General features: G+C 65.2%; 103 protein-coding genes, 5 tRNA genes and 1 riboswitch (1 of these 109 cut by a window edge). Of the genes, 52 read left to right on the top strand and 56 right to left on the bottom strand.

Translation table 11 applies throughout. The features are described from left to right. The 7 genes from AmiPiv_RS10805 to AmiPiv_RS10775 form a co-directional block, all read right to left on the bottom strand. On the bottom strand, positions 1–472 hold the 5' end (the start) of the coding sequence (locus AmiPiv_RS10805) for an ABC transporter ATP-binding protein (RefSeq protein ID WP_340037427.1). Its footprint begins 578 nt before the window's first position; the window shows 472 of its 1,050 coding nt (coding positions 1–472); it begins with the start codon at positions 470–472; its stop codon lies beyond the left edge, outside the window. A 2-nt stretch (positions 473–474) separates the two neighbouring features. Continuing rightward, on the bottom strand, positions 475–1,335 hold the full coding sequence (locus AmiPiv_RS10800) for an ABC transporter permease (RefSeq protein WP_340037426.1): 861 nt from the start codon (positions 1,333–1,335) through the stop codon (positions 475–477). Next, the gene (locus AmiPiv_RS10795; protein ID WP_340037425.1) at positions 1,335–2,273 is read right to left on the bottom strand and encodes an ABC transporter permease; all 939 of its coding nucleotides are present in this window, start codon (positions 2,271–2,273) and stop codon (positions 1,335–1,337) included. Before AmiPiv_RS10795 ends, AmiPiv_RS10800 begins: the two co-directional genes overlap by 1 nt. Positions 2,274–2,332: 59 nt before the next feature. Beyond that, positions 2,333–3,859: an ABC transporter substrate-binding protein gene (locus tag AmiPiv_RS10790; RefSeq protein WP_340037424.1), complete on the bottom strand. Its 1,527-nt coding sequence runs from the start codon at positions 3,857–3,859 to the stop codon at positions 2,333–2,335. A gap of 40 nt (positions 3,860–3,899) precedes the next feature. After that, the gene (locus AmiPiv_RS10785) at positions 3,900–4,661 is read right to left on the bottom strand and encodes a creatininase family protein (RefSeq protein ID WP_340037423.1); all 762 of its coding nucleotides are present in this window, start codon (positions 4,659–4,661) and stop codon (positions 3,900–3,902) included. Positions 4,662–4,672: 11 nt separating this feature from the next. Further along, a complete protein-coding gene (locus tag AmiPiv_RS10780; protein WP_340037422.1) occupies positions 4,673–5,821 on the bottom strand; it encodes a mandelate racemase/muconate lactonizing enzyme family protein in 1,149 nt (382 codons plus the stop codon). A gap of 172 nt (positions 5,822–5,993) precedes the next feature. Then, positions 5,994–6,878, bottom strand: a complete 885-nt coding sequence (locus tag AmiPiv_RS10775) for a MurR/RpiR family transcriptional regulator (protein WP_340037421.1) — start codon at positions 6,876–6,878, stop codon at positions 5,994–5,996. A 218-nt stretch (positions 6,879–7,096) separates the two neighbouring features. On the opposite strand from AmiPiv_RS10775, the gene AmiPiv_RS10770 reads away from it, so the two are divergent. Next, positions 7,097–7,414 (top strand): hypothetical protein, encoded by a 318-nt coding sequence (locus AmiPiv_RS10770; RefSeq protein ID WP_340037420.1) that lies wholly within the window; start codon positions 7,097–7,099, stop codon positions 7,412–7,414. 54 nt (positions 7,415–7,468) lie between these two features. Here AmiPiv_RS10770 and AmiPiv_RS10765 read toward each other — a convergent pair. Then, a tRNA-Leu gene (locus tag AmiPiv_RS10765) sits at positions 7,469–7,553 on the bottom strand. Positions 7,554–7,894: 341 nt separating this feature from the next. Between AmiPiv_RS10765 and tig the strand changes: the two genes are divergently transcribed. Next, a complete protein-coding gene (gene tig / locus AmiPiv_RS10760) occupies positions 7,895–9,367 on the top strand; it encodes a trigger factor (RefSeq protein WP_340037731.1) in 1,473 nt (490 codons plus the stop codon). A 101-nt stretch (positions 9,368–9,468) separates the two neighbouring features. Here the strand turns inward: tig and radC are convergent, their stop codons facing one another. From radC to AmiPiv_RS10725, 7 genes are all read right to left on the bottom strand, one after another. Continuing rightward, entirely contained in the window at positions 9,469–10,218 is a 750-nt protein-coding gene (gene radC / locus AmiPiv_RS10755; protein WP_340037418.1) for a RadC family protein, read from the bottom strand. 37 nt (positions 10,219–10,255) lie between these two features. Then, positions 10,256–11,083 carry a type I methionyl aminopeptidase gene (map, locus tag AmiPiv_RS10750; protein WP_340037416.1) on the bottom strand — a complete coding sequence of 276 codons (828 nt, stop codon included), beginning with the start codon at positions 11,081–11,083 and terminating at the stop codon, positions 10,256–10,258. 143 nt (positions 11,084–11,226) lie between these two features. Beyond that, a complete protein-coding gene (locus AmiPiv_RS10745) occupies positions 11,227–11,943 on the bottom strand; it encodes an SH3 domain-containing protein (RefSeq protein WP_340037414.1) in 717 nt (238 codons plus the stop codon). Positions 11,944–12,006: 63 nt separating this feature from the next. Further along, positions 12,007–12,228, bottom strand: a complete 222-nt coding sequence (locus AmiPiv_RS10740) for an alkylphosphonate utilization protein (RefSeq protein ID WP_340037413.1) — start codon at positions 12,226–12,228, stop codon at positions 12,007–12,009. A gap of 264 nt (positions 12,229–12,492) precedes the next feature. Further along, positions 12,493–12,567: transfer RNA gene (locus AmiPiv_RS10735), tRNA-Glu, on the bottom strand. A 78-nt stretch (positions 12,568–12,645) separates the two neighbouring features. Further along, positions 12,646–13,851 (bottom strand): D-Ala-D-Ala carboxypeptidase family metallohydrolase, encoded by a 1,206-nt coding sequence (locus AmiPiv_RS10730; protein ID WP_340037412.1) that lies wholly within the window; start codon positions 13,849–13,851, stop codon positions 12,646–12,648. Between the two features lie 213 nt (positions 13,852–14,064). Beyond that, positions 14,065–15,894, bottom strand: a complete 1,830-nt coding sequence (locus AmiPiv_RS10725) for a PHA/PHB synthase family protein (RefSeq protein ID WP_340037411.1) — start codon at positions 15,892–15,894, stop codon at positions 14,065–14,067. 141 nt (positions 15,895–16,035) lie between these two features. Here AmiPiv_RS10725 and AmiPiv_RS10720 point away from each other — a divergent pair, with 141 nt between their 5' ends. The 5 genes from AmiPiv_RS10720 to recJ all read left to right on the top strand — a co-directional run bounded on the left by AmiPiv_RS10720 (position 16,036) and on the right by recJ (position 22,023). Beyond that, the gene (locus tag AmiPiv_RS10720) at positions 16,036–16,383 is read left to right on the top strand and encodes a hypothetical protein (protein ID WP_340037410.1); all 348 of its coding nucleotides are present in this window, start codon (positions 16,036–16,038) and stop codon (positions 16,381–16,383) included. A 47-nt stretch (positions 16,384–16,430) separates the two neighbouring features. Next, positions 16,431–17,648 (top strand): LL-diaminopimelate aminotransferase, encoded by a 1,218-nt coding sequence (locus AmiPiv_RS10715; protein WP_340037409.1) that lies wholly within the window; start codon positions 16,431–16,433, stop codon positions 17,646–17,648. Positions 17,649–17,698: 50 nt separating this feature from the next. Continuing rightward, positions 17,699–19,012, top strand: coding sequence for a homoserine dehydrogenase (locus AmiPiv_RS10710; protein WP_340037408.1), 1,314 nt, complete (start codon positions 17,699–17,701; stop codon positions 19,010–19,012). Between the two features lie 189 nt (positions 19,013–19,201). Continuing rightward, positions 19,202–20,176, top strand: coding sequence for a class II fructose-bisphosphatase (gene glpX, locus AmiPiv_RS10705; RefSeq protein WP_340037407.1), 975 nt, complete (start codon positions 19,202–19,204; stop codon positions 20,174–20,176). A gap of 56 nt (positions 20,177–20,232) precedes the next feature. Next, complete coding sequence (recJ, locus tag AmiPiv_RS10700) at positions 20,233–22,023, top strand: single-stranded-DNA-specific exonuclease RecJ (protein ID WP_340037406.1); 1,791 nt, start codon at positions 20,233–20,235, stop codon at positions 22,021–22,023. Here the strand turns inward: recJ and AmiPiv_RS10695 are convergent. The 3 genes from AmiPiv_RS10695 to folE all read right to left on the bottom strand — a co-directional run bounded on the left by AmiPiv_RS10695 (position 22,020) and on the right by folE (position 24,196). Continuing rightward, positions 22,020–22,973, bottom strand: coding sequence for a patatin-like phospholipase family protein (locus AmiPiv_RS10695; protein ID WP_340037405.1), 954 nt, complete (start codon positions 22,971–22,973; stop codon positions 22,020–22,022). The genes recJ and AmiPiv_RS10695 overlap by 4 nt on opposite strands. An 84-nt stretch (positions 22,974–23,057) precedes the next feature. Next, positions 23,058–23,516 carry a phosphoribosyl-AMP cyclohydrolase gene (gene hisI / locus AmiPiv_RS10690; protein WP_340037404.1) on the bottom strand — a complete coding sequence of 153 codons (459 nt, stop codon included), beginning with the start codon at positions 23,514–23,516 and terminating at the stop codon, positions 23,058–23,060. Positions 23,517–23,554: 38 nt separating this feature from the next. Next, positions 23,555–24,196, bottom strand: coding sequence for a GTP cyclohydrolase I FolE (gene folE / locus AmiPiv_RS10685; RefSeq protein ID WP_340037403.1), 642 nt, complete (start codon positions 24,194–24,196; stop codon positions 23,555–23,557). Between the two features lie 236 nt (positions 24,197–24,432). Here folE and AmiPiv_RS10680 point away from each other — a divergent pair, with 236 nt between their 5' ends. Further along, complete coding sequence (locus AmiPiv_RS10680; protein ID WP_340037402.1) at positions 24,433–24,879, top strand: iron-sulfur cluster assembly scaffold protein; 447 nt, start codon at positions 24,433–24,435, stop codon at positions 24,877–24,879. On the opposite strand, the gene AmiPiv_RS10675 is transcribed toward AmiPiv_RS10680, so the two are convergent. Beyond that, a complete protein-coding gene (locus AmiPiv_RS10675) occupies positions 24,876–25,790 on the bottom strand; it encodes a LysR substrate-binding domain-containing protein (protein WP_340037401.1) in 915 nt (304 codons plus the stop codon). The two genes, AmiPiv_RS10680 and AmiPiv_RS10675, sit on opposite strands and share 4 nt — an antisense overlap. A gap of 93 nt (positions 25,791–25,883) precedes the next feature. Here AmiPiv_RS10675 and AmiPiv_RS10670 point away from each other — a divergent pair, with 93 nt between their 5' ends. The 3 genes from AmiPiv_RS10670 to thrS all read left to right on the top strand — a co-directional run bounded on the left by AmiPiv_RS10670 (position 25,884) and on the right by thrS (position 28,607). Beyond that, positions 25,884–26,048 (top strand): hypothetical protein, encoded by a 165-nt coding sequence (locus AmiPiv_RS10670; protein ID WP_340037399.1) that lies wholly within the window; start codon positions 25,884–25,886, stop codon positions 26,046–26,048. Positions 26,049–26,146: 98 nt separating this feature from the next. After that, a complete protein-coding gene (gene yidD / locus AmiPiv_RS10665) occupies positions 26,147–26,506 on the top strand; it encodes a membrane protein insertion efficiency factor YidD (protein WP_340037730.1) in 360 nt (119 codons plus the stop codon). Positions 26,507–26,630: 124 nt separating this feature from the next. Then, positions 26,631–28,607 carry a threonine--tRNA ligase gene (thrS, locus tag AmiPiv_RS10660; RefSeq protein WP_340037398.1) on the top strand — a complete coding sequence of 659 codons (1,977 nt, stop codon included), beginning with the start codon at positions 26,631–26,633 and terminating at the stop codon, positions 28,605–28,607. 176 nt (positions 28,608–28,783) lie between these two features. On the opposite strand, the gene AmiPiv_RS10655 is transcribed toward thrS, so the two are convergent. Further along, the gene (locus tag AmiPiv_RS10655) at positions 28,784–32,602 is read right to left on the bottom strand and encodes a putative Ig domain-containing protein (protein ID WP_340037397.1); all 3,819 of its coding nucleotides are present in this window, start codon (positions 32,600–32,602) and stop codon (positions 28,784–28,786) included. Between the two features lie 362 nt (positions 32,603–32,964). Then, positions 32,965–33,933: a hypothetical protein gene (locus AmiPiv_RS10650; RefSeq protein WP_340037729.1), complete on the bottom strand. Its 969-nt coding sequence runs from the start codon at positions 33,931–33,933 to the stop codon at positions 32,965–32,967. A 136-nt stretch (positions 33,934–34,069) separates the two neighbouring features. On the opposite strand from AmiPiv_RS10650, the gene AmiPiv_RS10645 reads away from it, so the two are divergent. Further along, positions 34,070–34,657: a nitroreductase family protein gene (locus AmiPiv_RS10645; protein ID WP_340037396.1), complete on the top strand. Its 588-nt coding sequence runs from the start codon at positions 34,070–34,072 to the stop codon at positions 34,655–34,657. Positions 34,658–34,660: 3 nt separating this feature from the next. Then, entirely contained in the window at positions 34,661–35,266 is a 606-nt protein-coding gene (locus AmiPiv_RS10640; protein ID WP_340037395.1) for a flavin reductase family protein, read from the top strand. Between the two features lie 2 nt (positions 35,267–35,268). Here the strand turns inward: AmiPiv_RS10640 and AmiPiv_RS10635 are convergent, their stop codons facing one another. Continuing rightward, complete coding sequence (locus AmiPiv_RS10635; protein ID WP_340037394.1) at positions 35,269–36,150, bottom strand: HpcH/HpaI aldolase/citrate lyase family protein; 882 nt, start codon at positions 36,148–36,150, stop codon at positions 35,269–35,271. Continuing rightward, positions 36,150–36,602, bottom strand: a complete 453-nt coding sequence (locus tag AmiPiv_RS10630; RefSeq protein WP_340037393.1) for a MaoC family dehydratase — start codon at positions 36,600–36,602, stop codon at positions 36,150–36,152. The genes AmiPiv_RS10635 and AmiPiv_RS10630 overlap by 1 nt, the downstream gene beginning before the upstream one ends. A gap of 146 nt (positions 36,603–36,748) precedes the next feature. Between AmiPiv_RS10630 and AmiPiv_RS10625 the strand changes: the two genes are divergently transcribed. The 3 genes from AmiPiv_RS10625 to AmiPiv_RS10615 are packed head-to-tail and all read left to right on the top strand — an operon-like array spanning position 36,749 to position 38,713. Further along, entirely contained in the window at positions 36,749–37,870 is a 1,122-nt protein-coding gene (locus tag AmiPiv_RS10625) for a DUF2336 domain-containing protein (RefSeq protein ID WP_340037392.1), read from the top strand. A gap of 50 nt (positions 37,871–37,920) precedes the next feature. Then, positions 37,921–38,256, top strand: coding sequence for a nucleotidyltransferase domain-containing protein (locus AmiPiv_RS10620; protein ID WP_340037391.1), 336 nt, complete (start codon positions 37,921–37,923; stop codon positions 38,254–38,256). After that, a complete protein-coding gene (locus AmiPiv_RS10615; protein ID WP_340037390.1) occupies positions 38,249–38,713 on the top strand; it encodes a HEPN domain-containing protein in 465 nt (154 codons plus the stop codon). The genes AmiPiv_RS10620 and AmiPiv_RS10615 overlap by 8 nt, the downstream gene beginning before the upstream one ends. Before the next feature lie 12 nt (positions 38,714–38,725). Here the strand turns inward: AmiPiv_RS10615 and parE are convergent, their stop codons facing one another. Beyond that, the gene (parE, locus tag AmiPiv_RS10610; protein WP_340037728.1) at positions 38,726–40,786 is read right to left on the bottom strand and encodes a DNA topoisomerase IV subunit B; all 2,061 of its coding nucleotides are present in this window, start codon (positions 40,784–40,786) and stop codon (positions 38,726–38,728) included. A 257-nt stretch (positions 40,787–41,043) separates the two neighbouring features. Here parE and AmiPiv_RS10605 point away from each other — a divergent pair, with 257 nt between their 5' ends. Beyond that, a complete protein-coding gene (locus AmiPiv_RS10605; RefSeq protein WP_340037389.1) occupies positions 41,044–42,219 on the top strand; it encodes a GGDEF domain-containing protein in 1,176 nt (391 codons plus the stop codon). A 102-nt stretch (positions 42,220–42,321) separates the two neighbouring features. On the opposite strand, the gene gcvP is transcribed toward AmiPiv_RS10605, so the two are convergent. The 7 genes from gcvP to AmiPiv_RS10570 form a co-directional block, all read right to left on the bottom strand. After that, entirely contained in the window at positions 42,322–45,132 is a 2,811-nt protein-coding gene (gene gcvP, locus AmiPiv_RS10600; protein ID WP_340037388.1) for an aminomethyl-transferring glycine dehydrogenase, read from the bottom strand. 13 nt (positions 45,133–45,145) lie between these two features. Then, entirely contained in the window at positions 45,146–45,514 is a 369-nt protein-coding gene (gene gcvH / locus AmiPiv_RS10595) for a glycine cleavage system protein GcvH (protein WP_340037387.1), read from the bottom strand. 5 nt (positions 45,515–45,519) lie between these two features. After that, complete coding sequence (gene gcvT, locus AmiPiv_RS10590; protein ID WP_340037386.1) at positions 45,520–46,620, bottom strand: glycine cleavage system aminomethyltransferase GcvT; 1,101 nt, start codon at positions 46,618–46,620, stop codon at positions 45,520–45,522. Between the two features lie 149 nt (positions 46,621–46,769). After that, positions 46,770–46,856, bottom strand: a riboswitch (glycine riboswitch). Between the two features lie 129 nt (positions 46,857–46,985). Further along, on the bottom strand, positions 46,986–47,777 hold the full coding sequence (locus AmiPiv_RS10585) for a molybdopterin-binding protein (protein ID WP_340037385.1): 792 nt from the start codon (positions 47,775–47,777) through the stop codon (positions 46,986–46,988). 1 nt (position 47,778) lies between these two features. Continuing rightward, a complete protein-coding gene (locus AmiPiv_RS10580; protein WP_340037384.1) occupies positions 47,779–48,645 on the bottom strand; it encodes a cytochrome b/b6 domain-containing protein in 867 nt (288 codons plus the stop codon). A 112-nt stretch (positions 48,646–48,757) separates the two neighbouring features. Next, complete coding sequence (locus tag AmiPiv_RS10575; RefSeq protein ID WP_340037383.1) at positions 48,758–49,414, bottom strand: DUF1345 domain-containing protein; 657 nt, start codon at positions 49,412–49,414, stop codon at positions 48,758–48,760. Next, positions 49,411–49,884, bottom strand: a complete 474-nt coding sequence (locus AmiPiv_RS10570) for a YaiI/YqxD family protein (protein ID WP_340037382.1) — start codon at positions 49,882–49,884, stop codon at positions 49,411–49,413. The genes AmiPiv_RS10575 and AmiPiv_RS10570 overlap by 4 nt, the downstream gene beginning before the upstream one ends. Before the next feature lie 65 nt (positions 49,885–49,949). On the opposite strand from AmiPiv_RS10570, the gene AmiPiv_RS10565 reads away from it, so the two are divergent. Further along, positions 49,950–50,294: a cupin domain-containing protein gene (locus AmiPiv_RS10565; RefSeq protein WP_340037381.1), complete on the top strand. Its 345-nt coding sequence runs from the start codon at positions 49,950–49,952 to the stop codon at positions 50,292–50,294. A 13-nt stretch (positions 50,295–50,307) separates the two neighbouring features. Here the strand turns inward: AmiPiv_RS10565 and AmiPiv_RS10560 are convergent, their stop codons facing one another. Together AmiPiv_RS10560 and AmiPiv_RS10555 are read right to left on the bottom strand one after the other, a co-directional pair. Next, positions 50,308–50,775, bottom strand: a complete 468-nt coding sequence (locus tag AmiPiv_RS10560; protein WP_340037380.1) for a GNAT family N-acetyltransferase — start codon at positions 50,773–50,775, stop codon at positions 50,308–50,310. After that, the gene (locus AmiPiv_RS10555; RefSeq protein ID WP_340037379.1) at positions 50,775–51,902 is read right to left on the bottom strand and encodes an S-(hydroxymethyl)glutathione dehydrogenase/class III alcohol dehydrogenase; all 1,128 of its coding nucleotides are present in this window, start codon (positions 51,900–51,902) and stop codon (positions 50,775–50,777) included. The genes AmiPiv_RS10560 and AmiPiv_RS10555 overlap by 1 nt, the downstream gene beginning before the upstream one ends. A gap of 221 nt (positions 51,903–52,123) precedes the next feature. Between AmiPiv_RS10555 and dnaE the strand changes: the two genes are divergently transcribed. Together dnaE and AmiPiv_RS10545 are read left to right on the top strand one after the other, a co-directional pair. Further along, entirely contained in the window at positions 52,124–55,654 is a 3,531-nt protein-coding gene (gene dnaE, locus AmiPiv_RS10550; RefSeq protein ID WP_340037378.1) for a DNA polymerase III subunit alpha, read from the top strand. Positions 55,655–55,935: 281 nt separating this feature from the next. Further along, complete coding sequence (locus AmiPiv_RS10545; protein WP_340037377.1) at positions 55,936–56,946, top strand: methyltransferase; 1,011 nt, start codon at positions 55,936–55,938, stop codon at positions 56,944–56,946. Positions 56,947–57,049: 103 nt separating this feature from the next. Here AmiPiv_RS10545 and AmiPiv_RS10540 read toward each other — a convergent pair whose 3' ends face one another. Beyond that, a complete protein-coding gene (locus AmiPiv_RS10540; protein WP_340037376.1) occupies positions 57,050–58,378 on the bottom strand; it encodes a DNA polymerase IV in 1,329 nt (442 codons plus the stop codon). Positions 58,379–58,444: 66 nt separating this feature from the next. Between AmiPiv_RS10540 and AmiPiv_RS10535 the strand changes: the two genes are divergently transcribed. Further along, the gene (locus AmiPiv_RS10535; protein ID WP_340037375.1) at positions 58,445–59,020 is read left to right on the top strand and encodes a GNAT family N-acetyltransferase; all 576 of its coding nucleotides are present in this window, start codon (positions 58,445–58,447) and stop codon (positions 59,018–59,020) included. Positions 59,021–59,023: 3 nt separating this feature from the next. Here AmiPiv_RS10535 and AmiPiv_RS10530 read toward each other — a convergent pair whose 3' ends face one another. Together AmiPiv_RS10530 and AmiPiv_RS10525 are read right to left on the bottom strand one after the other, a co-directional pair. After that, positions 59,024–59,575: a DUF924 family protein gene (locus tag AmiPiv_RS10530; RefSeq protein WP_340037374.1), complete on the bottom strand. Its 552-nt coding sequence runs from the start codon at positions 59,573–59,575 to the stop codon at positions 59,024–59,026. A 2-nt stretch (positions 59,576–59,577) separates the two neighbouring features. Then, positions 59,578–61,434, bottom strand: coding sequence for a monovalent cation:proton antiporter-2 (CPA2) family protein (locus AmiPiv_RS10525; RefSeq protein WP_340037373.1), 1,857 nt, complete (start codon positions 61,432–61,434; stop codon positions 59,578–59,580). 248 nt (positions 61,435–61,682) lie between these two features. On the opposite strand from AmiPiv_RS10525, the gene AmiPiv_RS10520 reads away from it, so the two are divergent. Continuing rightward, complete coding sequence (locus tag AmiPiv_RS10520; protein ID WP_340037372.1) at positions 61,683–61,946, top strand: hypothetical protein; 264 nt, start codon at positions 61,683–61,685, stop codon at positions 61,944–61,946. 68 nt (positions 61,947–62,014) lie between these two features. On the opposite strand, the gene AmiPiv_RS10515 is transcribed toward AmiPiv_RS10520, so the two are convergent. The 4 genes from AmiPiv_RS10515 to AmiPiv_RS10500 all read right to left on the bottom strand — a co-directional run bounded on the left by AmiPiv_RS10515 (position 62,015) and on the right by AmiPiv_RS10500 (position 65,761). Further along, positions 62,015–62,563, bottom strand: a complete 549-nt coding sequence (locus tag AmiPiv_RS10515) for a hypothetical protein (protein WP_340037370.1) — start codon at positions 62,561–62,563, stop codon at positions 62,015–62,017. 72 nt (positions 62,564–62,635) lie between these two features. Further along, a complete protein-coding gene (locus AmiPiv_RS10510) occupies positions 62,636–63,724 on the bottom strand; it encodes a YcjF family protein (protein ID WP_340037369.1) in 1,089 nt (362 codons plus the stop codon). Then, a complete protein-coding gene (locus AmiPiv_RS10505; protein ID WP_340037368.1) occupies positions 63,721–65,190 on the bottom strand; it encodes a YcjX family protein in 1,470 nt (489 codons plus the stop codon). Before AmiPiv_RS10505 ends, AmiPiv_RS10510 begins: the two co-directional genes overlap by 4 nt. 67 nt (positions 65,191–65,257) lie before the next feature. Continuing rightward, positions 65,258–65,761 (bottom strand): SixA phosphatase family protein, encoded by a 504-nt coding sequence (locus tag AmiPiv_RS10500; protein ID WP_340037367.1) that lies wholly within the window; start codon positions 65,759–65,761, stop codon positions 65,258–65,260. 242 nt (positions 65,762–66,003) lie between these two features. Between AmiPiv_RS10500 and dksA the strand changes: the two genes are divergently transcribed. Then, the gene (gene dksA, locus AmiPiv_RS10495) at positions 66,004–66,420 is read left to right on the top strand and encodes an RNA polymerase-binding protein DksA (RefSeq protein ID WP_340037366.1); all 417 of its coding nucleotides are present in this window, start codon (positions 66,004–66,006) and stop codon (positions 66,418–66,420) included. Positions 66,421–66,492: 72 nt separating this feature from the next. Here the strand turns inward: dksA and AmiPiv_RS10490 are convergent, their stop codons facing one another. Beyond that, positions 66,493–67,197: a hypothetical protein gene (locus tag AmiPiv_RS10490; protein WP_340037365.1), complete on the bottom strand. Its 705-nt coding sequence runs from the start codon at positions 67,195–67,197 to the stop codon at positions 66,493–66,495. A 205-nt stretch (positions 67,198–67,402) separates the two neighbouring features. On the opposite strand from AmiPiv_RS10490, the gene cckA reads away from it, so the two are divergent. The 5 genes from cckA (at position 67,403) to AmiPiv_RS10465 (ending at position 74,167) form a co-directional block, all read left to right on the top strand. Further along, the gene (gene cckA / locus AmiPiv_RS10485; RefSeq protein ID WP_340037364.1) at positions 67,403–69,997 is read left to right on the top strand and encodes a cell cycle histidine kinase CckA; all 2,595 of its coding nucleotides are present in this window, start codon (positions 67,403–67,405) and stop codon (positions 69,995–69,997) included. Between the two features lie 82 nt (positions 69,998–70,079). Beyond that, complete coding sequence (gene deoD, locus AmiPiv_RS10480; protein WP_445206947.1) at positions 70,080–70,793, top strand: purine-nucleoside phosphorylase; 714 nt, start codon at positions 70,080–70,082, stop codon at positions 70,791–70,793. 211 nt (positions 70,794–71,004) lie between these two features. Beyond that, positions 71,005–71,160 (top strand): hypothetical protein, encoded by a 156-nt coding sequence (locus AmiPiv_RS10475; RefSeq protein ID WP_445206940.1) that lies wholly within the window; start codon positions 71,005–71,007, stop codon positions 71,158–71,160. Positions 71,161–71,451: 291 nt separating this feature from the next. Further along, entirely contained in the window at positions 71,452–72,858 is a 1,407-nt protein-coding gene (locus AmiPiv_RS10470; protein WP_340037361.1) for a DEAD/DEAH box helicase, read from the top strand. Between the two features lie 106 nt (positions 72,859–72,964). After that, entirely contained in the window at positions 72,965–74,167 is a 1,203-nt protein-coding gene (locus tag AmiPiv_RS10465; RefSeq protein ID WP_340037360.1) for an MFS transporter, read from the top strand. Between the two features lie 3 nt (positions 74,168–74,170). Here the strand turns inward: AmiPiv_RS10465 and AmiPiv_RS10460 are convergent, their stop codons facing one another. Beyond that, the gene (locus AmiPiv_RS10460; RefSeq protein ID WP_340037359.1) at positions 74,171–74,992 is read right to left on the bottom strand and encodes an SDR family NAD(P)-dependent oxidoreductase; all 822 of its coding nucleotides are present in this window, start codon (positions 74,990–74,992) and stop codon (positions 74,171–74,173) included. A 211-nt stretch (positions 74,993–75,203) separates the two neighbouring features. Here AmiPiv_RS10460 and AmiPiv_RS10455 point away from each other — a divergent pair, with 211 nt between their 5' ends. The 7 genes from AmiPiv_RS10455 (at position 75,204) to AmiPiv_RS10425 (ending at position 80,325) form a co-directional block, all read left to right on the top strand. Beyond that, a complete protein-coding gene (locus AmiPiv_RS10455) occupies positions 75,204–76,238 on the top strand; it encodes a cysteine synthase A (RefSeq protein WP_340037358.1) in 1,035 nt (344 codons plus the stop codon). Beyond that, positions 76,238–76,981, top strand: coding sequence for an alanyl-tRNA editing protein (locus AmiPiv_RS10450; protein WP_340037727.1), 744 nt, complete (start codon positions 76,238–76,240; stop codon positions 76,979–76,981). Before AmiPiv_RS10455 ends, AmiPiv_RS10450 begins: the two co-directional genes overlap by 1 nt. Positions 76,982–76,994: 13 nt before the next feature. Further along, positions 76,995–77,846, top strand: a complete 852-nt coding sequence (sseA, locus tag AmiPiv_RS10445) for a 3-mercaptopyruvate sulfurtransferase (RefSeq protein ID WP_340037357.1) — start codon at positions 76,995–76,997, stop codon at positions 77,844–77,846. A gap of 2 nt (positions 77,847–77,848) precedes the next feature. Then, positions 77,849–78,412: a GNAT family N-acetyltransferase gene (locus tag AmiPiv_RS10440; RefSeq protein WP_340037726.1), complete on the top strand. Its 564-nt coding sequence runs from the start codon at positions 77,849–77,851 to the stop codon at positions 78,410–78,412. Positions 78,413–78,520: 108 nt separating this feature from the next. Further along, positions 78,521–79,078 (top strand): OmpA family protein, encoded by a 558-nt coding sequence (locus AmiPiv_RS10435; RefSeq protein ID WP_340037356.1) that lies wholly within the window; start codon positions 78,521–78,523, stop codon positions 79,076–79,078. 98 nt (positions 79,079–79,176) lie between these two features. Then, positions 79,177–79,773 (top strand): 4-hydroxy-tetrahydrodipicolinate reductase, encoded by a 597-nt coding sequence (locus AmiPiv_RS10430; protein ID WP_340037355.1) that lies wholly within the window; start codon positions 79,177–79,179, stop codon positions 79,771–79,773. Positions 79,774–79,842: 69 nt separating this feature from the next. Next, positions 79,843–80,325 carry a DUF1203 domain-containing protein gene (locus AmiPiv_RS10425; RefSeq protein WP_340037354.1) on the top strand — a complete coding sequence of 161 codons (483 nt, stop codon included), beginning with the start codon at positions 79,843–79,845 and terminating at the stop codon, positions 80,323–80,325. Positions 80,326–80,386: 61 nt separating this feature from the next. On the opposite strand, the gene ald is transcribed toward AmiPiv_RS10425, so the two are convergent. Then, positions 80,387–81,502, bottom strand: a complete 1,116-nt coding sequence (gene ald, locus AmiPiv_RS10420) for an alanine dehydrogenase (protein WP_340037353.1) — start codon at positions 81,500–81,502, stop codon at positions 80,387–80,389. A gap of 154 nt (positions 81,503–81,656) precedes the next feature. Here ald and AmiPiv_RS10415 point away from each other — a divergent pair, with 154 nt between their 5' ends. Further along, positions 81,657–82,130, top strand: a complete 474-nt coding sequence (locus AmiPiv_RS10415; RefSeq protein ID WP_340037351.1) for an Lrp/AsnC family transcriptional regulator — start codon at positions 81,657–81,659, stop codon at positions 82,128–82,130. Between the two features lie 184 nt (positions 82,131–82,314). Beyond that, a complete protein-coding gene (locus tag AmiPiv_RS10410) occupies positions 82,315–84,291 on the top strand; it encodes a bifunctional 2',3'-cyclic-nucleotide 2'-phosphodiesterase/3'-nucleotidase (RefSeq protein WP_445206939.1) in 1,977 nt (658 codons plus the stop codon). Between the two features lie 36 nt (positions 84,292–84,327). On the opposite strand, the gene AmiPiv_RS10405 is transcribed toward AmiPiv_RS10410, so the two are convergent. Both AmiPiv_RS10405 and AmiPiv_RS10400 read right to left on the bottom strand, forming a co-directional pair. Then, positions 84,328–85,308, bottom strand: a complete 981-nt coding sequence (locus AmiPiv_RS10405) for a glycerophosphodiester phosphodiesterase family protein (protein WP_340037349.1) — start codon at positions 85,306–85,308, stop codon at positions 84,328–84,330. A 125-nt stretch (positions 85,309–85,433) separates the two neighbouring features. After that, on the bottom strand, positions 85,434–86,690 hold the full coding sequence (locus tag AmiPiv_RS10400) for a cyclopropane-fatty-acyl-phospholipid synthase family protein (protein WP_340037348.1): 1,257 nt from the start codon (positions 86,688–86,690) through the stop codon (positions 85,434–85,436). A 357-nt stretch (positions 86,691–87,047) separates the two neighbouring features. On the opposite strand from AmiPiv_RS10400, the gene AmiPiv_RS10395 reads away from it, so the two are divergent. Beyond that, positions 87,048–87,338, top strand: coding sequence for a Dabb family protein (locus tag AmiPiv_RS10395; protein WP_340037346.1), 291 nt, complete (start codon positions 87,048–87,050; stop codon positions 87,336–87,338). A gap of 41 nt (positions 87,339–87,379) precedes the next feature. Here AmiPiv_RS10395 and AmiPiv_RS10390 read toward each other — a convergent pair whose 3' ends face one another. Next, positions 87,380–87,814 carry a MucR family transcriptional regulator gene (locus AmiPiv_RS10390; protein WP_340037344.1) on the bottom strand — a complete coding sequence of 145 codons (435 nt, stop codon included), beginning with the start codon at positions 87,812–87,814 and terminating at the stop codon, positions 87,380–87,382. Positions 87,815–87,971: 157 nt separating this feature from the next. Next, complete coding sequence (locus AmiPiv_RS10385) at positions 87,972–90,770, bottom strand: Rne/Rng family ribonuclease (RefSeq protein WP_340037343.1); 2,799 nt, start codon at positions 90,768–90,770, stop codon at positions 87,972–87,974. Positions 90,771–91,391: 621 nt separating this feature from the next. On the opposite strand from AmiPiv_RS10385, the gene AmiPiv_RS10380 reads away from it, so the two are divergent. The 6 genes from AmiPiv_RS10380 (at position 91,392) to AmiPiv_RS10355 (ending at position 98,657) form a co-directional block, all read left to right on the top strand. Further along, positions 91,392–92,651 carry an N-acetylmuramoyl-L-alanine amidase gene (locus AmiPiv_RS10380; protein ID WP_340037725.1) on the top strand — a complete coding sequence of 420 codons (1,260 nt, stop codon included), beginning with the start codon at positions 91,392–91,394 and terminating at the stop codon, positions 92,649–92,651. Positions 92,652–92,867: 216 nt separating this feature from the next. Beyond that, positions 92,868–95,321, top strand: coding sequence for a penicillin-binding protein 1A (locus tag AmiPiv_RS10375; protein ID WP_340037342.1), 2,454 nt, complete (start codon positions 92,868–92,870; stop codon positions 95,319–95,321). A gap of 242 nt (positions 95,322–95,563) precedes the next feature. Further along, positions 95,564–96,034, top strand: coding sequence for a VOC family protein (locus AmiPiv_RS10370; protein WP_340037341.1), 471 nt, complete (start codon positions 95,564–95,566; stop codon positions 96,032–96,034). A gap of 143 nt (positions 96,035–96,177) precedes the next feature. Then, a protein-coding gene (gene prfB, locus AmiPiv_RS10365; RefSeq protein ID WP_340037340.1) for a peptide chain release factor 2 occupies positions 96,178–97,309 on the top strand; the annotation gives its coding sequence in 2 pieces (ribosomal slippage) (positions 96,178–96,243 and positions 96,245–97,309; 1,131 coding nt in all). Positions 97,310–97,444: 135 nt separating this feature from the next. Next, positions 97,445–97,783 (top strand): hypothetical protein, encoded by a 339-nt coding sequence (locus AmiPiv_RS10360; protein WP_340037339.1) that lies wholly within the window; start codon positions 97,445–97,447, stop codon positions 97,781–97,783. A 226-nt stretch (positions 97,784–98,009) separates the two neighbouring features. Beyond that, positions 98,010–98,657 carry an OmpA family protein gene (locus tag AmiPiv_RS10355; protein ID WP_340037338.1) on the top strand — a complete coding sequence of 216 codons (648 nt, stop codon included), beginning with the start codon at positions 98,010–98,012 and terminating at the stop codon, positions 98,655–98,657. Between the two features lie 70 nt (positions 98,658–98,727). Here the strand turns inward: AmiPiv_RS10355 and AmiPiv_RS10350 are convergent, their stop codons facing one another. The 4 genes from AmiPiv_RS10350 to AmiPiv_RS10335 all read right to left on the bottom strand — a co-directional run bounded on the left by AmiPiv_RS10350 (position 98,728) and on the right by AmiPiv_RS10335 (position 102,014). Next, a complete protein-coding gene (locus AmiPiv_RS10350) occupies positions 98,728–100,266 on the bottom strand; it encodes a DEAD/DEAH box helicase (protein ID WP_340037337.1) in 1,539 nt (512 codons plus the stop codon). 168 nt (positions 100,267–100,434) lie between these two features. After that, entirely contained in the window at positions 100,435–101,208 is a 774-nt protein-coding gene (locus AmiPiv_RS10345; RefSeq protein WP_340037336.1) for an NAD kinase, read from the bottom strand. A gap of 84 nt (positions 101,209–101,292) precedes the next feature. Further along, complete coding sequence (locus tag AmiPiv_RS10340; protein ID WP_340037335.1) at positions 101,293–101,709, bottom strand: hypothetical protein; 417 nt, start codon at positions 101,707–101,709, stop codon at positions 101,293–101,295. Between the two features lie 137 nt (positions 101,710–101,846). Continuing rightward, entirely contained in the window at positions 101,847–102,014 is a 168-nt protein-coding gene (locus AmiPiv_RS10335) for a hypothetical protein (protein ID WP_340037334.1), read from the bottom strand. Between the two features lie 154 nt (positions 102,015–102,168). Between AmiPiv_RS10335 and AmiPiv_RS10330 the strand changes: the two genes are divergently transcribed. Beyond that, positions 102,169–102,244, top strand: a tRNA-Thr gene (locus AmiPiv_RS10330). A 46-nt stretch (positions 102,245–102,290) separates the two neighbouring features. On the opposite strand, the gene AmiPiv_RS10325 is transcribed toward AmiPiv_RS10330, so the two are convergent. Together AmiPiv_RS10325 and AmiPiv_RS10320 are read right to left on the bottom strand one after the other, a co-directional pair. Continuing rightward, positions 102,291–103,265: a glycosyl transferase family 90 gene (locus tag AmiPiv_RS10325; RefSeq protein WP_340037333.1), complete on the bottom strand. Its 975-nt coding sequence runs from the start codon at positions 103,263–103,265 to the stop codon at positions 102,291–102,293. 38 nt (positions 103,266–103,303) lie between these two features. Further along, the gene (locus AmiPiv_RS10320) at positions 103,304–103,792 is read right to left on the bottom strand and encodes a YbaK/EbsC family protein (protein ID WP_340037332.1); all 489 of its coding nucleotides are present in this window, start codon (positions 103,790–103,792) and stop codon (positions 103,304–103,306) included. 202 nt (positions 103,793–103,994) lie between these two features. Here AmiPiv_RS10320 and AmiPiv_RS10315 point away from each other — a divergent pair, with 202 nt between their 5' ends. Beyond that, positions 103,995–104,312 carry a BA14K family protein gene (locus AmiPiv_RS10315; protein WP_340037331.1) on the top strand — a complete coding sequence of 106 codons (318 nt, stop codon included), beginning with the start codon at positions 103,995–103,997 and terminating at the stop codon, positions 104,310–104,312. A gap of 53 nt (positions 104,313–104,365) precedes the next feature. On the opposite strand, the gene bhcR is transcribed toward AmiPiv_RS10315, so the two are convergent. Continuing rightward, complete coding sequence (gene bhcR / locus AmiPiv_RS10310) at positions 104,366–105,202, bottom strand: HTH-type transcriptional regulator BhcR (RefSeq protein WP_340037330.1); 837 nt, start codon at positions 105,200–105,202, stop codon at positions 104,366–104,368. Between the two features lie 207 nt (positions 105,203–105,409). Between bhcR and gcl the strand changes: the two genes are divergently transcribed. From gcl to AmiPiv_RS10295, 3 genes are read left to right on the top strand one after another with little or no spacing between them, the layout of a single operon-like run. Further along, a complete protein-coding gene (gene gcl / locus AmiPiv_RS10305) occupies positions 105,410–107,191 on the top strand; it encodes a glyoxylate carboligase (protein WP_340037328.1) in 1,782 nt (593 codons plus the stop codon). 15 nt (positions 107,192–107,206) lie between these two features. Then, complete coding sequence (hyi, locus tag AmiPiv_RS10300; RefSeq protein WP_340037327.1) at positions 107,207–108,004, top strand: hydroxypyruvate isomerase; 798 nt, start codon at positions 107,207–107,209, stop codon at positions 108,002–108,004. Between the two features lie 22 nt (positions 108,005–108,026). Continuing rightward, positions 108,027–108,944, top strand: a complete 918-nt coding sequence (locus tag AmiPiv_RS10295; RefSeq protein ID WP_340037326.1) for a 2-hydroxy-3-oxopropionate reductase — start codon at positions 108,027–108,029, stop codon at positions 108,942–108,944. 112 nt (positions 108,945–109,056) lie between these two features. On the opposite strand, the gene AmiPiv_RS10290 is transcribed toward AmiPiv_RS10295, so the two are convergent. Together AmiPiv_RS10290 and rlmB are read right to left on the bottom strand one after the other, a co-directional pair. Continuing rightward, positions 109,057–109,929 carry a F510_1955 family glycosylhydrolase gene (locus AmiPiv_RS10290; RefSeq protein ID WP_340037324.1) on the bottom strand — a complete coding sequence of 291 codons (873 nt, stop codon included), beginning with the start codon at positions 109,927–109,929 and terminating at the stop codon, positions 109,057–109,059. Between the two features lie 129 nt (positions 109,930–110,058). After that, positions 110,059–110,907 carry a 23S rRNA (guanosine(2251)-2'-O)-methyltransferase RlmB gene (rlmB, locus tag AmiPiv_RS10285; protein ID WP_340037323.1) on the bottom strand — a complete coding sequence of 283 codons (849 nt, stop codon included), beginning with the start codon at positions 110,905–110,907 and terminating at the stop codon, positions 110,059–110,061. Positions 110,908–111,105: 198 nt separating this feature from the next. Here rlmB and AmiPiv_RS10280 point away from each other — a divergent pair. From AmiPiv_RS10280 to AmiPiv_RS10270, 3 genes are all read left to right on the top strand, one after another. After that, positions 111,106–111,190, top strand: a tRNA-Tyr gene (locus AmiPiv_RS10280). A 28-nt stretch (positions 111,191–111,218) separates the two neighbouring features. Next, positions 111,219–111,292: transfer RNA gene (locus tag AmiPiv_RS10275), tRNA-Gly, on the top strand. A gap of 197 nt (positions 111,293–111,489) precedes the next feature. After that, positions 111,490–112,069: GTP-binding protein (locus AmiPiv_RS10270; RefSeq protein ID WP_340037322.1), on the top strand; the 580-nt coding region annotated here is incomplete at its 3' end.

Here is a 112,069-nt window from a genome sequence, read left to right as displayed (position 1 = left end):
CGAGCATCCTTTTGGCGCGCGCCCGCGCTTCTGAGCGCCCGACCGGCTCGTGCAGACGGATCATTTCCATGATCTGGTCGCCGATGGTGAAGAGCGGGTTCAGGCTCGTCATCGGCTCCTGGAAGATCATGGCGATCTCCTTGCCGCGGATCGCCCGCATCCGCCTCTCGCTGAGAGTGGCGAGGTCGACGACGCTGCCGTCGCGCAGGCGGTAGAGCAGGCGGCCGCCGACGATGCGGCCCGGATGCGACAGGAGCCGCATGATCGACAGGCTGGTGACCGACTTGCCGGAGCCGGATTCGCCGACCACCGCGAGCGTTTCGCCGCGACGGACGGTCAGCGTGACCCCGTCGACCGATTTCGCGGCGCGCGACCCCATGACGAAGTGCGTGCGCAGGTCCTCGGCGCGCAGCACCACGTCGGCAGGAAGCGCCTCCGGCTGGCTGGCGGCTTTCAATGCGGAAACAGCCATGGTCAGAGATCCTTGCGCAGGCGCGGATCGAGCAGATCGCGCAGCCCGTCGCCGACGAGTTGCAGCGACAGCACGGTGAGGATGATGGCGAGGCCGGGGAAGATCGTCACCCAGTCGGCCTGGCCGACATATTGGCGGCCGGAAGCGATCATCGTGCCCCAGGTCGGGATTTCCGGGCTGACGCCGACGCCAAGGAAGGAGAGCCCGGCCTCGGCCAGCATCGCATAGGCGAAGATGAAGGTCGCCTGCACCAGGATGGGCGAGACGAGGTTGCGCAGGACGTGCCGCGTCATGATGCGCCAGGTCGGAACGCCGAGCGCGCGCGCGGCCTCGACATAGGGCAGTTCGCGGATCACCAGCGTCGAGGCGCGCACGATGCGCGCAAGCCGCGGGGCGTAGACGATGCCGAGCGCGATGATGACGGTGGCGAGCGACGGCCCGAGGGCTGCCACAAGCGCGATCGCCAGCAGGATGTCCGGAAACGCCATCATCGCGTCGATGATGCGCGAGACCACGCCGTCGGCCTTGCGGAAGAAGCCCGCGACGATGCCGAGCGTGATGCCGACGACACCGGCCAGCGCGGTGGCCGCCGCGCCGACCATCAGCGACAGCTGGCCGGCGTAGATGGTGCGGCTGAAGACGTCGCGGCCGAACTCGTCCGTGCCGAAGAACCAGGTCGCGCTCGGTGGCTTCAGCCGGTTGACGATCGACAGCTTGTTCGGCGCATAGGGCGCGATCAGCGGCGCGAGCATGGCAAGCAGCGTGATCGTCGCGATGACGGCAAGGCCGATTGCCAGCGTGCGGCGCTGCAGGATGAGGGTGGAGATGCGCGGAGTGTCCACGCCGGCGGAGGAGGCAGCCATCAGTAGCGCACCCGCGGATCGATCATGAGGTAGAGCATGTCGATGCCGAAATTGATGAGGACGTAGATCGCGGCGATGACGAGCAGGGCGCCCTGGATCACGGGATAGTCGCGGCGCAGCACGGCCGAGACGACGAGGTTGCCGACGCCGGGGAGGCTGAACACCGTTTCGGTGACGACGGCGCCGGAAACCAAAAGCGCGGCGGTCAAGCCGACGACGGTGAGCACGGGGATGAGCGCGTTCTTGAAGGCGTGCTTCATGACGACCCGGAATTCGCCCATGCCCTTGGAGCGGGCAGTGCGCACGTAGTCGTCGTTGAGCACGTCGAGCATCGACGCGCGGGTAAAGCGGGTGATCAGCGCGGAGGAGACGACGCCGAGCGCCGTCGCCGGCAGGACGAGGTGGCCCATCCGCGCCAGGAACGAGGCATCCGGGCCGCCATAGCCCGCGACCGGGAACCAGCCCAGGCGAACGGCGAAGACCTGGATGAGGATGAGGCCGAGCCAGAAGCTCGGGATGCTCGCGGCTAGCATGGTGAGCGTGGTGACCGACTGGTCGAACAGGCCCCCGCGCCGATAGGCCGACATGATGCCGACCGGCAGGGCGATGGCGCTGGCGATCAGTATGGCGAACAGGGTGAGAAAGAAGGTGGGCTCCGCCCGGTCGAGCAGGGCGCTCGCCACCGGCATGTCGAGGAAGATGGAGTGGCCGAGATCGCCGCGGGCGAGCTGGGCGAGGAAATAGACATATTGGATGGGCAGCGGCTGGTCGAGGCCGAGGCGCACGCGCAGCGCCTCGACGTCGGCCGGCGTCGCATCCGGGCCGAGCATGACCGCCGCCGGATCGCCGGGCGCCACGCGCACGATGATGAAGACGATCGTGACGACCGTGAACATCACGGTGAGCATGCCAAGGAGGCGCTGCAGGACGTATCGCATCGATCGGCTCCCGTTCGTCCCCCCGGCGCGGCTGTGGCCGCGCCGGATGAAGCTGGCTGTTACTTGGTCAGGTAGGCGTTCCAGAAGTACGGCCAGGCCGAGGGCGTGAAGCCTCCGAGCTTGGGCGACTTGGCCGACAGGGCGTTGAAGTTGCCAACCTTGTAGAAGGGCGCCTCGTCATAGATCAGCTTCTGGATGTCCGACCAGATGGCGACCCGCTTTTCCGGATCCATCTCGGTGTTGAGCGCGACCACGAGCTTGTCCTTGGCCTCGCTCGCCCACCATCCCGGATAGGACGAAGGCAGCGGCGCGATCAGCGCCGGGTCCGGCAGGAAAGGGCTGTGGGTGATGAAGATGTCCCACAGCGCCGGCTCGGCGCGGCGCTGCACCAGCGTCGCCCAGTCGACCACGTCGAGCTGCACCGCAAGGCCGGCCGCCTTGAGATACTCGGCGGCGACCTGCGCCATCTTGTAGTGGAACTCGTACTGCCGGCTGGTGAGGATGCGGATCGGCTTGCCGTCGTAACCGGCTTCGGCCGCCAGTTCCTTGGCCTTGTCCGGGTTGCCCTGGTTGTAGGGCTCGATGCCGGCGTCCGAGCGCCACTGGTAGCCTTCGGGGTAGAGAGCGCCGTCGACGGCGAAGAAGTCGGGCTTGCCGAAGGCGGCGGCCAGCATGTCCTCGGAATTGAGCGCTGCCTGCACGGCCTTGCGCAGGCCGGGCTTGGTCATCATGCCTTCCTTGTTGTTCATGATGAACATCGGCCAGCCGAAGGACTTGAGCACCAGCGGCTCGGTCTTGGCCTGGCCGTTGAGGCGGTCGAACGCCTCGACGGGAAGCAGGTCCGCATAGTCGTACTGGCCGGCGATGGCGCCCTCGACGCGGGTGTTCGCATCGGGAACCGGCACGAAGCGGATCTCGTCGAGATACTGCTTGCGCGCACCGCCGAAGCCGTCCGGCTCGCCCTCGCGCGACTTGTAGCCGTCGAAGCGGACTAGCTGGAGATACTGGTCGGGCTTGCGCTCCTTGATCATGTAGGGGCCGGTGCCGACATACTCGGACAGCGTTTCGCCGATCTTCTCGGACGGCAGCACCACGGCTGCGGAGTTGTTGAAGGCGAGCAGGGCGGTCAGCGGCGCAAACGGCTGCTTGAGCGTGATGCGGACGGTGTAGTCGTCGACGGCCTCGAGCTTGTCGAGGTTGGCGGCCACCAGCTTGCCGCGCGAGGCGACCTCGAGCCAGCGCTTCAGCGAGGCGACCACGTCCTCCGAGGTCATCGCCGTGCCGTCATGGAAGACGATGCCCTGGCGCAGCTTGATGGTGTGCACCTTGCCGTCGGCGGAGACCTCCGGCAGGCCCTCTGCGAGCAGCGGCGCGACGTTCCAGTTCTTGTCGAACGTGTAGAGCGTCTCGAAGAAGTGTTGCGTGACCATGCCGAGCAGGTCGCCCGTCGCGGTCATCGGATCGAGCGTGGTCAGTTCGCCGATCGTCGCGACGTTGACGACGCCGCCTCGTTCCTGTGCAAATGCCTGTGTCGTTGCCAGCATGCTCGCGCCTGCCAGACCTGCGATAATCAGTTTCCTCAGCATGTTCGCCTCCCTTTATCCATTCGAAGTGCTGGTGAAGTATTCAGTGCGCCTTTGCCAGTGACGTGACGACGCGCTCCATCTGGGCGACCACGGCCTCGGTGATGCGCTCGCCCTTGGCGGCGGTCGCGGTGGACGGATCGCCGACCACGCCCGTGCCGCCCGACATCTGGTGCATCGTGCGGAACAGCGCGCCGCGGCTGGCGCGGATCATGTCGGCGTTGGCCCAGTCGAAGGTCTCGACATAGGACATGTCGCCGATCAGTTCGCTGCGCACGCCGTCGGGTGCTGCCAGCAGCATCAGCGACGTCTCGAACTCGCAGGCGTGGTTGACGCCGGCGAAGCCGCTTTCGCGGATCTTTTCGAGTTCGGGGGCGGCAAGGCGCCACCAGGTCAGCATTGCCATGCGGCAGTCGCGATGGCGCGAGCCGAAGGTTTCGAGCAGCACCTGCCCGATGGCCTGGTTGCCGCCGTGGCTGTTGAACAGGACGATGTTGGTGAAGCCGTGGCGCACCACGCTTTCCAATATGTCGCCGACATAGGCGAGGAACGTCTCGTGGCGGATGCTCAGCGTCCCGGCGAACTCCATGTGGTGCTCGGAGCAGCAGACCTTGATCTGCGGCAGGATGAGCACCCGGTCGCCCATCCGCTCCTCCAGCCGGTCGAGGAAATGGCCGCCGATGGCGACGTCGGTGTCGATCGCCAGGTGTGGGCCGTGCTGTTCGATGGCGGCGACGTTGAGCACGACCGGGATCGATCGATCCAGCCCGGCGAACTCGTTGGTGGTGAGTTTTTCCCAGCGCATCTGCGTTCCCCTCAGGCGATGGTGCGTTCGGAGGTGCGGAAGCGTGCGAGCGCGGCCTCGTCGAGCTTGACGCCGAGGCCCGGGCCGTCGCTCGGAATGCGCACATGGGGCGGCTCGAAGGCGAGCGGCGTCTCCAGCAGATCGTGCGAGCGGATCATGCGGCCGAAGATGTCGCCCGGCCAGACGCAGCTCCTGGCCGCGGCCGACTGGTGCACGTACATCGCTTCCAGGATGCCGAGGTCGACCTCGGAGCCATGCCAGCAATAGAGGCCGGCGGTCGCGGCGATGTGGTCGAGCGCCTGGAACTTGGCGAGGCCGCCGTTGAAATTGAAGCCGTCGACGGCATTGTGGGCAAGCGCGTTGATGGCGTCGTGCGGACGCTGGCCCTGGTAGACATAGGGCAGGGACACGTGCAGCACAATCGGGATGGACGAGAAGCGGCGCAGCTCGGCGAAGTCGAGCAGCATCCAGCGCGGCAGCGGATCCTCGAGCAGCAGCACGTTGCCGACCGCCTCGAGCTCGCGGATGATGCGCCGCGCGTTGCCCGAATTCTCCCAGCGCTGGTTGGGGTCGAAGATCACCTTCATGCCGGGAGCATGCTGCTTGATCTCGGCGCACCAGCCGGCGACGTCGTCCTCGAGGTCGCACTTGAACTTGATGACCTTGTAGCCCTGCTCATGGTAGCGGCGCACCCAGGGGCCGACTTCCTCCATCGTACGGTGGCTCGACCACGCGCTCACGGGGACGTGCTCGCGGACGGCGCCGCCGAGCAGGCGATGCATAGGCACGCCGAGCGACTTGGCATAGGCGTCCCAGATCGCGCATTCGAAGCCGTCATACTCGCGGCACAGCGGCAGCGGCAGGTCCTGCAGGGTCAGGTCCATGATCGACTGACCGAGCAGGTTGGCGCAGATCGCCTCGATGCGCGGCCATTCGTGGTCACGGTAGAATTCGCCGAGGCCGACGGTGCCGTCGGCCAGCGTCATGCGCACGATCAGCTTGGGCAGTTCGTCGAACTGCATGCTCCAGGCGGCCTTGCCGCCGACCGGCAGCATGTGCAGCGGCTTGGCCAGGCTGTCGGAATTGATGACGCCCTTGTGGGCCGGCACGACGACCTCATCGAAGCGGAAGGAAACGATGGTCTTGTCGGCTATCGGCATGGTCGGCTTTCGGCTCGCTGTTGGAACGAAACCGAGGATGTAGTTTTCCTACGAATATGTCAATCTTTGCGGAGTAAAATTTCACAACGAATTTGAAAGCCGCGACGAAGCGCCCCGCCGATGCCGCGGAGAGGACCTATTCGGGAGTGCGGTGAGGGCGTGCGGCGGGGCGTCAGTCGCCGACGGGCTGGCTGTCGGTGCTGCCGTGCAGCGCCACCAGCGTCGAACGGGCGCGCCAAAGCTTCTTGCCAACGGTGTTGCGTCGGCGTGCGCCGATCAGCGTCGAGATGCAGTCGAGCACGAAGAGCTGCCCGTAGCGTCCGCGGTTGGGCATGTAGAAGAACTTCTCTTCGTCGAAGGCAACCAGCGGCACGTTGACCGACGCCTGCTGGGCGAGGGGGCTGCCGGGGTGGGTGACGGTGACGACCTTGGCGCCGAGCGACAGGGCGATCTGCGCGCTGTCGACGAGCGAGCGCGGCTTGCCGGTGACCGAGAAGATGAACAGCACGTCGTCGGCCTCGACCGTCGAGGCGATGATGCGCTGCTTGTAGGGGTCGGCGGTGGCCGATACGGCGATGTCGAGGCGGAACAGGCGGTTCTCGGCCTCGCGGGCGACGTTGGCGGAACTGCCGCCGACGCCGAAGCAGAAGGTGCGACGCGCCGCATGGATCAGGTTGGCGGCCTGTTCGAGGGCGGCCGGGTCGCGCTGGGCGAAGGCGTTGGCGAGCGCCTGGCTGGTCGCGTCATAGACATGCTGGGCGACGTCCGGGCCGGTCTCGGCGGCCGATGTCCGTTCCGCCGCGATGTACATCCGGCCGATCGCGTAGTCCTGCGCGAGCCTGATCTTGAAGTCGGTGAAGCCGTCGCAGCCGATGCGGCGGGCGAAGCGGATGATCGTCGGCTCGCTGACCTTGGCCTTTGCCGCGAGATCCTTGATCGGCAGGCGCGTCGCGGCCTCGATGTCGTCGAGGATGACGTTGGCGATGGCGCGGTCCGCCGGGTTCATCTCTCCGTTTTCGATGCGGAGCCGGTCGATGAGGCTGGTCTGGTTTGCCATGTGGCCTTCGCTGCCGAGTCTGGGTTGGCCGATCCTAGGTCATGTCGTCAGGAATCCAAGGGGCCCCTGATTTTCGCGAAAAGACACGCCGGGCGGCATTGGATATCCACGCCCCTGCCGGCGTGCGGCCATGGCGTCGGGGCAAGGCTTGCAATAACATCCCGCCTAACGCGGCGGACGTCCCCATTGGCGATCTGCCGTGAGTGGAGGAAAGCGAAATGGACGAACCCGATCGTTGGCGCCAGATGTCGAGCGCGCCGAAGGACGGCAGCAGGATCCTGGTCACGGTGCGCCCGGTCGAGCAGGGGCCGGCCGAGGTGGACGTGGCCTATTGGGCGCGGACCGACCAGTTTGGCAGCGAAGGCTGGCGCGCCGCAGACTCCTATCCGGGCTGCATCATCGGCTATGCCGAGCCGGAACTGAAGTGCTGGATGCCGCTGCCGCAGGCCAACCTGGGCAAGAATGCGGGCAAGGCCTTTGCCATGCCGCAGCCTTGGGAAGGCGACGAGATCGAGGTGGACGGGTCGGGTATCTGAGCTGAGGCGTGTGGCTGCCTGAACAGGCCGGCTGGCGAGGCTGGCTGTGATGGCTGGTGCGGATGATAGGAGTCGAACCTACACGCCTCTCGGCACTGGAACCTAAATCCAGGGCGTCTACCAGTTCCGCCACATCCGCATGCGACCGCAAATCCCATGTCGCCATCATTCTGTCAATCTCGCGGAGGAAATCGGCTTGGCCGGGAGAAATGGCGAAGATGGTTGAAAATTCGGCCCGCGTGTGACAAAAGGCCTGTCGAATATGACGGGACGCGAGAATCCGTCTTTGCTGGATACGATAAGAAGTAGAAATAACAACAACTTATCGAGATCTTCGGAAGACGGCGGAACAGGTGGGCCGAAATAAGCGGTTCCGGGTTCCAATTTGCGGACTTGAAGCCACCCCCGGCAAACGAATTCGGGCAGGCTGAACGGCTGGATGCCGTCGCGCCGCGCCATACGTAGGACAAAGGTTTGATGATGCAGGTCACCGAAACGCTCAACTCCGGTCTCAAGCGCGAGATCAAGGTCACGGTCCCGGCCGGTGACATGGAAGCCCGCCTGGCGAAGCGGCTTTCGGATGCCAAGGACAAGGTCCGCATCAATGGCTTCCGCCCGGGCAAGGTGCCGCTCCAGCACATGCGCAAGATGTACGGCAAGTCGTTCATGGCCGAGGTCGTCAACGAAATCCTGACCGACTCGACCCGCACGATCATCGCCGACCGCGGCGAAAAGGCTGCCATGCAGCCCGACGTCGTGATGACCGAGGACGAGAAGGAAGCCGAGAAGATCCTCGCCGGCGGCGCCGACTTCGAGTTCTCGCTGAGCTACGAGGTCATTCCGGCGATCGAGATCAAGGAATTCTCCGACATCAAGGTTTCGCGTCCGGTCTACGACGTGCCGGCCAGCGAGATCGACGAGCAGGTCAAGCGCATCGCCGAGTCGGCGCGCACCTTCGAGACGAAGGCAGGCAAGGCCGCCGAGGGCGACCGCGTCACCATCGACTATGTCGGCAAGATCGACGGCGTGGCCTTCGACGGCGGCACGGGCGGCGACCAGCCGCTGGTGCTCGGCTCGAAGGAATTCATCCCGGGCTTCGAGGACCAGCTGGTCGGCGCCAAGGCCGGCGACGAGAAGCTCGTCACCGTCACCTTCCCGGAAAACTACCAGGCCGCGCACCTGGCCGGCAAGGAAGCCACCTTCGACGTCACCGTCAAGGAAGTGGCTGCTCCCGGTGCCCTCGAGATCAATGACGAGACGGCCAAGAACCTCGGCCTCGAGTCGCTCGACAAGCTGCGCGAGATCGTCCGCGGCCAGCTCGAGAACCAGTTCGGCGCCATGACGCGCCAGAAGGTGAAGCGCCAGCTGCTCGACCAGCTCGACGGCAACTACAAGTTCGAGGCGCCCTCGAAGCTGATCGAGGCCGAGTTCAACAACATCTGGGGCCAGGTCACCCGCGACCTGGAGCTCGCCGGCCGCACCTTCGCCGACGAAGAGACGACCGAAGAGGAAGCCCGCGCCGAATACCAGCGCCTGGCCGAGCGCCGCGTGCGCCTGGGCCTCGTGCTGGCCGAGATCGGCGAGAAGGCCGGCGTGACTGTTTCCGACGAGGAACTGCAGCGCGGCCTGTTCGACACGGTTCGCCGCTACCCGGCCAGCCAGCAGCAGGAAGTGTTCGACTTCTACCGCAACAACCCGTCGGCGCTGGTCAACCTGCGCGCGCCGCTGTTCGAGGAGAAGGTGGTCGACCACCTGCTGTCGCAGATCTCCGTCACCGACAAGAAGGTGAGCAAGGAAGAGCTGCTGGCGGACGACGAGGACGAAGCTGCCGAGAAGCCGGCCAAGAAGGCTTCGGCCAAGAAGGCCGCCAAGACCGAGGCCGCCGAGGGCGAGGAGCCGAAGAAGAAGGCTGCTCCGAAGAAGAAGGCCGCCAAGGAAGGCGACGCCGAGTAAGGCTCAGCCTCCAGGCAAGGTTAGAAAAGGCCGCCGGGAAACCGGCGGCTTTTTTTGTTTGCCGTCTTGTCTGAACACCGACCCCTAACCGCGCATTGGCGTCAGATCAGTGCCAGGCCCTTCATGCTGGCAAAGCCCTTCCGCCCGATGATGATGTGGTCGTGCACCGAAATGCCGAGCGGCTTGGCCGTGTCGATGATCGTCCTGGTCATGTCGATGTCGGCGCGCGACGGGGTCGGATCGCCGGAGGGATGGTTGTGCACGAGGATGATGGCCGTCGCCGACAGTTCCAGCGCCCGCTTGATGACCTCGCGCGGGTAGACCGGCGTGTGGTCGACCGTGCCGGTCTGCTGCACCTCGTCTGCGATCAGGGCGTTCTTCTTGTCGAGGAAGAGGATGCGGAACTGCTCGCGTTCCTCGAAGGCCATCGAGGCGCGGCAGTAGTCCAGCACCTGTGCCCAGGACGACAGCACTTCGCGGCCGCTGATCTCGCCGCGCGCCATGCGCTTCGCCGCCGTCGCGATGACCTTGAGGTCGAGCGCCACCGAGGCGCCCACCCCCTTGACCTCCTGGAGCAGGCTCGCCGGGGCGCCGAGCACCTCCGCCAGCGTGCCGAAGCGCGCAAGCAGTGCCTTTGCCACCGGCTTGGTGTCGGCGCGGGGGATCAGCCTGAACAGCAGAAGTTCGAGCAGCTCGTAGTCAGCGAGCGCATCCGCGGCCGCTACGAAACGCTCGCGCAGCCGTTCGCGATGGCCGAGATAGTGAGGCTTGTCGGGGATGTCGCTGTTCTTGACGGGTGGTACGGGCTGCTCGCCGAAGAACCCGCGCTCGTCGTGCTCGTTGCCGTCCATCCGCCGCCCCCGCCGGCAGATGGCCGGCCGGGCGATCTTATGCGGGCAGGCCCGGGCGGTCGAGCCCCTTGGGCGACAGCGTGAAGATCTCGCAGCCGGTGGCCGTGACGCCGACGGTGTGCTCGTACTGCGCCGACAGCGAGCGGTCGCGCGTCACGGCCGTCCAGCCGTCGGAAAGAACCTTCACATGCGGGCGGCCGAGATTGATCATCGGCTCGATCGTGAAGATCATGCCTTCGCGCATCTCGACGCCTTCGTTGACGTTGCCGTAGTGCAGGATGTTCGGCGCGTCGTGGAACAGCGCGCCGACGCCGTGGCCGCAGAAGTCGCGCACGACCGAGCAGCGCTCGGCTTCGGCAAAGGTCTGGATCGCAGCACCGATCGCACCCGTCCGCACCCCCGGCCGCACGGCCTCGATGCCGCGCATCAGGCACTCGTGCGTCACTTCGAGCAGGCGTTCGGCGGCACGCTTGATCGTTCCGACCGGATACATGCGGCTCGAATCGCCATGCCAGCCGTCGAGGATGTAGGTGACGTCGATATTGACGACGTCGCCTTCGCGCAGCGGCTTGTTGTCGGGGATGCCGTGGCAGACGACGTGGTTGATCGAGGTGCAGCAGGATTTTGTATAGCCGCGATAGTTGAGCGTGGCGGGCACGGCGCCGTGGTCCATGCCGAACTCGAAGACGAAGCGGTCGATCGCTTCGGTCGTCACGCCGGGTGCGACGCGGTCGGCCAGTTCGTCGAGGCATCGTGCCGTGAGCTGGCAGGCCTTGCGCATGCCTTCGAAGGCGTCGGCTCCGTAGAGCCGGATCTGGCCCGTATTCCTGAGGGGCGCCGTTTCGGCGTCGAGATAGCTGACCATGGACTTCTGCCGGATAAGTTCGGAGTGCTCGCAAAGGGCATGCGAGGCATCGCCGCAGATTTGGCACCGGACGCGTCCGGATTCAACCCGCAAAGGCAATGGCGCGCGCTTTTGCGCCGCCCGGCCGCCCAAAAAGGCGACGGTCAGCCGCCCTTGGCGGGCTGGAAGAGCGGTTGCTCCGGGCGCGGGGCGTCGGGATCGGCCGATTTCAGGCTTTCGACGTGAACCCAGCCGCGACGGCCCGCGGCCATCACCAGCGCCCAGTTGCCGTCGCGGGCGAAGATCCTGACGCCTTCGCCCTGCTTGACCGGGTAGAGCACGGGTGCGGCGATCTCCGGCCGCTGGCGGAGATAGATGCGCGTGCTGGTGAACAGCATGCCGGGCTCGCCGCTCTTGCCGGGCTTGCTCGCCACCGAAGGGCGCGGCGCCGGCATTTGCGGACGCGGGGCGGGCGTCGGCGGCGTCTTCTGGATGGAGGCGGTCTTGACCTCTGCCGGGGGACGCAGCGGCGTGCCAGGCTCGGACACCCTGGGGGCTGGCGCAGGTTTCGAGGCAACGGCACCCGTTGGCCGCGGAGCCGCTGCCAGTTTTGGCGCGGCCTTTGGCTGGGTCTTGGCGTCGCGCCGCTCGACGTCCGCCTTGGGTCGCGCGATGTCAGGATTGGTCTGTGCCCCGACGCTTGCCTGCGGGCGCAGCACTTCCTTGCGTGGCGCGGCTTCGCCTCCGGGCCGGCTGGCCACGCGGGCAGGGCGTTCGCCTAGCCCCGACTTGCTGGGCACTTCCTGCGTCATCGCCCAGCCGCCCGCCGCCATCGCGCCGAGCAGGAGCCATCTCAGTTTTGGAAGGGCGAATCCGGACATGCGGCGAGTCTGGACTTCAGAGCTTAAAGCCGCGTTGACGCAGGTGACCGCACGGGCAGGGCGCTAGGCCTTCTTGAGGAACTCGGTCTTCAGGACGAGCCCCTTGACCTGCTTGGTGTTACATTCGATCTCGCCGGCGTTGCCGGTCAGGCGGATGTTCTTGACCAGGGTGCCGCGCTTGATGGTCTCGGAGGTGCCCTTGACCTTGAGATCCTTGATCAGCGTGACCGAATCCCCGTCGTTGAGCGGGGTGCCGTTGCTGTCCTTGACGATGTCTTCGGCCATGATGCTTCCTTCCGTGGCTGGCGTGGAGAGGACTGCAGTAGGTCGCCGGAACGTCGGCGTAAAGTGGGGCTGGTGGCAACAGGCGCGCATTTGCGATGCAAAGACAGGTCATCGTGGCCAAGACGCGGGAATATGGCCTGACACCGAGCGATGTGCGCCGGCGGTTCTGAGCGGAGGTCAAGACAAGACGCCGCTGTTGCGTTTCTACGCTCAGCAAGTGCTGAGCCGATGGCAGTCGCAGTCAAATGTATTTCTTGGAAAACCTGGTACGCCCAAGGGGAATCGAACCCCTGTTACCGCCGTGAAAGGGCGGTGTCCTAACCGCTAGACGATGGGCGCGCTCAGGTGAGGCGGTGTATAGTTGGGATGTTCGCGGCAGGCAACCCGTCTTTTTGCTGCGCCGCGAGATTTTTCGTCTTATCCCCTGCGGCCGCAGCGCCAGTTCCAGTCGCGCTCCGGACCGACGTCGACGTGGACCGAACTCGTGCTGCAATAGGTGCCCACGCCACCGCGTTCGGGCATCGAACGCAGGAATGTGGCGAGTTCCCATTTGCCCACGCCGGGTACCTGGATGTCGGCGGCCGAGCAGGCCATGTGCAGCGACTTCTTGGCGCCGCCCACCCGGCGGTTGCGCTCGGGATCGCGGAAACCGGAGGTGACGATCATCTTGGCGCCGAATCGTTGCTCGACTGCCTTGAGCACGCGCACCAGCGACGGCCTGAGGCAGCTGACATCGACATTGTCGTTCTGCTTGAGCAGCCCGTTCGGTGCCAGGCGTGCCAGGCCAGCCGCGGAGGCGACCTCGTAGGACCCGTCGTCGTCGCCTTCGTTCAGGTCTACGTCGCTGTCGTCGTTGATGCCCGACTTGCGCTTGATCTCGAACAGGTCGGTGGTGCGGACGCCCGGCAGCGCCCAGTCCGAATCGCCGCCCGACGAGCCGCCGAGCGAAGCCATCGCCACCTGCTTCGAGTTGGCCTTCGTGGAGGCGAGGGTGATGATCGGCTTGGCCTTTTCCTCGGGCGCCTTCGGCGCAGTGGCCGGAGCAGCGGCAGGAGTAGTCGCGATGAGCGGCTTGGTTTCTCCTGCCTTTGGCGGGGCCGCCTTCGTGGGCGAGGAGCTGAACAGCGACGCGAGGAAGCCCTTCTTTTTGGGCTGCTGCGGCTCCTCGGGCGTCGTGCCGGCAGCCAGGCCGTTGTCCGGCTGGGCCGAGGGCTTTTCAGGCGTGGCTTCCGCGACCTGCGTCGATTCCGCTACCTTCGGCTGTTCCGCACCGGTCGTGGCGGCGGCTTGCTGCGGCTGCTCCGCCTTTTCCAGCGCGGATGCCGCCGCCGATTCGGTGCCGGGCTTGTTGACGGGAACGTAGCCGACCTGGTCGGGCAGGGCCGTGTCGCCTTCGGCACTCATCGCAAGATTGGTGCCTGCCTGCGCGGTCGCTGCGGTGGGCGATCCTGCCGCCTCGGTTGTGCCGGCAGCCTCAGTTGTTGCGGTCGTCGCGGACGAAGCATTCGCCAGTTCGAGATTGGGCTCGCCCGTGGAGGTGCACGAGGCGGCGGCAAGCGAAACCAGGACGGTCAGCGCAACGCCGTACCTCCAGTCCGCTGGTCGCAGTCGTCCTGACGTCAAGCCGGTCCCCTCTCAATGCAATGCTGCCAAAGAATACGCTTGGCGATGAAATCCAACGTGTACGCAACCGCGCTTCTGAACGAGAAACGCTACCCGATCATCTGGCTGTGATCCCCCATTTTCGGGGCTAGGCGCCAAATACGGCGAGATCATGGTTGCCATGATTTCGCCCTCCTTGTCGATCGGCGTCAACTCACCGCAGATTTCAAGGAGTTACACTCGAACCTTGACATAGGTGCCGGGAGCATCTTCTAGCACCCGTCCGCTTGTGCCGGGCTTGCGCGCCGAAACGCGCCTGTCGTCCTTGGCCTCGATCCAGCGTTGCCAGTGCGGCCACCACGATCCCGCCGTCTCGGTCGCGTGGCTCAGCCAGTCGTCGAAGTCGCCGGTCGGCTTGCCGCTGCTCCAGAACTGATACTTGTTGGCGGCGGGCGGGTTGATGACGCCGGCTATATGGCCGGAGCCGCCGACCACATAGTCGACGTCGCCGCCGAAATACTTGCATCCGAGGAAGACCGAGCGGGCAGGGGCGATGTGGTCCTCGCGCGCGGCGAGGTTGTAGACGGGGATGGTGATGTCGGCGAGCGAAACCGTTCGGCCGGCCAGTTCCATCCTGCCTTGCGACAGGTTGTTGTCGAGATAGCAGTTGCGCAGATAGAAGGAGTGGTTGGCTGCGGCCATCCGCGTCGAATCCGCGTTCCAGTAGAGCAGGTCGAACGGCAGCGGCTCCTTGCCGCGCATGTAGTTGTTGACGACGTAGGGCCAGATGAGGTCGCCCGACCTCAGCATGTTGAAGGCCGTCGCCATCTTGGTGCCGTCGAGATAGCCCTTGCCCTTCATGGCGCGCTCGAGGGCGGCGATCTGGTCCTCGTCGACGAAGACCTTGAGATCGCCGGCATAGGTGAAGTCGACCTGGGTCGTGAAGAAGGTGGCCGAGCGGATGCGGTGGTCGCCTTCCTGCGCGAGCAGCGCCAGCGCCGCTGCGAGCAGCGTGCCGCCGACGCAGTAGCCGATCGCATTGACTTCGCGCTCGCCGGTCGCCTGCTCGACCATGTCGAGGCCGTATTGCAGGCCTTCCCGGATGTAGGCCTCCCAGTCCTTCAACCCGTGGCGCTGGTCGGGGTTGATCCAGGAGATGACGAAGACCGTGTGCCCTTGCTCCACCGCCCAGCGGATGAAGGATTTCTGCGGGTTGAGATCGAGGATGTAAAACTTGTTGATCCATGGCGGGCAGATCAGCAGCGGCCGCTTCAGGACCTTTTCCGTGGTGGGCGCGTACTGGATGATCTCGGCGACGTCACTGCGTCCGACCACCTTGCCGGGCGTCATGGCAACGTTCCTGCCGATCTCGAAGCCGGTGTAGTCGGCCTGTCTCAGCTTGAGGTCGCCCTTGCCCGCCGCGATGTCCTCGGCGAACATCTTCATGCCGCGCACCAGGTTCTCACCGTTGCTGGCGACGGTCTCGCGGAACAGTTCCGGATTGGTCAGGATGAAGTTTGACGGCGAGATCGCGTTGGTGACCTGCTTGACGTAGAAGCCGGCCTTGTGGCGCGTGTGCTCGTCCAGCCCGTCGGCATGCTCGACGAGGTCGCCGGCCCAGCGCGTGGTCACCAGATAGGCCTGCTTGAGGAAATCGAAGAAGGCGTTGCGGCCCCATTCGGGATCGAGGAACCGCTTGTCGGTCCGCTCGGGCTTGATCGCATCCTCGACCTGTTCGCCCGACATGCGCTGGACCGAATTGCCCCACACCTCGAGATAGCCGGCAAACAGGCGGGTCTGTGCCTCCAGCGCGCGCGAGGGGTCCGACAGCCAGTATTCGGTGAGCCTGGAGAAGGTCTTGACCATGTCGGTCATCGGCTCGGCCACCGTGTCGCGCACCTCGCCCTTCTCGCGCGGTTCGACCCAGGCCGAGGCCGCCTTGCCGGCCTGCTCGATCATGCGGGCGATGTTGAGAGCGAAACGCTCGGGGTCCTTGACCAGATATTGCTCGATGGAGGAGGGGGAATCGCCGCTCGGCTTGTCCGAATCGTCTGCCTTCGCCATGGTCCTCGCAGGTCCTCCCAAAGGGCCCTTTATTGACATACTATCATGCGACGTCTTACCGGGTCCAACGCGCTCTATCGCGCCTGTCAGGGAAACATTATGACATATCGTGTTGGTCGGCATGTTTTTTTTGGCGCCCGCGTGACACTCGCCGCGGCGCTTATGGCGACGCCGCTGATGGCCAGCGGCTGCGCCAGCACGAGCACCGCCAATGGTGCGACCGCCCAGGCCGGCGGACGCGGCGCGCAGGACACCGGTACCTATCCCAATCTCAACATTGCGCCCAAGGTCGCCGCGCCCCAGTTCACGGATGACGACAAGGCGGCCAAGATGGCCGCGCTGCAGGCGGCGCAGCGGCGCCAGGGCGGCGGCGCAGGCGGAGCATCGTCCGCTTCCGCGGCGATGACCACGCTTGCCCGGAAGCACGGCGCCGACACGCTCAAGGCCATCGAAGGCAAGTGCGACCCTATCGACCCCGCCTGCAATTGAGTATATACGCGCACGCATCGCGCAGCCCCCGTTTGCCTGGAACTGACATGGAAGAATTTCACAAGGTCCGCCGCCTTCCGCCCTATGTCTTCGAGCAGGTCAACCGTCTGAAGGCCAGCGCCCGTTCGCGCGGCGCCGACATCATCGACCTCGGCATGGGCAATCCCGACCTGCCGACCCCGCAGGCGATCGTCGACAAGCTGTGCGAAGTGGTACGCGATCCGCGCACCCACCGCTATTCGTCGTCGCGCGGCATTCCCGGCCTGCGCCGCGCCCAGGCCAGCTATTATGCGCGCCGCTTCGGCGTGAAGCTGAACCCCGACACCCAGGTCGTCGCCACGCTCGGCTCCAAGGAAGGCTTCGCCAACATGGCGCAGGCGATCACCGCGCCCGGCGACGTGGTCCTGTGCCCCGATCCGACCTATCCGATCCACGCCTTCGGCTTCATCATGTCGGGCGGCGTCATCCGCTCGCTGCAGGCGAAGCCCGATGACGGCTTCATTCCGGCGCTCGAGCGCGGCGTTCGCCACTCGATCCCGAAGCCGCTGGCGCTGATCCTCAATTATCCGTCCAATCCGACGGCGCATGTGGCGAGCCTCGACTTCTACAAGGACGTCGTCGCCTTCGCCAAGAAGAACGACATCATCATCCTGTCGGACCTCGCCTATTCGGAGATCTATTTCGACGGCAACCCGCCGCCTTCGGTGCTCGAGGTGCCGGGCGCCATCGACGTCACCGTCGAATTCACCTCGATGTCGAAGACCTTCTCGATGCCGGGCTGGCGCATGGGCTTTGCCGTGGGCAACGAACGGCTGATCGCAGCGCTGACGCGGGTGAAGTCCTATCTCGACTACGGCGCGTTCACGCCCATCCAGGTGGCGGCGACGGCAGCGCTGAACGGCGACGGTTCCGACATCGCCGAGGTGCGCGAGGTCTATCACAAGCGCCGCGACGTGATGGTCGATTCCTTCGCGCGCGCCGGCTGGGAGATCCCGGCACCGGCGGCGACGATGTTTGCCTGGGCGCCGATCCCGGAGCAGTTCAAGCATCTCGGCTCGCTCGAATTCTCGAAGCTCCTGATCGAGCACGCCGACGTGGCGGTCGCCCCCGGCGTCGGCTTCGGCGAGCATGGCGACGACTACGTGCGCCTGGCGCTGGTCGAGAACGAGCATCGCATCCGGCAGGCGGCCCGCAACATCAAGCGCTTCCTGTCGACGACCGCCAAGCATCCCAACAATGTGGTGCCGCTCGCAGCCCATCGCTGAGCGCACCGCAAGCCAATCCCGAACTACCGAGTGAAGAGGCGCCGCCGACCATGGCTGAAGCATTGCGTATTGGAATTGCCGGTCTCGGCACGGTCGGTGCTTCGGTGGCGCGCGTGCTGCGCGACAAGGCGGCGGAGCTCACCCGCCAGTGCGGCCGCGACATCGTCGTCACCGCCGTTTCGGCCCGCGACCGCTCGCGCGACCGCGGCGTAGACCTGGGCGGCGCGCAGTGGTTCGACGATCCGATCGAACTGGCCGAGAAGGCCGACATAGATGTCTTCGTCGAACTGATCGGTGGAGACGAGGGCGCGGCCCGCTCCTGCGTGCGCGCGGCGCTCGATGCCGGCCGCCACGTGGTGACGGCCAACAAGGCACTGCTCGCCAAGCATGGCGTGGCGCTTGCCGACATCGCCGAGAAGAAGGGCGTGCTGCTCAACTACGAAGCGGCGGTGGCCGGCGGCATCCCGGTCATCAAGACCATGCGCGAGGCCATGGCCGGCAATACGGTTTCGCGTGTGTTCGGCATCCTCAACGGCACCTGCAATTACATCCTGACGCGCATGGAAGCCGAGGGACTGACCTTCGAGGCCTGCCTCAAGGACGCGCAGCGCCTGGGTTATGCCGAGGCCGACCCGACCTTCGACATCGAGGGCAACGACACCGCCCACAAGCTGGCGATCCTCACCAGTCTCGCCTTCGGCACCAGGATCGCCGCCGACGACATCTATCTCGAGGGCATCTCGAACATCACCCAGGCCGACATCCGTGCGGCAGGCGAGCTCGGCTACCGCATCAAGCTGCTCGGCGTTGCCCAGCGCACCGAAACGGGTATCGAGCAGCGCGTCCACCCGACCATGGTGCCGACGGCGTCGGTGATCGCGCAGGTGCATGGCGTCACCAACGCGGTCGCGATCGAGACCGACATTCTGGGCGAACTGCTGCTCTCCGGCCCCGGCGCCGGCGGCAACGCCACGGCCTCGGCCGTCGTCGGTGACATCGCCGACATCGCCAAGAGCCGTCCCGGCTTCCAGCACGGCCCTGTCTTCGGCCGTCCGGCCAAGGAGCTGAAGCCCTACAAGAAGGCGCAGATGCGCAGCCACGCCGGCGGCTACTTCATCCGCCTGACCGTGCACGACCGCATCGGCGTGTTCGCGGCCATCGCCAAGCGCATGGCCGACAGCGACATCTCGCTGGAATCGATCGTCCAGCACGCGGACGGCAAGGACGGAGCCGGACAGAAGACGGTGATCCTCGTCACCCACGAGACGACGGAAGCTGCCGTGCGCAAGGCTGTCGACGGCGTCACCAAGGACGGCCACCTGACCGACAAGCCGCAGGTCATCCGCATCGAGCGGGCCGGCTAGGCCCGGACGGGCCGCGTGCCGGTGATGCAGGTCACCGGCACGGCCACGCGCCAGCATTCCCTTTCAATCGATTGATATTGTTTCGCTTTCGATTAAGGGGGCGACAGGTCTTGCCGTTGTCACAAGTGTTTGACAATAAGGGCCGGCCCGTTTCGGGCACCCCGAATTCATCGACTGCAGGACCCTGATATGGCGAAAAGCGTTGTTGCCGGTCTCGACCGGATCCTCACCATGGAACTCGTGCGCGTGACCGAGCGCGCTGCAGTGGCGGCAGCAAGGCTGCGCGGACGCGGCGACGAGAAGGCAGCCGACCAGGTGGCCGTCGACGCCATGCGCCAGGAACTCAACCGCCTCGCCATCGACGGCACCGTGGTGATCGGCGAGGGCGAGCGCGACGAGGCGCCGATGCTCTACATCGGTGAGGAAGTCGGTGCCGGCGGTCCCGAGGTCGACATTGCGCTCGACCCGCTGGAAGGCACCACCATCTGCGCCAAGAACCTGCCCAATGCGCTGGCCGTCATCGCCATTGCCGAAAAGGGCAGCCTTTTGTTCGCGCCAGACGTCTACATGGACAAGATTGCGGTCGGCCCCGGATATCCGGACGGCGTGATCGACATCGACGCGTCGCCTGCGGAGAACATCGCCAGCCTGGCCAAGGCCAAGGGCGTGCCGGTGTCCGAAATCACCGCCTGCATCCTAGACCGCCCGCGCCATGCCAAGCTGATCGACGCGGTGCGTACGACGGGTGCTGCCATCCGCCTGATCGGCGATGGCGACGTGGCCGGCGTGATCCACACCACCGACCCGGAAGAGACGGGCATTGACATCTATCTCGGCACCGGCGGCGCGCCAGAGGGCGTGCTGGCTGCGGCGGCACTGCGCTGCACCGGCGGCCAGATGCAGGGCCGCCTCATCCTCGACACGCCCGAGAAGGTCGAACGCGCCGCCAAGATGGGCATTGCCGACCCCAAGAAGGTTTATCGCATCGAGGAGATGGCGCGCGGCGACGTGCTGTTTGCCGCGACCGGCGTGACCGACGGCAACCTGCTCGCCGGCGTCAAGTTCGGCCGCGATTCGATCACCACGCACACCATCGTGCTGCGCTCGTCTTCGAAGACCGTCCGTGAAATCAAGGCGCGCCACCAGGACCTGGAAAAATTCTGATTACGCGCCGGCCGCAGTCGCCTATGGTCGGCCCGAGGCGGGTGGACCAGCACTGAATGGCGACTGAAAAGCGTAATTTCCTCGGCGTGAGGCGTTCGGCCACCGGTGTCTCATGGCAGCACCGGCTGACCGAACGCCAGGACATGATGGCGCTCGCGATCGCGCAAGGCCACGGCGTTCCCGACATCGTGGCGCGGGTGCTCGCCGGCCGTGGCGTGCTGCCCGAGGAGGCCGAGCGCTTCCTCGATCCGACGATCCGGGAACTCCTGCCCGATCCGGCGTCGCTGACCGACATGGACAAGGCGGCGGAGCGGATCGCCGAGGCAATCGTCCGCGGCGAGAGGGTTGCGATCTTCGGCGACTACGACGTCGACGGCGCCTGCTCGTCGGCGCTGATGAAGCGCTTCCTCGGCCATTTCGGCATCCAGTCCGAGATCTACATTCCCGACCGCATTTTCGAGGGTTACGGACCGAACCCCGATGCGATGCGCGAACTGGTGGCGCGCGGCGCCAGCCTGATCGTCACGGTCGACTGCGGCACCAACAGCGCTGCCTCGATCGATGCGGCCACCGAGGCGGGTGCCGACGTCGTCGTGCTCGACCACCACCAGGTCGGCGGGCCGCTGCCGAATGCGATAGCCGTGGTCAATCCGAACCGCGACGACGACCTTTCCGGGCAGGGCCATCTCTGTGCCGCCGGCGTGACTTTTCTCGCGCTGGTACACACCGCCAAGGTGTTGCGCGAGAAGCTGCCCGATGCGCCGCGTCCGGATCTGCTAAAGCTGCTCGATCTCACGGCACTCGCGACCGTGGCCGACGTGGTGCCGCTCGTCGGCGTCAACCGCGCCTTCGTGGTCAAGGGTCTGCAGGCGATGCGCCAGCAGAACAACCCCGGGCTGACCGCGCTTGCCCGCGTCGCCCGCATCGGCGAGCCGCTCAACACCTTCCACCTGTCCTTCCTGCTCGGCCCGCGCATCAATGCCGGCGGTCGCATCGGCGATGCTGCGCTCGGCAGCAGGCTGCTGGCGACCGACGATCCGGTCGAGGCCGGCACGATCGCGGATACGCTCGACCGCCTGAACCAGGAGCGGCAGGCGATGGAAACCGAGATGTTGGCTCAGGCACGCGCCGAGGCCGACGCCGAGATCGGGGCCGGGCCAGGGCCGGCCGTACTGGTCACCGCCAACACCAACTGGCATCCCGGCATCGTCGGGCTTCTGGCTTCGAGGCTGAAGGACCATGCCCGACGCCCTGTATTCGCCGTCGCCTTCAACGGTTCCGGCATCGGCACCGGCTCCGGCCGCTCGGTGTCGGGCTTCGACCTCGGCAAGCTGGTGCGCGAGGCGGTCGAGGCCGGCCTGCTGGTCAAGGGCGGCGGGCACGCCATGGCCGCCGGCATCACGGTCCAGAAGGAGAAGCTCGGCGAGTTGCGCGCCTTCTTCGAGACGCGTGCGGCCGCCGACGTGTTCCGCCTGCAGGATGAGGAAAGCCTCTTGATCGACGGCGCGCTTGCTGCCGAAGGCGCGACGCTTCAGCTGGTCGAGGCGCTGGAAAAGGCAGGTCCGTTTGGGCAGGGGCACGTGGCGCCGACCTTCGTGCTGCCGCGCCACAAGCTGGCCGATGTCCGGGTGATCGGCACCGGACATGTGCGCGTCGACTTGCGGTCCGAGAGCGGCGGCCGCATCCAGGGCATTGCCTTCCGCACCGCCGAGGCACCGCTTGGCGAGTTTCTGTTCAGGAACAGCGGCCGCACCGTTCATGTCGCGGGTTCGCTGTCGGTCAACCACTGGAACGGTAATCGCACCGTGCAACTGCGCCTCATCGATGCGGCGCTGGCCGGTCCTTAAGTCAGCACTGCCTGCAGCCTGACGATCTCGGCCATCTGGGCCTTCGTCGTTTCGTAGCCGATGCGGATGGCTTCGTCGGCGCGGTGGAAATCTGAAAGGCCGATGTGACCGAGCTTGGGCTGCAGCGACAGGTCCGGCGGGTCGCCGGCGAGGCGGGCGCGCGAAATTCGGTCCTGGATGATGTTGAAGGCTTCGACCATCACGCCGGTGATGCCGAGCCTTGCCTCGCGTTCGCTGGCATAGTCGCTTGGTGGGCCCTCGGCCGCCATTTCGCCGGCGCTGTGCTTGACCACGGCAGCGCGGCCGAAGAGGTCGTAGTGCAGGTTGACCGCAACCACGAGCGGCTGTTCGTGGGCGCGGCAGACCGAAACCGGCACCGGATTGACCAGCGCGCCGTCGACGAGGGTGCGGCCGTTGCAGGTGACCGGCTCGAACACGCCGGGAAGCGCATAGGAGGCCCGGATCGCCTTGATGAGCGAGCCGCTCGACAGCCAGATCTCGTGGCCCGTGCGGATTTCCGCGGCGACGCAGACGAACGGCTTGGGCAGGTCCTGGAAGGTCAGGCCGTTCATGTGCTGCTGCATGCGGGCGTCGAGCTTCATGCCGCCGAACAGGCCGTTGCCGACGAGTTGCAGGTCGAACAGGCCGAAGATGCGGCGCTTGGTCAGGCTGCGGGCGAATTCCTCGAGCTGGTCGAGCTTGCCGGCGAGATAGCAGCCGCCGACCAGCGCGCCGATCGAGGTGCCGGCGATCATGTCGATGCGGACGCCTGCCTCGTCGAGAGCCCTGAGCACGCCGATATGCGCCCAGCCGCGGGCGGCGCCGCCGCCAAGCGCCAGGGCCACGCCGGTCTCCTTCGGTTTTGCAGGATCGTTGCCGCCGGTCCCGGATGAAAAGCCGTTGGCTTCCCGGACGTTGTGGCGCGCGTAGAAAGATGCCCATTCGAGCATCGCAATCTCCCTTGTCCCGCAAGCAGATTACACCCGGCCCGTATTAAAATCGTGAATCTTTGTGCCGCCGGATCGGCAGCCGGTTCACGATTTCTTGCGGTAGATGTCTTCCGCGTTGAACAGGGGCGCGCTGCCGTCCGCACTGAGGGTTGCGACGCCGTTCTGTTGCCCCACCGTCCGGTAGAAGCAGGAACGCCGGCCGGTGTGACAAGTTGCATCGTGGCCGGTCACGTTTACGCGCAGCCAGATCGCATCCTGGTCGCAGTCGGTGCGCATCTCCACCACGTGCTGGAAGTTGCCGGAGGTCTCGCCCTTTTTCCAGAGCGCCTTGCGCGAACGCGACCAGTAGTGGGCGATGCCGGTCTCGATGGTAAGGGCCAGCGCCTCGGCATTCATGTGGGCGACCATCAGCAGCATGCCGTCACCGGCGTCGGTCACCACCGCCGTGACCAGGCCGTTGGCGTCGAAACGCGGAGTGAACGCAGCGCCTTCTTCGAGAAGGCGCTTGTCGTCGGAGGGTTCAGAAAATTGCAGCGCTGTCATCGCCGGATCCTGGGAGATTGTGGAGCCGGCGAGAGGGATCAGATCCCGCCGCCGCCAGCTCGCACCATTGTCACGAACCGGACCTGTTCCTCCGGGTTGTCCCGGAAAACGCCGGTGAAGGTGGAGGTCAGGGTGGTCGAACCCTGCTTGCGGATGCCGCGCATGGCCATGCACATATGCTCGGCCTCGATCATCACGGCAACGCCGCGCGGATTTAGCACGTCCTGGATGACCCCGGCAATCTGCGCCGTCATCGCCTCCTGGGTCTGCAGGCGATGGGCGAAGATGTCGACGACGCGGGCGATCTTGGACAGGCCGACCACCTTGCCGTCCGGCAGGTAGCCGACATGCGCCTTGCCGATGATCGGCACCATGTGGTGCTCGCAATGCGAATGGAATTTTATGTCGCGGACGATGACGAGGTCGTCGTAGCCGGCCACCTCCTCGAAGGTGCGCCCAAGCTCGTCCGCCGGGCACATGTCGTAGCCGTTGAACATCTCGCGGAAAGCCTTGGTGACACGCTTGGGCGTGTCGATCAGACCCTCGCGGCTGGGATTGTCGCCGGTCCAGCGCAACAGCACCTTCACCGCCGCCTCGACCTCCGCTTCGGTCGGCCGGTCGGTCGCAGGCTTTTCCATGTAAGCTGATTGCGGCATCAGCTTCTTGATCACGGCATCCATCTCAGGCGTCTCCAGTAGTCCCTGTCGGAGCAGGGACGAGTTGAACGGACACAGCCACTTCAGGAACAACCGGGATGGTGCCGTACCCAAAGCTGCGCATTTCGCCCTGTCTCCCGATGCCTCTTCGGCCGCCTTGCCGGGAGGCGAGCACCGCCATTATATATGGGCGGACACCACGATTGAAAGATGCGACAGCGACAAGAGATGGTCGTAACACGCATTCAGAGTGAAAAAAGTTGATCGACGATATCTACAACACGAAAATCCTTGGCTTCGCCGGCAATATCGGCCGGCTCGGCCGGCTGGAGCATCCCGACGCGACGGCAACGGCCCATTCCAAGCTCTGCGGCTCGACCGTGACCATCGATCTGTCGATGAGGGACGGTGTCGTCACTGACTTCGCCCATGTGGTGAAGGCCTGCGCGCTCGGGCAGGCGTCCTCGTCGATCATGGCCGAACATGTGGTCGGTGCAACCGCCGGCGAGCTGCGCGAGGTACGCGATACCATGCTGCGCATGCTCAAGGAGAACGGCGCGCCGCCGCAAGGCCGCTTCGCCGATCTGAAGTATCTCGAGCCGGTTCGCGACTACAAGGCGCGGCACACTTCGACCATGCTGACATTCGAGGCGGTCGTCGACGCCATCGGCCAGATCGAGCGCAAGCAGGCCGAGGCGGCCGCCTAGTAAGTCTCCAGATAGCGTCGGCTTTCGACGAACTCCGACCGGATCCAGTCGGCGAAGGCCTGCGCCGGTTCGGACAGCTTGCCGAGATCCTTGGCGACGAGCCAGTAGGCCCCGCAGACGACATTGGTCTCGAACGGCTTGACCAGCGCGCCCGAAGCCAGTTCGTCCCGCACCAGCAGCAGATCACCCAGCGCCACGCCGTGTCCCAGCACCGCGGCCTGCTTGGCCAGCGCGGCATCGGCGAGCAGGGGGCCGCGATCGGGCACCACGTCCCGCCCGACGCCCGCCGCCTCGAACCAGCGCGCCCAGCCTTGCCGGTTCTCTTCGTGCAGCAGCGTGTAGCGGGCAAGGTCGGCCGGACTGTCGAGCGGCGGGCCGGATTTCAGCAAGGAAGGCGACAGGACCGGGGAATCGATGACCGGACCGAGATGTTCGGCATCGCTGCGCGGCCATGACGTATCCCGCGCGCTGAAGCGCAGCGCCAGCTCCGCCTGGCCGCTGCGGAATTCGACGACGCGCGGGTCGACATCGAGCGAGACGTCGATGTCCGGCCGCTGTTCGCGGAAACGGTTGAGGCGCGGCACCAGCCAGCTTGCGCCGAGCGACGGTTCGGCGCTGACGGTGACCACGGTCTGTTCCGGCCGCGCGATCAGATCGCCGAGCCGCTGGTCGATGTCGTCGAAGCTCTTGACCAGCTGGCGCAGCAGCTTGTGTCCCGCGTCTGTTAGTTCGACACGGCGATGGTGGCGGATAAACAGCGGCTGGTTGAGGAATGCCTCGAGCTCCCGGATCTGCCGGCTGACGGCGGCCTGGGTGACGAACAGCTCTTCGGCCGCGCGGCTGAAGCTGAGGTGCCGGCCGGCGGCCTCGAAGCTTCTCAGCGCCGTCAGGGGAAGGCGTCCGCGCTTCATTTGCATAATCTCAAGTTATCCAACCCGGACGTTATACTCGTTTGAAGTGAACGGCCAGAGGCGGTCAAATCCTGCCGAAAAGGAGGCAGGACCATGCCGACGCTGTTCGATGCCTATGCGGACCTGTTCCGTATCGCGACGTTCCAGGCTGAAAATTCAGCACGCGCCAAAGGTCGCTGCGGCGCCGGCCGGCGACAACTCGAGGCCCCGCAGCATCGGTGCCCCCACCGACCGGCGAAACTTAGCTGGCTTGCGTGACACGGCGCCGCAGCGGCGCGGTCATATGCTCAGAACATTGCGTCTGCATGTCGGAATTGACATCTATGACGGATGAACAATCCGGAGCGGCGCGGGCGATGAGCCACGGCCACGACCACAGCCATGCAAGACCTGCCGCGCGGGGCCGCAACTGGCCCGGGCCCTGGCGCAGGACGCCGGGGCGCGTGCTCGGCACATCGCTGGTACGGCTCTACCAGCTGACGCTGTCCGGCTTCATCGGCAACTCCTGCCGGCACATGCCCACCTGCTCGGAATATGCCCACGAGGCCATCGCCCGACACGGCCTGTGGGCGGGTGGCTGGATGGGCCTGTTCCGCGTGCTGCGCTGCGGCCCATGGGGCACCCACGGCATCGACCGCGTACCGGAACAGCTGGCCAGCCGCTATCGCTGGTTCGCGCCCTGGCGTTGCTGGCACATCGGCAAATCGCCGCAGTAGGCTGTTTTCGCCGCACCGAAGCGCTTTACGGCGCAAAAATCTCCCCCTAAAAGATCGCGTCGCCGGACGCCTCCGGCATTTTCACCACCCGCGCTCGTTTGCGGGACTGGATAGGAGAAGAACTTTGCTGAATTCCGTTTCCCTGACATTTCCCGATGGTTCCGTCCGCGAATATGACGCGGCGCTGACCGGTGCCGGCCTGGCCGAGTCGATCTCGAAGTCGCTCGCCAAGAAGGCCGTGGTCTACGCCATCGACGGCACGTTGCGCGATCTCTCCGACCCGCTCGGCAAGTCCGGCAAGGTCGAGATCGTTACCCGCGACGACCAGCGCGCGCTCGAACTCATCCGTCACGACGCCGCCCACGTGCTGGCGGAAGCCGTGCAGGAGCTGTGGCCGGGAACCCAGGTGACCATCGGTCCCGTCATCGACAACGGCTTCTATTACGACTTCGCCCGCAACGAGCCCTTCACGCCGGAGGATTTCCCCGCGATCGAAAAGAAGATGCGGGAGATCATCGCGCGCAACCGGCCCTTCACCAAGGAGGTCTGGTCGCGCGACAAGGCCAAGCAGGTGTTCCGCGACAAGGGCGAGGCCTACAAGCTCGAGCTGATCGACGCGATCCCCGAGGACCAGGACCTCAAGATCTACGCCCAGGGCGAATGGTTCGACCTGTGCCGCGGTCCGCACATGGCCTCGACCGGCCAGATCGGCAACGCCTTCAAGCTGATGAAGGTTGCCGGCGCCTATTGGCGTGGTGATGCCAACAATCCGATGCTGACGCGCATCTACGGCACGGCATGGGCCGACCAGGCGCAGCTCGACGGCTATCTCCACATGCTGGAAGAAGCCGAGAAGCGCGACCACCGCAAACTCGGCCGCGAGATGGACCTGTTCCATTTCCAGGAGGAGGGTCCCGGTGTCGTCTTCTGGCATGCCAAGGGCTGGAAGATGTTCCAGAACCTCGTCGGCTACATGCGCCGCAGGCTGGACACGCAGGGCTACCAGGAGGTCAACGCGCCGCAGGTGCTCGACAAGAGCCTGTGGGAGACGTCGGGCCACTGGGGCTGGTATCGCGACGCCATGTTCAAGGTGACGGTAGCCGGCGACGACACCGACGACGACCGCGTCTTCGCGCTCAAGCCGATGAACTGCCCGGGCCACGTGCAGATCTTCAAGCATGGCCTGAAGTCGTACCGCGATCTGCCGGTGAAGCTTGCCGAATTCGGCAACGTCCATCGCTATGAGCCGTCGGGCGCGCTGCACGGGCTGATGCGCGTGCGCGGCTTCACCCAGGACGACGCGCACATCTTCTGCACCGAGGAACAGCTCGCGGCCGAGTGCCTGCGCATCAACGACCTGATCCTGACGACCTATGCCGACTTCGGCTTCGACGAGATTTCGGTGAAGCTGTCGACGCGACCCGACAAGCGCGTCGGCTCGGACGAGGCCTGGGACCACGCCGAAGAGATCATGAGCAACGTGCTCAAGACCATCGAGGCGCAGTCGGGCGGCAAGATCAAGACGTCGATCAATCCGGGCGAGGGCGCCTTCTACGGGCCGAAGTTCGAATATGTGCTGAAGGACGCCATCGGCCGCGAATGGCAGTGCGGCACGACCCAGGTCGACTTCAACCTGCCCGAGCGCTTCGGTGCCTTCTACATCGGCTCTGATTCCGAGAAGAAGCAGCCGGTGATGATCCACCGCGCCATCTGCGGCTCGATGGAGCGTTTCCTCGGCATCCTGATCGAGAACTATTCGGGCCATTTCCCGCTGTGGTTCGCGCCGCAGCAGGTGGTGGTGGCGACGATCACGTCGGACGCCGACGACTACGCCCGCGAGGTCGTGGGGAAGCTGAAGGCCGCAGGCCTCTCGGCCGAGGCCGACCTGCGCAACGAGAAGATCAACTACAAGGTCCGCGAGCACTCGCTGGCCAAGGTTCCGGTCATCCTCGTCTGCGGCAAGCGCGAGGCGGAGGAGGCGTCCGTCAACGTCCGCCGCCTCGGCTCGCGCGACCAGGTGTCCATGGGCCTCGACGAGGCGATCGCATCGCTGCACGACGAGGCGAGGACGCCGGACCGGCGCCGCGCCGCGCAGGGCTGAGCACCAAGGATGCAAAAACGGGCGGCAGTGATGCCGCCCGTTTTTGCTTGGGTTCAAGAAGAAGGCGCAGAAGGCCGATCGCGTGCTTCAGTCTGCCTGCCGTCGACACATTTCCATGAGTGCCGATTGCGGAACGGGCCAACTGCAGACGTTGTGCGTCCAGGCTGCGGCTACAGTCAGAAGGTCTTGTTGAACCGCAATTTTCCGCCCCATGACTCGAAGTCGTTGTCGCCGAGCCCATCATAGAAAGCCGAGGCCGAAACGGAACCGGTGCCACCTGACAGGGAGAAGCCGACCTCGCTCCGTCCGCGCAGGCCGGTGTCAGCAAGTCCGGGCGACGACGTGGCCGAGGTGGCTGTGTTCTTCTGCTCGAACGTCCACACACCTTCGAGCGAGACGAACGGCTGGAAGGCCGTGCCGTTGTCGAGTGCCGTCTGGTAGCTGATCCTCGGCCCGAACTCGAACGTGCCTGTCGCGATCTCGACCTCCGGTATCGGCAGGCCGAGGCCGTCGGCGTAGGCGTCAGTCTTCTCCTCGAAATAGGTGAGGCGAGCGGTAGGCGCGATGCGCCAGCGGTCGATGTCGTACTGACCGATCAATGCCGCCGAGACCAGCCAGCGCGTTCCGTCGAGCTGATCGGAATAGGTCCCCAGCGGTGAGGCGGTGTTGGAGGATTGCCCCCATGCCGCCCGTGCGTCCAAGAACAGTCCGTCAGTCAGCCTCGCCGTGAGGTACGGGCCGACCAGGTAGCCGGTTCCCTCGATCGTCGCGTCCCCATTGCCCTCCATCTCTGTCCAGTCGAGCTGGACGCCGAGACCGACGAGAACACGCGGTCCGACGAGATAGTCCGCGCCGCCGTGTAAGATGCCGAAACGGCCGTCGCCGCCCGGGGCATTGAAGCGGGCGAGCTTCCCCTCGATCCAGAGGTCGAACGGTGTCGCGAGGGGCTCGGTGGCGACTTCATCAGTGGTGTTGATGCCCGGCGCGCCGAATGGCGGTCGGTTGTCGTTGCCGCTGGTGGCTTGATCCGCATATGGGATAGGCAGAACGCCGCCTGAGGTATCATCCGCCGCAGTATTTGCTGACCCGGCCGCGGGTTCGGCCTGCGCCCGGCCCAGGCTGTAGGCGAAGGAAGCTTGATCGCCGGTGAAGCGCATGGCGATCGGCAGTTGGCCGGGAACGGTCAAGCCGAAGCCGGCGACGCCGGCGGAGCTCGAATGGCTACCCGTCAGCCGCTCGAGCCGCCGGGCAGAATCCGGTTGGTTGGCGACGATCAGGTTGGCGCGCGCTTCCAGGAAGGCTCCGATGAGCTCCGTCGTGGGGCGTATGTCGCCGGCGACGATGGTGCAGACGATCTCGTCTCCGGCCTGGACCACGATCGTGCCCGACTGGCTGGCGCTGTCGAGCGAGGAGCCGAGACTGTTGCAGCCGGCCGACGCGAGTTCGAATCCTGCCGGTACGGTGAAGGATATGGGGTGGCTTCCGGGCGGGACGTTGAGCGGACCCGACGAGCCGCTGCCGCCGGCTGCGGTGACGACGAAATTGAGCGACGGCTCCACAGAGGTGAAGGCGAATGCGCCGTCGCCAGAGCTTTCGATCACGAAGGTCACTCTGGGCGCTCCGACCGTGACACTGTATGCTTGGCTCCCGGAGAAAGGGCCGGTGCCCGTCGAACTGTCGGTCGCTTCTACCGTGAAGGAGAAATTGCCCGCTACCGTCGGCGTGCCCGACAGCGTGCCGTCGCCAGCAAGCGTAAGCCCGGCGGGCAATGCGCCGGCGCTGACCCTGTAGCTGTAGGGAGCGGTGCCGCCGCTGGCCGATACCGAAACCGATACCGGCACGCCGAAAGTAATCGCGGGAAGCGTCGTCGGCTCCGGCGAAATCGTCGGTGCGCCGATCACCAGCGTGAAGCTGCGGTCGACAAAGGCGGGCCCGTTACCGCCGCTGCTGTCGGTCGCGCGGATCGTCAGGTTGTAGCCGCCGCCTTGTGTCGGCGTTCCCGAAAGGACGCCGCCCGGGGACAGGCTGAGCCCAGCGGGGAGCGACCCCGAGTAGAGTGTGAAGCTATAGGGCGCAACGCCCCCGCTCGCGGTCAGCGTCTGGCTGTAGGCGACCGCGATTGCGCCGTCGGGCAGCGCCCCGTTGATCGCCAGCGTGGGTGTCGCGACCGCAAGCGAATAGGCGTTCGCGACTGCAAAGCTGAGGCCGTCGGTTGCGGTCACGGTGAAATTGAAGGTGCCCGCTGCGGTCGGCGTGCCCGACAGGATGCCGGTCGATCCGTTGAGCGTCAGCCCGGTAGGCAAGCCACCCGCGGTGACCGCATAGCCAAAGGGCGCAACGCCGCCGCCTAAGCTGATCGTCTGCGAATAGGCGCTACCCGCTGTCGCACCCGGCAGTGCGCCTGCCGCAGGGCTGAGCGTCAAGGTTGGCGCAGCGACGGTGAAGCTGTAGGCGCGGCTTGCGGAGAAAGGGGCGCCGGTGCCCGTCGAACTGTCGGTCCCGGTAATGGTGAAGTTGAAGGTGCCCGACGCGGTCGGCGTGCCCGACAACGTCCCATCGGCCGCGAGCGTCAACCCCGCGGGCAATGCGCCGCTTGTAATCTTGTAGTCATAGGGACCCTGGCCGCCGCTGGCGGTGATCGAAGCGCCATGGGCGGTGCCATAGACGGGCGCAGCCAACGTCGCCGGTGAAAGCGAGATCGTCGGCGGGCTGACCGTGATCGTCACCGTGGCCACCGCCGAATCGCCCGCGCCGTTGGAGGCGCGATAGGTAAGGCTGTCGGGACCCGCATAACCCGCGGTGGGTGTATAGTGGATACTCGTGCCCGCGGCAGTCGCGGTACCGTGCGCGGGCGATGTCACCACGATGATGCTGGTCGCAGCGCCGCCGCCGAGCGCGAGCGACATCGCGTTGTTCGATGAACTATGTGCGACCGTCGCGCTGCTGTCAGTCACGGTCGGCAAAGACAGGATCGTGAAGCTATTGGCGTTGGAACTGACGGAGGCGTTGCCCGCCGCATCGGTCGCGGTTGCTCGAACGCTGTGCATACCATCGGCGAGTGCGGAACTGGGCGTGAAGCTCCAGTTGCCTGATCCGTCCGCGCTCGTCGCGCCAGCGGACGCGCCGTCGATGACGATATCAACCGTGGCATTGGCTTCGGCGCTGCCGCTGATCGTGGGTGTCGTATTGCTCGTCGTGCTGCCATTGGTGGGCGCGGTGACCATCGGGGCGGGAGGTGGCGTGGTATCGATGGTGAAGTTGACGGTGGTCGAATTGGGCGACGTGTTGTTCGAGGCGTCAGTCGCGGTGGCATAGACGCTGTGCGCGCCCTCGGAGAGGGGCGACCCAGGCGTGAACGACCAGACCCCGAGGCCGCTGGCGCTGGTCGTCCCGGCGGAGCTTCCGTCCATGTAGACGGTCACCGTCGAGCTGGCCTCTGCAGTGCCGCTGATCGCGGGGGTCAAGTTGTTGAGCACATCGCCGTTCGCGGGGCTCGCGATCACCGGCGCCGCCGGCGGGGTGGTATCCACCAGCGACAGCACGTTGACCGTGACGTTGATGATCCGCCCGGTATTGTTGTTGTCGATTTGGAAGGTGTCGATCCCGGAGAAGGCGGATGATGGCGGGAGGTATCGCACCTCACCGATGGCGGAGCGGACCAGCCAGCCCCCCTCCGTGGTTGCATTCGCGACGATGAATCCAAGCTGTGCGGAAGCCGGATTGCCCGCCAGCGGCCGTATGCTCCCATTGAGCAGGCTGTTGCAGTCGCCGGTCGTTGCCGAGATGTTCGCCGTCGTCAGAACCCCGCCAAGTGCGAACGAGCTGGCATCGGAGGAACTGCCGGCCGGGTTCACGAAGGTAAGCCCGGCAATATCGCTCGGGCCGATGGAGCAGGGGAAGGTCGCCGCAGCTGCGGACGTTGCCATCACTGCCCAGGTAAGGATGCACGCAAGCAACGCAAGGAGCGGGCGCAGCGCTCCATTCCGTCTGGACATTCGGTTATCCCCCCGCCCGAAATTGAAATTTCTAAAGCAAAAAGTATTTGTGAGCGTGAGATGGAAATACAGAGTATGTCAGGAGTCAACAAAATAAATATGATTGCCAAAGCTTTATGTGGTCAGGTGTGAAGTTTGACAGCCAAGTAAGCGGTAAGGAAATTGCTTGGCGAGCAGAATAGATATCCTTGACCATGAGGCAAGATGGTGCTTGCGTGGTATGTCTGCGGTCTTGCCGTGGACTCGTTGTCGAAAATCAGACACTTGCGCCTTCTGCGTTCGCGCAAGAAGCGCGGATCCGCGAGCCCCGGTGCTATGTCGCGCAGGCGGTCACCGCAGATATCCGAGCAGGCGGCTGATGCTCAGTCGGCACCCTCGGTCGGGTCTATGGCCGCGGCTTCGGAGGCGACGACCTCGACATCCTGGTTGCGGCCGGCGACGACCGTGAAGTCGCGCTGGTAGATGCGGTCGCGGTTCTTGGCAATGATGGTATAGCTGCCCTCGGAAAGCACCAAGGAAGCAAAGGCGCCCACGGTCTCGCGCAGCGGATCGCCGGATTCGTTCAGGATCGACCACGATGTGTCGGCGATGGCTTCGCCGCCGGCGTCGCGCACCAGCTTGAGCGTCACTTCGGCGGCGCGATGCTCGACCGTCGCCTCCGTCAGCTTGCCGGCTTCGACCTTGATGTCCGAGCGGATGACGGCGTTGACGTTTCCGTAGGTGGAGACGACGTGATAGGTGCCCGAATTGAGCCGGACGACCGTATTCGGCGCGACGTCGGGAATGATGAGCGAGCGTTCGCCGTCCGCACCCTCGTCGCCCTCGTAGATCGAGAATTTCAGCTTGGCCGGCGGAATGCGCACGCCGCCGGACAGGACGGCGTCGAGTTTCAAGCCACCTGCGTCGAGAACGAGGCTCTCGCGCTTGCCTTCCTTGCCCACCGTGATGCGCTTCGTCGCCCCGGCGCGGCCGTAGGACGCATGGACGAGATAGCTGCCGGGCGGCAGCTGGAAGCTGCTGGTGCCGCCCTGGGCTGAGGCCACCAGCGGCAGCTTGCCGTCAGGGCCGGCCTCGGGCCGGAACACGCGCCAGACCAGGCCACGGCTGATGTCGGCGCCTTCGCCGGTCAATTGGGCGGCGAGCGTGATCTCGCCGAGAGCGGCGGTTGCCGGCGGCTCGTCGCCGCGCGGCTGCGTGAAGTTCGAAATCCCGGGCATGCTCAGCTTGTCGAGGATGCCTGTGCCTTCCTGCGCAAATCCGGCCGGCGCCTGCACGCTGAACAGTGCGGCACCCAGAATCGGCGCGAAAAAACGGAAGTGTCCCCGGAACATCCCTTGTTTGAAGCCCAAGGCGGTGGCAATTTCAAGGCTGATCCGGCGCATGGAATCTTCCGACTACGCGCCGCCGCCAGAGCGGCCGCCATTCCGGACGGCGCTTCAGCCCGAAATCTTCAGGAGTACCCGCGCTGTGACATCGCCGATCCTCGACTTTTTGCTGACCCGCAATTCCGCGCCGATCCCCGAGCTGCGTGAGCCGGCCCCGTCCGACACCGAGATCGAGACGATGCTGCGCGCCGCGACCCGCGTGCCCGATCATGGACGCCTGGAACCCTGGCGCTTCATCCTCTATCGCGGCGACGCCCGCATCGAGATCGGCAAGAAGCTCGCAGCCCTCGCCGAGAAACGCGAAGGGCCGCTGCCGGAAGGCCGCCGCAACCAGGAGCTCGCCCGTTTCTCGCGCGCGCCGCTGGTCATCGGCGTGATCTCGAGCCCCAAGGAGAACCCAAAGATCCCGCAGTGGGAAATGTTCCTGTCGGGCGGCATGGCGGCGATGAATTTGATCACCGCCGCCAATGCGCTGGGCTACGGCACCAACATGATCACCAACTGGTATTCGGACAACGAAGAGGGCCGCGCCCTGCTCGGACTCGCGCCGCACGAACGCGTGGTGGGTTTCATCCACATCGGCTCGTATGATGGCCCGGCGCCGGAGCGCCCGCGCCCTGACGTGAGCAGGCTTTGTTCCGACTATTCCGGCCCTTGGGAGGAGAGCTAGCAGGTGTACTACGAACCGTCGAAGGGCCATGGGCTGCCGCATGATCCGTTCAAGGCGCTTGTGTCACCGAGGCCGATCGGCTGGATCTCGACGGTGGGCAGGAACGGGGCGCTCAACCTGGCGCCCTATTCGTTCTTCAATGCGTTGTCGGGAAAGCCGCCGTTGGTGTGGTTCTCGTCGGAAGGCGAGAAGGACAGCGCGACCTTTGCCGGCGAGACGCGCGAGTTCGTCGCCAACATCGTCGGGCGCGACCTTGCCGAGAAGATGAACCGCAGTTCGGTCAACGCGCCGCGTGGCACGAGCGAATTCGCCTATGCCGGCCTGACGCCTGCGCCGTCGCGGCTCGTCGCCCCGCCACGTGTCGCCGAAGCGCCGGCTGCGCTGGAATGCAAGGTGACGGAGATCTTCCGGCCGAAGGCGCTGGACGGTCAGGATATCGGCGCCTTCGTGGTCATCGGCGAGGTGGTCGGCATCCATATCGACGAGGCCTTCCTCAAGGAGGGGCTGTTCGACACGGTCAAGGCCGGCAACGTGGCGCGGCTCGGCTACATGGACTATTCGACGGTGGACGCGGTCTTCTCGATGCGCCGCCCGCGTTGGGAAGAGTAGAGCTACGGCTTCAGCCCGGCGGCTTTCGCCCGTTCGAGCAGGCGCTGCGCCAGCCTGAGATGCGGCCGGTCGTACATCTTGCCGCCAATGCCGACAACGCCGGGGTTGCCGGCTGCCTCGAAGGCAGCGACCACCGCCGCCGCATGGGCCGCCGCGTCGGTCGATGGCGTGAAGGCCTCGTTGATGACTGCCACCTGATCGGGGTGGATCGCCATCTTGGCAGTGAAGCCGTCGCGTTCGGCCTCGATGCATTCGGCCCTGAGGCCGTCGAGATCCCGGAAATTGACGAAGACGGTGTCGATTGCCGCGGTGTCGGCCGCTGCGGCTCCTAGCATGGTCATCGTGCGCGCAAGCCGGAAGACATCCGTGTAGCGCCCGGCATCGTCTCGCGCCGCGCGCGCGCCGATCGCCGCGGACAGGTCCTCGGCGCCCCAGGTCAGACCGGCGAGGCGGGCGCTCGCACCGGCATAGGTCCCGGTCGAAAGCACCCCTGCGGCGGTTTCGGTGATGATCGGGATGATGCGGATCGCACCGTCGGGCAGGCCGTTTTCGGCCTCGTGAACCCTGAGCTTGGTCGACAGGTGCTGCACGTCGGCGCCGGAATTCGATTTGGGCAGCATGATGCCGTGGGGCGAAACCGGGATGATCGCCCTGAGATCGTCGTCGGTCATGCCGGTCGCCAGATCGTTGACGCGGACGTAGATCGCGGCACTGGTGGCGTCGCGCCTGGCGGCGATGAAGTCGGCGGCAATTGCGCGGGCATGCGCCTTGTTCTGTTGGGCGACCGAATCCTCCAGGTCGATGATGACCGCGTCGGCGCCCGAGGCGAAGCCGCGCTCGAGCTTCTTTTCCGAATCTCCCGGAACGAACAACAGCGACCGCATCAGCCAGCCTTCTTCAGCATCATCGCCTGGCGCCTGCATCTGGCGACCAGCGCGCCGTCCTGATTATAGGCGCGATGCTCGAATTCGACGATGCCGCGGTCGGGCTTCGATTTCGATTCGCGCACCGACAGCACCTCGGTTTCGACGCGGATCGTGTCGCCATGGAAGACCGGGTGCGGGAAGACGGTCTCGGTCATGCCGAGATTGCCGATGGTGGTGCCGAGCGTGGTGTCGTGCACCGAAATGCCGATCATCAGGCCGAGCGTGAACAGCGAATTGACCAGCGGCTTGCCCCATTCGCTCCTGGCGGCGAAGTCGAAATCGATGTGCAGCGGCTGAGCGTTGAGGGTCATCACCGAAAACAGCATGTTGTCGCTCTCGGTGACCGACTTGGTGAGCTGATGGCGGATCACCTGACCGACCACGAATTCCTCAAGATGAAGTCCGGCCATCCGCTTTGCCCTCCAGTTGTCCGAGGTTGATAGGCGTTGCCCGCGATGGGGGCAAGCGGGTTAACGGATATGGTGAACCGTTCGTAAACCATTTCCTTCTAAAGTATTTCACGGGGTTTGGTGCAAGTTGCCGGGGACGAAGGCGGATGGTTGTCTCGCATTTCCTGAGGTGGATCGAGACTGCGAGGGTGGATGAGCGCGCGGCGGCGGCCGCCGCACTCGCGACGGCCTATGTCACCCGGGAGCTGCCCTTCGAGGACCGCTGTTCCGCCGAGGCAGCCCTGACTTTCCTGCTCGACGACCCTTCGCCCAAGGTGCGACAGGCCTTGGCGGAAGCGATGTCGATGAGCATCAACGCGCCGATCCAGGTGATTGCCGCATTGGCCTCGGACCAGCCGGAAGTCGCAGCACTCGTGCTGGCGCGCTCGCCCTTGCTCACGGACGCGGACCTGATCGACCGCGTCGCGTCGGGCCCGCTCGCGGTTCAGAAGATCATCGCCGACCGGCCGGTCGTGTCCATGGCGCTTGCCGCGGCTCTGGCCGAAGTCGGCGAGGCGGAAGCCTGCGCGGTGCTCGTCGGCAACTATGGGGCCGACATCGCGGCCCTGAGTTTCCGGCGGATTGCCGAGCGTCATGGTCATGACGCGCGGCTGCGCGAGGCGCTCGTCGCCGACCCGCGCCTGCCTTCCGATTGCCGGCATCTGCTCCTGGTCAGGCTGGGCGAGGCACTGAAAGCCTCGCCGCTCGTCATGGCGTCGATCGGTGCCGTCCGCGCGGAGCGCGTCACGCGCGAAGCCTGCATCAAGGCTTCTCTCGGCATCGTCGAGACCACGCGTGCCGAAGAGCATGTCGCCCTGGTCGAACATCTGAGGCTGCGTGGCGACCTGACGACGAGCTTCATCATTCGCGTCCTTGCGCACGGCAAGGTGGATTTCTTCGGCGCGGCGCTGGTGGTGCTGACCGGCCGCGACCAGCTGCGGGTGAGGGCGCTGCTTGCGACCGGCCAGGACCTGGCATTGGCTGCGCTGTTGCGGGCGGCCGGGTTGGCCGACGCAACCCACGCCATCATCCTGCGGGCGCTGAAGGTCTGGCGCGAAGTGGCGAACGGACGCCGGGTCGCCGGCGCCCAGGAAGTCAGCTGGCTGATGCTCAGGGAGCTTGGCGGGCAGTCCGCCGAGGGCGAGCTGGCCGGCCTGGTGAAGTCCATCCACCTCGACGCCTTGCGCGAGAACGCCCGCGGCCACGCCTTTGCGATCGCCGCGGCCTAGCCAAGGCCTCCCGGATTGTGCGCGCATAGGAACCGCTCTATCCTTCGATCATGCGCCACGCGGCCCGAACCACGAATACGCCCGAAGGAATAAAGCCCCTGGTCGATGCCATCAGAGGGCGGTTTTCGCCGGAGTCCATTTGGCTGTTCGGCAGCCGGGCACGAGGGGACAATCGCGAGGATAGCGATTGGGACATACTCGTAGCACTTCCCAACGATGCCGATGAGAATCTGCTCGACCCCTTGGTAGGGTGGTCTATTCAGCGGGAGTTCGGCATTCCGGCGACCGTGGTTTTCACGCTCGCGGACGATCTGGAGGCGAGCTGGGGCTCTCCCAATACACTTGGCTACGCGCTGGCGCGCGATGGTCGCCGCCTGGATGATTGAAGCCAAGACAATCGCAAATGGTCTGAGGCTGGCGAGTGGCTGCCTGGCAGACGCGCGTACCCTTGCGCAGAGTGGTTCGCGAAATGCGGCCTATCTTGCCGAGCAGTGCCTGGAGCAAATCGTCAGGTCGCTGGCGACCTCCGAAGGCCTCCACATCGAGAGGCATGACGCACATCAACTGGACAAGGTGATCCGCAGGCTCCCCGACGACCATCCGGAGAAAGAAGCCTTGAACGGCCTGGTCTGGCTGGAAGCCTACGCCACGACCTTTCGATACACGTCACCATCTGGCCAGATACCCAAGACGCCGAGCGCAGAAAGACTGGGCCAAGCATTGGACGCATTGGCGCGCCTGCTGGAACGCGTGGTCGTTCATTTCGGTGTCGAATTGAACAGCGACGGTTCATCCGCAACCTCAATTCTGCCGATGCGAAAACCCAAGGCGGGGAGACCCTAGGCGCAGCTAGCGCTAGATGTCCAGCGCTTCCGACTGGGCGAACTCGGCACGTTCCTGGATGAAGCGGAAGCGGGCTTCCGGCTTGGTTCCCATCAGCGAGTCGACGGCAACCTTGGTCTCCTCCTCGTCGTCGATGACCTCGACGCGCAGCAGCGTGCGCTTCTTCGGGTCCATCGTCGTTTCCTTGAGCTGCGAGGCCATCATCTCGCCCAGGCCCTTGAAGCGGCCGATCTCGATCTTGCCACGGCCGGTGAACTCGGTGCGCATCAACTCGTCCTTGTGGGCGTCGTTGCGGGCATAGGCGACCTTGCCGCCCTGGCGGATCGAGTAGAGCGGCGGCACCGCCATGTAGAGATGGCCGCCACGGACGAGCTGCGGCATCTCCTGGTAGAAGAAGGTGATGAGCAGCGAAGCGATGTGTGCGCCGTCGACGTCGGCGTCGGTCATGATGATGACGCGGTCGTAGCGAAGGTCCTCCTCGCGGTATTTCGACCGCGTGCCGCAGCCCAGCGCCTGGATCAGGTCGCCGATCAGCTGGTTCGAGGCCAGCTTGTCGTTGCCGGCGCTGGCGACGTTGAGGATCTTGCCGCGCAGCGGCAGGATCGCCTGCATCGAGCGGTCGCGCGCCTGCTTGGCCGAGCCGCCTGCCGAGTCGCCCTCGACGATGAAGAGTTCGGCGCCGGCGGCCGCGTTCTGGGTGCAATCGGCCAGCTTGCCGGGCAGGCGCAGCTTGCGCACCGCGCTCTTGCGCGACACTTCCTTTTCCTGGCGACGCCGCACGCGCTCGTCGGCGCGCGCGATCACCCAGTCGAGCAGCTTGGAGGCTTCCTGCGGGTTGTCGGCGAGCCAGTGGTCGAATGGATCGCGAAGCGCCGTCTCGACGATGCGCATGGCCTCCACGGTCGCCAGCTTGTCCTTGGTCTGGCCGACGAATTCGGGCTCGCGGATGAACACCGACAGCATGCCGGCGGCCGAGATCATCACGTCCTCTGAGGTGACGATCGAGGCGCGCTTGTTGCCGACGAGATCGGCATAGGCGCGCAAGCCCCGCGTCAGCACGTTGCGGAACCCCATCTCGTGGGTGCCGCCGTCGCCGGTCGGGATGGTGTTGCAGTAGGAGTTGATGAAGCCGTCGCCGCCGTACCAGGTGACTGCCCATTCGAGCGAGCCGTGGCCGCCCTGCTTCTCGCTCTTGCCGGCGAAGATCTCGCGCGTGACCTGCATCTCGTCGCCGAGCGAGGCCTTGAGATAGTCGCCGAGGCCGCCGGGGAAGTGGAAGACGGCCTTGGTCGGCGTTTCGTCCTTCTCCTTGATGAGCGAGGGATCGCAGCTCCAGCGGATTTCGACGCCGCCGAACAGGTAGGCCTTGGACCGCGCCATCCTGTAGATGCGGGCCGGCAGGAAATGCGCGCCCTTGCCGAAGATGTCGGGGTCGGGATGGAAGCGGACCTTGGTGCCGCGCCGGTTGTGCACGTCGCCGAGGCTTTCGAGCCCGCCCTGGGGGATGCCGCGCGAAAAGCGCTGGCGGAAGAGCTGGCGCCCGCGCGCCACCTCGACCTCGAGCTGGTCCGACAGCGCGTTGACCACGGACACGCCGACGCCATGCAGGCCGCCCGAGGTCTCATAGACCTTGGAGTCGAACTTGCCGCCGGCATGCAGCGTCGTCATGATCACTTCGAGCGCCGACTTGTTCTTGAACTTGGGGTGCGGATCGACGGGAATGCCGCGGCCGTTGTCGGTGACGGTCAGGAAGCCTTCGGCATCGAGTTCTACGTCGATGAAGGTGGCATGGCCTGCCACAGCCTCGTCCATCGAGTTGTCGATGACTTCGGCGAAGAGGTGGTGCAGCGCCTTCTCGTCGGTGCCGCCGATATACATGCCGGGACGACGCCGGACGGGCTCGAGCCCCTCCAGGACCTCGATGTCGGCAGCGCTGTAGCCTTCGCTTCCATCCTTCGCCGGCGCCGGACGCTTGGCCGCAGCCACGGCCTGGACCAGTGGGTCGGCCGGACGGGTGGCGGGGCGGGCGGGCTGCTTGTCGAGATTGCCGAAAAGGTCGCTGTTGTCGTCCATGCTCAATACGGTTTTTCCGCGCTGCGAATCACTTTGTCGAGTTTGCCAGTTTTGCCGGTCCGGCAACAGTTCCGGTTCTGTTCGTGTGCCGCGCCCGATATGCCGCGTCGGGCACGTCGAGCGCAACGATTTGTAAACGCTATCCGAACTCGCCCCTGTGCGACGATGATGGATGCAGCCTTATGCGGTTGCCCCAAGGGCAAAACGCTCGATAACTGCTGCTCGAACAATCGGACAATCAGGAAAGCGGGGCCCCCGTGCTCGACTTCGGTTCCCTTTTGCTCGCGACGGCCCTGTCCGGCGCCTGTCTGAGCGGAACGCTGCTTGCCATCTGGCTGACCGCGCGCCAGGCCCGTTTCGTCTTCACGATGGCGGCGGGGATACTACTTCTCGTCCTCCATGTCATCGCATTTTGGCAATATGGCCGCAACGCCGCGCCATGGCTCGGCCAATTGACCCTGTTACTGCTGGTGGCCGGCTTCTTCGTGATCCTGTGCTCGACTGCGCAGTATCTCGATCGCAACTGGCACAGGGTGGTCGCGGCGCCCGTGCTGGCGGTGACCGTGCTGATTACGTCGGTGACCGCCGTCGGCTACGACGGCCTGGGCTTCGTGCTCGCCTATTCCACCGTCACGGCGCTGCTGGTGGTGACCGCTTCCATGTTCTGGGCTGCCGGCGAGTATGACCGGCGCATCCTCGCCGCGGTCACCATGCTTTCGGGCAGCGCGGCAATCTCCTTTGCGCTCTGCGCCTTGGTTCTGGTGGTCAACGGGCAGTGGTCGCTGGGCACCGTTCCCAGGAATTGGGCCGAAGACTTGAACACGGCAGTCGTGGTCGCCTGCATGACCGCGCTCGGCGCGCTGACCATCTCGCTGCATCATCTGCGCACCCAGCGGCAGCTGACGGCGCAGACGTTGACCGACCCGCTGACCGGGCTGCTGAACCGCCGGGCGCTGACGATGTTCCACGGCAATACCCGCTTCGGCCCCAGGATGGCGCTCGCCATGTTCGACCTCGATCATTTCAAAGGGACGAACGACCTGTTCGGTCATGCTGTCGGCGACACAGTCCTGCAGCGTTTCGCCGACGTGGTCAGGAAACATGCCCGGGATGGCGCCGAGGGCTTTCGATTGGGCGGCGAGGAGTTTGCAGTCGTCATGTCAGGTATTCCCCCGCTCGATGCGCATGAAATCCTGTGCACGATCGGTGCTGCCTTTGGCGCAGAGATAGTCGTCACCAAGCTCGGGCCGCTGCGCAGCACGGTCAGCGTCGGCATCTGCTTCGGCGACGAGCACGCGATGACGCTCGAGCAGATGCTGCTCGCCGCCGATGCGGCACTTTATGCCGCCAAGCGGGCGGGGCGAAACCGCGTTGCCACGGCCGATGCAGTGGGCGACGCGAGGTTCCGCGAGCCCGAGCTACTCTTTGCGTAAGCCTTGAGGAGGCGAGGGCTGCTTCGCTCGCGGCCAACGGGCTGAAGCAGATCGGCGGCGCCCGTGAGGTGCGCCGCCGATGAGAGCGTTCGTCAGTCGGGACTACTCGGCGGCGCCGAGATATTCCGTCAGTGGCGGGCACGAGCAGACCAGGTTGCGGTCGCCGGCGACGTTGTCGATGCGCGACACCGGCGGCCAGTACTTGGCCGTGGTGTCGGGGTGGCCGCCCGGATAGGCCGCTTCGAGGCGGGAGTAGGGATGCTTCCACTCGCCGGCAAGCGTCTCGGTTGCGGTGTGCGGGGCGTTGACCAGCGGATTGTCGTCCTTCGGCCACTCGCCCCTTTCGACCTTGGCAGCCTCGGCCGCGATCGCCGCCATGGCCTCGCAGAAGCGGTCGATCTCGCGCTTCGGCTCGGACTCCGTCGGCTCGACCATCAGCGTGCCGGCCACCGGCCACGACATGGTCGGGGCATGGAAGCCATAGTCGATCAGGCGCTTGGCAACGTCCTCGACCGAGATGCCGGCGCGCTCCTTGAGCACGCGCGTGTCGAGGATGCACTCATGCGCCACGCGGCCGTTCCTGCCCTTGAACAGCACCGGATAGTGCGCTTCGAGCCTGGTCGCGATGTAGTTGGCGTTGAGGATCGCCTGCTCGGTGGCCTGCTTGAGGCCCGACGCGCCCATCATCCGGATGTACATCCAGGTGATCGGCAGGATCGAGGCGCTGCCGAAGGGGGCCGCCGAGACGGCGTGGCTGCTGCCGGCCTCGACATGGCCCGGCACGAAGGGCGCGAGATGCGCCTTCACGCCGATCGGGCCGACGCCGGGGCCGCCGCCGCCATGCGGGATGCAGAACGTCTTGTGCAGGTTCATGTGGCAGACGTCGGCGCCGATGTCGGCCGGCCGGGCGAGCCCGACCATCGCGTTCAGGTTGGCGCCGTCGAAATACACCTGGCCGCCATGCGCATGGACGATTTCGCAGATGTCGCGCGCGCCTTCCTCGAACACGCCGTGCGTCGACGGATAGGTGAACATCAGCGCCGCAAGCTTGTCGGCGTGCTGCTCGGCCTTCACCTTGAGGTCGGTGACATCGATGTCGCCGTCTTCGAGGCAGTGCACGACAACCACTTCCATGCCGGCCATGGCCGCACTTGCCGGGTTGGTGCCATGCGCCGAGGACGGGATCAGGCAGATGTTGCGCTGCGTCTCGCCACGCGAGTGGTGATAGCGGCGGATCGCCAGCAGGCCGGCATATTCGCCCTGGCTGCCGGCGTTCGGCTGCAGGCTCACCGCATCGAAGCCGGTGATCTCGCACAGCCATGCCTCGAGGTCGTCGGTCATCGCGCGATAGCCAAGCGAGTGGCTGGTCGGCGCGAAGGGATGCAGGTTCGCGACCGTCGGCCAGCTGACAGGCATCATTTCGGCTGCGGCATTGAGCTTCATGGTGCAGGAGCCGAGCGGGATCATGGCGCGGTCGAGCGCCAGGTCCTTGTCGGCGAGCCGGCGCAGGAAGCGCATCATTTCCGTTTCCGAGCGGTTCTCGTGGAACACCGGCTGGGTCAGGAAGTCCTTGCCGCGCGGCTTGCCGGGCAGGGCGCGCTTGGCCTCCTTCGGAGCCTTGGCGCCAAACAGGGCGGCAACGGCGTCGAGGTCGGCCTCGGCCGAGGTCTCGTCGAAGGCGACCGACACGTGGTCGGCGTCGATGACGCGCAGCAGGCGGCCGATCTTCTCGGCCTCTACTGCAATCGCCTCGGCCCTGCCCTTGGCTTCAACCGTGACGGTGTCGAAGCGCTGGGTGCCCGAGACGGTCACGCCGGCGGCCTTCAGGCCTTCCGCCAGGCGGGCGGCAAGACCATGGACGCGCTCGGCGATCGCCTGCAGGCCGGCCGGGCCGTGCCAGATGGCGAAGGACGCCGCCATGTTGGCGAGCAGGGCCTGTGCCGTGCAGATGTTCGACGTCGCCTTGTCGCGGCGGATGTGCTGTTCGCGCGTCTGCAGCGCCAGGCGATAGCCGGGACGGCCCTTGCTGTCGACCGACTGGCCGACGAGGCGGCCCGGCATCAGGCGGGTCAGCTTGTCGGAGACGGCGCAATAGGCGGCGTGCGGGCCGCCGAAGCCCATCGGCACGCCGAAGCGCTGCATCGAGCCGACCGCGATGTCGGCGCCGAGGCTGGCGGGCGTATCGGTGACGGTCAGGCTGAGCGGATCGGAGGCGAAGATGACGATGGCGCCGACGGCCCTGGCCTTCTCGATCGCCGCCTTGTGGTCGCCATAGACGCCGTTGGTGTCGGGCCAGGAGACGATCAGGGCTGCCGTGTTGTCGTCGATGGTCTCGCCGTCGATCTCGGTGCCCAGCGGCTCGGCGCGGGTGCGCACGACGTCGAGCGTCTGCGGATGCGGCACGCCCGCGAGCGCCACGCGGCTGCGCTTGTCGCGGTGGTGGCGGAGCGCGATGCCGACGGCCTCGGCCACGGCGGTCGCCTCGTCGAGCAGCGAAGCGGACGCCACCGGCAGGCCGGTGAGTTCGGCGACCAGCGTCTGGAAGTGGAACAGCAGTTCCAGGCGGCCCTGGCTGATTTCGGCCTGGTAGGGCGTATAGGCGGTGTACCAGGCCGGGTTCTCGAACAGGTTGCGCTGGATGACCGGCGGCACGTTGACGCCGTGATAGCCGGCGCCGATGAAGCTCTTCAGCAGCTTGTTGCGGCCCATTTTCTCGCCGAGCTCGGCGAGCGCTTCATGCTCGGCTGCAGGCGCAGGCAGGTTCAGCGCGCGGTCGAGCCGGATCGACTTCGGCACGGCCTGGGAGATCAGCGTTTCCACCGAGGGCACGCCGATGGCGGCGAGCATGGCGCGGGTGCCTGTCGCGCTGGGCCCGATGTGGCGGGCGGAAAAAGGATAGGGTGCAGCGGTCATCTCAGTGGTCCTGTCAGCCGATATGGGCCTTGTAGCCGGCCTCGTCCATGAGGCCATCGAGTTGGGAAGCGTTCGCCAGCTTCATCTTCCAGAGCCAGCCGTCGCCGGTGGCCGAGTTGTTGACCAGCGCGGGGTCGCCCGACAGCGCGCCGTTGGCCTCGGTGATGTCGCCGTCGACCGGAGCGTAGACGTCCGACGCGGCCTTGACGGATTCGACGACCACCGCGACGTCGCCCTTGGCGAGCTTGCGGCCGGCTTCCGGCAGTTCGACGAACACCAGGTCGCCGAGCTGTTCCTGGGCGTAGTCGGTGATGCCGACGGTGGCGATGTCGCCCTCGACGCGGATCCACTCGTGATCTTCGGTGAAATAGGTCTTGGTCATGGAAATCATCCTTTGCGGTAGCGATGCTGCGTGAAGGGAAGGGCGTGGACGTCGACAGGCACCTTGGTACCGCGCACGTCGGCGAAGAGGCGGGTGCCGGTCTTGGCCAGCGGGGCCGAAACATAGCCCATGGCGACGGGGAAGCCGGCCGAGGGGCCGAAGCCGCCGGAGGTGACCCGACCGGCGGGCTTGCCATCGGCATCGAAGAGTTCGGCGCCCGAGCGCACCGGCTGGCGGCCCTCCGGCTTCAGGCCGACACGCTTTTCCCTGGGGCCATCGGCGAGGATCCTTGCCAGAGCGGCGCGGCCGGTGAACCTGCCATCCGCGCGCAGGTCCTTGGGGATCGCCCACATCAGGCCGGCGCTGGCCGGGTCGTTGTCGGGGGTGATGTCGTTGCCGTGCAGGCAAAGGCCCGCCTCGAGGCGCAGGCTGTCGCGCGCGGCGAGCCCGATCCACATGGCGCGTTCGTCGGCAAGCAGCTTGCCAACGAGTTCGCGGGCATCGGCTTCCGGCAGGCCGATCTCGAAACCGTCCTCGCCGGTATAGCCCGAGCGGCTCATGAACCAGTTGGCGCGCGGCTCGAAGCCCTGCATGAAGAACAGCTCGTCGGTGGCGATGCCTGCCTTGGCCAGGACGGCGGCCGCTTCCGGTCCCTGGATCGCCAGGAACACGCGGTCGAGCGGCTCGATCTTTGCGTCGTAGTCCTCGGCCAGCGCCCGCAGATGCGCCTCGTCGGTCGCGGCGTTGCCGGCATTGGCCACCACCATGAAGCGCTCGTCGCCGAGCCGGGTGATGATCAGGTCGTCGATGATGCCGGCCATTCCGGTCAGGAAGAACGTGTACTTCGACTGACGGAACTCGAGGGCGCGGGCGTCGAGCGGGCAGGCGCGGTTGATAAGGTCCGCCGCGCCCGGTCCGGTGACCAGGAACAGCTTCATGTGGGAGATGTCGAACAGGCCGACATGCTCGCGGGTGTGAAGGTGCTCCTTCATCACGCCGGCCGGGTAGGTCAGCGGCATGTTCCAGCCGGCGAATGCGCCAAAGCGCGCGCCGGCGGCTGCATGCAGGTCTGCAAGGGGGAGTTGGTGGGCGGTGTCGCTCGTCATGTCTTCTCCAGAGTCGCACGTGTCCAGCCGCTTGTGGCAGCCATTCCGTGCCCCTCTGTCTGAAGCCTGAGAGACTCGCGCCCCGGAACTCTGTCGGCAGCGCTTACACCTTCGGCGCGGGATCGAAGTCCCGACTTTCCAGAGTGTCCTTCCTGTTTACGGTTCTTTTGCCTGAGAGATTTCGGGCGATTTCCCCTTCGGCGTCAGCTTTCGCTGCTCTCTCCCGCAAACAGGTGGAGCCCGCAAAGGCCCCAGACGAGTCGTCAATATCCCAACGACGACACTTTGTCACCTGTCCGCGCAGTGCTTATTCACCTGACCGAACGGTGCATGGTCTACCCGTTCGGGTAGTCCATGCTGACGAATCAGATGCCGCCATACCAGTCATAGCCGCGATCTTCCCAGTAGCCGCCCTTGCCGAGGCCCATGGCGCCGAAGCTGTCGACCAGCTCGATGCCCTTGAGATATTTCGGCATCTTGTAGCCGAGCTGGCGTTCGACGCGGGCGCGCAGCGGCGCGCCGTTCTCGACCGGCAGCGGCTTGCCGTTGACCGCGTAGGCCAGGATAGTCTGCGGGTGGCGGGCGTCGATCAGGTCGATGGAACCGTAATATTTGACCTCGCCCGAAAGGCTGTTCTCGATGGTGTCGAGGCAGCGGAACACGACATAGCGTGCGGTTGGCCTGACCACCGCGGCGTCGAGCACCAGCGCCAGCGGCACACCCGTCCATTTGGCGATGCAGCTCCAGCCCTCGACGCAGTCGTGGCGGGTGATCTGGGTGCGCGCCGGCATGTTCATCAACTGGTGCCTGGTCAGCGACAGCGGCCTTTCGACCAGACCCGTCACCTCCAGCCGCCAGTCGGCGAAGTCGTTGGCGAGCAGCGACTTGTAGGTCTCGTCGTCGGGCGCGGTGACGCCGTTTGGGCGCTGCGGCTGTCGGATGTCGGCCTCGGAATATTCCTGGGCCAGGCTGTCGCGGCCCGCGAGCAGCCGTTGCGCGCGGTAGGTGAGGTCGTTGGCGCCTTCGAGGAAGTTGCGGACGCGATCGTCGCGATCCTGGAGGAAGTCGAAGGCGTCGCAGCCGGAGAGGGCAAGGCCGGACAGGCCGAGCGATGCCGCCGTCAGGAAGCGACGGCGGGTGAGCTGGAACTTCGGCATGTCAGGCGCTCCTGTCGCAGGTGTTGGCCTCGGATTTCGGCGGGTCGGCGCGATACCAGCCGGTGACGATCGAACGCAGTTCGTTGATCGGGCCCGCCGCAAGGATCATCAGCATGTGGACGACGAAGAAGGCGACCAGCAGCAGCATGGTGGCAAAGTGGATGGTGCGCGCCGTCTGCCGCCCGCCCAGCATGTCGGTGAGGAAGGGGATCGCGGCATTCATGCTCGGCGACATGGCGAGCCCGGTGACGATCATCAGCGGCAGGAGAACGAACAGCACACTGCCATAGGCGAGCTTCTGCAGCGTGTTGTAGTCGCGGCCGTGGTGGAACTTCAGCCTCGCGTGGTCGGCTATGTCGCGCGGCAGCCTCTTGAGATCGTCGGACGTGGGGGCGAGGTCGCGGCGCAGGTGGCCGTTCCACAGGCTGGCGGCGAGCCAGGCGGCAAGCGTCGCGGTCAGCAGCCAGGCGAAGAAGAAGTGGACGACGCGGCCGGTGGCTAGATCCTGGCCCGACGGGATCGTGGCCCAGGACGGGAAGGCGCGGGCGCGCAGATTGTCCTCGGGCCCGGACAGCCCAAACACCCCCGTGGTGGTGAATCTGTGTCCGAATATCTCGGTGTAACCGATTGGCTGAGCTTGATAATAGTCGGAACCGATGGTCAAGACGCTGTTGTCGAACTGGAAGCCCGATTGCCGGCCGATGTAGAGCGCCGGGTGGGCGTTGAAGATCTGCAGCCCGCTGAGCAGCAGGAAGAACAGGCTGAGGGCCCAGACCCAGTGGGTGGCGCGCGTCCAGCGCGTCTGGCGATAGACGAGCTCGCCGCGCGGAGAGGTCTCGTCGATTGCCACGTCTGCTTGCCCGTCCATGCCACCGGCCTCTCATTGTTTCGCCGAAGGGGTCGGCGTTGCGATGTTGGCCAAGATACGGGCGGCGGTTGCCGGAGGTTTCGAAGCTGCGACGAAATGGGCGTGAAGCCGCTCAGTTTGCGAGCGACACCACGAGATTGACGGCAGCCGCGACGATGATGGTGTTGAAGAAGAACGACACGATGGAATGGACCAGGACCGCCCGGCGCATCGGCGTCGAAGAGACGTTGGTGTCGGCCGTCTGGGCGGTCATGCCGATGACCACGGAGAAGTAGAGGAAATCCCAGCCGCAGGGCTGGCCCGTTTCGGGAAAGATCAATCCGCCCATGGGCTTATGGCCCGGAACGGAATCCGTTTCATCGCTTCCGTCGCCTTTCCAGTAGAGATGGGCATAGTGCAGTGCCGTCATGGCGTGGAGGGTGAACCAGCCCAGCGGTAGCGACAGCAGCGAGAAGGCGAGCGGGATCGCGCCCGCGGCCTCGCGGCCGTTGATCAGCATGAAAAGCGAGCCGACCGCAGCGCCGATGATGGCGACGGTGACCAGGAAGATGATTGCGACGGGCTCGTCTGTCTCCTGGGCGCGCCGGCTCAGGTAGTCGGCGCTCAATGCGGGCATCTCGCGCAGCACCAAGGCGGCATAGACGATGAAGAAGGCATTCGCGCTGATGGCGAAGGCCAGCGGCTGATCGAGCGCCCAGGCGACCGCAAGTGCCGCCAGGCCGATGGCGGCGCTGATCTTGAAGACGAAATGGCGCCCGAACGGCTTCATCCGCCCTGTGCCCCGCGGATCGCGCGCCGCGCCGTCTGGTCGAGCGCGCCGAGGAAGCGCGAGCGGTCCTGAGGCGTGAAGCCGGCATTGTAGCCCTTGCTCTCGCCGGTTTCGCGCAGGTGCTGCTTGAGGTCGCGCATCGCCACCGCCATGCCGATGGTCTCCGGCGTGAACGGTCTGCCGGTCGGGCCCAGCACATGGGCGCCGAGGGCGACGGTGCGTGCGGCGAGCGGGATGTCGGCCGTGACGACGATGTCGTTGGCCCTGGCATTCTCGACGATCCAGTCGTCGGCGGCATCCGCGCCTTTCGATACCACGACGTTGCGGATCATCGGATCGCGCGACGGCCTCAGCCCGCCGTTGGAAACGAAGGTGACGACAAGGTCCAGCCGCTCGCCGACCTTCACCACCTCGTCCTTCACGGGGCATGCGTCGGCGTCGACGTAGATGACGGGCTTGTTGTCGGTCATTTCAGGCACGGTTCCGGGAAAAGGCGTCTTTGGCTATGGTCGAGCGCGTCGAATGGAGGCCGACCATGGCACATCTGATCAATCGCGAACAATGGGCCGAAAGGCCCGATGCCTGGCACGGGGAATTTCAGGGCGGCGCCTACGGAGCCGACGTCTCTGTCGTGTTCTTCACCACCGACAAAGTTGGCGGTGGTCCGAAGCTGCATAGCCATCCGTATCCGGAGGTCTTCATCGTCCGCGTCGGGCGGGCCTTGTTCACCGTGGGCGATGCGACGATCGAGGCGGAAGCCGGGCAGATACTGGTCGCGCCGGCGAACACGTCGCACAAGTTCAGCAATCTCGGTCCCGGCCGCCTCGAAACGACGGATTTGCATGTGGCTGGTGCCTTCGACACGACCTGGCTGGAATGAACCTGCGCGACTGCTAGGCGACGGAGGCCGGCCTGAGCATGTCGATGTGGGGGATGTCGTCTTCGAGATATTCCTCCGACACGGTCTCGAAGCCGAAGGAGGCGTAGAACTTCTCGAGATGGCTCTGTGCCGAGAGCGCGATCGGCCGGCCTGGAAACAGCCGCTCGCAGGTGGCGATGGATTCCGCCATCACCTTGTCGCCGAGCCGCTTGCCGCGATGGTCGGGCGACACCACGACCCGGCCGATATAGGCCGGATCGTCCTTGCCCTCGGGCGCGATGATGCGCGTGCTCGCCAGCAGTTCTTTGCCGGCGAGCAGCCTGAGGTGCAGGGCCTCGGGATCCTTGCCGTCCAGTTCAGGGAATGCGCATTTCTGCTCGACGACGAAGACGTCGATGCGCATCTTCAGCATCGCATAGAGGTCGCGCGGAGACAGCTCGTCCAGGCTCCTGACGTCGACCTCGTATGCGATTGCGCTCATCAGTAGACCACGACGCTTCTGATGCTCTCGCCGGCATGCATGAGGTCGAAGCCCTTGTTGATGTCCTCGAGCTTGAGCGTGTGGGTGATCATCGGGTCGATCTGGATCTTGCCCTCCATGTACCAGTCGACGATCTTCGGCACGTCGGTGCGGCCGCGCGCGCCGCCGAAGGCGGTGCCCTTCCAGGTGCGGCCGGTGACCAGCTGGAACGGCCGCGTCGAGATCTCCTGGCCGGCACCGGCCACGCCGATGACGATCGACTCGCCCCAGCCGCGATGGCTGGCTTCGAGCGCCTGGCGCATGACCTTGACGTTGCCGGTGCAGTCGAAGGTGTAGTCGGCGCCGCCGATCTGGTCGGCACCGCGCTTGGTCAGGTTGACCAGGTACGGAACGATGTCGCCGTCGACCTCCTTCGGGTTGACGAAGTGGGTCATGCCGAAGCGTTCGCCCCATTCCTTCTTGTCGTTGTTGAGGTCGACGCCGATGATCATGTCGGCGCCTGCAAGGCGCAGGCCCTGGATGACGTTGAGGCCGATGCCGCCGAGGCCGAAGACGATGGCGGTCGAGCCGATCTCGACGCGTGCCGTATTGATGACCGCACCAATGCCGGTGGTCACGCCGCAGCCGATGTAGCAGATCTTGTCGAAGGGCGCGTCCGGGTTGACCTTGGCGAGCGCGATCTCGGGCAGCACGGTGAAGTTCGAAAACGTCGAGCAGCCCATGTAGTGGAAGATCTTGTCCTTGCCGATCGAGAAGCGGCTCGAGCCGTCGGGCATCAGGCCCTGGCCCTGCGTCGAGCGGATCGCGGTGCAGAGGTTGGTTTTCCGCGACAGGCACGACGGGCAGGAGCGGCATTCGGGGGTGTAGAGCGGGATGACGTGGTCGCCCTTCTTGAGCGAGGTCACGCCCTTGCCGACGTCGACGACGACGCCGGCCCCCTCATGGCCGAGGATCGCCGGGAAGATGCCTTCGGGATCGGCGCCCGACAGGGTGAACTCGTCGGTGTGGCAGATGCCGGTCGCCTTGATCTCGACCAGCACTTCGCCCTCGCGCGGACCCTCGAGGTCCACCTCCATGATCTCGAGCGGCTTGCCTGCTCCAACGGCAACGGCGGCGCGGGTTTTCATAGCGGTGTCCCTTCACATGTAATCAGAGGAAAAAATGTTGGCTGCAAGGTTTCAGGTTTTGCCGTGACGATCAACCGGCAAGGCGACACCTTGCGGTCGCAAGGCGGCGATTGGGGTGATATTCCACAAGGCTCTGCCGGTGCGTCGCCGGGCCGGGTGGACACCGCGGCCGGGCTGGCCGAACATGGCCAGCAAACATTCTCCGAAAGGCAGACGATTCGATGTCGAGTGAACGGCCGCCGCGCGATCCGCTGAAGCGTGAGGCATTGAAAGCGGAAGCAAAACCAGAGGCTTCGCCGCGAACCTTCATTCATCTTCGCGTCCACTCAGCCTATTCGTTGCTCGAAGGCGCGCTGCCGCTCGGCAAGATCGTCGGTCACGCGGTCAAGGACGAGGCCCCTGCAATCGCTGTCGCCGACAGCAACAACCTGTTCGGCGCCCTGGAATTCGCCCAGAAGGCGACCAAGGACGGCGTGCAGCCTGTCGTCGGCTGCCAGGTCGACGTCGACTTCGCCGAGCCTGCCGACAATGCCCAGCGCGGCCCCGTCTGGAAGCAGGCGCTCGAACTCTACCCGATCGTGCTGATCGCGGCGACCGAGGACGGCTACGCCAACCTTGTCCGCATCGTCAGCCGCATGTACCTGGACACCCCGAACGGCGAGCCCATTCATGCCAAGCTCGATTGGGTGGCGGCACTTGCCGACGGCATCATCTGCCTGACCGGCGGCCCGCGCGGGCCGATCGGAGCGGCCATCAGGAATGACCATCAGGCGTTGGCGGAGAGCCGGCTGCTCGGCCTGCGGGCGATCTTCGGCGACCGGCTCTATGTCGAAGTCGAGCGCCTGGCCGGCTACGACCGGGGCATTGAAGCTGCGACAATCGACCTTGCCTACCGCCATCGCCTGCCGCTTGTGGCCACCAACGAGGCCTTCTTCCCGGCTAGGGGCGACTTCGAGGCCCACGACGCGCTGATTGCCATCGCCGAGGGATCGGTGGTCGCCGAGGACAATCGACGGCGCCTGACGGCAGACAATTTCCTCAAGTCCCAGAAGGAGATGTCGCAGCTTTTTGCCGATTTGCCCGAAGCGATCGACAATACCGTGGAGATCGCCAGGCGCTGCTCCTACTTTCCGCAGAACCGCAAGCCGATCCTGCCGCGCTTCGCCGGCGCCGACGTCGTAGATGCCGAAGCGGCCGAACAGGCGGAGGGCGACGAACTGGCACGGCAGGCGCGTGAAGGCCTGGCCGAGCGCATCGCTACGCGCGGCATCCATCCCGGCTTCACCGAGGAGCAATATCGCGAGCGTCTCGAATTCGAGATCGGCATCATCCAGCGCATGAAGTTCCCCGGCTACTTCCTGATCGTCGCGGACTTCATCAAATGGGCCAAGATCCACGGCATTCCCGTCGGTCCGGGCCGCGGCTCGGGCGCGGGCTCGCTGGTCGCCTACGCGCTGACCATCACCGACGTCGATCCGCTGCGCTTCTCGCTGCTGTTCGAGCGCTTCCTCAACCCCGATCGCGTGTCGATGCCCGACTTCGACATCGACTTCTGCCAGGACCGGCGCGAGGAGGTGATCCGCTACGTCCAGGCCAAATATGGACGCGACCAGGTCGGCCAGATCATCACCTTCGGAACGCTGCAGGCGCGCGCCGTGCTGCGCGATGTCGGCCGCGTACTGCAGATGCCTTACGGCCAGGTCGACAAGCTCACCAAGATGGTGCCGCAGAACCCGGCCAATCCGGTGACGCTGGCGCAGGCCATCGAGGGCGAGCCGCGCTTTGCCGAGGAGGCCGAGCGCGAGCCGATCGTGCAGACGCTGCTCGACATGGCCCAGAAGCTGGAGGGGCTGTACCGCCACGCCTCGACCCACGCTGCCGGCATCGTCATCGGCGACCGCCCGCTGTCGGAACTGGTGCCGATGTATCGAGACCCGCGCTCGGACATGCCAGTCACCCAGTTCAACATGAAGTATGTCGAGCAGGCCGGGCTGGTGAAGTTCGACTTCCTCGGCCTCAAGACGCTGACGGTCCTGCAGAAGGCGGTGCAGTTCATCAGCCGTCGTGGCGTCGACATCGACCTGGCGCTGATCCCGCTCGACGATCCCGAGACCTACGCCATGCTGTCGCGCGGCGAGACGGTCGGCATCTTCCAGGTTGAAAGTGCCGGCATGCGCAAGGCGCTGATCGGCATGAAGCCCGACCGCATCGAGGACATCATCGCGCTGGTGGCGCTCTACCGCCCCGGCCCGATGGAGAACATCCCGACCTACAACGCCCGCAAGCACGGCGAGGAGGAGATCGAGTCGATCCATCCCAAGATCGACTATCTGGTGAAGGAGACCCAAGGCGTCATCGTCTACCAGGAACAGGTCATGCAGATCGCGCAGGTGCTGTCAGGCTACTCGCTCGGCGAAGCCGACCTTCTGCGCCGCGCCATGGGCAAGAAGATCCGCGCCGAGATGGACAAGCAGCGCGAGCGCTTCGTCTCCGGCGCGATCCAGGGTGGCGTCGCCAAGCCGCAGGCCAACTTCATCTTCGACCTGCTCGCCAAGTTCGCAGACTACGGCTTCAACAAGTCGCACGCGGCGGCCTACGCGATAGTCTCGTACCAGACCGCCTATCTCAAGGCGCATTACCCGGTCGAGTTCCTCGCCGGCTCGATGACCTACGATATGTCGAACACCGACAAGCTGAACGACTTCCGCCAGGATGCCATGCGCCTCGGCATCGAGGTCGTGCCGCCGTCGGTGATGACCAGCTATCGCGACTTCGAGGTGGGCGAGAAGAAGATCTTCTATTCGCTCGCTGCCATCAAGGGCGTCGGCGAAGCGGCGGTCCAGCACATCGTCGCCAAGCGCGAGGAGAAACCCTTCGCCAGCCTCGCCGATTTCTGCGAGCGCATCGACCCCAAGATCGTCGGCAAGCGCGTCTTCGAAAGCCTGATCATGGCGGGTGCCCTCGACTGCTTCGGCCATGAGCGCGCCGCCATGATGGCGGGCCTCGAACGCATGATGGGCCTTGCGTCTCTGGCTCACGAGAACGCGACGCTCGGCCAGTCGGACATCTTCGGCAGTGCCTTCTCCGGCCAGGCGCCGGTGCTGCACCTGCCGCAGACCGATGCGTGGCTCGCGGCCGACCGGCTGCACCGCGAGTTCCAGGTCGTCGGCTTCTACCTCTCGGCCCACCCGCTCGACGAGTACAAGGTGGCGCTGGAGAAGATGCGCGTCCAGAACTGGGCGGATTTCGCCGCCGCCGTGAAGCGCGGCGCGACGGCCGGACGTCTGGCTGGCACGGTCACGACCAAGCAGGAGCGCAAGACCAAGACCGGTAACAAGATGGGCATCGTCCAGTTCTCCGACGTCTCGGGCCAGTACGAGGCGGTGATGTTCTCGGAAACGCTGGCGCAGTACCGTGACTTCTGTGAGCCGGGCAAATCTGTGGTCATCACCGTTGCCGCCGAGGACCGTCCCGAAGGCGTCAACCTGCGCATCCAGACCGTTCAGTCGCTGGAGGAAGAGGCAAGCCGCGTCCAGAAGACGCTGCGCATCTTCGTGCGCGACGCAGCCCCACTCAACATGCTGTCCAACCACCTGACGGTGCGCGGCGAGGGCGAGGTCAGCTTCATCGTGCTCAAGGGCGAGGCGCAGGGCGAGATCGAGATCGAGCTGCGCGAACGCTACCGCATCACGCCGTCCATCGCTTCGGCCATGCGCGCGGTGCCGGGGGTGGTCGAGGTCGAGCTGGTCTAATCGCGTGGACGTCGGCTAGCGACTGGCGGCAGTGCCCTTGCGTACTAGTTCGCCCCGGCAAGCCCGAGCACGCTCGAGCAGCATTGCCCGCTCTCGCTCGTTCTGCGTCAGCGCAGCCGCCCGCTCGAATTCGCCGATCGCCTCCTTCAAACGGCCGAGCTTGATCAGCAGATCGGCCCGCAGGGATGTTTCTCCAGGTATCCCGAATTGCACTTCATTGCGGTGGCCAACCGCTGCTGGTATTTTGACCCCTTGCCTGGCCAGCCAACGGGGACGTCGTCATGGACGAGAAGGCGGCAGCAGCAGACCTCATGCAGATGATCAACGGGTACCAAGTGTCCCAGGCGATCTGCGTCGCCGCGACGCTTGGCATCGCCGATCACCTCACGAATGGGCCGCGTTCGAGCGATGAACTCGCCGCCGCGACGGACGCCCACCCGCAATCGCTCTACCGGCTCCTGCGTGCACTCGCCTCGATCGGCGTGCTGCATGAGGGCGAAGGTCGACTGTTTTCGCTGACGGCACTGGGGACGGGCTTGCGCTCAGATGCCGAGCACTCCGTAGCACCTTGGGCGCGGATGGTGGGGCGAGCCTACTACCGGGATGCCTGGACCGACCTGCTGCACAGCGTCCGCACCGGCGAGAATGCGTTTGCGCGCGCGCATGGCACGGGTGTCTGGCAGTACCGCATCGACCACCCCGAGGAATCAGTGATCTTCGACAAGGCGATGTCGTCCTTCGTGCCTGCAGTCGCCGCCGCCGTGCTTTCCGCTTATGATTTCAGTGGCTTCGACGTGGTTATGGATGTTGGCGGCGGGCAGGGCGCATTGATTGCGGCCATCCTCGCCCGCAATCCCCGGCAGCGAGGAATCCTGTTCGACCAGCCGACCGTGGTTAGCGGAGCCGGCCCGACGCTCCAGTCGGCATCGGTGGCCGATCGCTGTGAGGTGGTTGGCGGCGACTTCTTCGTGTCGGTTCCCGAGGGCGCCGACGCGCATGTGATGAAGTGGATCCTGCACGACTGGGACGACGAGCGCTCCATCGCGATCCTCAAGAGCTGCCGCCGCGCCATCGAGCCGGATGGTACGCTGGTCGTGCTGGAAGCGGTGCTGGCGCCGCCGAACGAAGGCGCGCGCGCCAAGTTCGCCGACCTCAACATGCTGGCGGTTCCCGGCGGACAGGAGCGGACAAAGGAGGAATTCGCGCGACTGTTCGGGGCCGCGGGCTTCAGGTTGACCAGGACGATCGACGCCGGTCCGCGCATCAGCGTCATCGAGGGCAAGCCTGCCTGACGCGCTGGATACGCTGGGGGCTGATCAACCTCCACCGACGCGGGGTTTTCGGTCCAAGTTCACCATGTCCGAATTTCCGCCGGGCAGCCGGCTTGTGGGCTGATCAATCGTCGACGGGCTCCGGCGGGTGCGCATTGCTGCCCTTGCCGAACGTGTATCCCGTCTCGACGGCCCTGCGCCCGAACTTGTCGCGCAGGGCGTCGATGGCGCCCTCGGCCAGCGCGCGCTTGCGCGCCTGGAGGTCGACGAGATCGGGAGGATCGGCCCTGTCGTCATCGGAAAGATCACTGACGCCGATTCCAAGCAGCCGGTATTTCGTGCCGTCCGTCTCCTTTTCCAGAAGCTGCAGCCCGGTCTGGAAGATCCGGTCGGCGAGCCGGGTGGGGTCGGCGAGCTGGCGGTTGCGAGTGCGGAGCTTGAAGTCCTGGGTCTTAAGCTTAAGCACGACGGTGCGGCCGGCGATGCCCGCCTTCTTCAGTCGCGCCGAGACTTTTTCGGACAGAGCCCGCAGCACCGGGACCAGGTCGCCCGAGGAGGCGAGGTCTGTGTCGAAGGTGGTCTCGGCCGACACGCTCTTCGCCTCCTGGTCGGGCGACACCCTGCGCTCGTCCTTGCCGCGCGACAGGTGATAGAGCCTGCTGCCCATGGTGCCATAGCGCCGCATCAGTTCGTTGAGTTCCATGCGCTGGAGCTGGCCGATGCTGCGGATGCCGTCATGTTCCAGCGTGGCGGCAAATGCCTTGCCGACGCCCCAGATCATCGTCACCGGTTGCTGGGCCAGGAACGCGGGTGCCTCGGCCTCGCCGATGACGGCAAAGCCGCGCGGCTTGCGGAAGTCGGAAGCGATCTTCGCCAGGAACTTGCAGTAGGAAAGTCCGGCCGAAACGGTGATGCCGACTTCCTTTTCCACGGCGGCGGTGAAGCGGGCCAGCACCAGCGCCGGCGGCTGGCCGTGCAGCCGCTCCGTGCCGGCGAGGTCGAGAAACGCCTCGTCGATGGACAGCGGCTCGACCAGCGGGGTCAGCGCCTGCATCATCGCCCGGACCTCGCGGCCGACCCGGACATATTTCTCCATGTCCGGCTTGATGACGACGGCCTCCGGACAGGCTTCCAGCGCCTTGAACATGGGCATCGCCGAGCGGACGCCGTGGATGCGGGCGATGTAGCAGGCGGTGGAGACGACGCCGCGTTTGCCGCCGCCGATGATGACCGGCTTGTCCTTGAGTTCGGGATTGTCGCGCTTCTCCACCGCGGCATAGAAGGCGTCACAATCGACATGCGCGATGTGCAGTCGATAGAGCTCGGGATGTCGCAGCAGGCGAGGGCTGCCGCAGGCATGGCAGCGCGGTCCCGAGCCCTTCTGCAGGCTCAGGCAGTCGCGGCAGAAACCGTGGCCGGGATCGTTGACAGGCATCGCCATCGCTGCGAACATAAAGAGAACAAATCGAATTTTATGCCAGCCCTCCCCTTGGAACAAGGGAGGGAAGGGAGTTGTGCAATGTCTGATTCCATCCTGCCGCTGACGCCCGACCTGTGGCCTCATTTCGAGGATCTGTTCGGCAAGCAGGGCGCCTGCTACGGCTGCTGGTGCACCTATTTCCGCCTGCCGCCGGCGGCCCGTCGCGAGAGTACGCGCGAGCGCAACAAGGACCACATCAAGGCGCGCATCGAGGCCGGGCCGCCGCCCGGCCTGCTTGCGTTCGAGGACGGTCGGGCGGTCGGCTGGATGCAGATCGGGCCGCGCGCCGACGTGCCGGAGTTCAACAATTCAGGCAGGGCTTCGGCGCCGCTGGCGGCCGATGATGCAGCCGATCCGGGCGTCTGGGCGATTTCCTGCTTCTTCATCCGCAACAAGTCGCGAGGCCAGGGGCTGACCCACAGGCTGGTCGGCGCCGGCATTGCCTTCGCGCGGCAGTCGGGCGCTCGCGTGCTCGAGGCCTGCCCGATGGACCATTCGAAGGATTCGCGGTCGCTCGGCCTCTATGTCGGCTCGTCCAGGGTGTTCGAAAAGGCTGGCTTTGTGCGGGCAGCCGAGCGTAAGCCCGGCCGTCCGTTGATGCGGCTGGAAATCTGAGAATCAGCCCGAAAAGCCGCCGCCTTCTAGGAATGCCAGTTCCTGCGGCGTCGAATCGCGTCCCAGGACGAAGTTGCGGTGCGGGAAGCGGCCGAAGCGCGCGACGATGTCGCGATGGCCGATGGCGTGCTTCAGGTAGTCGCCGCCGAGCGCTGTCGATCGCTCCAGAGGGATGTCGTGATCGGCAAGCGTCTCGGAATGCGAGAAGGGCAGATAGAAGAACACGCGGATCGGCGCGTCGGTCGCCATGTCGTGCCCGCCGGCGATCGCCGTGCGCGCAAAATGCCGGGCAAGCGGATCGGTCGCGTACATGTGGCCGCTGCCGCGGAAGCAGTTGCGCGGGAACTGGTCGAGCAGGATCATCAGCGCCAGCGCGCCCTCGGCATCCGCCGACCAGTGGTCGCAGTCGCGCTGCGCTGCGGCCATGTGCAGGTCGCCGAAGGTCTCGCGGAAACGGGCGTCGAACATCTCGTCCTTGCGGAACCATTTTGCCGGGCCTGCCTCGCGCCAGAAGGTGACGACCTCGGTCGCGCGTTTCCTGTCCACTTGCGTCATCGTCAGGTTCTCTCCGCCTTCTCGCCGGTCTTTTTGCTGAGCGCGTCCGCCGCCTCATCATTCAGCGCCTTGGCGCTGCGACGTGGCTGCGTCAGCGGCGTCGGCACCGGCTCCGGTATGTTGCCCTGCAGGTAGTCGCTGCCGGACTGGATGTCGCCGGCGATCTGCATGTCGAGCCGGGCCGCGTCGCGGGCGCGCACGTCCTCGATCACTTCGGCGACTTCGTCGGGGTCCTCGCCGAGTTTCCGCAGCGTCGCGCCGCCGAACAGCAGGGCCGATTCGAAGGTCTCGCGCAACTGGTAGTCGACCCCGGCACGGATGAGCTGGATGGCGGTGCCGCGGTCGTAGGCGCGGGCGAGCACCGGCACCAGCGGGAACTCCGCCTTCATCCGCTCGGCGATCCGAACCGCCACGTCCTCCTTGTCGACGCAGATCAACACCGCGCGCGCCCGACCCGCGCCCGCCGCGTGCAGGATGTCGAGCCGGGTGCCGTCGCCGTAGTAGATCTTGAAGCCGAAGTCGGCCGCCGCCTGGATCATCTCGACGTCGTTGTCGATGATCGACACGTCGACGCCGCGCAGCAGGAGCGGCTGGCTGACGATCTGGCCAAAGCGGCCGAAACCGATGATCAGCACGCTGCCGGTGAGCTCGGCGGCCACGTCCACGCCTTCGAGCGACTGCTCGTCGCGCGGAGTGATGCGGCGCAGCACCGCGATCGCAAGCGGCGTCAGCACCATCGAGATGATGATGATGGCGGTAAGGATCGCATTGGCCTCGCCGTCGAGGATGCCGACGGCGAGCGCGGACGAGTACAGGACGAAGGCGAATTCGCCGCCCTGCGCCATGACGACGGCGCGTTCCAGCGCCTCGCGATGCCCGGAATGCAGGAAGCGTGCGACGACATAGATGCCGAGCGCCTTCATTGCCATGTAAACGAGTACGTAGGCGGCGATCATCTGCCAGTTGGCCGCGACCACCCCGAGATCGAGCGACATGCCGACGGCGATGAAGAACATGCCGAGCAGGATGCCGCGGAAAGGCTCGACGTCGGCCTCGAGCTGGTGGCGGAAGGTCGATTCGGACAACAGCACACCGGCGAGGAAGGCACCCATGGCCATGGACAGGCCGCTGAGCTGCATGGCGAGCGCCGAACCCAGCACCACAAGCAGTGCCGCAGCCGTCATCACCTCGCGAGCGCGCGAGTCGGCAAGCACCCGGAACAGCGGGTTGAGCAGGTAGCGCCCGGCGAAGACCAGCCCGACGATGGCGCCGACGCCGATGCCGATGTCGGTGAACCTCTCAGCCCAGCCGGAGCCCTGGTCGGTGGGTGCCACGGGCGCGAGGAAGGCGACGAGTGCCAAAAGGGGTACGATGGCGAGGTCCTCGAGCAGCAGGATCGAGATCATGCGCTGGCCCTTGGGCGTGCCGAGTTCACCCCGCTCCTCGAGCAGTTGCATGACGATCGCAGTGGAGGTCAGCACGAAGCCGGCTCCCGCCACGAAGGACTGCGAGATCGGGAAGCCGGTGGCGATGCCGACCGCTGTCAGCAGCAGGGCACAGATCGCGACCTGAAGGGCGCCGAGACCGAAGATCTCGCGCCTGAGACCCCAAAGCCGCGACGGCTGCATCTCCAGGCCGATGATGAACAGGAACATCACGACGCCAAGTTCGGCGACCTGCAGGATGGTCTCTGCCTCGGAGAAGACCGCAAGACCGAACGGGCCGATGACGATGCCGGCCGAGAGATAGCCGAGAATCGAGCCGAGGCCGAGCCGCTTGAAGAGGGGAACGGAAACGACGCCTGCCGCAAGCAAGGCCACCACCTGGACCAGTTCGTTGCCCGTCGCGTCTGCCGCCATATGCCCTCTCGATCCTGTGCCGGCAGCGTGACCGCCGCCCTGGAATCGTCAAGATATGCGGTCTGCCGGCCATCGAACAGTCCGCGCCCGTCATGTCTTCGGCTAAAGCGGCCGACGGCGCGGCGAACTCCATCGTTTGGCCACAACCTGCCATTGCGCAGTACGGTCGGAAACGCTAATGCCGTCGTCGTCCGCCCAATGGGTTGGACGCTTGCCGGCAACCGTCGGCTTACGAGGAGAGGACCATCATGAGAAATATCGTGCTCGCCACCGTCGGCGTGCTGTTCACCGTTGCGGCTTGCTCGAAGGCGCCTGAGTGCACTGCCGAAACCCTGGCCAAGAAGAGCCAGGAAGTTGCAACCGCCGTCCAGGAAGCCGTGACCAAGGACCCGACCAAGGCCGCCGAGCTGGCGACCAAGGTGCAGGAAGTCGCTTCCAAGTACACCGGCGCGACCACTTCGGCCGAGGCCTGCAAGGCCTATGACGAGCTGCTGACCGCCATCAAGGGCTGAGTCTCGCTGCCGGAATCAAAAAAAGGGCGGCGCCTGCTGGCGTCGCCCTTTTTCATTGGACCGGAGGGTCAGTTCTTGGCGATGGCTCCGACCGCGACGCCGTCGACGCGGGTGAGCTTCATGCCGATGACGGGAACCAGCTGCTTGTCCACCCGCACCGACACGGTCACGTGCATGGTGTTCTCGTCGGGCACGCGCGCCTGCATGACGCCGTTGAGCTGGTTGCGGTTCAGCGCCAGCACGACCTTGCTGCCGCCGACGACATTGCCGGAGATGATGTCCAGGCCCTTGCCCTGGGAGCCGTCGAGGAACGTGCCGCGATAGCCGTTGCGTCCCTTCTGCTCGATCGTTGCCGACATCTTCTGGGTGAACATGCCAACCCGGCAGCCGCCATCGAGCGACATGCCCACTTTGTCGTCGGGGGTGGCGCCGGTGAAGCTGCAGGTGAACTTCGTTCCCTTGTACTTGCCTGCGACGATCTCGCCGGGGCCGACCCATTCGCCTTCGACCGACTTGAAGAATTTCTGGTCGCCGACCTTGTCCTCGCCGGCATACGCAGTTCCCGTGAAGGAAAGGGCCATGACAGGCAGGACCGCGGACAGGAACAAGCGCTTCATGGAGACACCCGGCGACAGAAACTGGAACGATTTGCTTGCCCGGACCATGAACAAGAATGGTTAATGCTTCGTCTATTTTGCCTTCTCGGCAGCCTTGTCCTTGGCAGCGAAGGTCGTCAGTGCGGTAAGGAAGTCGCCCATGCCGGGGCGCTTGAGCGCGGTAAACGGCATCGGCCGCGTCGTCTCCATGGCGGCGATGCCGATACGGGCGGTCATCATGCCATTGACCACGCCTTCGCCGAGCTTGGCAGACAGCTTGGCGGCGAGCCCGTGTCCCACCAGTTGCTGGACGAAGCTGTCGCCGACGGCGATCGAGCCGGTCACGGCGAGGTGGGCAAGCACGCTGCGGGCGACGCGGAAGGAGCCGAGCGTTCCCGGGCGCCCGCCATAGAGTTCCGAAAGCCGGCGGATCAGGCGACCGGCTTCGAACACCACATAGGCGATGTCGACGAGCGCGCGCGGGCTGACCGCGGTGACCAGCGAGACGCGCTTGGCGGCGTCGAGGACGAGGATCTTCGCCTGTGCGTCCAGCGGGGCGAGGATCTCGACCTCGGCCAGCCGCACCAGGTCGGCACCGTCGATTACGTCGCCACGCAGCCCTGCGAGGGTTCGCCGTCCCGCAGCGGTTTGCGGCTTCGATGCGACGAAGGCCGAAAGGTCGTCGATCACCGCGCGGGCAGCCTTGGGATCGTTGCGATCCAGCGCATCCTGGGCGCGGTTGCGCAGCCGCTCGACCGAGGCGAGCCGCGAGAGCGCGAGCAGCTCGCGAATGACGATGACGACCAGCGCGAGCACGGCGACGGTTGCGGCGGCGACCGCGAGCCAGCCGAGCCAGTCGGCGCGGCTGAACAGGTCCCGGATGAGCCTGTCCGTCCACAGGCCGACACCCAGCGACACCAGCACGCCGGCGGCGGCGACGAACACCGCGCCGAGACGCGACCGCGATTTCGGCGGCGTGGCGGGCGGGGGCTCGGCGGCGGCGAGGTCGACCTCTTCGAACACGTCGGTCTCCGCCGGGATGACGACAGCCGTTTCAGCCGCCATTGCCCGAGGCCTGCGTTGCTCGTGCGGCGATTTGCGCCGCGCCTCGGCGTCGGGCGCAGTAGTGTCGGCGGGTGCGGTTTCGATGCGGAAAGCCGCGGGTTTCCTGGGGGCGCTCATGCCAGCTGGTCTCCGATCAGGAACTGCAGGGCGCGATCGAGGCGGATGTGCGGCAGCGACAGCGTCACGCCCTCGGCGGTCCGTTCCAGGCGGGGTGGCCGGAAGCGTACGAAGCGGATCGCCGGATCGTCGGCATCCTGGCGATGATTGGTGCCAAAATGCTGGAACACGACATCCGCCCGTTCCGGTAAGTCACCGGGAAATATGGCGGTCTCGGCGTTGCCGTCGAAGCGTTCCTTGCCGATGGTCTCGCCTTCGATGGGGGTGCCGATGATCACCGGCAGCGTCTCGCGGCCTTGCTTGACCGTGCCTTCGCGGGTGGCGCGGACCGCGGCCATGGCGAGGACGTCGACCTCGGCACCGGAAAGATTGGCGCGGGCGAGGGCACGCTCGGTCAACCGGCGCACGATCGCCTGCAGCCTGTCGTGGCTTTCGTGATGCAGGTGGTCGGCCTTGGTCGCCGCCACCAGGATGCGGTCGATCCGCCGCGAGAACAGGTCGGTGAGGATGCTGCCGCGGCCGGGCCGGAAGCAGGCGAGGATCTCGGTCACGGCTCGCTCCAGGTCGGCAATCGCGCCGGAGCCGGCGTTCAGCGCTTGCAGCGCGTCGATGAGCACGATCTGCCGGTCGAGCCGGGCGATGTGCTCGCGGAAGAACGGCTTCACCACATGCGTCTTGTAGGCCTCGTAGCGGCGCTCCATCATCGCATGCAGCGACCCGGTACGGGCCCTGCCGTGTACTGGCAACGGCGCGAAGGTCAGGGCGGGCGAGCCGTCCAGGTCGCCGGGCATGAGGAAGCGCCCGGGAGGCAAGGTTGACAGCGCGCGTTCGTCGTCCTTGCAAGCCTTGAGATAGGCCGTGAAGCTCTCGGCCAAGCGCCGCGCAGTCATCTCGTCGGCGTCGGCCGCGGGGCTTATGGTCGCCGACAGGCGCCGCCATACCTCGGAAAGGTCCGCGCGCACCGGCAGCGACGCCAACTCGAACGCCTCGCGCGAGAAATCTTCGTAGCTCTTGCCAAGTAGCGGCAGGTCGAGCAGCCATTCACCTGGATAGTCGACGATGTCGACTGACAGTTTTCCCTGTGAAAACAGCCTGTTCCAGCCGGAGGCGGATTCGAATTCTATGGTCAGCCGGAGTTCCGAGATGGCTCGCGTCGAGGCCGGCCAGACGCGCTGGTCGATAAGCGCAGCGATATGGTCCTCATATTGGAAGCGCGGCACGGCGTCGTCTGGCTGTTCCTGCAGGTAGGCGCGCGCGATGCGGCCCGACTTCTGCGCCTCGAACAGAGGAAGTCGGCCGCCGTGCACGAGGTTGTGCACCAGTGCGGAGATGAATACCGTCTTGCCCGCCCGCGACAGGCCGGTGACGCCGAGCCGCAGGGATGGCGAAAACAATCCCGTCGCGCGCTCCGACAGCGTGTCCAGCGCAATGCGCGCCTCGTCGGTGAATGTGGTCAGTGACGCCAATCGTCATCCCCCAGGAGTTCCGGCTCGATATAGGTGCCGGCCCCGGGATTTGAAACGGCAGGCAATTTCAAAGATCCGCCGGGGTGAGGAAGGCTTCGAGATGGCCACGGCCCAGTTGCGCCTCGGACAGGCTGCCCGGAAAGCGGATGACGGCCAGGCCCGAGGTTGGAAAGCCGGTATGGAGCGTGTGAAGGGCGGCTTCGTCGCCGGTGCCCGATACGGCCATGGCAAGATCCTCCATCATCGGATTGTGGCCGATGACGAGAAGGGTTTCGTATCTGCCGTGCTCGCGGATCTTGTCGAGATAGCCGGCCGCATCCGACACGTATAGATCGTCGGTGAAGATGACGCGGCCGGTGTCGGCATGGCTTGCGATGCCTTCCAGGGTTTCGCGCGCGCGGCGTGCATTGGAGCACAGCGTAAGCTCCGGCACGTAGCCGCAGGCACGCATCGCAACTCCGGTGGCTGCCGCATCGGCGATGCCCGTGGCGTCGAGCGGGCGGTCGAAGTCCCTTACGCCGGGAGCCGCCCAGCCTGCCTTGGCGTGCCTGAGAAGATAGAGATTGCCCAAATATCGCTCCCGGAAGCTCAAGCTCCCGACGAGCCTGCGCCGATCATGCCTCAAGCATGTAGCCAAGCAGGGTTGCGGTTGCAACCGCGCGATGCCGCTGTGCGTTGCTGTGGGGAAGTTGCGCCGCTGCCACGTCCGTTCGCCGCCTTCCCGGGCAGATGTGAAGTTTTCGAGGAAGGCGCTTGTGTGAGGGTTGGCCCGCGAATATATAGGCGCCAAAACGGGGTTGTTGGGTGAGTCGAATGAACGATACCGTTGCACTTGGCTACGTTCCCTCCGAAGAGGAGCCGTTCATGAACGAACGGCAGAAGTCATACTTCAGGGCGAAGTTGATCGCTTGGAAGAACGACATCCTCCGCGAAGCCCGCGAAACCCTCGAAATACTCCAGCAGGAAAACGCCAACCATCCCGATCTTGCCGATCGTGCTTCGTCCGAAACGGACCGCGCCATCGAATTGAGGGCGCGGGATCGTCAACGCAAGTTGATCTCGAAGATTGATTCGGCGCTGCAGAGGATCGACGAGGGGACCTACGGCTACTGCGAGGAAACGGGCGAACCGATCTCTCTGAAGCGACTGGATGCACGTCCTATCGCGACATTGTCGATCGAGGCGCAGGAGCGCCATGAGCGCCGCGAAAAGGTTTATCGCGACGACTGAACGCGTCCTTGTGGCGAACGAAAAAGGCGGCTTCGGCCGCCTTTTTCGTTCGCTGAAGGCGAGCTTCGCCGCCTATTTCTTGTGGCTCGACAATTCGCCCAGCAGCCGCGCCATCTCGTCGTCGAGCGATGGATCGATTGCAGGCTTGCCGGCCCGCGGCTTGTCGTCGAGCGAAACCTTGAGCTCCTTCATCAGCGTCTCGTCGATTTGCTCGCGGCGAACCGGTGCCGCTGCCGGCAAGTGCGCGGGCCTGGCCGGTGCGACAGGGCCCGGCTGGGGTCTGGCCGCCGCGGCGGGCGCGGCATGCGGAGCGAGATGCGCGGTAGGCGCGGTGGACGGACGATGCACCATCGGGGCGGCGGGCGCCTTGGCCTGGTGCGCCGTCGCCGGCCTTGAGGGCGCGTGTTGGGCGTGCGAGCGCGGCGGCTGGGGAGCTTCGTGCTGTGCTGTTTCGCCGGTCAGAGCCGGGCGACGCGGCGTCGCCATGCGGATGTCGCGCTCGACCACCACGTCGGTGGGGCCACCGATGAGCAGCAGGTGCTCGATGTCGTCGCGACGCACCAGCACCAGACGCCGATGGCTGTCGACCGCCGTCGCGTCCATGACCGCCAGTCGCGTCTTCCTGTTGCGACCGCCGGCGACGAAGGTTCCGAATGTGAGGCTGCGGACCAGCTTGACGATGACCAGCACGATGATCAGCAGGACGAGCGCCGCCAGGGTCCACAGCAGCGCCGCCGTATAGGCCGGGCCTGCCACGCTATCCAGCCATTCGAACATCGCTCTATCCCCGTCTTCGCGCCGGCGCGACACTAGCGCCTTGCTGCCTGCGACGGCAAGTCGCCTGTCGCCAGCGCGCACGCTTTGTGATTAAGCGCCCGAACTTGCCTCGAACTTGCGCAGCTTTCGTGGCGGGGCCTTTCCCCGCCGGGGAGAATGTGATTCAACCGCTTCGGATCGAGGGAGCCGAGAGACTCGCAGGGGAATGGCCAAGGAAACGCGCAACGACTTTTATCCGGTCCCGATCGTCGATCAGGCCGGACGCCCGGATGCCGTCACGCGACTGATCATCTTCATCGTGGTCCTGACCGGTGCTGCGATCGTGTTCGGCATCTTCCGCGAGCGCCTTGGAGACCCGTTCCTTCTCGGCATGCTCGGCGTGCTGGCCATGATCGGCGTCGGCTATCTTTTTGCCACCGCCATCGGCTTCATCCAGATATCGCCGCGTTCGCCGGCCGACGGCCTGTCGAAGGCCTTTGTCGATTCCATGTCGCAGGGGCTGGTGATCAGCGATGCCAAGGGACGCATCGTCTACGCCAATCGCGCCTATGCGGATATGACCGGAGCGGCGACCGCCTCCGACCTCAAGACCGTCGAGGGGCTGCTTTCCGATCTGCCCGAGGCATCCTTGACGATCTCGCAAATCGCCTCGGGCCTCAGGGATGGCCAGGCTGGTGACGGCGAATTCCGCCTGGCGCAATCCATACGCCCAGGGGCAGCCCCCGGCGCGCGCTGGTATCGCGTGCGCGCACGCTCTTTTAGCGTCCCCGGCAACCGGCAGCCGCTGAACGCCTGGCAGCTGGCGGACATCTCTCCCGAACGCGCCGAGCAGGAGCGGTTCTTCCTCGACCTGCAGCAGGCCATCGATCATCTCGACCACGCGCCGGCAGGCTTCTTCTCGGCCGATCAGGACGGCCGGGTCACCTATGTGAACGCCACGCTCGCCGACTGGCTCGGCATCGACCTTGCCAGCTTCACGCCAGGCGCCATCAGCCTCGACGAGATCGTCGCCGGCGACGGCATGGCGCTGGTCCGTTCGGTCAAGGCCGATCCGGGCACGACCCGCAACGCGGTGATCGATCTGGATCTGGCGACCGTCAACGGCGAGGCACTGCCGGTTCGCTTCATGCATCGCGTTTCGGCGAGCCGCGAGGGCGTCAACGGGCCGACGCGCACGATCGTGCTCAACCGCACCGAGGGTGAGGATTCGTCCGCGCAGTTGAGGGCTTCGGAGGTTCGCTTCACGCGCTTCTTCAACTCGACGCCGATGGCGATAGCCGGTGTCGACCAGACCGGCCGGATCCTGCGCACCAATGCGCCGTTCCTGTCCCTGTTCTCGTCCGCCGTCGATCGCGATGCCGTCGATCGGCGTGTGCGGCTCGACACCGTCATCCACGAGCGCGACCGGCCGGCCTTCGCCGCGGCGCTGGAGAAGGCGCGCCAGCGCCAGGCCGACATCACGCCGATCGACACAGTATTGCCCCAGAACGAGGAGCGGCATGTCCGCTTCTACGTCAACGCCGTGGCCGACGGCTCGGACGCGGACGGAGCCGAGGAAGCGGCGATTGTCTATGCGGTCGAGACGACCGAGCAGAAGGCGCTGGAAAGCCAGATGGCGCAAAGCCAGAAGATGCAGGCCGTCGGCCAGCTCGCGGGCGGCATCGCCCACGATTTCAACAACGTGCTGACGGCCATCATCATGGCGTCGGACCTTCTGCTGACCAACCATAGGCCTTCCGATCCGTCCTTCCCGGACATCATGAACATCAAGCAGAATGCCAACCGTGCGGCGTCCCTGGTCCGGCAGCTCTTGGCCTTCTCGCGCAAGCAGACGCTGCGGCCGGAGGTGCTCAACCTAACCGACGTGCTCGCCGACCTGCGCACGCTGCTCGCCCGCCTCGTCGGCAACAGCATCAAGCTCAAGGTCGACCACGGCCGCGACCTGTGGCCGATCCGTGCCGACATCGGCCAGTTCGAGCAGGTCGTGGTCAACCTCGCGGTCAACGCGCGCGATGCGATGCCTCAGGGCGGCGACCTCATGGTGCGGACCAAGAACGTGCCGACCGAGGAGTGCAGGGCCTACGGCTACAGGGAACTGGCGCCGGCGGACTATGTGATGGTCGAGGTGGAAGACACCGGCACCGGCATTCCGCCGGAAGTGCTCAAGAAGATCTTCGAGCCGTTCTTCACCACCAAGGAGGTGGGCAAGGGCACCGGCCTCGGCCTTTCCATGGTCTACGGCATCATCAAGCAGACCGGCGGCTTCATCTTCTGCGATTCCGAAGTGGGCAAGGGCACGGTTTTCAGGATCTTCCTGCCGCGCCATGTCGCCAAGCCCCAGCTGGCTGCCGGGACCGGCCCGGAGGTCGCAGCACCGGTAGTGGCGAGGCAGCCCGAAGCCGAAACGAACGGTGCCGCCAAGGACCTTTCCGGTTCGGCAACCGTGCTGCTGGTCGAAGACGAGGATGCGGTCCGCCTGGGCGGCGTCCGGGCGCTGACCTCGCGCGGCTACACCGTTCATGAGGCCTCGTCCGGCGTCGAGGCGCTGGAGGTGTTCGACGAGCTTGGCGGCAAGGTCGACGTCGTCGTATCCGACGTGGTGATGCCCGAGATGGACGGCCCGACGCTACTCGGCGAGTTGCGCCGGCGCCAGCCGGACATCAAGTTCATCTTCGTCTCGGGTTATGCCGAGGATGCCTTCGCCAAGAATCTCCCCGCCGACGCGCAGTTCGGCTTCCTGCCGAAGCCCTTCTCGCTCAAGCAACTGGCGACGGTGGTGAAGGAAGTCCTCGAGACCTGAGCGTCCGGCTGCGGGACGGCTTTCGCATCACGCGGCAGAATGCCATGATGCGTGCGGAGGCCAGTCAGGATCGTCGATGCAGCTGACGCCGCACAACGAGGCGGAAAGGGACGACTACGCCGAGACCGTACTGCTCGCGGGGGATCCGCAACGCACGGAGTGGGTGGCCAGGAACTTTCTCGAAGAGGCCCGTTGCGTGAACCGTGTCCGCGGTGCGCTGGGATTTACCGGGCGCTGGCGCGGCATGCTGATCAGCGTGCAGACCACCGGTATCGGTGCGCCCTCGCTGTCGATCTATGCGCATGAATTGCTAGACACCTATGGTGCGCGGACGCTGATCCGTATCGGCACCTGCGGAGCGCTGGCGGAGCAGGTCAGGCTGCGCAGCCTGGTGATCTCGCAGTCGGCGAGCACCGACAGCCACGTCAATCGGCAGCTTTTCGGACTCTACGACTATGCTCCGAGCGCCGATTTCCAGCTGCTGCGCCGTGCGGCCGAGAAGGCTGAGGAACTCGCGGTCGACCACCATGTCGGTCAGACGGCATCCAGCGACGTGTTCTATCATCCGGACGGGCTTGCCCGCTTCGCAGGCGTCAGGGCAAGCGGGGCGCTTGCCGTCGATATGGAAACCAATGCCCTCTACTCGATAGCCGCCCGCTTCGGCGCCAAGGCGCTGTCGATCTGTACGGTGGTCGACAGCCTCGTCACCGGCGAAGGCACGGACCCTGCCGAACGGCAGGAGCTGTTCCGCGGCATGACCGGCCTGGCACTCGAGGTCGTTGCCCCTCGGGCGTAGCCAAGCTCGAAGGATATTTCTGCTCGTGCTAATATTCCAGCCACGAATCGCCTGGGGTGGGTTCGGTCGGTGAGGCCCCGAGGTGGCTGGCAATCCGCAAGTTCCAGGCAAGCGAGTCGCACTATCCCGGATCGAGAGTTCTGCTTCCGTGTTCCTTGCGTTGGCAATCGGACAGAGGGACAGCCCGATGGAAGAATTCGTCGAGGACAGCATGAAGAGGCGTCTGACGGAAACCGTCGACATAGCCACCGCCGTCAGCATCCTGAAGTCTTACGGCTATTGGGGGGATGAGCTGATTGTCGCCATCACCCGCATCTTCTATGTCGATCTCGACACGTTGAACGAGGTCGTCGCCGAAGCTGCCTGAAGCGGGGGACTTGCATTTTGCCCGCGGTTCCGCCATATGCGGCGACATAGGCGCTTGGGCCGGGCTTGCCGGCTTTCTCACTGCAGAGACTTGGTTGCGTCTGTTTTCTCCCCTTTCCGGCTACGGCAAGCGGCGAAATAGACCCGCGGCATGAGGCATGCGGGCGCGACAGCGCAGCCGAGCGGACGATGTCCGCCGCCTTGTCGTTTCACAAGAGATCGAGGCCGGCAGGTTGCGCCCTGCCGCCATTGATGTTTGCGGCGGATGGCCGTCGCACGAAAGAAGAAGATATTGACCAATGAAAATTCCGCGGAGCTGAACGGCTTCGCCAAACTCGGCATTTCGGGCGCGCTGCTCAAGTCGACCATCGCTGCCGGCTTCACCGAGCCCAAGCCGATCCAGGTCGAGTCGATCCCGGCACAGCTGGAAGGCCGCGACATCCTCGGCATCGCCCAGACCGGCTCCGGCAAGACCGCGGCATTCGCGCTACCCATCCTTTCCAAGATCATTGCGCTCGGCACCAAGCGCAGGCCGAAGACCGCGCGCGCGCTCATCCTCGCTCCGACGCGCGAACTCGCAGTCCAGATCGAGGACACCATCAAGCTGCTGGCCAAGGGCGCGCACATTTCGACCGCGCTGGTGCTCGGCGGCGTCTCCCGCAATGCGCAGGTCCGGAAGGTCGGCCCAGGCGTCGACGTGCTGATCGCGACGCCCGGCCGCCTGACCGATCTCGTCCGCGAAGGCGACGTGATCCTGGCCGACACCCAGTGGCTCGTCCTCGACGAGGCCGACCGCATGCTCGACATGGGTTTCATCAACGACGTCAAGCGCATCGCCAAGGCGACGGCCAAGTTCCGGCAGACGGCGCTGTTCTCGGCCACCATGCCGGCGGAAATCGCCGAGCTGGCAGCCGGGCTGCTCAGGGACCCGGTCCGTGTCGAGGTGGCTCCCCAGGGCACCACGGCGGCCGAAATCCGCCAGAGCGTCGTCCTTGCCCGCACCAAGCAGAAGCGCAAGATTCTCTCCGACATGCTGGCCGACGAGGCCATGCGCTCGGTGATCGTGTTCGCCCGCACCAAGCATGGCGCCGACCGCGTGACCCGCGATCTCGAGCGCGACGGCTTCGAGGCGGCGGTCATCCACGGCAACAAGTCGCAGAACGCACGTCAGCGGGCGCTGAACGGCTTCCGCGACGGCTCCGTCCGCATCCTGGTGGCAACCGATATCGCTGCACGCGGCATCGACGTGCCCGGCATCAGCCATGTCGTCAATTTCGACCTGCCGGACGAAGCAGAGAGCTACGTCCACCGAATCGGCCGTACCGGCCGCAACGGTGCTTCCGGCGTTGCGGTCACCCTGGTCGACCCCTCGGAGAACTCCAAGCTCAAGCAGGTCGAGCGCATCATCCGCATGAAGCTGACGGTCGACGCCGACCATCTTGGCCAGCCAGATCCGCAGCGGCCTGCCGGCGAGCATCGCTTGCCGGAGCCGGCCAACGACGACGATGGCGAGCGCAGGCAAGGGCACCCGAACGGCCAGCGTGGTCGCGGTAATGGCGGTGGCAAGCCGCGTTTCGCCAAGGGCGGCGAGCGGTCGGGCGGAGGCGCGCCGAAGGCGGACAAGCCCGCCGGCGGCAAGCCGTTTCGCGGCAAGCGCCGCGGTTTCGGCAATCGCGGCCCGAATTCGCGAGCTGCCTGATCTGTGCAGCAGATCGGGCCAGCCTGGTCCATTTGCTGCAACGGCATGAATAGGCTAGGGCGGTCGGGGCGGTGCCTCGGCCGCCCTTTCTGTTGCAGGGGAGCGCATGACCGGCATAGCGACGCTCGCGATCGCCTACGTGCTGTCGCAATTCTACCGGTCGTTCATGGCCGTGCTCACCCCGGCGCTGACCGCTGAATTGGGGGCCACCAAAGCGCATTTGTCGCTGGCGTCCGGCGTGTTCTTCCTTACTTTTGCGCTGGCCCAGTTCGCCATCGGCGTGTCTCTCGACCGTGTCGGGCCGCGGCGCACGGCATCAGCGTTGCTGATGCTCGGCGGCGGCGGTGGGGCCATCCTGTTTGCTGCCGCGTCGACCCCATGGATGGTGATCGTTGCTATGGCTCTGATCGGCATAGGCTGCGCTCCGGTGCTGATGTCTTCGCTGTTCATCTTCGCCCGCGTCTTTTCGCTCGCGCGGTTTTCGGTGCTGGCCTCGTGGATGGTGGCTTTCGGGACGGCCGGCAACGTCATTGGCGCGGCACCGCTTGCCCAGGCCGCCGAAGCGTTCGGCTGGCGGCCGGTGATGGCGGGGCTTGCGCTCGTCACGATCATGGTTGCCTTGGCGATTCTGGTGCTCGTGCGCGATCCGCAATCGCCTCCCGGCATGGACCAGGGCGCAGTCGGGTTCGACGGCTACCGCGAATTGCTCCGCATGCGCGTGCTGTGGCCGATCATCCCGCTGACGGCCATCAACTATGCACCGACGACGGGGATCCGCGGCCTCTGGTCCGGCCCGTATCTCGTCGACGTCTATGGCGCGGACGCCTTGATGATCGGGCAGGTGACCTTGTTCATGGCACTGGCCATGGTCGCTGGGGCCTTCATCTATGGGCCGCTCGACACGATCTTCCGCACCCGCAAGTGGGTTGCGGTGGCAGGGAACACCATAGGCCTGCTGGCGATCCTGTATCTCGCCGTCGATGTCTTTGCCGACGTGGCGGCCGTTACTGCCATTTTCGTAATTATCGGCCTGACCGGCGGCAGCTATGGCCTGCTCATGGCGCATGCACGGGCGTTCTTCCCCGCCCATCTCGTCGGGCGCGGCGTCACGCTGATGAATTTCTTCTCGATCGGTGGCGTAGGCGCCATGCAGTTCGCAACCGGCGCTGTGGTGACGGCAAGCGTGGTGCCGGGCGAGCCCACGGCGGCGTATTCGGCCCTGTTCTGGTTCTATGTCGCCATGCTTGGGGCGGCGATCGTCATCTATCTCTGGGCGCGCGACGCGAAGCCTCAGCCGGCGGCAGCCTGATCTTCAGTCGAAGGTCGAGCGCCGCAGATAGACGATCGGCTCGGCCTTCCAGCGGGTCGAAGTTTGCAAGGCCATTTCCCGCAAGGGACGCGGCAGGAGGAAAAGCAGCTTCATCCCCCAGGTCAGGCGCCTCGGGAAGGTGACCTCGAAGCCGCCCTTTCGTACCGCCCGGCAGACCCGTTCGGCCGCGTCGTCGACCGACATCATGGCCGGCATCGAAAACGCGCTTTTCTGGGTCAGCGGCGTGTCGATGAAACCTGGGTTCAGCACCTGGGTTCGGATGTTCATCTTGTCGAAATCGAACTTGAGCGCTTCGGCGATGACATTGATCGCGGCTTTCGTCGCGGCGTAGGCAGCGGTCGTCGGCCAGCCGAAATAGGCGCTGATCGAGCCCATGAACACGACATGCCCGCGACCGCGATTGCGCATGCGTTCGATCACCGGCGCAAGCCCGTTGAGCACGCCGAAGACATTGACGTCGAAGCTCTGGCGGAAGGAATTCAGCTGCAGGTCATCGCCCCTGACGGGCAGGTAGGTACCGGCATTGAAGATGGCGAGCACGATGGGGCCTGCCTGGGACTCGATCGCCGCCACCGCCGCCGCCATACCGGCCTCGTCGGTAACATCCGACGGGAAGGACAGGATGCGCCCAGCCATGCCTTCGGTTTCGGCAATGAGCGCGTCCAGCGGATCGTCGGGACGCACGGTGACCGCGACCGTGTAGCCCTGCCTGGCGAGGAGACGGGCCACCGCGCGACCAATCCCCGTGCTGCCACCCGTAATCCACGCGACGCCGTCCTTCGGGGCGGCCCGGTATGTACTCACTCAAATCCCCCGCAAATTGTGTCGCATAGCTCTAGCGGCGCAGCCTTCGCCTGCAAAGGCCTGTTTTCGCCCGATATGTTGGGGCGGAGAAGTCCTGCACGATACTTGGCGCGTGGTTTGCGGCGGAATGTAAATGGTCCAGAGAAATTCTTGCCTTGAAAGCCGAGGTGCAGATTTCTAGGGTTCCACGGCGAAATAGGAAGGAATCTCCATGCATCGCTCGGTGATCGACGCCATCGGCAATACCCCTCTCATCAGGCTCAGGCGTGCCTCGGAGGAAACCGGTTGCGAGATTCTCGGCAAGGCCGAGTTCATGAACCCTGGCCAGTCGGTCAAGGACCGCGCCGGCCTGTTCATCATTCGCGATGCCGAGAAGCGCGGACTGCTCCGCCCGGGCGGCGTGATCGTCGAGGGCACCGCGGGCAATACCGGCATCGGCCTGACGGTCGTCGCCAAGGCGCTCGGCTATCGCACGGTCATCGTCATTCCCGACACGCAGAGCCAGGAGAAGAAGGACGCGTTGCGCCTGCTCGGCGCCGAGCTCATCGAGGTGCCCGCCGTCCCCTACAAGAATCCCAACAACTACGTGAAGGTTTCGGGCAGGCTCGCCGAGCAACTGGCCAGGACCGATCCGAACGGCGCTATCTGGGCCAACCAGTTCGACAACGTCGCCAACCGCGACGGTCACGTCCGCACGACCGCGGAGGAGATCTGGCAGCAGACGGGCGGCAAGGTCGACGGCTTCGTCTCGGCGGTGGGTACCGGCGGCACGCTCGCGGGCGTCGCGATCGGGCTCAAGGCGAAGCGCAGGGACGTGAAGATCGCGCTCGCCGATCCGCTTGGCGCGGCCCTGCACAGCTACTACACGACGGGCGAGCTCAAGGCCGAGGGCAGCTCCATCACCGAAGGCATCGGCCAGGGGCGCATCACCGCCAACCTCGACGGCTTCACGCCCGACTTCTCCTACCAGGTCCCCGACGAAGAGGCGCTGCCGATCGTCTTCGAGCTGATCCAGGACGAGGGCATCTGCGTCGGCGGCTCCTCGGGCATCAACATTGCCGGTGCCGTGCGCCTGGCGCGCGAGTTGGGCCCGGGCCACACCATCGTCACGGTCCTGGCCGACTTCGGTACCCGCTACCAGTCGAAGCTGTTCAATCCGGAGTTCCTGCGCGGCAAGGGGCTTCCGGTGCCCGAGTGGATGGACCGGCCGGTCGACATCGAGGTCCCGTTCGAACAGGTAGCATGATGGCATATTCCACCGAGGCGGTCTTCCGCGACGATGCATACCTGCGCGAGACGGCAGCCCGGGTACTTGCCGTCAACGACCGTGGCGGCATCATTTTGGACCGCACAATCTTCTACGCTACGTCCGGCGGCCAGCCGGGCGACACCGGAACGATGCTGCGCGAGGACGGCAGTCCGATCGCCGTGGCCGCGACCATCACCGGCGAGCACAAGGACGAGATCATCCATGTGCCGGGACCGGACCAGCCGGTTGTCCAGGTCGGCGAGCGGCTGAAGCTGGCAATCGACTGGCCGCGCCGGCTCCTTCTCATGCGCATGCATGCGGCCTGTCACCTGCTCACCGTCGTCTGCCCCTATCCGATCACCGGCGCCGCCGTCGGAGAGGACGATTCGCGCGTCGATTTCGACATTCCCGACGCCGGCTTCACCAAGGAGGCGGTGACGGAGCAACTGATGGAACTCGTCAGGGCCAACCATCCGATCTACACGCGCTGGATCGCCGAGGAAGAGCTGGCCGCCAATCCGACGCTGGTCAAGTCGAAGAACGTGCGCCCACCCTCGGGCACCGGCCGGATCAGGCTGGTCTGCATCGGCGACAACGCTTCTGTCGACAGCCAGCCCTGCGGCGGCACCCACGTCGCCAGAACCGTCGAGATCGGCGAGATCCACATCGCCAAGATCGAAAAGAAGGGGCGCGAGAACCGCCGCTTCCGCATCCGCTTCGGCGCGATGCCCGCCAACTGAGCAGGAGCCTCCCATGGCCGAGAAGAGCGCTTTCGTCATCGACGCGGACTGGCTGGAACAGCGTTTGGGCACGCCGGGCCTGTCGATCGTAGATGCATCCTGGTATCTGCCGGCGCACAAGCGCGACGCGCGCGCCGAATACGACGCGGCACATATTCCTGGCGCCGTGTTCTTCGATCTCGATCTCGTTTGCGATCTCGATTCGGCGCTGCCGCACATGCTGCCGTCGCCGTCGCTGTTTGCACGCCACGCAGGCTCGATGGGCATTTCGGCCGACGACACGATCGTCATCTACGACGGGCCGGGGTTCCTGTCGGCTCCGCGGGTATGGTGGATGTTCCGCATCATGGGCGTGTTCCAGGTCTATATACTGGATGGCGGCTTCGATCGCTGGAGGGCCGATGGCCGGCCGGTGACCTCGGAGCCGACGAAAACCGCGCCGAACGTCTTCCACGTCGACTACGATGCCTCGAAGGTCGTATCGCTCGCCGAGATGCGCGAGATCGTCCGTTCCGGCGCCGCTCAGGTGGCGGACGCCCGTTCCGCGGGCCGCTTCGAAGGCGTCGATCCGGAACCACGGGCGGGCCTGCGCTCCGGCCACATGCCGGGCGCGCGCAACGTGCCGTCGGTGTCGCTCTCGGAGAACGGTGAACTGCTTCCGCTCGACCGCCTGAAGTCGACCCTGGAGGCGGCGGGGCTGGACCTTTCCAAGCCCGTCGTCACCACCTGCGGCTCGGGGGTGACGGCAGCTGCCATCACGCTCGCGCTGCAGTCGCTCGGCCATGGCGACAACCGCCTCTATGACGGCTCGTGGACCGAATGGGGAGGCTTGTCCGACACGCCGGTGGCCACGGGCAAGGCATGACCATGTCGGCGGATCGCAGCGAGATCATACCGGTCACGGTGACCTTCCTCGAAATGCACGTGCCGCCGGCCTATCAGCCGCCGCTGCCGGTCAATCGCCAGATCGCCCTGCTCAGGACGCGCGAAATACCGTTGCACTACTATCGCTACCTGGCGGACCGCGTCGGGCGCAGATGGCATTGGGTCAACATCCTGCGGCTCGACGACGAGGAACTCGCCGCCGGCCTGCACCGCGAAGACCGCGACATCAGGGTGCTCTACCTGGATGGCGCGCCGGCGGGGTTCTTCGACCTCAAGCCGCACCTGCCCGAGGAAGTGGAGCTTGCCTATTTCGGCCTGATGGATCACGCCACGGGGCAGGGGCTCGGCCGCTGGTTCCTCGGGGCGGCGATCGCCGCCGCCTGGTCCTACAGGCCGCGCAAGGTCACGGTGCAGACCTGCACGCTGGACCATCCCGCTGCCTTGCCACTCTACCAGAAGATGGGATTTTCGCCGGTCGCGCAGAAATCCGAAAACGTTCGGACGATGACCTTTGCGGAACGCGCGGCAAGCGTGATGCGTGAATAACGGCGCCAACCTAGTCTGAACCGTCCGTTCATCGCATCTTCAGGTTGCTTGTTGCATCTTCCCGGCTATTGGGTTCGACTTCATGTCGACGTGACAGGAGAGTAATTGATGCTGAACCGCCGTACCTTGGCAGCCGCGCTGATTGCCTTGATCGCCGTGCCATCCTTTGCCGCCGCCCAGGCGACCACGCCTTCGGCGGCACAGATCGAGCGCCAGCTCGAGGCGGCGCCGACGGTCAAGCTCAAGCCGAACCAGCGCGTGACCATCCGCGAGTTCAAGCGCCGGCCGGACCTGCGCCGCATGGCGCCCTCGATCGACATCCAGTCCATCAACTTCGCCTTCGGCTCGGCCGAGATTCCCTATTCGCAATATGGCAAGGTCGAGAACATCGCCAATGCCCTCAATCGCATCCTGCGCCGTGACCCCGAAACGCGTGTGCTGATCGAGGGGCATACCGACGCCGTCGGCTCGTTTGCGTCCAACCAGACGCTTTCCGAGCGCCGCGCCGCCTCGCTCAGGCGGACCCTGGTGCGGGAGTTTGGCATTCCGGGCTACGCGCTCGAGACCGTCGGATACGGCGAGGAGTTCCTGCTGGTGCCGACCCCGAACGAGAACTGGCGCAATCGGCGCGTGACCCTGCGCCGCTTTGACGATTTCATCCGCTGACATCAGCACGATTCGATCCCTGGAGCCCGGCTTGCCAAAGCCGGGCTTTATTCATATCGTTCGCATTGGTATACAGTATACCAACTGGAGGGCGAACGATGGCGATCGGGGTGGTGATGGCAGGTGCGACCGGCTGGGTGGGCAAGGCGCTCGTACCGGCGATCCTGATGCAGGAGGACATGCGCCTCGTCGGCGCGGTGGCGCGCAGCACCGCGGGGCATGACGTCGGCGTGGTCGCCGCCGGCAATTATTCGATCACCGCGACGCTGATGAAGAAGTTCGCGCAGATGGCGGCGCAATACGGGCCCGATGTCGAGATCATCGACTACGCCAGCGCCAGGAAGCCTGACGCCCCGTCGGGCACCGCCCTCGAGCTGGCGGAGACGCTGTCGGAAATCCGTCGCGCGCCGACGGCGCTGCCCACTTCGGAGGTCTTCGGCCACCCCGAGGCGCGCGGCGCCACCATGGGGGAGGGAACCGCGGTGCAGGTGCACTCGCTGCGCCTGCCATCCTATCAACTGTCGTGCGAGGCGGTGTTCGGCCTGCCGGAGGAGCGCCTTACCATTCGCCACGACGCCGGCACGTCCGCGGTTCCCTATGTTGCCGGTGCGCTGCTCGCCATCCGCCGGGTGCGCGAGTTCAGCGGGCTGGTGCGGGTGCTGGATGCGTTGATGGACGAAACCCTGTCGGTCTAGCGGCAATCGGGTGGGCGCCTGCCTGGGCTCGGCCTAGCTTGCCGGGGTCGCACCAAGAGGACTGCCGCCATGACCCTGAAATTCAAGGCCTTGCCCACCGACGAAGTGAGAGCGCTACAGAGTGGGGCGCCGGATGCCTACGGCATGGTCCCCGAGCGCCGCCTTTCCGATGGCGACGGCGTGCCGTGTCGCCACTGCCTGAAGAATGTGGCTGCGGGCGAGCCGTATCTCATACTCGCATACCGGCCGTTTCCCGAGTTGCAGCCCTATGCGGAGACCGGCCCGATCTTCCTCCATGCCGGGGAGTGCCCGCGCGCCGACGAAACCGCCGAGCTGCCCGAATTGTTCACGAAGACGCGCGACTACATCCTGCGCGGCTACGGTGCCGACGACCGCATCGTCTATGGCACCGGGGCGGTGACGCCGACGCCGGAGATCGTCGCGAAGGCCTATGAGTTGCTGGCGCGCCCCGACGTCGCCTACGTGCACATGCGTTCGGCCAGGAACAATTGTTATCAATGCCGGATTGAGCTTGCCGGCGCGGAGGCCTGACCAAGTAAAGAAAAAGCCCGCCGCATCGCTGCGGCGGGCGTTCGAAGGTGGTGGATGCGACTCAGGCCGCCAGTGCAGTCTTGGCGTCCATCATCTCGTAGCCGAGGGCCTCGGCGACGGCGCGGTTGGTGATCCGTCCGCGATGCACGTTGAGCCCGTTGCGCAGATGCGGTTCGTCGGCGAGCGCCTTGAGGCCGCGGTCAGCGAGCGCCAGGCCGTAGTGCAGCGTGGCATTGTTGAGTGCGTGCGCCGAGGTCACCGGCACCGCACCCGGCATGTTGGCAACGCAGTAGTGGATGATGCCGTCGACCTCGTAGGTCGGATCGGCGTGGGTCGTGGCATGCGAGGTCTCGAAGCAGCCGCCCTGGTCGATGGCGACGTCGACGAGAACCGCGCCCTTCTTCATGCCCGACAGCATCTCGCGGCTGACGAGCTTCGGTGCCGCAGCCCCGGGGATGAGGACCGCGCCGACGATGATGTCGGCCGAGAAGCACTCCTCTTCCAGCGCCTCGACGGTCGAATAGCGGGTATGCACGCGGCCGGCGAAGATGTCGTCCAACTGGCGCAGGCGCGGGATCGAGCGGTCGATGATGGAAACGTCGGCGCCGAGCCCGGCCGCCATGCGGGCGGCATGCAGGCCGACGACGCCGCCACCGATCACCGCGACCTTGCCCGGCAGCACGCCTGGCACGCCGCCGAGCAGCACGCCGCGGCCGCCATTGGCCTTCTGCAGGGCGGTGGCGCCCGCCTGGATCGACAGCCGTCCGGCGACTTCCGACATCGGCGCCAGCAGCGGCAGGCCGCCGCGGTCGTCGGTCACCGTTTCGTAGGCGACCGCCGTGACCCCGGAGGCGAGCAGCCCCCTGGTCTGATCGGGATCGGGAGCGAGGTGCAGGTAGGTGTAGAGGATCTGGCCTTCGCGCAGCTGCGCCCATTCCCTGGGCTGGGGTTCCTTGACCTTCACGATCATGTCGGAGCGGGTGAAGACCTCCTCCGCCGTCTTGGCGATATGCGCGCCGGCGGCGCGATAGGCGTTGTCGTCGGCACCGATGCCGGCACCCGCGCCGGCCTCGATCAGCACCTCATGGCCGTGGGCGACATATTCGCGGACCGAGCCGGGGGTCAGTCCGACGCGGTACTCGTGGTTCTTGATTTCCTTGGGGCAGCCAACACGCATTTCTCGCTCCTCCGCAGCCGTTCAGGCTCTTGTTCCCTATGTAGGAAGTGAATCACGAATCGGCTCGAATATGTTTGCGAAATGAGTTGCGCCGGCGGGCCGTACTCGATAATCCTTGCGTCGTTCGCTGGAAATATCGAAGGAAATTCGAAGAATGCCGCTGGACAGGATTGATATCGCCATTCTGGACTCACTCCAGAAAGACGGCCGCATGCCCAATGCGGCGCTGGCCGAGAAGGTCGGCCTGTCCCAGTCCGCCTGTTCGCGCCGTCTCGACAACCTTGAGAAGTCGGGCATCATCAGCGGCTACCACGCCAGGCTTTCGAACGCAGCCCTCGGCCACCAGATGACGGTGATCGTCCACATATCGCTGTCCGGCCAGTTCGAGAAGACGCTGAGCGAGTTCGAGGTGGCGGTGAAGCGCTGCCCCAACATCCTCTCCTGCCACCTGATGTCGGGCGAATACGACTACATCCTGCGCATCGCCGCGCGCGACCTGCCCGACTACGAGCGCATCCACAAGGAATGGCTGTCGGCCATGCCGCACGTCACCAAGATCAACTCGTCCTTCGCGCTGCGCGAAGTGATAGACCGCACCGCCATGGGCATGCGTCCGGACCTGGCCTGAAACCTTTCGGGTGGAACGTCGGCCTCTGTGTATAGCCGGGGGCGGCTCGCTGGACCAATCCATTCCCCAAGGCTCGTCACAGGGCTGTTACATCGAGCCGCTGGACTTGCGCTGAAATTGGCGCAAGATTTCACCTTTCATACGCCGGCTGAATACTGTCAGTTCATTTCCCTGGAGAATGAAAATGTCCAGCATGCTTCACCCGATTTCTCGCCGTTCTTTTCTTGCCGGCTCTGCGGCCGCCGGCGCGATCGTGATGATGCATCCGTTCTCGGCGCGCGCGCAGGCCAACCAGGCGCATCTCAGGATCATGGAAACCACGGACCTGCACGTCCACGTCTTCCCCTACGACTATTATGCCGACAAGCCGAACGACACGATGGGCGTGGCCAGGACCGCCTCGATCATCGATGCCATCCGGGCCGAGGCCACCAACTCTCTGCTCCTCGACAATGGCGACTTCCTGCAGGGCAACCCGATGGGCGACTTCATGGCCTATCAGCGCGGCATGAAGGACGGCGACATCCACCCGATCATCAAGGCAATGAACACGCTGGGCTACGACTGCTCGACGCTCGGCAACCACGAGTTCAACTATGGCCTGGACTACATGTTCAAGGTGCTCAACGGCGCCAGTTTCCCCTTTGTCTGCGCCAACCTGACCAAGGGCCAGCTCGCCGCCGACGCCACCAAGGACGAACTGTTCCTGAAACCCTATGTCATCGTCGACAAGAAGCTGAAGGACGGCGCGGGCGCGGAGCAGCCGATCCGCATCGGCCTGATCGGCTTCGTGCCGCCCCAGGTGATGACCTGGGACGCCAAGCACCTTGGCGGCAAGGCGATGACCCGCGACATCGTCAAGACGGCTCAGGCGTGGGTGCCGCAGATGAAGGAGGAGGGCGCCGAGATCGTCATCGCGCTGGCTCACTCGGGCATGGGCACGCCGGCTGCCGGCGACAACCTGGAGAACGCATCCATCCTGCTCGCCGGCGTGGACGGTATCGACGCCATCGTCACCGGCCACAGCCACCTCGACTTCCCCGGCCCCAAATTCGAAGGCGTTGCCGGCGTCGACAACGCCAAGGGCACGATCAACGGCAAGCCGGGCGTGATGGGCGGCTTCTGGGGCTCTCATCTCGGGCTGATCGACCTGATGCTGGAGCGCGACGGCAATGCCTGGAAGGTTGTCAGCTCGACCAGCGAGGCACGGCCGATCTTCAAGCGCGTCGACAAGAAGGTTATGCCGACGGTGGAAAGCCGGGCTTCGGTCGAGGCGGCGGTGAAGGAGGAGCACGAGGCGACGATCGCCTATGTGCGTACGCCCGTCGGCAAGACGTCGGCGCCGCTCTACTCCTACTTCGCGCTGGTCGCCGACGATCCGTCGGTGCAGATCGTGAGCCAGGCGCAGACCTGGTACATCAAGGACATGCTGAAGGACACCGAGCACAAGGACCTGCCGGTGCTTTCGGCCGCGGCGCCGTTCAAGTCCGGAGGACGCGGCGGGCCTGACTACTACACCGACGTGCCTGCCGGCGACGTGGCGATCAAGAACGTCGCCGACCTCTACCTCTACCCCAACACCGTCCAGGCGGTGGCGATCACCGGCGCGCAGGTGAAGGAATGGCTCGAGATGTCGGCCGGCATCTTCAACAAGGTCGAGCCGGGCAAGGCGGACCAGCCGTTGATCAATGCCGACTTCCCGTCCTACAATTTCGACGTCATCGACGGTGTCACCTACAAGGTCGACCTGGCCCAGCCGCCCAAATACGATGCCAAGGGCACCGTGCTGAATGCCGGCTCCAGCCGCATCGTCGACTTGATGTTCGGCGACAAACCAATTGATCCGGCAGCGAAATTCGTCGTCGCGACCAACAATTACCGGGCCGGCGGCGGCGGCAACTTCCCCGAGATCAATGCCTCGAAGGTGATATTCGAAGCGCCCGACACCAACCGCGACGTCATCGTGCGCTACATCGTCGACCAAGGCACGATCAACCCGTCGGCCGACTCGAACTGGTCGTTTGCGCCCGTGCAGGGTGCCTCCGTGATCTTCGAGACGGGCCCCAAGGCGAAGGAGCACCTCGCCGAGATCAAGGCCGTGAGGATCGAGCAGGCCGGCGAGGGCGCCGAGGGCTTTGCGAAGTATCGCATAACCCTCTAAGTGGCCGCACCGGGGCGGCCGCTCCTCATGGGCTCCTCAGAGCTCCCGCCTGGCGACGGCGGGGGCGATCGCGTCCAGCTGGTCGGTCGAAATGCCGCCCGAGTAGCCCGCGGGCAGCCGGTCGACGGTGGCCGGGTCGTCGATGCCGTCCGAAAATCCGCCGCCACCATAGGGCCCGAGCAGATAAACGCTCGTGCCGACGCTCTCCATGCGGTCAAGGAAGCGGTCCGGCCAGCCCCAGATCCAGGGCGCGACGTTGAGCGGGACGAGCAGGGTGGTGCCGCGGCAGGCATCCGGCACATAGCCGGTCCAGCCCAGGCCCTCGTAGCGCAACAGGCATCTCATCAGCGATTCCTTGCTGACGGTGCGCATGCCGGGCAGGGCTTCCTTGACGGCCCGGACCGGGGCGTCGCCGCCGACGACGGCGAGCGCTGCGCGCCGTTCGGCCGGAAGCGTCGAGAGATAGGCGGCAAGGGCCTTGCCTTCCGCCGCGTCGTTACTCTTGACGTTGATGTGGAAGCGCTGGTCGGGGAAGCGCGAAAACACCTCGTCGAGCGACGGCATCAGGCCTATGCCCTTGCCGCGGAAGGGGAAGGTCTTGCCGCCATCTGCCGTGTAGCCGTAGCCCACGTCGAGCTGCCTGAGCGCCGCCATGGACTGATCGCGGGTCCGGCCGCTGCCTTCGGTGCGGCAGTCGACGGTCCAGTCGTGGAAGACGGCGAACTGGCCGTCGGTGGTTGGGTGCACGTCGAGCTCCAGCACGTCGGCGCCGAGCGTAAACGCCGCCTCCATAGAGGCCAGCGTGTTCTCGAGATAATCGTGGCGCGGCGGCAGCATGCGTTCGGCGGTGCAGGTCTCCGCGGTCAGTCCCGCCCGCTCGAACTCCTGCGCGAGCCCCCGATGGGCGAGGATCACCGGTTTGCCCGCGGGACGGCTCGAAAGCAGCGAGGTGTTGTTGAGATAGATAGCGCCGCCCGCGGCGAGGAAGGTCAGAAGGAAGATATGTCGCCTGCGCATGTCTTGATTCGCTCCAAGGCCGGACCCGTAGCCTCAGATTCAAGAATACTCCGTCGTTTTCGGGACGGAATCCCGGCGCGTTTATGTCGTCGATCCGAATATATTCTGGTTGGCCGCTGCGAAGTTCAGGCCTTGTAGACGACTTGTCTCACGTCGATGTATTCGGCCCGGAACCCCGCCTCGCAATAGTGGAGATAGAACTCCCAGAGCTTCTTGAAGCGTTCATCGAAGCCGAGCGGCACGATGCGTTCCCAGGACGACCAGAACCGGGTCCGCCATTCCGCCAGGGTACGCGCGTAGTCCTGAGGGAAGACGCGTTCGCGCCAATAGTCGAGCCCGTGCTCGGCGCCGAGTGACTTCAGCAGCTCCGGCGTGGGCAGCATGCCGCCCGGGAACACGTAGCGTTGAATGAAGTCGGGCCGCTTGCGGTAGAGCGGGTAGGCGGCCTCGTTGATGGTGATGATCTGCAGGCCGGCGGTACCGCCGGGACGCAGGCATTGTTTCATCTTGGCGAAGAAGGTCGGCCAATGTTTTTCGCCCACCGCCTCGAACATCTCGATCGAGGCGATGCGATCATAGCGGCCGGTCTCGTCGCGATAATCCTGCAGCTTCAGTTCGACCCTGTCGGCGAGGCCTGCGTCCTGGATGCGCTTCCGGGCGAAATCGAACTGCTCGCGGCTGATGGTGAGCCCGGTGACCTTGCAGCCGATCTCCCGCGCCGCGAATTCGGCAAAGCCGCCCCAGCCGCAACCGATCTCGAGGACGTGGTCGCCGGGGCTGATGCCTGCGTCGCGCGCCAGGGCGCGATATTTTTCTGCCTGCGCGCCGGCGAGGTCGTTCGCGCCGGTCGCATAGAGGCCAGACGAATAGGTCATGCTCGTGTCGAGCCACTTGCTGTAGAAGCTGTTGCCGAGGTCGTAGTGCGCGGAAATGTTGCGCTTCGAGCCGGTGCGGGTGTTGTCGTGCAGCCAGTGGCGGACGCGCTGGACGGCGTTCAGGAGCCAGTTCGCGCTGCCCGCAACCCTTTCGCCGATCTCGGTGTTGACCACGAACAGCTCGAGGAAGGTCGTCACGTCCGGACTTTCCCAATCGCCGTCGATGTAGGATTCCGCCAGTCCGATGGTGCCGCCGCTGAAGGCGCGGCCGGGCAGGTTCCAGTTGTGCAGCACGATCTCCGCCTCGGGGCCGGGCGCCCTGCCTCCGACGAGGACGCTGCGCCCGTCCGGGATCTTCACGGTGAGCGAGCCCTTGGGCAGTTGCAGCGCCGCCGACAGCGCCAGCCTAGCGCGGGCTGGCAGGCCCTTGGCGAAATCCGCCAGATTGCCCTCGTGGAGGGCGATCTCGCCGTTGCGGCTGTCTTTGTCTGATTTCGGTTCGGCCATATCGCTCCGTCCCAAATCGTCTGCCCGATCGTTTGCGGAAAGCAGCAAGCCCGCACACCCCGCGCGCGCCGCGCAACACTCGGAAATCTACTGGCGGCCCCGCGGTTGACTTGCCGGATGCCGCCGGGAATTGGCACTGAAATCGAATTTCCACGCAACTTTCGTCGGCAATGCCGTGAATCGCAAGTGTCATCTTGCGGTACTCAGGTATGCCAGGGATATCTAAGGCTGCCGTCCGGGCGACAAGGAGCGAAGCTCACGGATTGGCCGGCTTGTGCCCGTGGCTCTTTGCCTGATTGACGTGGACAAAAAGCGGACCCAAAAGGCGCCAGCACAACGAACAGAAGGAATCGCGCCTTGATCCGGCACATCGTGTTCTTCAGCGCGCGGCGCCAAGAGGATGTCGAGACGATCCGCGAGGAATTGTCGGCGCTCGGCAAGATCCCGCACTCGACCTGCTTCGAGGTCACCGTCAACACCAAGGTCGATCCGATGTCCGACGAGATCGACATCGTCGTCTATGCGGAGTTTGCCGACCTCGAGGCCCTGGCGGCCTACAAGGCACACCCGGTCTACGACCAAACGACGCTACGCGTGCGTCCGATGCGGGAACTGCGATATTCGGCTGACGTCGTGGCAGCTCGATAGCTACCGCCCCGAGTTGCTGTTTTGGGGCAGCAGCGTCGGGATCACGCCTTCTTGGCGCGACCGCGCTTGACGGGAGCGGCCTGCTTCCTGCCGAGGCCCAGCGTGCGGGCGAGTTCGGAGCGAGCGGCGGCGTAGTTCGGAGCGACCATCGGATAGTCCGCGGGCAGGCCCCACTTCGCGCGGTATTCTTCAGGCGTGAGGCCGAAGTGGACCGAGAGGTGGCGCTTCAGCGACTTGAACTTCTTTCCGTCTTCCAGGCAAATGATGTAATCTGGATGGATCGAGCGCTTGGGATTGACCGCAGGCTGGGGCACCTCGATCGGCTCTTCGGCCGGCTTACCCAGCGACTGGATCGAGCTGTTCACGCTGGCGATCAGGTCCGGGAGCCCCGATGCCGGAACCTTGTTGTTCTCCACGTAGGCGCTGACGATGTGAGCGGTCAGTCCGAGAAAGTCGATCTTGTTGTCGGTCGTCATCGGCAAGCACCTCGGGCAGTATCAAGGCAATATATGAGTCTATCTATCTAGTGCCTCGTATATCGGTCGAAAGCACGCAGGTCTGCAAGCAAAATATTCTAAAATTACAATGAAGCCGACCCGCAATCTGCGGGTCGGCTCTTGCTATATTAGAGATTTATAGAAAACCCTTGCGCTGCCACCAGCCGGCCTTCTTGGGCTTGGCTTCGCCGGACTCGGCTTCCCCCAGAGAGGTCACTACGGGTGTGGCCGGGGCAGCTGCGGGCTCCGCGACAACAACAGCCGCTTCGGTGGCCGCTGCCGCCTTGCGGCGGGTCGCGCGGGGCTTTGCAGGCTTCTTCTCGGGCGCGGCATCGGCCTCTTCCGCCTTTGGCGCCGGTGCAGCCTCGGAGGCGACCTCCGCGGCTTCCTCTTCGGCCTTCTTGGCCTTGGTCGTGCGGCGAGCCCGCTTCGGCTTGGCCTCTGCCACGAGCTCCACAACGGGTTCCTGAGGGGCAGGTTCGGCCGAGACCTCGGCTGCAGGTTCCTCCGCCGCGCCTGCGGCGGGCGTCTCGGTATCGTCCACTACGACCTGCGCCTCGTCGCCCTCGGACAGCTGTTCGCCGTCCTTGCGGTTGCGCTTGCCGCCGCGCTTGCCGCGCCGGCGCTTCTTGGCGGCAGCGTCCTCGGCCGCGTCCGGCGCTTCCGCCAGGACTGCCGAGCCGGTCTCGTCGTCGGCGTCCTCGGTTGCCTCAGAGTCGATCTCGACAAACTCCGCGGTTTCGGCGACCGCCGCCGCACCTTCCGCGTGCTCCCGGTCGCGTCCGCCGCGACGACGGCGACGCTTGCGGCGCTTGCGGTCGCGCTTGTCCTCGCCGTCGCCGCCCGAGGCGGGCTGCTGACGCGAGGGCTGCGCTTCGGCCTCGGCGACCTCTTCTTCCTCGACCGGGATCTCGTCCTCAACCTCCTCCGGCTCGGCATAGGCCGGAGCCTGCACCGCCACGGCGGGAGCCGCCGGCTTTTCGGCGATCGCACCGCGGAAGATGGCGTAGTGCTGCGCGCCGATCGTGTCGTCCGCCTCGATCGTGATGGTCAGGCCAAAGCGTTGCTCGAGTTCGACCAGCGTCGCCCGCTTGTGGTTCAGCACATAGAGCGCGGTTGCGAACGGGGTCTTGACGGTGATGTGATTGCGCGAGTCCTTGAGCAGGAACTCCTCGATCGCGCGGACCACGAGCAGCGCCACGGACGAATCCGAGCGCACGTGACCGGTGCCGCCGCAGGTCGGGCACGGCTTCATGGTCGATTCGAGGACGCTGGCGCGGATGCGCTGGCGCGACATCTCCATAAGGCCGAAGTGCGAGATCCGGCCGACCTGGATGCGTGCGCGGTCGTTCTTCAGGCAATCCTTGAGCTTCTTCTCGACCGCACGGTTGTTGCGGTTCTCCTCCATGTCGATGAAGTCGATGACGATCAGGCCAGCAAGGTCGCGCAGCCTGAGTTGGCGCGCCACTTCCTCGGCCGCCTCGAGATTGGTCTGGAGCGCGGTATCCTCGATCGAATGCTCCTTGGTCGAGCGCCCGGAGTTGACGTCGATGGAAACCAAGGCTTCGGTCTGGTTGATGATGATGTAGCCGCCCGACTTCAGCGTCACCTGCGGCTGCAGCATCTTGTCGAGCTGCGCCTCGATGCCGTTGCGGGCGAAGATCGGGGTGTTGTCGCGATAGGGCTGAACCGCCTTGGCATGGCTCGGCATGAGCATGCGCATGAAGTCCTTGGCCTCGCGGTAGCCGTCTTCGCCGGCGACGAGGATCTCGTCGATCTCCTTGTTGTAGAGGTCACGCACCGAGCGCTTGATGAGGCTGCCTTCCTCGTAGACGAGGGCGGGCGCGGTCGACTGCAGCGTCAGCGACCGCACGTTCTCCCACAGGCGCATCAGGTATTCGTAGTCGCGCTTGATCTCGGCCTTGGTGCGGCTTTCGCCGGCCGTGCGCAGGATGACGCCCATGCCTTTCGGCACCTCGAGGTCGGCGACGACCTCCTTGAGGCGCTTGCGATCCTGAGCGTTGGTGATCTTGCGCGAGATGCCGCCGCCGCGGGCGGTGTTCGGCATCAGCACCGAATAGCGGCCGGCCAGCGACAGGTAGGTCGTCAGAGCAGCGCCCTTGTTGCCGCGCTCTTCCTTGACCACCTGCACCAGCAGGATCTGGCGGCGCTTGATGACTTCCTGGATCTTGTAGTGGCGGCGCACCGGCTTGCGGCGGTCGCGGGCTTCCTCGATGGCATCCTCGGCACCGACCGACTCGATCTCGTGGTCGTCGTGGTGGCCGGAATGAACCTCCTCGACGCTGCCGCCGTTCTCGTTTTCGGTGGTTGCCGGCTCCGGCGCCCGTTCGGAAATGACGTCCGCCTCTATCGCAGCAGCGATGGAGCCGGCCTCGTTCCCGTCGGCCTCGTCATCAGATGCTTCGGAAGGCTGTTCGGCCTCGCGCTCTTCGTCATTGCGCGCCTCGGTTGCATCCTCGGCAGCCGCTGATTCGCCTTCCTCGCTGGCGGAGACGGCGTTTTCATCGTCGGACTTGTGCTCGTCGCCGCTTCGTCCACGGTTTTTTCCGCCCCGACGCCGGCGGCGGCCACGGTTCCGGTCCTGCCGCTCCTCGCCGCCTTCCTCGTCCTCGTCCTCGTCTTCGGCTTCTTCGGCCTCGGCGCGCAGCAGCGCCTGCCGGTCGGCGACGGGTATCTGGTAGTAGTCGGGATGAATTTCACTGAAGGCGAGGAAGCCGTGACGGTTCCCGCCATATTCTACGAAGGCAGCCTGGAGCGACGGTTCGACCCGCGTCACGCGGGCGAGGTAGATGTTTCCTTTGAGCTGCTTCTTGTCCTGCGATTCGAAATCAAATTCTTCAATGCGGTTACCGCGAACTACGACAACCCGTGTTTCCTCCGGGTGGGAGGCGTCTATCAGCATCTTGTTGGGCATTATCTGGTTTCCTGCCGGCAACTGTCAGCCGCGGCCTGCGGGAAAGCGCCCGCCGCCGTGAGTTTGCTGACACAGTGGTGCCGGATAATTTTGCGTCCGCCGGCCGCAGCCCAAGCGCCATGGCGGTGCCGCCCGCTGCCGGAATGGCGCGGTTCTTTGCGGACCTCATGATTTCGCCTGTGACCAATGCGTGACCTCGCGGAACCTTGTTTTCAACCTAAGCCCGGAAAACCGGACCAGCTACTTTGCTCTTACAGAGCCGGCGCGGAGTGGAGTGTCCGGCCGTTTTCCTCACGCAGCTGCGGCCCCGCCACGGGCCTGTGGCTGCGAAATTCGACGCGATCACCGAGATCTTATCTCTGTTGCCAGCAGGGCCATCGCTCGTCGCGGGGTTCCCAGGCGGAAGACGCTGGGGCGCGGGCCCTGGATTGCAGTGATCCAACGTCGCTTTTATGATTTGGCGGGGATGATGGCAACCCCGATTTCCGACGCCGGCAAAAGCCGAAATTGCAACCTGGTGGCGTATCCGAAAAAAGGCTTGGTTAACCTTCTCTGGTTACCAGTCGTTAATCGAAGGGGCGCAGCAAATCGGCCGCGGCGTTCGTGAGCGGCAACAAACAGATAGGTACTGCGGCAGTGACCGACAAGAGCTTTCAGGCCGGCGGCTGGCGTGCATTGCGCGCCTTTCTGGGCGTCCTGACATTCGTCCTGGTCTTTGTCGGCATCGAATGCCGCCCGGCATGTGCGGCCGACCAGGTCAGCGCGCTCGACTACAAGATGGCCGGCGATGCCACGCGCATGCGCATCGTCATGAATTTCGATCGCGAGCCGGAGCCGAAGTGGTTCCTGCTGCGCGCGCCCCATCGCTTCGTGGTCGATCTGCCCGATGCGACGCTCAGCCTCGATGCCAAGGACCTCGAGCCGCGCGGTCTGGTCAAGGCCGTACGCTACGGCCCGTCGGGCGAGGGGACCTCGCGGCTGGTGGTGACGTCCAAGGGGCCCTTCAACGTCGAGCGGGTGGACGTGCTCGCCAATGAGGATGGCAAGGGTTACCGCCTTGTCGCGGATATCGCAGCCGCGTCAGAGCGCGAGTTCGAAGCCGCGCTCGCGGTCCAGTCCGCGACCACGGGCTCGACGACGACAACAGCGAAGACCGGACGCATCGAGAAGCCGGCCGGCCAGGAGAACGAGCCCTTCACCATCGTCATCGATCCTGGCCACGGCGGCATAGACGGCGGCGCCGAAGGGCTGAACGGCACCGTCGAGAAGTCGATCACGCTCGCCTTTGCTATGGAACTGAGGACGGTTCTGGAGACCAACCCGGCGTACAAGGTGAGCTTGACCCGGGAGGGCGACGAGTTCCTGCGGCTGGACGACCGCGTCCGCATCGCACGACAGCAGGGGGCCGACCTTTTCATTTCCATTCACGCCGACACGATCAGGCTGAAGGGGGTGCGCGGCGCAACCGTCTATACCGTCTCCGATAAGGCGTCGGATGCGGAGGCGCAGGCGCTTGCCGACCGCGAAAACCTCTCTGACCAGCTCGCCGGCATCCCGGCGGCGGACGAGAACCCCGAAGTCTCGGATATCCTGGTAGATCTGATCCGGCGCGAGACTCATGGCTTTTCGATGCGTTTCGCCCGGTCTCTGGTATCGGAACTCTCGCCGACGGTCGGAATGATCAACAATCCGCATCGTTCGGCCGGGTTCCGGGTGCTCAAGGCTCCCGACGTTCCCTCGGTGCTGGTCGAACTCGGCTATCTTTCGAATGCCAAGGACGAAGAGCAGTTGCGCAGCTCCGACTGGCGCGAGAAGGCGGCCGCGAGCATATCCAAGGCGGTTGCTGCCTTCTTTGCCGACCGGCGTGCGGCCGGCGGCTGATCTGGCCCGACGGCTGATACTTGGCGTTGCCGGGGTGTCACCGTCGGTGCCCGGCAAGGTTGCCGCGGTCGAAATCTTTGCCTGACTTGGAATGTTGCCGTATTTTGCCCACAACAGCGCGACAAGGGTGACCGATTGCGGATCGGGACGGTTCCTGCAGCTTGCGGCAACAGCGGGTTGGTTTAGGGAATCCCCGAACCTTGTACTGGAGCGGGCATGATTCGTCTCATCGGCTATTTCTTCGGCATCGGCACGGCGCTTGCGCTGATCGTCGCGGCAGGCGTGGCGATCTATATCGGCCAGCTCACCAAGGAGCTGCCCGACTACGAGGTGCTGGCCAAATACGAGCCGCCGGTGACGACGCGCATCCACGCCTCCGACGGTGCGCTGATGGGCGAGTTCGCCCGCGAGCGCCGGCTCTATCTGCCAATCCAGGCCGTGCCCGACCGGGTCAAGGCAGCGTTCCTCTCCGCAGAGGACAAGAATTTCTACAACCATCCCGGCATCGACGTGACCGGCCTGATGCGGGCGGTCTTCACCAATTTCCAGAACGTCGGCTCCGGCCGCCGCCAGGTGGGTGCCTCGACGATCACCCAGCAGGTCGCCAAGAATTTCCTGCTCAGCTCCGACCAGACCTACGAGCGCAAGATCAAGGAGATGATCCTGGCCTTCCGCATCGAGCAGGCCTATTCGAAGGACCGGATCCTCGAGCTCTATGTCAACGAGATCTTCTTCGGCCTGGGCGCCTACGGCATCGCCGGCGCTGCGCTGACCTATTTCGACAAGTCGGTCAACGAGCTGACCGTGGCCGAGGCCGCCTATCTCGCGGCCCTGCCCAAGGGGCCGTCCAACTATCAGCCGTTCAAATACACCGACCGTGCCATCGAGCGCCGCAACTGGGTGATCGACCAGATGGTCGCCAACGGCTACGTGTCGCGCGACGAGGGCGAGAAGGCCAAGGCGACACCGCTGGGCGTCACGCCGCGCCGCAACGGCACCTATCTGTTCGCCGGCGAGTATTTCACCGAGGAGGTTCGCCGCGAGCTGATCGCCCGCTACGGCCAGGACGCGCTGTATGAGGGCGGCCTGTCGGTGCGCACCACGCTCGACCCGAAGCTGCAGCTCATCGCCCGCAAGGCGATGCAGACCGGCCTGCTCAAATACGATCGCCTGCGCGGCTACCGCGGGCCGGTGACCAAGATCGACGTTTCCGGCGATTGGGGCGCCGCCCTCGGAGAGGTGAAGGGCCTCGACGACGTGCCCGAGTGGCGGCTCGCCGTGGTGCTCGACAGTTCCGGCACGGGTCTGGACATCGGCCTGCAGCCCAAGCGGGATGTGTCGGGCGCGCTGGTGAAGGAACGCGAAAAGGGCAAGGTGTCGGAAGAAGACATGAGCTTTGCCATGCGCTACGTCGTTGACGGCAAGCGCCTCAAGGCGAATTCTCCGGCCGAAGTGCTCAAGCCGGGCGACGTGATCTTCGTGGAGAAGAACGAGCAGGGCGACGGCTACGCGCTGCGCCAGCCGCCGGAGGTTTCCGGCGGGCTGGTGGCGATGGACCCCCACACCGGGCGCGTGCTCGCGATGGTCGGCGGCTTCTCCTACTCGCAGTCCGAATTCAACCGCGCCACCCAGGCCATGCGCCAGCCTGGATCGGCCTTCAAGCCGTTCGTCTATGCCGCGGCACTCGACAACGGCTACACCCCGGCATCGGTCATCATGGACGGGCCGATCACCATCCAGACAGGAACGACGAGCTGGACGCCGAAGAACTATGACGGCAAGGCGGCGGGCCCGTCGACCTTACGCACCGGCATCGAGCGGTCGCGCAACCTGATGACGGTACGGCTCGCCAACGACCTCGGCATGCAGACCGTTGCCGAATATGCCGAGCGCTTCGGCGTCTACGACAAGATGCTGCCGGTGCTGGCGATGTCGCTTGGATCGGGCGAGACGACGGTGATGCGCATGGTCTCGGCCTATTCGGTGATGGCCAACGGTGGGCGCCAGATCAAGCCGTCGCTGATCGACCGTATCCAGGACCGCTACGGCAAGACCGTCTACAAGCATGACGAGCGCGGCTGCGAGGGCTGCGTTGCCACCGAATGGGCCAACCAGCCCGAGCCGGAACTGATCGACAATTCCGAACAGGTGCTCGACCCCATGACCGCCTACCAGATTACCTCGATGATGGAAGGCGTGGTCCAGCGCGGTACGGCGATGACGCTGCGCGAACTGGGCCGTCCGCTGGCCGGCAAGACCGGCACGACCAACGAAGAGAAGGACGCCTGGTTCGTTGGCTATACGCCCAATCTCGTGGTCGGCCTATACATGGGCTACGACAAGCCGACGCCGCTCGGCAAGGGATCGACCGGCGGCGGCATCGCTGCGCCGATCTTCAAGGACTTCATGTCGGTCGCTCTCGAAGGGACGACGAAGGTCGACTTCGTGGTTCCCGAGGGCATGAAGCTCGTCGCCATCGACCGCAAGACCGGCATGCAGGCCCAGGAGGGCCAGCAGGACACGATCATCGAGGCGTTCAAGCCGGGTACCGGGCCCGCCGACAGCTACTGGGTCATCGGCATGGGCGAGGACGGCAGCAACGGCTCGGGCGAGGCGCTGTCGCCGCAGGCCAGCAAGGCCATCAGCGAGGGCGGCGGCGGACTTTACTAGCCGCGAGCCGGCCACCATGGAAACGATCAGCGCGCGGCTTGCCGCGCGCTTTTTTGTTTGCGCCGCTGCGCGGAACATAGGTTGCAAATTCCTGAGTGGTTATATAGATAGATGGTTATCTAATGTGGGACGTTCGATAAATGGACGGTCCTATGTAGGAGCCACCGTCGTTCGAACGTCTTGAAGGAGGTGCCGGCACAAAGTGCCGCCTGCCATCCGGATTCAGCACCAGGGAGAGAATGATGCAGAAGATCACCCCGTTCTTGTGGTTCGACACCCAGGCCGAGGAGGCCATGAAGTTCTATACCTCGATCTTCAAGAACTCGAAGATCGGGCGGGTGACGCGGTATGGCGACGCCGGGCCAGGACCGGCAGGCAGCGTGATGGTGGCGGAGTTCGAACTGGAAGGCCTTCGCTTCACCGCGCTCAATGGCGGCCCCATGTTCACGTTCACGGAAGCGATCTCGATGGTCGTCGACTGCAGGGATCAGGCCGAAGTCGATCACTATTGGTACTCGCTGTCGGAGGGCGGACAGCCGGGCCAGTGCGGATGGCTGAAGGACAAGTTCGGCCTGTCCTGGCAGATCGTGCCCGAGGCGCTGCCGCGCCTGCTGAGCGACCCCGATGGTGCCAAGGCCGGCCGCGTCATGCAGGCGATGTTGCAGATGACCAGGATCGAGGTTGCCAAGCTCGAGGCTGCCGCCGCCGGCTAGCCTCGACGAGAGCCGCCGATGCAATGGGCAGGCGCCGCGGCAGCCTGCCCATTTTGCTTTACAGGCGGCGGCCTCATCCCTATGGTCCGCGCCGATTCAATAGGCCTTCCGGGGCCGAACCCAGCAAGAAGAAGCAAGATATCATGCGCGCGGAAACGCAGAACATCGTCGACGAAATCAGGCAGGCCATAAGCCTGCTGAGGAGGCATCTTTGACTGGGATCAGGCGCTAAAGCGGCTTGATTACCTGAACATGCGGGCAGAGGATCCCAGCCTCTGGAACGACCCGCAGGAAGCGCAGAAGCTGATGCGCGAGCGTCAGTCGCTGGATGACGGCGTCAACGGCGTCAAGCGGCTCGAACAGGCACTGTCCGACAATCTCGAACTCATCGAAATGGGCGAGGCCGAGGGCGACCAGAGCATCATCGGCGACGCCGAGGCGGCCATCAAGACCATGGCTGGCGAGGTGCGCGAGCGCCAGATCGAGACCATGCTGTCTGGCGAAGCCGACAGCAACGACACCTATCTCGAAGTCCATGCGGGCGCCGGCGGCACCGAAAGCCAGGACTGGGCGAACATGCTGTTGCGCATGTACACGCGCTGGGCCGAGCGCCGCGGCTTCAAGGTCGAGGTGCTGGAAATGCACGACGGCGAAGAAGCGGGAATCAAGTCCGCAACCCTGATGATCAAGGGCCACAATGCCTATGGCTGGCTGAAGACCGAATCCGGCGTGCACCGCCTGGTGCGGATTTCGCCTTACGATTCAAACGCCCGGCGGCACACCTCGTTCTCCAGCGCCTGGGTCTATCCGGTCATCGACGACACGATCCAGATCGACATTCCCGAGTCGGAAGTCCGCATCGATACCTACCGTTCGTCGGGCGCCGGTGGCCAGCACGTCAACACCACCGACTCGGCGGTGCGCATCACGCACATCCCGACCGGCATCGCGGTGGCGTGCCAGGCAGGCCGCTCTCAGCACCAGAACCGGGCCAAGGCCTGGGAGATGCTGCGATCCCGCCTGTACGAGCAGGAACTCGAGAAGCGCGAGGCCGCGGCCAATGCCGAGGCGGCAGCCAAGACCGACATCGGCTGGGGCCACCAGATCCGGTCCTACGTGCTGCAGCCCTACCAGCTGGTGAAGGATCTGCGTACCGGCGTCGAAAGCACCAGCCCTTCCGACGTGCTCGACGGCGATCTCGACGAGTTCATGGAAGCCTCGCTCGCCAACCGCATCGAGGGCGGGGTGGGTCAGGCTGTTGCCGATATCGACTGATCTTCGCACATCCAGGCCCGGCCTTCCGCGTTGCGGCATGGCCGGGCATCGGACGCCGGGAACATTCGCGGCAAGATTCCGTTAACCAGACGGGCGCAGGATTCGCTTGGGAGGTGATCTCGAGGGACACTTGTCATGCGCCCGAGAAAACGCTTGCCGCGTGCGCGCTGCGCGTCTGCCGCAGCCGCGGTTGTCTTCCTGTTGATCGACCGTTCTCCCGTGCTCGCGCACGACGCGCCCCAGGGGTGGACCTATCCCTTTGCCTGCTGTTCCGGCTACGACTGCCGCGAGGTACCCAAGAAGGAGATCGGCGAGCGGCCCCAGGGCTATGTCATCGAAAGAACCGGTGAGGTGGTGGGCTACGGGGACCCGCGCATCCACGATTCTCCGGACGGCGAATTTCACTGGTGCTCGGTGGCGGGCGCCGACGATACGCGCACCATTTGCCTGTTCGTGCCGCCGAGGTCGTTTTGATCCGATTTGCGCGCACTATGCCTGCGCTGTCGAGAATATCGAAGTGTCGGCCGGGAAAGGCGCCAGATCAAGGTTCAACCTTACAGTCGTTCGAAGGCGTGAAACTGTGAGATTGCGCGGCTTCAAGCCTCCGCCGTTCCGTTTTTCGCCGTATTTCATGCTACAAGGCCGAACAGGGCTTTGGGCGATGCGCGGTGCGCTCGCGAATACGGAGAGGGATTTTTCCATGAAGAAGACTGTCTTGTGCGTGCTGGTCGGCAGCATGCTTGTCGCCGCCTGCACGACCGATCCCTATACGGGCCAGCAGAAGGTCTCGAATGCCGCTGCCGGCGCCGGCATCGGAGCGCTCGCTGGCGCCGGCCTCGGCCTGCTCGCCGGCGGCAACGATCGCCGCAATGCCCTGATCGGGGCTGGTGTCGGCGCCCTCGCGGGCGGTCTTGCCGGCGGCTACATGGACCGGCAGGAGTCCGAACTGCGCGCCCAGCTTCAGGGTACCGGCGTCAGCGTCACGCGCGCCGGCGACCAGATCATCCTGAACATGCCGTCGAACATCACCTTCAACACCGACCAGGACGCGGTCAAGGCGAACTTCTATCCGACCCTGAACTCGGTGGCGCTGGTGCTGAAGAAGTTCAACCAGACGACCGTCGACGTGTTCGGCCACACCGATTCTACGGGCGACGACAACTACAATTTCGACCTGTCGCAGCGCCGCGCGCTTTCGGTGGCGAACTATCTCAGCGCCCAGAACGTCGATTCGCGTCGCTTTGCCGTTACCGGCTTCGGCGAAACGCGGCCGATCGCTTCGAACGGCACCCCGGAAGGCCGCGCCCAGAATCGTCGCGTGGAGATCCAGCTGTCGCCGCTCACCTGAGCGGCGCACGCATCCTGAAAAAAAGAAACGGCCCCGAATTTCGGGGCCGTTTTTTTTGAAGCGAGCTTTTTCAGACGTTGGTCGCGATCAGCATGAAGGCCGGCAGGTCGTCGCCGAAGCCGACGATGCGATCGTCTTCCTCGTCTTCGCGATTGCGATTGCCTCGGCGGCTGCGGTCGTCCCGCCGCGGCCTGTCCTCGTGGTCGGGGCGCGTCTTGCGTTCGGCATTGCCGTTCCGGATCGCATCCTTGCGCGCCCGGCGCTCGTCGATATCGGAAACGACATTGTTGGCGACCGGCTCGACCTCGGCAGCCTGCAGGGCAGGCGCTTCCTCGCGATGAGGCTTGCGATCGCGGTCGCGGCCATGGCGTTCCTTGCCGCCGCGGCGAGACTGGCTGCGGCCATGGCGCGGTGCCTCGTCGTCGCTTTCGCTGACAACCACCGTCGACAGGTCGCCGTCGTGCCATTCGATCTTCTGGCCAATCAGCCTTTCGATCGCGTCGAGATGTTTGGTGTCGGAGCGGGTGGTAATGGTGAACGACTTGCCCGACCGTCCGGCGCGGCCCGTGCGGCCGATGCGGTGGACGTAGTCCTCCGCATGGATCGGTACGTCGTAGTTGAAGACGTGGCTGACATCGGGGATGTCGAGACCGCGTGCGGCGACGTCGGACGCCACCAGCAGCTGCAATTTGCCATCGCGGAAATTGGACAGCATGGCCATGCGCGCGCGCTGGTCCATGTCGCCATGCAGCGCGCCGGCATTGAAGTCGTGCTTGACCAGTGAGCGGAACAGCTCGGAAACGTCGACCTTGCGGTTGCAGAAGATGATCGCGTTCTTGATCTCGTCGCCCTCGGCGCGGATCAGGCGGCGCAGCGTCTCGCGCTTGTCCCAGGGCTTCGGCCCGGACTTGGCAAGCCGCTGGGTCACGGTCGACGCCGTCGTGGCCGCCTTCGCCACCTCGACGCGCACCGGCGCGTGCAGGAACTGCTCGGTGAGCTTGGTGATTTCCGGCGGCATGGTCGCCGAGAAGAACAGCGTCTGGCGGGTGAACGGGATCAGCTTGCAGATGCGCTCGATGTCGGGGATGAAGCCCATGTCGAGCATGCGGTCGGCTTCGTCGATGACAAGGATCTCGACGCCGGTGAGCAGGAGCTTGCCCCGCTCGAAATGGTCGAGCAGCCGGCCGGGCGTCGCGATCAGCACGTCGGCGCCACGCTCGAGCTTCTTTTCCTGCTCGTCGAAGGACACGCCGCCGATCAGGAGAGCGATGTTGAGGCGGTGGTTCTTGCCGTATTTGACGAAGTTCTCTTCGACCTGCGCTGCGAGTTCGCGCGTCGGTTCGAGGATCAGCGTGCGCGGCATGCGCGCGCGGGCGCGGCCCTTTTCGAGGCGCGTCAGCATCGGCAGCACGAAGGAGGCCGTCTTGCCGGTGCCGGTCTGGGCGATGCCGAGGACATCCTTGCCCTGCAGCGCATGAGGGATGGCGCCCGCCTGGATCGGCGTAGGCTGCGTATAGCCCGCGTCGGAAACTGCAGAAAGAACCTTCGGCGAGAGGCCGAGGTCTGCGAAGGTCAACGCTTCTGGAGCGGTCTGAGTGTCTTCGGACAAGTTTGTTGGCTGTCTTTGCTCGTTCATGGGCGCGGCAGTTTCGCCGCGACAGGCGCAAACCGCCTGCGATATGCCGCAACGCGATAGGCGTAAGTATGCGATTTGTCAACTCAAACTGGCACAATGGCGCGCAGTTGCAGCCATCTACTTGTTGGCACTGCGATTATCTCAATACCTGAACTGCTCGGCCAGGATGCGTTCGCTCCACGAATGACCCGCATCGAACAGCAATGTTGCCGTGTGGTTCATGGATTCCTGCACCTTGACCGAGACCACCGACTTCACCTCGGTATGGTCGGCCACCGCGTTCACGGGCCGCTTCCGTTCCTCGAGTATGTCGAAGCGAACCACTGCGGTCTTGGGCAGCAGCGCGCCGCGCCAGCGACGCGGGCGGAACGGGCTGACGGGGGTGAGGGCGAGCAGCGGGGCGTCGAGCGGCAGAATCGGGCCATGCGCCGAGAGATTATAGGCGGTCGATCCGGCCGGGGTTGCCACCATCACGCCGTCGCAGATCAATTCCTCGAGCCGCACCTTGTCGTCGACCGTGATGCGCAGGCGGGCGGCCTGGTAGGATTGGCGGAGCAGCGAGACCTCGTTGATGGCGAGCGCCCGCATCGTGGCGCCGGTGTCGTCCACGGTCTCCATCTCAAGCGGCCGAATGGTCTCGGCCACCGCCGCTGCCAGGCGCTCGGGGAGGGAGTCCTCGGAGTATTCGTTCATCAGGAAGCCGACGGTGCCGCGGTTCATGCCATAGACGCGCTTGCCCGTGCTCATGGTCTCGCGCAGCGTCTGCAGCAGGAAGCCGTCGCCGCCGAGCGCCACGACGATGTCGGCGTCCTCGGTGGGAATTTGGCCGTAGCGCCTGCTCAGCCGTTTGGCCGCGCCGTCGGCCTCGGGTGTGCCCGACGATGCGAACGAGAATGTCAGCGACTTGGCGTCCATAACTTTCCTGCCGGCGGTCCAGATGGCGGCCGCCGGCAACGGCGTAGCATGTGCCTCGACGTGAAGCAAAGGCCCGCCGGGGCTTCAGCCGCCGGCTGCGCGGATGATGCCGCACATGCCGTTGCGCACCACATCCTTGGTGGTCACCTGGCCCGGCTGGATGTTGAACACGGCATTGACCACCGTGCCGCCGCCCTGGCTCCGGGCAACCACGCGCAGCGTCTGCAGGCGACCGCTGCCAGAGGTGTCCTGATAGGCGTCGATCGCCCCGAGTTCCTTATTCACCTTGATGCCGGAAAATCCTTCGGCCGCCACGGCCTGGGCCAGGCGTTTCAGGGCGACGTCGGGCTTTAGCTTGGCAAACGACTGCGAGCTCTTGTAGCTCACGGCAGTCACCAGCGGTACGCCGCTGACCTTGAAGTTCTTCTCGCAGGTCTGGGCGTTGGCTGCCGTCGCTGCGGCAACAACGACGAATGACGCAATCACACAGTGCCTCAGCATGTTCTCTCCGCTTGCTTGCTGGCGCCTCGCAGTCGAGGCAACTAGTCTCGCAAGGGCTAGACGGCCAAGGTATGCAAGTCCAGCGTGTGGTTGCTAATATTACCACCAAACCGCGCGGCGGTCCGGGGCTATCTTTGTCATCCTGTTCCGAACAGGTGCCGCAGATAGAAGGCAAGCGCAATGAAGCCTGCGATGATGCCGATCCCGGTCCAGTCGATTCGCGCCCGCCGAACCTGCCGGTACAGCTTGAGCAGGAGCAGCCAGGCGACGATTGCCACCACGGCTAGGATCACGAATCTGATCATGCCTGCCTCCCGCCGAGCCACACCCGTTCAAGGAGATGATGTAGGAACCGGTGGCGTCTGGTTTTAGTGGCTGGCATGGCTGCGCCGGCGAATGGTCATCGCCGCCGCGAAATGTCCTTTACTGCGCCGCGAAATATGCTAACCGGAGCGCGTTGCCCTTGTAGCTCAGCTGGTAGAGCAGCGGTTTTGTAAACCGAAGGTCGCGGGTTCGATCCCTGCCGGGGGCACCATTTCCCGCCGAGTTAATTTCCTCGCCTCCCGCCGTGTCCGTGCCGATCACCCGTTCCAGAGGGCGGCAATCCGGGGATCGGGGTCGATCTGGCCCGTCAGCGCGAAGTATTTGTAGAGCACCAGCAGCGACAGAAGTTTTTCGCGTGGCGCGTCGGCGAACTGCGCCACATAGGCGTTCGCGTTGCGGATGATCTCGCGCGCCTCCGCCGGATGCTTCTCGTAGTGCATGATCTTGTCCTCGAGATCGGCGAAATCGTCGCGCAACTGGACAAAGTGCAGCCCGGCGACGAGGCGGCCTTCCATGAACCAGGTCTCGTAGACCGACAGCGGCATCAAGCACAGCGATTGGCTCGCCATGATCCACTTGAGGTTGGTGGCCACGTCGTTGCCTTCGATCGAGATGATGTAGCGGTACTTCAGCTGTTCGGCGGGCGACTGGAAAGGCTTGTTCGTGTGGTCGACGACTTTCCGCGTTGTCCGGCCGATGTCGCAGAGGGGGTGGTTGTGGTAGCGCTGGACAAGCGCGACGCGTTTCGGGTTTCGCCCGCCGCCTCTCCACACGGCCATCGGCTTCTTGTGGTCGAAGTCGGTCCCATCGTCAAAAAGCTGATAGTGCCGGAACTTGTTCAGCTTCATCACCACGGAATTTTCGTTGGCGTCCGAGATGGGCCGGCTTTTGACGATCGAAGGTTGGTCGGGAACGTGGACGATGTCCCCAAAGAGGTGCTCGATCCGCAAGTGGCGCGGGAAGTACCGGGCATGCTCCTTGAGGTCGTAATAATACCTGCTCTTGGCCCGGGGGATGCCGGCAATGGTCGAGCCTTCGGCCGGCGTCCGATAGAGGCGCGACATCTTGTTGTAGTAGTTCAATCGCTCCGCGATCCCATCGGCTCCGTGGCGGTCGATACCCTCCAGCACGCGTTGCAGGTTCCGCCGGAACAGGGCTTGCGGTGCGATATCGCGCGCAACGTTGTGCGCATAGTAGTGGACACGCTGTACCGCTCGCTTGATGGCCGACATCGATGATCCAGTCGTCTTGCCGCTCGGATGCCCGGACACTATTCCGCCGCCTCGGTCCTGGTTGAAGCGTCCTGGCAGACGTCGCACCATTCGGCGCCGACGAGCCTGGCCAAGTGTTCCACGCCGATCCTGACGGCGGCATTGGTTGCGCCCGCGGCCGGAACCACTTCGTCGTAGGCGCGCAGCGACGCGTCGCAGTACACGGGCAGCGGCGAGGGCAGGCCGAATGGGCAGACGCCGCCGACCGGGTGGCTGGTGAGTTCCACCACCTGGTCGGCCTCGAGCATGCGCGCCTTGCCGCCGAAGGCCTCACGGCATTTGCGGTTGTCGATCCGGGCGTTTCCTCCCGCGACGACGAGCAGGACCCTGTCGCCCACGCGCAGGCAGATGGTCTTGGCGATCTGGCCGGTCTCGACGCCATGTGCTTCGGCAGCCAGCGCGACCGTCGCCGAGCTCGTCGGCGTTTCGACGACTTCGATTTCGGGCGCGCGTTCGGCGAAGAAGGCTTTGACGGACTGAAGGCTCATGATCTTCCTGTCTCGGCACCTGCGTGAATTGTCCCTGACTTCCGATGTTGACCGCGTGGAGTCAAGCGAGGCGGCCGACAGTTGCCCACGATGCCGGGCGTTGCAGGAATTTTGCTTGGCACATGAACCTTTTCTCCAGTGCCGGCGACCGATCGGCATGAGGCGAATGGATCGCCTTTCAGATCAACCAGAGGAGAGCATCATGTCGTTCAAGAGCAAGATGATTTCGGGTCTTATCGCCGCCACTGTCACGATCACCGGCCTGGCCGGCACCGTCCAGCAGTCGTCCGCCGGCAGCCTGACCAAGGCGGAGGCCGCGGCCCTCGCGGGCGTCGGCGGCTTCATCGCCGGAGCCATGATCGCCGGAAGCCGGCCGTCGGGGCCCTACTACGATGCCTACTACCCGGCCGATCCGTACGACTCGCACGTCCAGCGCTGCTTTGCACGCTATCGCAGCTACGATCCGCGCACCGACACCTATGTCGGTTACGACGGCAGGCTTCGCTACTGCCGCCTCTAGGCAAACGAGGCCACGCGATGGGAGGAGTTCACGCAACTCCTCCCAGTGCCATTTCAGCCCGCCGCCTGCTGGCTTTCGTCCTGGCCGCCGATCATGCGGGTCAGCTCGGTGGCAGCCTGGCGCACGAGCGGGCCGATCTCCCGCACCTTTTCCGGCGTCACCCGAACCGTGGGACCGGAGACCGAGACGCCGCCGATCGGCTCGCCGAACTCGTTGAACACGGGAGCCGCCACGCAGCGCATGCCGGGATAGCGTTCCTCGTCATCCACCGACCAGCCGCGTGCCCGGATCTGCTCGAGGTCACGGGCGAGGGCGGCCGCTTCCGACAGCGTCCTCTCCGTATAGGCGGCAAGTCCGGCCTTGCGCACGATGGCATTGACGCGATCGCGGTCGAGATGGGCGAGAACGGCCTTGCCGATGCCCGAGGCGTGGAAGGGGCTGCGCGTGCCGGGCCGGAAGAAGGCCCTGATCGCCTGGTGCGTCTCGACCTGGCTCACGAACACGACGCAATCGTCTTCGGCAACGCCGAGATTTGCCGTTTCCCCGGTCTTCTCCATGAGTTCCTGCATGACTATGCGGGCCCGGTCGACCAGCTTGCGCCGGCGCAGGAAGGCAGAGCCCATTCGGTAGGTCTCGACGCCGATGGACCAGAGTTGCTCGCTGCTGTCGAACTCGACCATGCCGTGGTTCTGCAAGGTCGTGAGCATGCGATAGGCGGTCGAGGCGGCGAGTTCGGAAGCAGCCGAGATTTCGCTGAGGGACAGCCCGTCGCCTTGTGCGACGATGGCGAGGATCCGCAGTGCCCTGTCGAGCGACTGCACTGAACCGGCATCTGGCGAGGGCTGGAATGCACGCGGTCTGCCGCGCTGACGCTTTTCGACGGTTGCCATATTCGCTCTCCAGTCACGGCAATGCTCTAAAAAACTTTTCCATCAAAAATGGAAATGGCGCAACGAAAAATGAAAAGCGTAGGAAAATCAATATATAGAACCCAAACCAGAAAAATGAAAAAATATTCTGAAAAAATTGCAAAATAGGCGATGCGGTGACACCATCCGGTCACGTTGAAATTTCACGACCGATGGAGGTGTGCAAAAATGGCCAGGATGCGCGCAGTCGACGCAGCAGTCCTCGTTCTGGAGAAGGAAGGCATTTCCTGTGCCTTCGGCGTTCCGGGTGCGGCGATCAATCCGCTTTATTCCGCGCTCAAGGCGCGCGGTTCCATCCGCCATGTGCTTGCCCGTCACGTCGAGGGCGCATCCCACATGGCCGAGGGTTACACCCGCACCAAGGCCGGCAACATCGGCCTCTGCATCGGTACGTCGGGACCGGCAGGTACCGACATGATCACCGGCCTCTACTCGGCTTCTGCCGACTCGATCCCGATCCTCTGCATCACCGGCCAGGCGCCGCGCGCCCGGCTGAACAAGGAGGATTTCCAGGCCGTCGACATCGCAGCGATCGCTGGACCGGTTACCAAGTGGGCGGTCACCGTCATGGAGCCGTATCTGGTTCCGATGGCGCTGCAGAAGGCCTTTTACCTGATGCGTTCGGGCCGTCCGGGCCCGGTTCTGGTCGATCTGCCTGTCGACGTTCAGCTGGCCGAGATCGAGTTTGACATCGACGCTTACGAGCCGCTTGCGGTCCACAAGCCGGCGATGACGCGCGCGCAGGCCGAAAAGGCGCTGTCGATGCTCAACGAAGCGGAGAAGCCGCTGATCGTCGCCGGTGGTGGCATCATCAATGCCGACGCGTCGGATCTGCTGATCGAGTTCGCCGAGATCACTGGCGTCCCGGTCATCCCGACGCTGATGGGCTGGGGCTCGATCCCCGACGACCATCGCCTGATGGCCGGCATGTGCGGCCTGCAGACCTCGCACCGTTACGGCAATGCGACGATGCTGGCATCGGATTTCGTTCTGGGCATTGGCAACCGCTGGGCCAACCGCCACACCGGTTCGGTCGACAAATACACGGCCGGACGCAAGTTCATCCACATCGACATCGAGCCGACCCAGATCGGCCGTGTCTTTGCGCCCGATCTGGGTGTGACGTCGGATGCCGGTGCCGCGTTGAAGATCCTGCTCGACGTCGCCACCGAGTGGAAGACGGCCGGCAAGCTGCGCGACTGGTCCGGCTGGGCCAAGGAGTGCCAGGACCGCAAGAAGACGATGAAGCGCAAGACGCATTTCGAGCAGGTGCCGCTCAAGCCGCAGCGCGTCTACGAGGAGATGAACAAGGCTTTCGGCCGCGACACCACCTATGTCACCACCATCGGCCTGTCGCAGATCGCCGGCGCGCAGTTCCTGCATGTCTACAAGCCGCGCAACTGGATCAATTGCGGCCAGGCCGGCCCGCTCGGCTGGACGCTGCCGGCAGCTCTCGGTGTTCGCGCCGCCGATCCTGAGCGCGACATCGTCGCGCTGTCGGGCGACTATGACTTCCAGTTCATGATCGAGGAACTGGCCGTCGGCGCCCAGCACAAGCTGCCCTATATCCACGTCGTCGTGAACAACGCCTATCTCGGCCTGATCCGCCAGGCGCAGCGCGGCTTCACCATGGATTTCGAGGTCAGCCTGTCGTTCGAAAACATCAACCGCTCGGGCGATCCAGAAGCAGGATATGGTGTCGACCACGTCGCGGTTGCCGAGGCCATGGGCTGCAAGGCGGTCCGTGTTCGCAAGCCCGAGGAGTTCGCCGCGGCCTTCAAGCAGGCCAAGCAACTCATGAAGGAGCACCAGGTGCCTGTCGTCCTCGAGTTCATTCTCGAACGCGTCACCAACATCTCCATGGGCGTCGAGATCGACAACGTCGTCGAGTTCGAGGAACTTGCCGAGACCAACGCCGACGCGCCCACCGCGATCATGCTGCTCGACTGATTTGAGGGAAGAAAGATGCCCAAGTTTTCAGCCAATCTGTCGATGCTCTTCGGTGAGCACGACTTCCTCGACCGCTTCGATGCGGCGGCGCGCGCCGGCTTTGCCGCGGTCGAATACATCGCCCCTTACGACCACGCGCCCGACGTCGTGGCCGCGCGGCTCAAGAAGAACGGCCTGACCCAGGCGCTGTTCAACCTGCCGCCCGGCGACTGGGCGGCCGGCGAGCGCGGCATCGCCGTGCTGCCTGATCGTATCCACGAGTTCCGCCAGGGTGTCGACAAGGCGATCGCCTACGCGCAGGCCCTTGGCTGCACGCAGGTGAACTGCCTTGCCGGCATCGCTCCGGCGGGTGTCGATCGCGAGGCGCTCGAAAACGTCTTCGTCGAGAACCTGCGCTTCGCCGCCGAGAAGCTGAAGGCCGCGGGCATCCGCTTGCTGATCGAGCCGATCAACACGCGCGACATCCCGGGCTTCTTCCTGACCAACACCAAGCAGGCGCTCGCGATCATCGAAAAGGTCGGCTCGGACAATCTCTACCTGCAGTACGACATCTATCACATGCAGGTCATGGAGGGCGATCTCGCCCGCACCATCGAGGCCAACCTTTCCCGCATCGCCCACATCCAGCTGGCCGACAATCCCGGCCGCCACGAGCCGGGGACCGGCGAGATCAACTACCCGTTCCTCTACGCGCACCTCGACCGCATCGGTTACGCCGGCTGGGTCGGTGCCGAATACAAGCCCAAGGCTGGCACCGTCGAAGGGCTGGGATGGTTCTCCGGCTTTGCCCGCGAGGGCAGCGCTGCGGCCTGAACGAGATTTGAAGGACAAGAAAATGGAAAAGATCGGATTCGTCGGCCTTGGCATCATGGGCGCCCCGATGGCGGGGCATCTCTTGGATGCCGGCTATGAGGTCTATGCCAGCGACCACCGCGGCGCATTGCCCGAAGCGCTGGTCGCCAAGGGCCTGAAGAAGGTGACCGGACATGGCCCGCTCGCCGAAGTTGCGGACATCGTCATCACCATGGTTCCCGACACGCCGCAGGTGGCGGACGTGCTGTTCGGCGAAGACAGCATCGCGGCCGGGCTGTCCAAGGGCAAGCTCGTCATCGACATGAGCTCGATCTCGCCGATCGAGACCAAGGAGTTTGCGAGGAAGATCAACGAGCTCGGCTGCGACTATCTCGACGCGCCGGTCTCCGGTGGCGAGGTCGGCGCCAAGGCCGCGTCGCTCACCATCATGGTGGGCGGCACGGAGAAGGCCTTCGAGCGCGCCCTGCCGGTGTTCGAGAAGATGGGCAAGAACATCACGCTCGTCGGTCCCAACGGCGTCGGCCAGACGACCAAGGTCGCCAACCAGATCGTCGTGGCGCTCACCATCGAGGCGGTCGCCGAGGCGCTGGTCTTCGCTTCCAAGGCGGGAGCCGATCCGGCCAAGGTGCGCCAGGCCCTGATGGGCGGGCTCGCGGCCTCGCGCATCCTCGAGGTGCATGGCGAGCGCATGGTCAAGCGCACCTTCGCTCCGGGCTTCCGCATCGAGCTGCACCAGAAGGACCTCAACCTCGCGCTGCAGGGCGCCAAGGCGCTCGGCGTCTCGCTGCCCAATACCTCGATGACGCAGGAACTGTTCAATTCCTGCGCGGCGAACGGCGGGGCCAAGGAGGACCATTCGGCCTTGGTGCGCGCACTCGAGCGCATGGCCAATTTCGAGGTCGGCGGCTCGGCCGAGACTGCCAAGAACGAAGCGGCATAGGCAGGGAAGGGCGCGGTGCAAGTTCCCAACACCGCGGCTTTCTCATCACTATCGAAGAACGGGCTCTTGCGGCGCCGCAGGAGCCCGTTCAGCGTTTGCCGCTTGCGGCGCGTCAATCCTTGCCGAGCGCCTTCCAGCTCGCACCAGCATCAGCGCTGACGACTATGGCCTTTCCGCCGGTGATGGCGACGAGGCGGTCCTTGTTCTTGTGGTCGGCGGCGAGGTGGAGAATGTAGCCCGCGGCGTCGGGGCCTTGCCCGATCGTTTCGAAGTTCGGAGCCGCCTCCGTCGCGCGCAGCACGCCACGCCCCGGCGCAAAGGCGTAGATCGTGCCGTCGGTAGTCAGGTCCACGGTCGTCACCGGAACGTCGGAGATCAGCGCCTGCCAGCTCTTGGCGCCGTCGCGGCTGACCATGAGGCCGGCTTCGGTCCCGGCGTAGACCGTCTCGGGGTCTGTGGGCGAGATGGCGAGATCGATCAGGCCGCCCGGTGCGGCACCGGTCACCGTCCACGTCGCGCCGCCGTCGCGGCTCGTCTGCACGTTGCCATAGGACCCGTAGAAGACATTGGCGTCCGTCGGGCTGACGGCGAGCTGGTGGAAATCCACCGGCCCCTCGGCGCCGGGCGAAATCTGGGTCCATGTCTTGCCCGAATCCGTCGACTTGATGAAGCCGAGATTGCCGCCGGTCCGTGGATGGCCGCTGGCGAAGAGCACCGTGGCATCGGTCGGATGCGGGCTGAAGCCCATGAAGTCGTCCTGGAGGTCCGAGACCGGCGTGACGGTGCCGTCGGGCGCCGCCCGCATCAGCCCGTGGTGCGTCGCGACCAGCACGCGCGACGGATCGGCGCGGTCGAACGACAGGCCGTGGATATGCGTGCTTCCGGCAAGATCGGCGACGCTGGCGCTCTGGGCCAGGGCCGGCATGGCCGCGCCGAGTGCCAGAAGGCCGGAAAGCAGGGTGACGATGGTGGGGCGATGCGCCATGAAGAAATCTCCTTTACGGCGTGCGAGACTACCGCTTCCAGCGGGCGGAAGGTCAAGGCGCGCGGAGACGTCTCCTTGTGTCGGTTCGCCGCGGGAGCGGCGACGACTGAGGCAGTTTGGCTGCGACCGTCAGCGCAGCCAGAGGCGAGCCGCGTAGAGCGAAACCGCCGCCGCGTTCGATACGTTGAGCGAGCGGATGGCGCCGGGCATGTCGAGGCGGGCGAGGGAGGTGACCGTCTCGCGCGTCTTCTGGCGCAGGCCCTTGCCTTCCGCGCCGAGCACCAGCGCCACCTTCTTCGAGGCAAAGGTCTTCTCGAGCTCCGCCGGCCCTTCCGAATCGAGGCCGATGGTCTGGAACCCGGCCTCGTGCAACTCGCCGAGCGCCTCGGCGAGGTTGCGCACCTCGATCAGGTCGATGTGTTCGAGCGCGCCCGAGGCAGACTTGGCGAGCACGCCGGTCTCGTGCGGGCTGTGGCGCGACGTCGTGATCAGCGCGCCGGCGCCGAAGGCGACCGCCGAGCGCATGATGGCGCCGACATTGTGCGGGTCGGTCACCTGGTCGAGCACCAGCACCAGCGGCGAATCGCCTAGCGCCGACAGGGCCTTGGGCTTCAGCGGCTCGGCCTCGACCAGCACGCCCTGGTGCACGGCTTCCGAGCCGGTGATCTTGTCGATGTCCTTGGGCTCGACCAGCTCGGTCGCGAAGGGCAGGGCTGCGAGGTCGGCGATCTCTAGCCTTTCGGCGGCATTGCGCGTGACCAGCATCCTGCTGATCTTGCGGCGCGGATTGTCGAGCGCTGCGCACACCGTGTGCAACCCGTAGAGCCGCACCAGGCCGTCCTCGGCGTGTTCGCCCGGCGCTACGTGGCGCTTCGGCCGGAAGGCCGGCGCGCCGCCTGCCTTCTGGTCGCGAAAGGTGCGCCGCAGCTTGGCGTAGTGGCTGTCTTTCGGTGTTCCGGGCTTTTTCGTATCGGTCATAGGCACGCTATAGCGGGCGTGCAGGGCTTTGGATACGGCCCGTTAGCCGGTGCTCCGAATATTGTGCGTGAAAACGCCAGCTGCGCGGTTGACAGGCCAAATCCTTGTCGCCATAAGGCCCACGCAGATTTCGGGGCAGGGTGCTTCGCCCGGAACCGGGATCGGTGAATGCCTCGTTGCATGGCTCCGGCTGCAGTTGGAGAGGTGCCCGAGTGGTTAAAGGGGACGGACTGTAAATCCGTTGGCTTTGCCTACGTTGGTTCGAATCCAACCCTCTCCACCACTGCCGGCCCGAGAGCCATGATTGTGACGCGGGTATAGCTCAATGGTAGAGCAGCAGCCTTCCAAGCTGAATACGCGGGTTCGATTCCCGCTACCCGCTCCAGGCGTCCGCTCTGGCCCGGGATGCCTTTCAATTACATCCGCTTGTCCCTATATGTGCATCCTGCACTGAAAGAGCACCGCCGCTTTTGGCTCCTGGATGACCCGCCAGGCCAAAAGGCGCTTGTCTTTTTCGGGCATTCTCGCTAATCGCCCCGCATCCGACCGGAACCAAGGTCCCGATGCCCAAGGAAAGAGACAATGGCAAAAGGTAAATTCGAGCGTACGAAGCCTCATGTGAACATTGGCACGATTGGTCACGTCGACCACGGCAAGACGTCGCTGACGGCGGCGATCACGAAGTATTTCGGCGAGTTCAAGGCCTACGACCAGATCGACGCGGCACCCGAAGAGAAGGCGCGCGGCATCACGATCTCGACGGCGCACGTCGAATACGAGACGGCTGCCCGTCACTATGCGCACGTCGACTGCCCCGGCCACGCCGACTACGTCAAGAACATGATCACCGGCGCTGCCCAGATGGACGGCGCGATCCTGGTGGTTTCGGCCGCCGACGGCCCGATGCCGCAGACCCGCGAGCACATCCTGCTCGCCCGCCAGGTCGGCGTTCCGGCGCTGGTGGTGTTCCTCAACAAGGTCGACCTGGTCGACGACGCCGAGCTGCTCGAGCTGGTCGAGCTCGAGGTTCGCGAGCTTTTGTCGAAGTACGAGTTCCCCGGCGACGACATTCCGATGATCAAGGGTTCGGCCGTTGCCGCGCTCAACGACTCGGACAAGAAGATCGGCGAAGACGCGGTGCGCGAGCTGATGGCTGCCGTCG

This window comes from Aminobacter sp. Piv2-1, assembly GCF_037625995.1.
Lineage (GTDB): Bacteria > Pseudomonadota > Alphaproteobacteria > Rhizobiales > Rhizobiaceae > Aminobacter.
The sequence above is the reverse complement of the archived record's forward strand: the minus strand, read 5'-3'. Positions and strand labels throughout refer to the sequence as shown.

Bases quoted from the DNA above. Each gene is read 5' to 3' on its own strand.
- AmiPiv_RS10800 (WP_340037426.1), bottom strand. From the start codon at position 1,335: ATGGCTGCCTCCTCCGCCGGCGTGGACACTCCGCGCATCTCCACCCTC.
- AmiPiv_RS10795 (WP_340037425.1), bottom strand. From the start codon at position 2,273: ATGCGATACGTCCTGCAGCGCCTCCTTGGCATGCTCACCGTGATGTTC.
- AmiPiv_RS10790 (WP_340037424.1), bottom strand. From the start codon at position 3,859: ATGCTGAGGAAACTGATTATCGCAGGTCTGGCAGGCGCGAGCATGCTG.
- AmiPiv_RS10785 (WP_340037423.1), bottom strand. From the start codon at position 4,661: ATGCGCTGGGAAAAACTCACCACCAACGAGTTCGCCGGGCTGGATCGA.
- AmiPiv_RS10780 (WP_340037422.1), bottom strand. From the start codon at position 5,821: ATGCCGATAGCCGACAAGACCATCGTTTCCTTCCGCTTCGATGAGGTC.
- AmiPiv_RS10775 (WP_340037421.1), bottom strand. From the start codon at position 6,878: ATGGCAAACCAGACCAGCCTCATCGACCGGCTCCGCATCGAAAACGGA.
- AmiPiv_RS10770 (WP_340037420.1), top strand. From the start codon at position 7,097: ATGGACGAACCCGATCGTTGGCGCCAGATGTCGAGCGCGCCGAAGGAC.
- tig (WP_340037731.1), top strand. From the start codon at position 7,895: ATGCAGGTCACCGAAACGCTCAACTCCGGTCTCAAGCGCGAGATCAAG.
- radC (WP_340037418.1), bottom strand. From the start codon at position 10,218: ATGGACGGCAACGAGCACGACGAGCGCGGGTTCTTCGGCGAGCAGCCC.
- map (WP_340037416.1), bottom strand. From the start codon at position 11,083: ATGGTCAGCTATCTCGACGCCGAAACGGCGCCCCTCAGGAATACGGGC.
- AmiPiv_RS10745 (WP_340037414.1), bottom strand. From the start codon at position 11,943: ATGTCCGGATTCGCCCTTCCAAAACTGAGATGGCTCCTGCTCGGCGCG.
- AmiPiv_RS10740 (WP_340037413.1), bottom strand. From the start codon at position 12,228: ATGGCCGAAGACATCGTCAAGGACAGCAACGGCACCCCGCTCAACGAC.
- AmiPiv_RS10725 (WP_340037411.1), bottom strand. From the start codon at position 15,894: ATGGCGAAGGCAGACGATTCGGACAAGCCGAGCGGCGATTCCCCCTCC.
- AmiPiv_RS10715 (WP_340037409.1), top strand. From the start codon at position 16,431: ATGGAAGAATTTCACAAGGTCCGCCGCCTTCCGCCCTATGTCTTCGAG.
- AmiPiv_RS10710 (WP_340037408.1), top strand. From the start codon at position 17,699: ATGGCTGAAGCATTGCGTATTGGAATTGCCGGTCTCGGCACGGTCGGT.
- glpX (WP_340037407.1), top strand. From the start codon at position 19,202: ATGGCGAAAAGCGTTGTTGCCGGTCTCGACCGGATCCTCACCATGGAA.
- recJ (WP_340037406.1), top strand. From the start codon at position 20,233: ATGGCGACTGAAAAGCGTAATTTCCTCGGCGTGAGGCGTTCGGCCACC.
- AmiPiv_RS10695 (WP_340037405.1), bottom strand. From the start codon at position 22,973: ATGCTCGAATGGGCATCTTTCTACGCGCGCCACAACGTCCGGGAAGCC.
- hisI (WP_340037404.1), bottom strand. From the start codon at position 23,516: ATGACAGCGCTGCAATTTTCTGAACCCTCCGACGACAAGCGCCTTCTC.
- folE (WP_340037403.1), bottom strand. From the start codon at position 24,196: ATGGATGCCGTGATCAAGAAGCTGATGCCGCAATCAGCTTACATGGAA.
- AmiPiv_RS10675 (WP_340037401.1), bottom strand. From the start codon at position 25,790: ATGAAGCGCGGACGCCTTCCCCTGACGGCGCTGAGAAGCTTCGAGGCC.
- AmiPiv_RS10670 (WP_340037399.1), top strand. From the start codon at position 25,884: ATGCCGACGCTGTTCGATGCCTATGCGGACCTGTTCCGTATCGCGACG.
- yidD (WP_340037730.1), top strand. From the start codon at position 26,147: ATGAGCCACGGCCACGACCACAGCCATGCAAGACCTGCCGCGCGGGGC.
- AmiPiv_RS10655 (WP_340037397.1), bottom strand. From the start codon at position 32,602: ATGTCCAGACGGAATGGAGCGCTGCGCCCGCTCCTTGCGTTGCTTGCG.
- AmiPiv_RS10650 (WP_340037729.1), bottom strand. From the start codon at position 33,933: ATGTTCCGGGGACACTTCCGTTTTTTCGCGCCGATTCTGGGTGCCGCA.
- AmiPiv_RS10635 (WP_340037394.1), bottom strand. From the start codon at position 36,150: ATGCGGTCGCTGTTGTTCGTTCCGGGAGATTCGGAAAAGAAGCTCGAG.
- AmiPiv_RS10630 (WP_340037393.1), bottom strand. From the start codon at position 36,602: ATGGCCGGACTTCATCTTGAGGAATTCGTGGTCGGTCAGGTGATCCGC.
- AmiPiv_RS10625 (WP_340037392.1), top strand. From the start codon at position 36,749: ATGGTTGTCTCGCATTTCCTGAGGTGGATCGAGACTGCGAGGGTGGAT.
- AmiPiv_RS10620 (WP_340037391.1), top strand. From the start codon at position 37,921: ATGCGCCACGCGGCCCGAACCACGAATACGCCCGAAGGAATAAAGCCC.
- AmiPiv_RS10615 (WP_340037390.1), top strand. From the start codon at position 38,249: ATGATTGAAGCCAAGACAATCGCAAATGGTCTGAGGCTGGCGAGTGGC.
- parE (WP_340037728.1), bottom strand. From the start codon at position 40,786: ATGGACGACAACAGCGACCTTTTCGGCAATCTCGACAAGCAGCCCGCC.
- gcvP (WP_340037388.1), bottom strand. From the start codon at position 45,132: ATGACCGCTGCACCCTATCCTTTTTCCGCCCGCCACATCGGGCCCAGC.
- gcvH (WP_340037387.1), bottom strand. From the start codon at position 45,514: ATGACCAAGACCTATTTCACCGAAGATCACGAGTGGATCCGCGTCGAG.
- gcvT (WP_340037386.1), bottom strand. From the start codon at position 46,620: ATGACGAGCGACACCGCCCACCAACTCCCCCTTGCAGACCTGCATGCA.
- AmiPiv_RS10585 (WP_340037385.1), bottom strand. From the start codon at position 47,777: ATGCCGAAGTTCCAGCTCACCCGCCGTCGCTTCCTGACGGCGGCATCG.
- AmiPiv_RS10580 (WP_340037384.1), bottom strand. From the start codon at position 48,645: ATGGACGGGCAAGCAGACGTGGCAATCGACGAGACCTCTCCGCGCGGC.
- AmiPiv_RS10575 (WP_340037383.1), bottom strand. From the start codon at position 49,414: ATGAAGCCGTTCGGGCGCCATTTCGTCTTCAAGATCAGCGCCGCCATC.
- AmiPiv_RS10570 (WP_340037382.1), bottom strand. From the start codon at position 49,884: ATGACCGACAACAAGCCCGTCATCTACGTCGACGCCGACGCATGCCCC.
- AmiPiv_RS10565 (WP_340037381.1), top strand. From the start codon at position 49,950: ATGGCACATCTGATCAATCGCGAACAATGGGCCGAAAGGCCCGATGCC.
- AmiPiv_RS10560 (WP_340037380.1), bottom strand. From the start codon at position 50,775: ATGAGCGCAATCGCATACGAGGTCGACGTCAGGAGCCTGGACGAGCTG.
- AmiPiv_RS10555 (WP_340037379.1), bottom strand. From the start codon at position 51,902: ATGAAAACCCGCGCCGCCGTTGCCGTTGGAGCAGGCAAGCCGCTCGAG.
- dnaE (WP_340037378.1), top strand. From the start codon at position 52,124: ATGTCGAGTGAACGGCCGCCGCGCGATCCGCTGAAGCGTGAGGCATTG.
- AmiPiv_RS10545 (WP_340037377.1), top strand. From the start codon at position 55,936: ATGGACGAGAAGGCGGCAGCAGCAGACCTCATGCAGATGATCAACGGG.
- AmiPiv_RS10540 (WP_340037376.1), bottom strand. From the start codon at position 58,378: ATGTTCGCAGCGATGGCGATGCCTGTCAACGATCCCGGCCACGGTTTC.
- AmiPiv_RS10535 (WP_340037375.1), top strand. From the start codon at position 58,445: ATGTCTGATTCCATCCTGCCGCTGACGCCCGACCTGTGGCCTCATTTC.
- AmiPiv_RS10530 (WP_340037374.1), bottom strand. From the start codon at position 59,575: ATGACGCAAGTGGACAGGAAACGCGCGACCGAGGTCGTCACCTTCTGG.
- AmiPiv_RS10525 (WP_340037373.1), bottom strand. From the start codon at position 61,434: ATGGCGGCAGACGCGACGGGCAACGAACTGGTCCAGGTGGTGGCCTTG.
- AmiPiv_RS10520 (WP_340037372.1), top strand. From the start codon at position 61,683: ATGAGAAATATCGTGCTCGCCACCGTCGGCGTGCTGTTCACCGTTGCG.
- AmiPiv_RS10515 (WP_340037370.1), bottom strand. From the start codon at position 62,563: ATGAAGCGCTTGTTCCTGTCCGCGGTCCTGCCTGTCATGGCCCTTTCC.
- AmiPiv_RS10510 (WP_340037369.1), bottom strand. From the start codon at position 63,724: ATGAGCGCCCCCAGGAAACCCGCGGCTTTCCGCATCGAAACCGCACCC.
- dksA (WP_340037366.1), top strand. From the start codon at position 66,004: ATGAACGATACCGTTGCACTTGGCTACGTTCCCTCCGAAGAGGAGCCG.
- AmiPiv_RS10490 (WP_340037365.1), bottom strand. From the start codon at position 67,197: ATGTTCGAATGGCTGGATAGCGTGGCAGGCCCGGCCTATACGGCGGCG.
- cckA (WP_340037364.1), top strand. From the start codon at position 67,403: ATGGCCAAGGAAACGCGCAACGACTTTTATCCGGTCCCGATCGTCGAT.
- AmiPiv_RS10475 (WP_445206940.1), top strand. From the start codon at position 71,005: ATGAAGAGGCGTCTGACGGAAACCGTCGACATAGCCACCGCCGTCAGC.
- AmiPiv_RS10465 (WP_340037360.1), top strand. From the start codon at position 72,965: ATGACCGGCATAGCGACGCTCGCGATCGCCTACGTGCTGTCGCAATTC.
- AmiPiv_RS10455 (WP_340037358.1), top strand. From the start codon at position 75,204: ATGCATCGCTCGGTGATCGACGCCATCGGCAATACCCCTCTCATCAGG.
- AmiPiv_RS10450 (WP_340037727.1), top strand. From the start codon at position 76,238: ATGGCATATTCCACCGAGGCGGTCTTCCGCGACGATGCATACCTGCGC.
- sseA (WP_340037357.1), top strand. From the start codon at position 76,995: ATGGCCGAGAAGAGCGCTTTCGTCATCGACGCGGACTGGCTGGAACAG.
- AmiPiv_RS10440 (WP_340037726.1), top strand. From the start codon at position 77,849: ATGTCGGCGGATCGCAGCGAGATCATACCGGTCACGGTGACCTTCCTC.
- AmiPiv_RS10435 (WP_340037356.1), top strand. From the start codon at position 78,521: ATGCTGAACCGCCGTACCTTGGCAGCCGCGCTGATTGCCTTGATCGCC.
- AmiPiv_RS10430 (WP_340037355.1), top strand. From the start codon at position 79,177: ATGGCGATCGGGGTGGTGATGGCAGGTGCGACCGGCTGGGTGGGCAAG.
- AmiPiv_RS10425 (WP_340037354.1), top strand. From the start codon at position 79,843: ATGACCCTGAAATTCAAGGCCTTGCCCACCGACGAAGTGAGAGCGCTA.
- ald (WP_340037353.1), bottom strand. From the start codon at position 81,502: ATGCGTGTTGGCTGCCCCAAGGAAATCAAGAACCACGAGTACCGCGTC.
- AmiPiv_RS10415 (WP_340037351.1), top strand. From the start codon at position 81,657: ATGCCGCTGGACAGGATTGATATCGCCATTCTGGACTCACTCCAGAAA.
- AmiPiv_RS10410 (WP_445206939.1), top strand. From the start codon at position 82,315: ATGTCCAGCATGCTTCACCCGATTTCTCGCCGTTCTTTTCTTGCCGGC.
- AmiPiv_RS10405 (WP_340037349.1), bottom strand. From the start codon at position 85,308: ATGCGCAGGCGACATATCTTCCTTCTGACCTTCCTCGCCGCGGGCGGC.
- AmiPiv_RS10400 (WP_340037348.1), bottom strand. From the start codon at position 86,690: ATGGCCGAACCGAAATCAGACAAAGACAGCCGCAACGGCGAGATCGCC.
- AmiPiv_RS10390 (WP_340037344.1), bottom strand. From the start codon at position 87,814: ATGACGACCGACAACAAGATCGACTTTCTCGGACTGACCGCTCACATC.
- AmiPiv_RS10385 (WP_340037343.1), bottom strand. From the start codon at position 90,770: ATGCCCAACAAGATGCTGATAGACGCCTCCCACCCGGAGGAAACACGG.
- AmiPiv_RS10375 (WP_340037342.1), top strand. From the start codon at position 92,868: ATGATTCGTCTCATCGGCTATTTCTTCGGCATCGGCACGGCGCTTGCG.
- AmiPiv_RS10370 (WP_340037341.1), top strand. From the start codon at position 95,564: ATGCAGAAGATCACCCCGTTCTTGTGGTTCGACACCCAGGCCGAGGAG.
- AmiPiv_RS10360 (WP_340037339.1), top strand. From the start codon at position 97,445: ATGCGCCCGAGAAAACGCTTGCCGCGTGCGCGCTGCGCGTCTGCCGCA.
- AmiPiv_RS10355 (WP_340037338.1), top strand. From the start codon at position 98,010: ATGAAGAAGACTGTCTTGTGCGTGCTGGTCGGCAGCATGCTTGTCGCC.
- AmiPiv_RS10345 (WP_340037336.1), bottom strand. From the start codon at position 101,208: ATGGACGCCAAGTCGCTGACATTCTCGTTCGCATCGTCGGGCACACCC.
- AmiPiv_RS10340 (WP_340037335.1), bottom strand. From the start codon at position 101,709: ATGCTGAGGCACTGTGTGATTGCGTCATTCGTCGTTGTTGCCGCAGCG.
- AmiPiv_RS10335 (WP_340037334.1), bottom strand. From the start codon at position 102,014: ATGATCAGATTCGTGATCCTAGCCGTGGTGGCAATCGTCGCCTGGCTG.
- AmiPiv_RS10325 (WP_340037333.1), bottom strand. From the start codon at position 103,265: ATGTCGGCCATCAAGCGAGCGGTACAGCGTGTCCACTACTATGCGCAC.
- AmiPiv_RS10320 (WP_340037332.1), bottom strand. From the start codon at position 103,792: ATGAGCCTTCAGTCCGTCAAAGCCTTCTTCGCCGAACGCGCGCCCGAA.
- AmiPiv_RS10315 (WP_340037331.1), top strand. From the start codon at position 103,995: ATGTCGTTCAAGAGCAAGATGATTTCGGGTCTTATCGCCGCCACTGTC.
- bhcR (WP_340037330.1), bottom strand. From the start codon at position 105,202: ATGGCAACCGTCGAAAAGCGTCAGCGCGGCAGACCGCGTGCATTCCAG.
- gcl (WP_340037328.1), top strand. From the start codon at position 105,410: ATGGCCAGGATGCGCGCAGTCGACGCAGCAGTCCTCGTTCTGGAGAAG.
- hyi (WP_340037327.1), top strand. From the start codon at position 107,207: ATGCCCAAGTTTTCAGCCAATCTGTCGATGCTCTTCGGTGAGCACGAC.
- AmiPiv_RS10295 (WP_340037326.1), top strand. From the start codon at position 108,027: ATGGAAAAGATCGGATTCGTCGGCCTTGGCATCATGGGCGCCCCGATG.
- AmiPiv_RS10290 (WP_340037324.1), bottom strand. From the start codon at position 109,929: ATGGCGCATCGCCCCACCATCGTCACCCTGCTTTCCGGCCTTCTGGCA.
- rlmB (WP_340037323.1), bottom strand. From the start codon at position 110,907: ATGACCGATACGAAAAAGCCCGGAACACCGAAAGACAGCCACTACGCC.